The following is a 113371-nucleotide window of genomic DNA, read 5'->3' as shown; positions in this document are numbered from 1 at the left end:
GGGCGACTGGCCAGCGCCCTTTGGCATTGTACTGGTGCTGGACCGGCTGGCGGCGATGCTGCTGTTGCTGACCGCCGTGCTTGGTCTGGCGGTCGCGGCCCACGCCACCTTGACCGGGCTTGATCGCAAGGGCTGGCATTTCCATCCCCTGTTCCAGTTTCAGCTCCTCGGCATCAATGGCGCGTTTCTCACTGGTGATCTGTTCAACCTGTTCGTCTTCTTCGAAGTGCTGCTGATCGCCTCCTATGGGCTGATGTTGCATGGACAGGGCGCGCAAAGGCTGACGGCGGGCGTGCAATATGTGATCGTCAACCTCATCGGTTCGACCCTGTTCCTGATCGCGCTCGGCCTGCTCTATGGTGTCACCGGCACGCTCAACATGGCCGATATGGCCGTTCGGGTCGCGTCTTTGCCGCCCGGAGATGTCGGCCTGCTGCGCGCGGGCGGGTTGCTGCTGGTCACGGTTTTCGCGCTCAAGGCCGCGCTTGCACCGCTGCATCTGTGGCTGCCCCGCACCTATGGATCGACGGCTCCTGCCGTGGCGGCGCTGTTTGCGATCATGACCAAAGTGGGTGCCTATGCGATCATCCGTACCGTGCCGCTAATCTTTGGCGACTGGGTCGGTCAGGTGCTGCTGCCAGCAGCGCTGGTCGCAATATTGCTCGGATTTGCGGGGCTGCTCGCGGCGCGGGGATTGCGTGACATGGCGGCGTTCGGCCTGATTGGCTCGACGGCCACCCTGCTCGTTGCCATTGCCCAGTTCGATCAGTCTGCGATGAGCGCTGCTCTCTACTATCTGCCGCATACCACCCTGTCCGCTGCCCTCCTGTTCCTGACCGTCGACCTCGTCATTCGCTGGCGTCCGGCCGAGGGTGATTCGATCGTGCCGACCTCGGCCTTTGCCGGACAGGGCCGACTGGCGCTGCTGTTCCTGGCGGCGGCGGTGGCACTGGCCGGGTTGCCCCCGCTTTCGGGCTTCATCGGCAAATTGCTGATTCTTCAGGCCTCGCTTGCGTCATCTTCTGCCATCGTCATCTGGGCCTTGGTGCTTGTAACCAGCCTGCTGGCGGTTGTCGGACTGGCGCGGGCCGGGACCACGGTGTTCTGGAAACAGGGCCAATGCCCCCCGACATCCAAGAACCGCACCGCTTTCCGCGCGATAGAAGCGATGCCAGCCTTTTTCCTGCTGGCTATGCTGGGCCTTCTGACCGTGGCTGCCGGACCGGCCACCGCCTATGCCGATGCGACCAGCCGCCAGATTTTCGATATGTCCGCTTATGTCCGCGCCGTCCTAGGGCCGGATGCGCCGGGAGCCGTCCGATGAAGCGCCTGCTGCCGCATCCCGGCCTTACCCTTCTGCTCGTCATCATGTGGATGCTGGTGCTCAACAGCCTCAGCATGGGCGGCTTCCTGCTGGGCCTTTTCTTTGCCATCATGGTGCCGCTCTACACCGCACCCTTCTGGCCGGATCGCCCGCAGATGCGGCTCGGCTTGCCCCTGCTCGGCTATATACTGGTCGTTGTCTGGGATATTGTCGTCGCCAATTTCGAGGTGGCCCGGCTGATCCTGTTCCGCCGCAATCGAGACTTTCGGTCCTGCTGGCTCAGCGTTCCGCTCGACCTGCGATCGGCCGAAGCGATTACCTTGCTGGCGGGCACCGTCAGCCTGACCCCCGGCACCGTTTCCACCGATATTTCCACCGATGGCCGCTATCTGCTGGTCCATGCCCTCGATACAGGCGATGCAGCCAGTGATATCGCGCGTATCAAGAGCCGCTATGAGCGCCGCCTGCTGGAGATTTTCCGATGATAGAGACCGCTCTGTCGATCGCGCTAGGCTGTGTGGCGCTCGCCATGCTCCTCAACCTCTATCGCCTGTTGCGAGGACCAACCGCACCGGATCGCATTCTGGCGCTCGATACGATGGTCATCAATGCCATCGCGCTCATCATCCTGTTTGGCATATTGGAAGAAAGCGGCACCTATTTCGAGGCGGCGCTGTTGCTGGCGATGGTCGGGTTCGTGGGGACCGTGGCCTATACCAAATTTCTGCTGCGCGGCGATATTGTGGAATAGGATGGAACAGCCGGAATGACTGCCATGATCGACATCCTCATCGCGTTCCTCATCCTGCTCGGCGGTGCCTTCGCGCTGATCGGAAGCTGGGGGCTGGCGCGCCTGCCATCGCTGATGAGCCGCCTGCACGGCCCGACCAAGGCAACCACGTTGGGCGTGGGCGGGTGCCTGATGGCCTCGATGCTCTATTTCCCGACCCATGGCCTTAGCTGGTCGGCGCATGAACTGCTGATCACGCTTTTCCTGTTCATCACCGCGCCGATCTCGGCCAATATGATTGCCAAAGCCTATATCCATCGGCGGCATAGCGAAACCCGGATGACGGTCGAAACCGCCAGGATGCTGCCCGAATCGCCTGCCGGGGCTGCGGAATGGGCGACATTCGGCGTTGCTGATGCAGACCGACCGAAACAGCCTTCAGGCGAACCCGCTCAGCCTTTGTAAAGCGCGTCCAGCCGGTCGGCATAGCGTTTGCGGATCACATGGCGTCGGATCTTGATCGACGGGGTCATTTCCTCATTCTCGATCGTGAACGGTTCGTCGGCCAAGATGAAGCGACGAACCCGCTCGGTCACCGACAGGTCGCTATTCACCCGGTCCACCGCCGCGCGCAACGCCGCCATATAGGAGGGATCGGCGCGCGCCTCCGCCAGCGTCAGCCCCTTGGCCTGCGCCCATTCCAGCGTCCATTCCGCATCCGGCACGATCAGCCCGACCAGATAAGGCCGCCGGTCGCCATGGACCATCGCCTGCCCGATCTCGGCCTGCAGCGTCAGCATCCCCTCGACCTTTTGCGGTGCGACATTGTCGCCCTTGTCGTTGACGATCAGATCCTTCTTGCGATCGGTGATGCGGATGCGCCCCTTGGCGTCGAATTCGCCAATGTCGCCGGTGTGGAGCCAGCCATCCTTCAGCACCTTCGCGGTTTCCGCCGGATTGCGCCAATAGCCGTGCATGACCAATTCGCCGCGGACCAGAATTTCGCCATCCTCGGCGATCTTCACTTCCACGCCATCCAGCGGCGGGCCGACCGTGTCCATGGCAATGCCCGCGCGCGGGCGATTGCAGCTCACCACCGGCCCCGCCTCGGTCTGGCCATAGCCCTGAAGCAGAGTCAGGCCCATCGCGTCGAAGAACAGGCCGACATCGGGATTGAGCGGCGCGCCGCCCGACACCAGCGCCTTCAACCGGCCGCCAAACCGGGCGCGAATCTTGGGGATCAGGGTGCGGGCAAGCAGCGCCTTCATCGGCCGGTCGAGCAAGGATTTGCGCCCATGCTGCTCCTTCGCCGCGATACGCAGTGCCTGGGCCATCAGATAATTGGGGAATTTGCCCTGCTTCTCGATCGACTTCATGATCCGCGCGCGCAGCACTTCGAACAGGCGGGGGACAACCACCATGATGGTCGGCCGCGTTTCCTCGATATTGCTGGCGAGCTTTTCCAGCCCTTCGGAATAATAGATCTGCCCGCCCAGCAGCATCGGCAGAAATTGCCCGCCACTATGTTCATAGGCATGCGACAGCGGCAGGAAGGACAGGAAAACCTCCTCCCCCCAGCCGAAATCCTCCGCCACGACCGCGCCTGCCCCTTCGGCATTGAGCAGGATCGCGCCATGATGCTGCATGACCCCGCGCGGCGCCCCGCCGGTGCCGCTGGTGTAGATGATGCAGGCCTGGTCCTGGCGCGCCGCGGTCTGGGCGGCGGCGCAGGAGGCGACATCGACCGGGTGGGCCGCGATCAGATCATCCCACATATGGCAGGCGATCTGCCCCTGTGTTCCGCGCAATGGCTCCATGCCGATGATGAAGTCGGCCTGCGACCGGACGACGGCTGGCATCAGCACCTGCGCCAGCTTGGCGGTCGAAACGATGACGGCGCGCGCGCCGCTATCGGTCAATATATGCTGGTGATCGCGCGTTGTATTGGTGATGTAGGTCGGCACGGTGATGCACCCCGCCGCCATGATGGCGAGGTCGGCGATGCAGAATTCCGGGCGATTTTCGCTGACCAACATCACCGGATCGCCAGGCTTCAACCCCTGCGCCTTGAGCGCGGCAGACAGGGACGCGACCTGTTGTGCCACCGCGTTCCAGCTTAGCGACTGCCAAGCGCCGTCCGTCTTGCGCCACAGGAACGGCGCGTCGCCTTTCTCGCCTGCGCGGGCGAAGAACATGGTGACCAGATTGGGGAATTTTTCGATGGCCCTCAAGGCTCTGCTCCTGCGGTTCCGGCGCATCTGATGCGCGCCTGCTCATCGTCAGGCTATAGCTCCGCCTTGCCGTAACGGCCATCGACTTTATGGGGCTTCATCCATCGAAAAGCCCGTTCTGCACATCCTGCGGCGGATTAAGGCCCAGATGCTTCCACCCCGGCCCGTTGAGGCAACGGCCGCGCGCCGTGCGGGCGATGAGGCCAAGCTGGATGAGATAAGGTTCGATCACTTCCTCGATCGTATCGCGCGCTTCGGAAAGCCCCGCCGCCAGCGTTTCGACCCCCACCGGCCCACCACGGTAAATGTCGGCGATCATCATCAGATAGCGTCGGTCCATCAGGTCGAGGCCCAGTTCATCGACCTCCAGCCGCCGAAGCGAGGCATCGGCAACCTTAGCGTCCACGGCCGCGACGCCCGCGACATTGGCGAAATCCCGCACCCGGCGCAGCAGCCTTCCCGCAATGCGCGGCGTCCCCCGCGATCGTCGCGCAATCTCCATCGCCCCATCGGGCGTAATGGCAAGGTCGAGCAACCGCGCCGCGCGCCGCACCACCAGTTCCAGCTCGTCCACCGTGTAGAATTGCAACCGCACGGGAATGCCGAACCGGTCGCGCAGCGGCGTCGTCAGCAAGCCTTGCCGCGTCGTGGCCCCCACCAGCGTAAAGGGCGGCAGGTCGATGCGCACCGACCGCGCCGAAGGCCCTTCCCCGATCATCAGGTCAAGCGCGCGGTCCTCCATCGCGGGGTAGAGCACTTCCTCAACCGCCGGATTGAGCCGGTGGATTTCATCGACGAACAGGACGTCGCCCTCATCCAGATTGGTGAGCAACGCTGCCAGATCGCCCGACTTGGCGATGACCGGCCCGGACGTGGCGCGAAAACCGACGCCCATTTCCTTGGCGACGATCTGCGCGAGCGTCGTCTTGCCAAGGCCGGGCGGGCCGAAAAACAGCACATGATCCAGCGCCTCGCCGCGCGCCTTCGCCGCCTCGATAAACACGCGCAAATTCCCCCGCGCTGCCTCCTGCCCGATAAATTCGTCGAGCGACTTGGGACGCAGCGCAGCATCCACATCCTCGACGCGGCGGGCGGGTGTTAGGAGGCGGTCGTCGGTCATGGACGACGTCCCAAGGCCGACGGCGCGTCCATCGCGGAATGCAGTATACGCAGGATCAAGATGGTTTGCTCGCCGACATGATATAGCACTCGATGGGGTCGATGCGAAAAAGCTCTTATGCCGTCGCCATAATCGGGTCTCGCCTCGCCCGCCGCCGGATGGGTGCGCAACAAGGCGAAGATGCGCTCGAAACCCTGCATGTGCACCCGAACAGCCTCCAGACCGAAATATTCAAGACCATGATCCTGAATGGCGATCAGATCCTGTCGGGCGGCGACCGTCAGCCTGATCTTAGGCATCCGGCAAGCGCGCCATAATCTCTTTCAGGACATCTTCCGGTTCTGCATCGACAATGCCTGACACGAAGCCCTCTTCAAGGCGGGCGCGAACCCATTGTCGATCATATTCGGACGCCTCTTGGTCGCGGCGAACCAAGTCGCGCAGATAATCGGCGGCATCGACATAGCGCCCCTGTGCCAGACGGGCATCGACCCATTGTTCAAGGGCGGGCGGCATGGAGATGTTGAGGTCGGCCATGGTCACGTCATAAGCCTTTTATCCATGCAATCCAATGCGCCCATCACTTCGCCGCCTTCCGCAGCGCCAGCCGCACCAGCGCGTCCAAGCTGGCGTCGTCACCCAGTTCGGCCTCGGCGGACGCGACGGCGGTGCTGGCTTCATAGGGTTTGAAGCCCAGATTCTGCAGCGCGGACAGTGCGTCGGCTGCGAAGCTGCCGGTTGGCAGCACGGCCACGCCGCCCGTGCCGATCGGACTGCCCACCGGGGCCGCGCCGATCTTGTCCTTCAATTCATTGACGATGCGCTGGGCCAGCTTGGGACCGACGCCATTAGCGCGGGCGATCATCGCCTTGTCCCCCATGGCGACGGCCCGGTGCAGTTCCAGCGGTTCGAGCGCCGACAATATCGCCAGCGCCACGCGCGATCCAACGCCCTGCACATGGGTCAGCAGCCGATACCAGTCGCGTTCCTCCGCGCGCGCGAAGCCGACGAGGCGAATCGAATCCGCCGCCACCAGCATTTCGGTGTAGATCGTCACCGCTTCCCCCACCGACCCCAGGGCCGCGAGCGTGCGCGACGATGCGCCGACCAGATAGCCGACGCCGCCCACGTCAATGATGGCATGGTCGATGCCCGTGCTGTCCAGCAACCCCTTGAGTTTCGCGATCATGCCCGCTGCCTTTTGGTCATGATCTGTTCTTTACAGCCTGTCACGCGGCGCGCCAGTTAAAAGAATAGGTGCCTAAGGCAGCTTTTCGGCGTGCCATGCGTAATGCTGCCCAAACCCATTCCATTTTAAGGCGAATATGATGCAAATGACCGCGCCAATGCTCGGCCCCAAGGATTTCGAATATCCCGCGATCATGCTTTCGGGCGTGGTCGATCATGGCATGTATCTTCATTTCAAAAATTGCCTGTCCACTGCGCCGCAGCAGGGATTGGTAGTGGTCGAAATCTCCACCTTGGGCGGTGACCCCGAAATCGCTCGTCTGATGGGCGAAGATATCCGCTTCCATTCCGATCTTTATCCCGAACGGCGTCTGGTATTTCTAGGCCGCACCGCGGTCTATTCGGCGGGCGCGACCTTCATGAGCTTTTTCGCGACCGAAAACCGCTATGTCACGCGCGGCACGCGCCTCATGATCCATGAGCGGTTGATCACCAAGACGATCCAGCTCGCCGGCCCGCTATCGACCTGCATCGCGACGCTGAAGGGGACGCTCAACGAAATCCAGTCGTCGATCGCGATCCAGAATGAAGGCTTCCACAATCTGATCATGGGATCGGATATCACGATGGAAGAGCTGCTCGAAAAAGCGCCCGAAAACTGGTATCTCGAAGCCAATGAAGCGCGCGCGCGGGGGCTGATTGCCGCGGTGCTGTGATCAGGTCTTGCGCGATCTGCTCATTGCGCGTTGGTATCCGGCATGAACCGCATTCGATCAGGATCGCCGATCTTCCCCTGGCGCTATGGCATGTTCCTGGCGTTTCTGGCGACGATCGCGCCTTTGGCTCTGGTTCTGCCCTGGCATCAGGCGGTGATGGCGGGATTCGATATGGCCGCAATCGCCTTCATGCTGTCGGTAACATCCCTCATCCGGGCCGATGCCGCGGCGATGCGGCGCAAGGCCGCTGCGAATGATGCCAATCGCGATTTGATGCTGCTGATTACTGCCATCGTCAGCTTGGTCGCTCTGGTCGCTGTCGGCGTCGCGGTTGGGGAGCAGGGCGGGCATAAGGCGGCAACAGTTGCGCTGCTGCTGATCACGCTGCTGGTGGCGTGGCTATTCTCCAACCTCGTCTACGCGATGCATTATGCGCATATCTTCTATCGCGCCGATCCGCAGGGAGAGGATAGTGGCGGCCTCGACTTTCCAGATACGCACGAGCCAGGTTATTGGGACTTTCTCTATTTCGCTTTCACGCTCGGCATGACGTTCCAGACGTCCGATGTGTCCGTGACGAGCGGCATCATGCGCCGCACGGCGCTGTTTCAGAGCCTCGCCGCATTCCTGTTCAATCTTGGCATATTGGCGTTCACGATCAACGTGTTGGGCGGGTAACGTCTTAAGCGGCGTTGCCCCAGCCGGATCGCTGGCGCTGCCGTTGGCCACGCGCTGTTTTGGCCGGACCAACGGCCTTCCCGGCATCATCCTCCATATGCGCCACAGACCGCCACCATTCCGCTACGACCGGACGCAGCGCGGATAGGCTGCCGGACCGTGGCATCGCGTACCAGTTCTCGCCATGACGATGAAAGGTCCAGTTGGAATCGCAATTGAGCGGAACGCGCTCGAAACGCGGCGAGGCTTTGGAGCCGGGGGAATCGCTGATCTCCCGCAATTGGGCAGGTACATTCTGGATGCTGCCATCGGGAAACCGCACCGCGATCGTCATCTCCTGCCTCCATCATTATCGGTTGATGAGGGGATAACGCATTGAGATAAAATGGGTTCACGGCCTTGCTGCAGGTTAAGCAGTTTGTCTGGACCCTGGCTCTCGCCCAAAGCCTTCACCGCTTGCTTACCAAATTTTGCTAGGTCTTGCCGCCATGAGCGACTCTGACGATCCCTGCCCCAAATCCGCCGTCAGCCATGGCGTCGGTATCGCTGGCCTTGCGGGCCTTAGCCTCTGGACGCTGGTCGCGCGCCATTATGGCATGAACGGTCCCCATGCCGGACTGGCCGCCGTCGTCGCCTGCGGCGTGCCGATGGTGCTATGGTCGCTGCTGATCGACAAGGTGCATCGCAATGCCTCGACGGGAATTGACTGGCACGCACCCGCCCGTCCGGTTCGCAGCGTGTTGGACATCAGCATCGTCAAGATCGCCGGGCTATGGGCAACCTGGCTCGTCATCGCCATCTTCTATTGCGTCGCGCGCTGGTATTGGAGCGGCAATTACCGCTTCTCGATGGACTTGTTCACCAGTGCAGCTCCGTGGCTGCTCGCGCTCTCCATCCCCTATATCATCTGGATCGACCGGCGGATGGTGGAGCCGAAGGACGCTTCTTACAGCTTTGGCCAATGGGTGATCGGCGGCGCGGCGAGTGCGCCCGACATGGTGCAGGTCGCCCATCACGCCCGCGCCTGGGCGGTAAAGGGCTTCTTCCTGGCGTTCATGGTGTCGATCGTACCGGGCAATTTTTCAAGCGTCGTGGAATGGCGGATCACCGATGCGCTGGCCAATCCGATCGCGCTGGCCAGCTTCTTGATCGCGGTCATGTTCATGATCGACGTCTGCCTGGCGACGGTCGGCTATATCCTGACCTTCAAGCCGCTCGATTCGCATATCCGTACCGCCAATCCCTATCTCGCCGGCTGGCTGGCCGCGCTCATCTGCTATCCGCCTTTCGTCTTGATGGGCGGTGGCGGCCCGCTCGATTATCATGCGGGCGGTGCCGAGTGGGATTATTGGACGCAGGGGTCGACGACGCTGCAATGGTTGCTGGGCGGATGGCTGGTGCTGCTGACCGCCATCTATGCCTGGGCGACGATGGCGTTCGGCCTGCGCTTTTCCAACCTCACCCATCGCGGCATTTTGACTCATGGTCCCTATCGCTGGACCCGGCACCCGGCCTATTTGTCGAAGAACCTGTTCTGGTGGTTTTCAGCGCTGCCCTTCCTGAGCGTCAGCGGGTCGATCACCGACATTGTGCGCAATTGCGCGATGCTGGGCCTTACCAACGCCGTCTATTATTGGCGCGCCCGCACCGAGGAGCAGCATCTGTCTGCCGACCCCGACTATCGTGCCTATAGCGACTGGATGGAACGCAACGCCCCGGTGCCTCGCTTCTTCGCGTGGGTCACCGGGCGCAAGCGGGACATAGCGAGCGGGCCGCAGGCGACGGAACAGCCCACCCCCCCGCGCATTGCATGATATCACCCCCTCTGAATGAAGCCTGCAAAGGCCGTCTTTTTGCCAACGCCTTTTACAGGTCATCGTCATGATCCGATCCCGTTTCGGTACGTTCCGTGGACTGGTGCGACTTGCGCTGGCCTATCCGCAACTGGCGCTTGGCCGGTCCGGCAGCGTCAACCCAGATCCCGCGCATGTTCGACGGCTGGTGTTCGTGTGTCAGGGCAATATCTGCCGTAGCGCCTTTGCTGATGTGGTAGCGCGGAACATAGGGTTGAACAGTGCCTCCTTCGGCCTGTCGACCACGACCGGACGCCCGGCCCATGAACCCGCGATCGTCGCTGCACGGACGTTAGGCCATGACATGAGTGCGCACTGTGCCGTCGATATGGATGATTATGTGCCCGAAACAGGCGATCTATTATTGGCGATGGAAGTGCGGCAATTGCATCGGCTGGCGACAGACCCGCGTCTCACCGGCCTGCCCCGCATGCTGCTGGGTCGCTGGACGCGGCCGATGCTTCCCCATCTGCATGATCCCTACAGGCTTGATGACCGCTATATGCTGCGATGCCTGGCCCGGATCGAAGGTGCCGTCAGCGCGCTGGTCAGCGCTTTCCCCGGCGCACGGCTTTCCTGAACATTTGCGTCATGTCACGCAGCCATGGGCGGGGGTCTGACAGGCTGAAAACATAATAGCGCGCACGCGGATCGAAGAAACTGAGCAGATAGGCACCCAAATCAGTGAGCGGCCGACGTCTGAAGAAGGGATCGCTGATCCGTCCCGGCGAGAGCAAAATACGCGCAAGCCGCTTGGTTTCGGGCACCATGTAGCGGGCACGGAGCGTATCGCGCGGTATCGGTGCGGCGTCCGTCTGGCGCAGGACCGTGCGGCGATAGGCTTCCCAGGCAAACAGCGCACCACAATGGCGCGCCAGCGGCAAGCTGCCCCAGAAACGGCCATTGACTTCCATCAGCCAATAGCGACCGCTTTCGGCTTCGTAGCGATATTCGACCATCGCCTGCCCCTGCCAGTCGAGCGCACACAGCAGCGCTTCCGACAACCGCATTTGCGCCGCATGCGCGGTGTTCGGCTCCGCCCGGCAGAGGGTCGATACACCACCTTCGGGCGGCCATTCGTGCAGGCGGCGGTGCTGAAAGCGCAAGGTTGCCTGACCATTGTCCATATACAGCATCTGGCCGAGGCCAACGCCGCGGCAATATTGCTGAATCAGCGGCCAATGTCCGACGCGCGCATAGCGATCAAGCAATGCTGCCAGTTCCTGAGGCGTGCGAACATATTCGGTCTTGAGCCATTCCAAGCCCGCCCGTTCCAGGACCGGCATGATTTCCGGCGGATTGGCCCATTTGGCGACCAGCGGATAGCGCATCGCCGCGACATGCGCCGCGAAATCTTCGCCGGTTCGGGGTTGCCAGGTTTGCGGAATGCACAATCCGACTTGCTCCGCAATTTCCAGCGTACGAAGCTTGTCCAGCACCTTGGCCAGCGGCGCAGGCCGGGGCACCAGCAAATGGCAGTCACCGATGACAGGCGGCAGCGTCGAGAGTTCCAACAGGTCGGATTCGGAAATAGCCAGCACCGCCCCTGCCCCCGTGCTGCGGATAAGGTCGGGCAGCCAGTCGGCTATCAATCCAGGCGGGCGCGCGATCATTGCGGTGCAGTGTCGCGAGGCTGCGGCCACAGGTGCCGCTTCGCGGGCGATGCCGTGGACAGGGACGCCCCTTTCGCCCAGTTCGCGAACGACTGTCAGGCCGATGGCATTTTCCAGACCAAGGACGAGCGCGACCGGATAGTCGTTCACGCAGGAATCAACCGATGTTCGTATCGCCACGTCGCCCACGCCTGCTGCGCCAGCCGCAGCCCGGTCCGCACCCGGCTGGGCGCAACGCGCGTCAGGGGCTTTGGCGACGAATCGGCCATAGCGGGGGAGATTTCGCGGAACCCCACGCCCCGCACCTGCGGCAAGCGCGCGGCTTCACGGCACAAGGCCACGAACCGTTTCTTGACCATGACATTGGGGCGTTGCCGGTCGCGGGAGAGCATTTCGAAACTGTGGGTGACGACCGTGAAGGCGTCATGCCCCATCCGCGCGGCGTGACGCAGGCCTGCGCGCATTTCGCTCGCCGACATCGCGCATATCTGCGCGGGGCGGAAATGGCCGGGACGATCTTGGATACCCGATACCGGCAGTTCGACAATATTTTGCATCCATTGCGCGCCGATCTGCGCTGGATCGGCCGTGATGGCGCATCCATGGTCTAGATAAGCGGGGTTGACGCTGCTGTCCCACATCACCCCGATCGCAGCTAGCGCCCGCAGCGTATCGTCATTGGCGCCGAAATTGCCGGCGCGAAAGGCTGTAATGGATGGTGCCCCGGCCTGCTCCAGCAACGCCTTGGCTCGGCTCAGAAGGGTAATTTGATCGTCGAGCGAAAAATCTCTGATATTGCGCCCTTGCCGTCCGCCGACCGGCGAGTCTTTGGCCCAGGCGAGCCATTCGGTATGGATATGCATCTGCACTTCATGGCCCCGGCTCTCGATCACCTCGACAATGGGTGCGAGGAAATCAGCGCCATGCACCAGTGCGGGCATGGGATCGAGGAAGAAGACGCCCTTGAGACCATAGCGTTCCAGCATGTCCATCTGCCAGCCGATGCCATGCGCCTGCCCCCGCGCTTCCGCCCAAATCGAGCGGCTGACATTCTCAGACAGGCCTACGCCGCGCTGGTACAGCGATGAGGACAGCTCTGTATCAACGGTGATGAGTAGCGCGGTCATGGGCAGTCCGGTCAGAGGGTAACGCCCTTCCATAGGAAGGAGGCGTTAATGACCCGTAATATGTCTCGCATATGTCTGGCCCGCTATCCTGGAAAACAACAGCATCTTTTCAAACCAGACAGTGGATGCCCAATCAGACCGTCAAGCAATCAGCGAAAATTCGCCATAGCTCCCTTGAAAGAACAACAGCGGTCGCTCCGGCCGATCGACTTCCAGCGCTACCACCTTACCGAGTACGATATAATGATCACCGGCTTCATGCACCGCGTCCAGCGTGCAATCAATCCAGGCGATGACATTATCGAGAATCGGCGAACCATTGGCCGATGCGCGATGGGCGATGCCCGTAAATTTATCAGGGCCCGGTCCAGCAATCTGGCGGCAGACTGGCCGCTGATCGCTCGCGAGGATATTGACGCAGAATTTGCCGACCGCCTCGATCCGAGGCCAGCTGCTCGATGTCTTGGCGGGGAAGAAAGCCACTAGCGGCGGATCGAGCGAGACCGAGGTGAAAGACCCGACCACCATGCCAATCGGCGTGGCGTCCGCCTCCACGGCCGTGACGACGCACACGCCGGTGGGATAATGGCCCAGCACCCGGCGGAAGGTTGCGCTGTCGAAACTCACTATGTCACTCATGCCCGATCGCTCCTACAACTCATCCCATAGGCCGCGCCGGTCAGAGCGCGATCCCGCCCGCCGCCAGCACCGCCAGCGTCAGCAATTCGGATGCATTGGACGCCATGGTCGCGATCTGCACCGATTTTTCCATGCCGACCAGCACCGGGCCAATCATCGACGTACCGCCCAGTTCACGCAGCAGCTTGGCCGAAATATTGGCCGATTGCAGGCCCGGCATGACCAGCACATTGGCAGGACCGGACAGACGACTGAACGGATAATTTTTCATGACGGCGGGGTTGAGCGCCACGTCGGCGGTCATTTCGCCCTCATATTCGAAATCGACCTCGCGTTCGTCCAGTAGCTTTACCGCGCCGCGCACATTTTCCAGGAAGGCGCCCGGCGGGTTGCCGAAATTGGAGTAGGAGAGGAAGGCGACGCGCGGGTCATGGCCCATCCGCCGCGCGACCGCGACGGTGCCTTCGGCAATGTCGGCCAGTTCGCCTGCCGTCGGCCGTTCGTTGACTGTCGTGTCGGCCAGGAACACGGTCTTGTCCTTGGCTACCATGACATGGATGCCGAACGGCGTGCGGCCGACGGCGGGGTCCATCACCCGCTTCACCTCGCGCAGGGTCTGCGCATAGGGACGGGTCATGCCGGTGATCATGGCATCGGCAACGCCCATCTTCACCAGCAACGTGCCGAAGATATTGCGATCGCGATTGACCATGCGTTCGCAATCGCGGCGCAGATAGCCGCGCCGCTGGAGCCGGGCGTAGAGCAGATCGACCATATCGGGGACGAGCGGCGAATTGACGCTATTGTGCAGTTCGAAGCTATCCGGGTCACGCACGCCCAGCGCCTTGAGCTTATCCACCACGTCGCCGCGTCCCACCAGCACCGGCACGCCATAGCCCAGATCGCGGAACTGGATGGCGGCGCGCAGCACCACTTCCTCTTCCGCTTCGGCGAAAACGACGCGCTTGGGGTTGGCTTTCGCGACTTCATAAGCGGTGGTCAGGACCGAAGTGGTCGGATTGAGACGCGCCTTCAAGGACTGGCGATAGGCCGCCATGTCGGCGATCGGCTTTTGCGCCACGCCGCTGTCCATCGCCGCCTGCGCGACGGCCGAGGGCACCACTTCCATCAGGCGCGGATCGAAGGGCGCGGGGATGATGTAGTCGGGGCCGAAGCTGTGCGAACGGCCATAGGCCTTGGCCACTTCCTCCGGCACCTGTTCGCGCGCCAGTTCGGCGATGGCATGGGCGGCGGCGACCTTCATCGCTTCGTTGATCGTCGTCGCGCGCACATCGAGCGCGCCGCGGAAGATGAAAGGGAAGCCGATGACGTTGTTGACCTGATTGGGATAATCCGACCGGCCAGTGGCCACGATCGCTTCGGGGCGCACCGACTTGGCATCGGGCGGGGTGATTTCCGGGTCCGGGTTGGCCATGGCGAAGATGATCGGCTTGTCGCCCATATCCTTGACCATGTCCGGCGTCACGGCGCCCTTGACCGAAAGCCCCAGGAATACGTCCGCACCCTTCATCGCTTCTTTCAGCGTGCGCGCGTCGGTCTTGACCGCATGGGCCGACTTCCACTGGTTCATGCCCTCGGTGCGGCCCTGATAGATCACGCCCTTGCTGTCGCACATGATGACATTGTCACCCGCGACACCCAATGCCTTGATCAGTTCGGTGCAGGCGATCGATGCCGCGCCCGCACCATTGACCACGACCTTGAGGTCTTTGAGTTCACGCCCGGTCAGCATCGCCGCGTTGATGACGCCCGCCGCCGCGATGATCGCGGTGCCATGTTGGTCGTCGTGGAACACCGGGATGTTCATCCGCTCTTTGAGCGTCTGTTCGATGATGAAGCACTCTGGGGCCTTGATATCCTCAAGGTTGATGCCGCCGAAGGTCGGCTCCATCAATTCGACCGCATCAATGAAGCGATCAACATCTTCGGTCTTGAGTTCGATGTCGATGGAATCCACGTCGGCGAAGCGCTTGAACAGCACCGCCTTGCCCTCCATCACCGGCTTGGATGCGAGCGCGCCGAGATTGCCAAGGCCCAGGATCGCCGTGCCATTGGTGATGACCGCGACCAGATTGCCCTTGGCGGTATAATCATAGGCGAGGGCCGGGTCTTTCGCGATCGCCAGCACCGGCACCGCAACACCGGGCGAATAAGCGAGGCTGAGGTCGCGCTGCGTCGCCATCGGTTTGGACGCGATGATCTCGATCTTGCCGGGGCGACCGGTCGAATGGAAAAACAGCGCCTCGCGCTCGGAAAATTCCACACTCGACTTATCGGTCATCGGTTATCCGCCTCTTCTGTCCGTTGCCTTGGCCCTAGCGGCAAGCCATGCTTGGGGGCAAGTGCGAGAAGGCCGCTTTTTCACGCTCTTTCCTGCGCGCCGCCTTGCCGCTATCCGGGCACGATGCGCAGCGCCCCGGACACGTCCTCACCCCTTACGCCGATGATGGCGCAATATCTGACGCTCAAGGCACAGGCGCGCGATTGCCTGCTCTTCTACCGCATGGGCGATTTCTTCGAACTCTTCTTCGACGATGCCAAGGCGGCGGCGGCCACGCTCGACATCGCGCTGACCAGCCGGGGCGAACATGATGGCGCGCCGATCCCGATGTGCGGGGTGCCGGTCCATAGCGCGGAGGGCTATCTCGCGCGGCTGATCAAGGCGGGCCATCGCGTCGCCATTGCCGAGCAGACCGAAACCCCGGCGCAGGCGAAGGCGCGCGGCGGCAAGACGCTCGTGGCGCGCGACATCGTGCGATACGTGACGGCGGGCACGCTGACCGAGGAGACGTTGCTCGATTCCCGGCGCGACAATATGCTCGTCGCGCTGGCGCAGGTCGGCGGAGACAGCGAGATCGGGATCGCGGCTGCCGACATTTCAACCGGCCGGTTCGAGACGATGACCTGTCGCACAGCCGATCTTCATGCCGAACTCGCGCGCCTGCGTCCCAGCGAGACGGTGGTGGCGGAGGGATCGTCGCTCGACCTGCCCAACATGCATATGTTCGATCGCGCGGCCTTTTCCAGCACGCGCGCCGAAGCGGCGCTCAAGCGGCTGTTTGCGGTCGCGACGTTGGACGGGTTCGGCCAGTTTGGCCGCGCGGAGCTGGCCGCGATGGGCGGGCTGATCGCCTATCTCGACCATGCGGGCAAAGGCACTCTGCCCTTCCTGGCGCCGCCTTTGCGCCAGACGAGCGGCGGCCATGTCGCGATCGACGCGGCGACGCGCGAGAGTCTGGAAATCGTCGCGACCACCAGCGGCGCGCGTGCGGGCAGCCTGCTGGGCGCGGTCGATCGCACCGTAACAGGGGCGGGTGCGCGACTGCTGGGGCAGTATCTGTCCGCACCGCTGATGGACCTCGACCGGATCGAGGCGCGGCTGGGGCTGGTGCAGCTCTTCCATGACGATGCGGGGTTGCGCGATCAGTTGCGCGCGGCGCTGCGGGCGCTGCCCGATATCGGCCGCGCGCTGGGGCGGGTGGCGGTCGGGCGCGGCTCGCCCCGCGACCTGGGGCAATTGCGCGACGGTCTGGGCGAAGCGCGGCTGCTGCGCGAGCGGCTGGGGCATTTGCCTGATCCGCCCTTGTTGCTGGCGCGGCTGCTGCCCGCGCTTGATGGCCATGGCGCGCTGGTCGATGCGCTGTCGCGCGCTTTGGTGCCAGCGCCGCCGACCGAGACGGCGAGCGGCGGCTATATCGCCGATGGCTATGATCCCGCGCTCGATGAACTGCGCCGGATGGCCGGTGACGGTCGCCGCGCGATCGCCGCGCTGGAGGCCAAATATCGCGAGCAGACGGGCATTGCGACGCTCAAGATTCGCCATAATGGCGTGCTGGGCTATCATGTCGAGGTGCCTGCCCGCGCCGCCGATGCGCTGATGGTGCCGACCAGCGGCTTCACCCACCGCCAGACGCTCGCTGGCGTCGTGCGCTTCAATTCGGTCGATCTGCATGAAGAGGCCGGGCGGGTCGCGCAGGCGGGGGCGCATGCGCTGGTCGCGGAAGCCGCGCATCTCGAAGAGTTGATCGCCGCCGTGCTGACCCGCAAGGCCGACATCGCGCGCGCAGGCCAGGCGCTCGCCCGGCTCGATGTCGCAGCGGCGCTCGCTGAACGGGCGGCAGAGGACGGCTGGCAGCGGCCCCATCTGATCGCCGATGACGGGTCCAATCCCTGCTTGTCGATCAATGGCGGGCGGCATCCCGTGGTGGAGGACGCGCTGCGCCGCGAGGGCCAGGCTTTCGTCGCCAATGATTGCTGTCTGGTCGCCGATGACCGGCTGTGGCTGGTCACCGGCCCCAATATGGGCGGCAAGTCGACCTTCCTGCGGCAAAATGCGCTGATCGTCATCCTGGCGCAGGCGGGTGCCTATGTCCCGGCGCAATCGGCGACGCTGACCTTGGTCGATCGGCTGTTCAGCCGGGTGGGCGCGTCGGATAATCTGGCCAAGGGGCGGTCGACCTTCATGGTCGAGATGGTTGAAACCGCCGCGATCCTGGCGCAGGCGACGACGCGCAGCTTCGTCATTCTCGATGAGGTCGGGCGCGGCACCTCCACCTATGATGGGCTGGCGCTCGCCTGGGCGGTGGTGGAGGCGGTGCACGAGGTCAATCGCTGCCGCTGCCTGTTTGCCACCCATTATCATGAGCTGACGCGGCTGGCCGAAAGTCTGTCCGCCCTATCCCTCCATCATGTCCGCGCGCGGGAGTGGAAGGGCGATCTGGTGCTGCTCCACGAACTTAGCGACGGACCGGCCGACCGCAGCTATGGCCTGGCTGTCGCGCGGCTGGCGGGGCTACCCGCGCCGGTGCTCAAACGCGCCAAGGATGTGCTGGCCCGGCTGGAAGCGGGCAAGGCGAAGACGGGCGGCATCGCCGCAGGACTGGACGACCTGCCCCTGTTCGCGGCGGCCGCGGCGCAAGAGGAAGCTGCGCCCGATCCGGTGCGCGCGGCCATCGCCGCGATCGACGCGGATGCGCTGTCCCCGCGTGAAGCACTCGATCACATATATCGATTGAAACAACTGGCAGCCGAGGCGACGCCCGACTAGAGAACGCGCATGGTCATGCAGTTCCCCGCTTTGGGATCGCGCCGTGCGATCATCGACCGGCGCGCAATTTCCGACAGCATCAACGCCCTTGCGCACGAGCATAAGGGCGATCCCATGCGGTTGCGCGGGCTGATCGTGGGGGAACTCAAGGCGGCATTGGAAGAGGGACGGGTGGAAGTCGCCCGGCGGCTGGAGCAGCGACCCACGCGCGGGCGCGAAACGGTGACCGCCTTCGCCTTCCTGATCGACCAGATTCTGCGCCTGCTCTATGACGCCACCACGCATCACCTCTATCCATCGGGCAATCGCAGCACTGGCGAGCGGATCGCACTGATCGCGGTGGGCGGCTATGGCCGGGGCGAGATGGCACCGCATAGCGATGTCGATATCGGCTTCATCACGCCCTGGAAGCCGACCGGCTGGACCGAGCAGGTGATCGAATCGATGCTCTATTCGCTATGGGATTTGGGGCTGAAGGTCGGGCATAGCAGCCGGTCGATCGACGAAACGATGCGGATGGCGAAGGCCGACCTGACGGTGCGCACCGCGTTACTGGAAGCGCGCTATGTCTGGGGCGACCGGGCGCTGTATGAGGAAACCTCCGTCCGCTTCGATGCGGAGGTGATGCAGGGCAATGCCCGCGCCTTCGTCACCGAAAAGCTGGTCGAGCGCGACGAGCGCCACAAACGGATGGGCGACAGCCGCTATGTCGTCGAACCCAATGTGAAGGAAGGCAAAGGCGGGCTGCGCGACCTGCATACGCTGTTCTGGATCGGCAAATATGTGAATCGGGTTCGTTCGGTCGCCGAACTGGTCGATGTCGGCCTGCTGACCCAGATCGAATTGCGCCAGTTTCAGAAGGCGGAGGATTTCCTCTGGGCAGTGCGCTGTCACCTGCATACCATCACGGGGCGCGCCGAGGATCGGCTGACCTTCGACCTGCAACTCGAAACCGCGACGCGGATGCGCTTTACCGGACGGCATGGCCAGTCCGGGGTAGAGCGGTTCATGCGCTATTATTTCCTCAACGCGAAAATCGTCGGCGACCTGACCGCCGTGTTCCTGGCGCATCTGGATGACCAGATGGGGCCAAAGGGGCGGCGCTATATTCCCGCCATCTTTCGGCGGCCCAAGAAGCTTGACGGCTTCGTGCTCGACCGGGGACGACTATCGCTGCCGAGCGATGATTTCTTCCAGGCCGACCCGGTGCGGATGGTGGAGATTTTCGCGCTGGCCGATCGCCATGGCCTGTCCATCCACCCCGCCGCGATGCGCGCCGCGAGCCGGGACGCAGGGCTGATCACCGCGAAGATCCGTAAAGACCCGCGTGCCAACGCCGCGTTCATGGACGTGCTGACGTCTCCGCGCGACCCGGAAACAGTGCTGCGCTGGATGAACGAATCGACGGTGTTCGGCCGCTTCGTCCCCGACTTCCGCCGGGTGGTCGCACAAATGCAATTCGACATGTATCATCATTATACGGTCGATGAGCATACCATCCGTGCGGTTGGCCTGCTGTCCCGGATCGAAAAGGGGGAACTGGCGCAGGATCATCCGCTCGCCACCGACCTGATGGGCAAATTGCTCTCGCGCAGGGTGCTCTATATCGCCGTGTTGCTGCATGACATCGCGAAGGGACGGGGCGGCGATCATAGCATATTGGGCGCGCAGGTGGCCGAGCAGCTCTGCCCGCGACTTGGCCTCACCCCGGCGGAAACCGAAACCGTCGCCTGGCTGGTGCGCTATCACCTGCTGATGTCGGCGACGGCGTTCAAGCGCGACCTGGCCGATTACAAGACGATCGTGGACTTCGTCGACGTGGTGCAAAGCCCCGAACGGTTGCGGCTCTTGCTATGCCTGACCGTGGTGGACATTCGCGCCGTCGGCCCCGGCGTCTGGAACAGCTGGAAGCGGCAGTTGCTGGGTGATCTCTATGACTCGGCCGAGGAACTGCTGCGGCTGGGTCATAAGCAGAAGGGCCGCAGCGAGCGGGTGACCGCCAAGCAGAAGACGCTGCGCGAGGCGCTTCATATGGACGAAGCGACGTTCGAAGCGTTCAGCAAGCGATTGCCCGAATCCTACTGGATCGCCGAGCCCGACGACATCTTGATCCACAATGCCGAACATATGCTGGCAGCGGGCGACGCGCAGTTGTCCATCGCAGCGCATTATTATCCGCAGCGTGGCGCGACACTGGTGACCGTCTATGCCGCCGACCATCCGGGGCTGTTCTATCGCATTGCGGGCGCCATCCATCTGGCGGGCGGCAACATCATCGACGCGCGCATCCATACGACCCGCGATGGCGTGGCGATCGACAATTTCCTGGTGCAGGATCCGATGGGTGGCGCGTTCCATAGCCCCGATCAACTCACCCGCATCCGCAACGCGATCGAGGATTCGCTGTCGAACCGCCACCGGCTGATCACCAAGCTGAGCGCGCGCCCGTTGACCCGAACGCGCGCCGAAGCCTTCCGCATCGAGCCCAATGTGCTGATCGACAATAAGGCGTCGAATCGCTTCACGGTGATCGAGGTCAATGCGCGTGATCGGCCTGCGCTGCTGTTCAGCCTTGCCAATGGATTGTTCCAGTCGAAGGTGACGGTCCACAGCGCGCATGTCGCCACCTATGGCGAACGCGCGGTCGATACTTTCTATGTCACCGATCTGTTCGGCGGGAAGATCGAAAGCAAGGCGCGGCTGCAGACGTTGGAGCGGCGGTTGCTGGAGGGCGCTGGCGGCGAGGTGGGCGAGGCATTGGAGCGGGCCTAGGCGACGATCTCCATCCCATCGCCCGGCGCGAGCAGGGGCAACAGGCGGAGCATGTCGTCGCGCTCGACGGCGACGCATCCCGCCGTGGGGCGGGCTTCGGACAGGTGGAAGAAGATCGCGCTGCCCTGCCCCGGCACGGGTGGCGCATCATTATGGCCCAAAACGAGGATGATGTCATAGGCATCGTCAGCGCGAATCAGGCTTTCGGCCGAAAAGCCGCGTGGCAGGCGAACGGGCCGGTTATAGGCAGGGTCGGCAGGATCATCCGACCAACCATCGCCGGGCCTGATCCAGCGCCAGGGCAATCGAATGCCGACCGCCTCCACTTTACCGGGTCGCAGCAGCACGCCACGGATCGGCCAGCGGCCAAGCGGGGTGCAGCCATCGCCTTCGCGCTTGTCCGCCGCCGCACAGGTGCCACCCCAGCCAATGGTGCAGGGCATGACGAGTGTATCGTAAGTCAGTCCGCCCGCACCGCTGTCGACGCGGATGACGCTCATAGCTGGTGGCCGGTCCGGTCCCGCTTGGTGGCGAGATAGCGTTCATTATGCGGGTTGGGCGGCAGGATGATCGGCAAGCGCTCGATCACGCCGATGCCCGCTGCTTCCAGCCCCGCCACCTTGTTGGGATTATTTGTCAAAAGCCGCACCTGCGTCATGCCAAGCAGGTCGAGCATCCGCGCCGCGACGGAAAAATCACGCGCGTCGATCGCAAAGCCGAGGCGCACATTGGCATCGACCGTGTCGAAGCCCTGGTCCTGCATCGCATAGGCGCGCAGCTTGTTGACGAGGCCGATCCCCCGCCCCTCTTGCCGCAGATAGAGCAGCACGCCCCAGGGCGCGTCGGCAATCTGATGCAGCGCCTGATGCAGTTGCGGCCCGCAATCGCATTTGAGGCTGCCCAGCACATCGCCGGTCAGGCATTCGCTGTGCAGGCGAACGACAGGGGGCGAGGAATCGCGCTTGCCCACCACCAGCGCGACATGTTCGCGCGGTTCGTCGGGACTGCGAAAAGCAATGATCTCCGCCGTCTCGCTGGCCGATACCGGCAACCTGGCTCGTGTGGCGATGGCGAGGTGGATCGCATCGTCATAGGCGTCGATGTCATCGGCCTGGACGGTGACATCGACGGCCTCATCGCCCTCCGTCAGGAAATAGGCGGGCAGAATGCCCGCGAGGCGCGCCAGCCGCAGCGCCGCCTTCGCTGCTTGCGGCGCGGCGAGCGGGCGGGCGCGGAACGGCCCTTTGAGCGGGGAGGCAAGGTCTAGCACCGGATCAGAAATCGCGGTCGCGACGTCGGCGTCGATCCAGGGCGCGCGCTCGACCAGCACTGGCAGATCGGGATCGGCAGCGGCCAGTTGATTGGCGAGCTTGAGCGTTTCGGCGCGGGCGGCGGAGATCAGGATGTCGGCACGCGCCTGCGGATCGAAGGCGGCCAGCGTTACAGCATCCGCCCCTTCGATCGCCATTAGGCGGATGGCACCATCCAGCCCGACAATCCTGATCGCCCAGCCGCGCCGCAGCGCGTCGATCGCACGGGCAGCGTCGCGCGCGCGCATCAGAAGGCGAAATCAGTGATGATGGGAATATGATCGGACGGCTTGATCCAGCTGCGCGCGGGTTCGACCACGCGATGGCTGACCGCCTTGTCCGCGACGTCGCGCGTCATCCACATATGGTCGAGCCGACGACCGCGATCCGATTCCGCCCAGTCCTTCGCGCGATAGCTCCACCAGGTATAGAGACGCGCAGGCGCGGGGTGGAAATGGCGGCCGATATCGACCCAATCGTTCGATGCTTGAAGCCGCGCCAATATGTCGCATTCGACGGGCGTATGACTGACGACGTTGAGCAATTGCTTGTGGCTCCACACATCGCATTCCAGCGGCGCGATGTTGAAATCCCCGGTCAGGATGGTCGGTTTATTGTCCAGCGCGGCCGACCATTCGATCATGCGCTCCAGAAAGTCGAGTTTCTGCCCGAACTTCGGATTGACCGTGCGATCGGCGATGTCGCCGCCAGCGGGCACATAGACATTTTCGATCCGCACGCCATTGTCCAGCCGCACGCCGACATGGCGCGCTTCGCCATTGGCCTGCCAGTCGAACCGGTCATCTTCGTAGATCGGCACCTTGCTCATGATCGCCACGCCATGATGCATGCGCTGGCCGTTCAGCACCTGGTGGACATAGCCCATGCGCCGGAACATATCAGTGGGGAAAATCTCGTTCACCACCTTGGTTTCCTGAAGGCACAATATGTCGGGCGCTTCCTGTTGCAGCAGCTGTTCGACGATGTCGATGCGCGCGCGGACGCTGTTGATGTTCCAGGAGCAAATGGAAAGAGTATGGGCCATGCGTTCGCCCTAGAAGGCCGCGTTGGCGCACGCAAGCGTCGGACATGATAAGACCCCCGCTCCGGGGGCATGGAACGGGGGTCTCGATCGCGCCCTTGAAGCGCTTCGCGGCGGGAGCGGACCGGGTAACAGGGGGGAAATCCCGATACCGTTTCGCGCCGTTGGATTATGATTAGCGGTCGGCATATGAGCGGCAGATGAACGGTTTTGAAAAGCCATCACCCTGTCGCATATCCCGCTCGTTTCAACCGCCCGCCGCGCGTCCGCGTGGCCGGGGGTCCGTCCAGCGGAAGGTCGAATCAGCGATCGCCGCGCCATAACGCTGGTTGGTGAGCCGTACTGCGGTGCGGTTATTCTGCGAATCAAGCGCGACCCAGCCATATAATTGCAAGCCGGCCGGGCTGCCCGCGTCCCGTTTGAAGATCATCGTGATCGTGCCATATTCGGGATGCTTGGGATCACGCGCTTCGACGCTCAATATAGTCGGGTCGCCAGTGGGTACGACCTTGCCGAATTTCGACAGATCCTTGGACGGATCGAGCAGCGCACCCAACGGGGAGTTGCCGATCGGCCAACGCTGCACCTGCCGCACTTCATAATCTATCATCGTCAGTGCCTTGCCATCGCCCACGATCAACAGCGGCACGCCCTTCTGATATTGGAAGCGGATTTTGCCCGGCTGCTTGAGCGTCAGCTGCCCGGTCAGATTCTGGCCATTACGGTCGGTCTGGGTGAAATCGGCGGTCATGGTCGTTACCGCACGGATATAGGCGTTGACCTTGGTCAGGTCGGACTGGTCCGCCTGGGCGACAGCGGGCACGGCCATGGGCAGGACGGCAATGACTGGCGCAATGGCCAGCGCCAGAGAGATGCGCTTCATCAGATAGAAACTCCGGTTGTTACGGATGCGGTTTAGGCGGCGCGGCTTGAACGACCTGTGAACCCGGCCGTTCCCTACCGTTCAGCAACTTGGCTCAACCGTTATAGCGGATTGCCATTTTCATCGCGCAGCACTTCGCGGCGACCGACATGGTTGGGCGGGCCGACCAGGCCTTCCTCTTCCATCTTCTCGATCAGGCGTGCCGCGCTATTATAGCCAACGCGGAGCTGGCGTTGCAGCCAGCTGGTCGAGGCTTTCTGATTTTCGAACACGAGCTGGCACGCCTTGCGGAACAGTTGCGCATCGGGGCTGTCATCGCCCAGGTCCACGCCGTCGAGGGCGAAGCTGCCTTCTTCGGGTTCTTCGGTCACCGCCTGGATATAGTCGGGCTGGCCTTGCGCGCGCCAATGGTCCGCGACGACGCGGACTTCATCGTCCGAGACGAACGGGCCATGGACGCGGGTCAAGCCCTTGCCGCCGTGCATGTAGAGCATATCGCCCTTGCCCAGCAATTGTTCGGCCCCCTGTTCGCCCAGGATGGTGCGGCTGTCGATTTTGCTGGTCACGAAGAAGCTGATCCGGGTCGGCAGGTTCGCCTTGATGACGCCGGTGATGACGTCGACCGAAGGACGCTGCGTTGCAAGGATCAGGTGGATACCCGCCGCGCGCGCCTTTTGCGCCAAGCGCTGGATCAGAAATTCGACTTCCTTGCCGGCGGTCATCATCAGGTCGGCGAGTTCGTCCACGACCACCACGATTTGCGGTAGCGGCTGGAAATCGAGCTGTTCCTCCTCATAGATGGGCTTGCCATTTTCAGGGTCGTAGCCGGTCTGGACGCGGCGGCCGAGCGGCTTGCCCTTGGCCTTGGCGGCGCGGACCTTCTCGTTGTAATTGGCAAGGTTACGGACAGAGATGGACGCCATCATGCGATAGCGGTCCTCCATCTGCTCGACCGCCCATTTGAGCGCGCGGATGGCCTTTTGGGGCTCGGTGACGACCGGCGAGAGCAGATGCGGAATGTCGTCATAGGTGGACAGTTCCAGCATCTTGGGATCGATCATGATGAGGCGCAACTGGTCCGGCGTCATGCGGTAGAGCAGCGACAGGATCATGGCATTGAGGCCGACCGACTTGCCCGACCCGGTGGTGCCCGCGATTAGTAGATGCGGCATGGGCGCCAGGTCGGCGATGATCGGCTCGCCCGAAATATTCTTGCCCAGGATGATCGGCAGCGTCCCTTCGCCGCCAAATTGCTCGCTGGTGATGAGTTCACGGAACGACACACCCTCGCGATGGGCGTTGGGCAGTTCGATGCCGATGACGGTGCGCCCCGGAATCGTCGCAACGCGCGCCGACAGCGCCGACATATTGCGGGCGATATCGTCGGCGAGCGCGATGACGCGGCTTGCCTTGATGCCGGGCGCGGGCTCCAGTTCATACATGGTCACGACCGGGCCGGGCCGGACCTCGACGATATTGCCCTTCACATGGAAATCATCGAGCACCGATTCGAGCAGCCGCGCATTGCGTTCCAGCGCAGCCTTGTCGATCTTGCCGCCCTGGTTGGCGGGAATGGGATTGAGCAAATCGGGCGAGGGTAGCGAGCTATGGCCGAACAGGTCATCCTGCGAGATCGGAGCCATCTGCCGCTGCGGCGGCGCGGGCTTGGGGCTCTGGATAGTGATCGGTGGCTTGGGTTCGTTCGAAACCTGCTTGCGCGGCGCAATGACGCGCTCGGCCCCGTCCGTCTCCGGTTCGATGTCGCTGCTGCTGCTGATACCCGGCAACGCCAGGGTCGGGCGGGGTAGCGCCAATTTGGGTAGCGACGGGCGGCGCAACGCGATGATCGGCTTTTCCAGCGCCAGACTACGATAGCAGGCGATAAGGCCAGCGATCAGCGTCATGACCACCAATAGGCCAGTTATCCAAGGGGCAGCAGCGGGTGCCTGTGCCGTGAGACTGGCAACCCCCTTGGCCGTGACGAGGCCGATCACCCCACCCCAGCCCGCGGGCAGGCCGACCAGCGGATCATCCTGAAACAGCGACAGGGCAATGCCGATAAGGACGATGCCGAACAGGCATTTGCCGAACTGCCCCTTCCATGTGGTCATATCCTGGTCGCCCCACATCCGGCGTGCGGTCACAGCCATCAGCGGCAGGATCAGCGCCACGGGTACGCCCAGCAGCCAGAGCAGGAAATCCGCCGTCCAGGCACCCGGCCCCTGCATGATATTGGCGACATGGTCCCCGGCGACCGTATTCATCGACGGATCGCTGGGCGTATAGCTGAGCAGCGCCATCGCGACGAACAGGGTCGCCAGCATCAACAGAATCGCGCCGATCAGCGCCCCGCTGCGAAGCAGGCTGCGCTTGAGCATTTCGCGCCATTCCGGCGTGCGCTTCACGGTGCGGCTGACAGCCATGCTAAACCCTTGTCCCCCAAATGTTCCGTTTCGGCACAATGCGCCGAGCGACGAGTCCGCGTCAAGCCTGCGGCTGATCCGCTCGTCCCGCCTTATCCGTAACAACCCTTATGGCAGGGGTGCCCAGATCCGGCGAAAACGTGTGGCAGAAAGGAACCTGTCCCATGTTCGCTGCTTATTATCCCGCTCTGGTCGTCGTCTCCATGGCCGCCTTCGCCGCCGTCATGCTCTATGTCAGCATCGAAGATCGCCTGAAGAACTAACTGCGGGCCAACGCCTGCAACGACGCGCCGTCGAGCCGCTGGATGGTCCATTCGTCCATCGGCACGGCCCCGATCGCGCGATAGACGGCGATGGCCGGTTCGTTCCAGTCGAGCACCGACCATTCCAGCCGGGCGCAGTCGCGTTCGACTGCCAGTTGCGCCAAGCGGACGAGCAGCGCCTTGCCCGCGCCTGCTCCGCGTGCTTCGGGTCGGACGAACAAATCTTCGAGATAGAGGCCCGGTCGTCCTTCGAAGGTCGAGAAATTGTGGAAGAAGAGCGCAAAGCCGATGGCGTCGCCCTGCCGTTCTGCGATCAGCACTTCGGCCATGGGGCGAGGACCGAAAAGATAGCGGGCGAGCGTATCTCGGTCCGTGTTCACGGCATGAGCGAGTTTCTCATAGTCGGCCAGATCGCGGATGAACTGGATTATGGTGTCGATGTCGCCCGGCTCGGCCGTGCGGATGAGGATAGTGTCGGTCATGCGGTTCCCGCTTCCACATGGGCCAGATCGGCCCGTTTCGTGCGCGCCGCGATAAGGCAGGCCACCACGATCAATAAGGCACCGGCCACCGTCGGCAGCGTGATCCGTTCATCGAACACCAGCCACCCCAGGATTGCGGCCCAGACGAAGGCGCTATATTCGACCGGGATTAGCCGCTGCGCCTCCGCCCGCGCATAGGCCCAGGACAGCGCGGCGAGCGACGTGAAGGCGAGGGCGGCCGCCAACAGGATGAGCGGAACGGCTGGGCGTGGTGGCAGGGCCAGCAGAAAGGGCGCACCCAGCGCAAAGACGCCGAGCATCACCAGATGCTGAAAGAAGGCGACCTCGATCGGCGAGGCGACCTGCGCCTGTTGTCGCTGGATGATGAGGTTCCAGGCAAAGAGCACCGCCGACGCCAGCACGGCCCCCGCCCCCAGCAGCGCATCGGCATCATAGCGCCCCTGCAACCGGCCCGACAGGATGACAGCCACGCCCACCAATCCCAGCAGCGATGCGCCAATCGCGCGACGTCCGATCCGTTCCTTGAGCAGCAGGGCGGCAAGATAGAGCGCGATCAGCGGTGCGATGAAGGACAGGGCGATCGCTTCAGCGAGCGGCATCCGCATGATCGCCCAGAAGAACAGCCCGGCCATCAACGCGACCACCGTGCCGCGCAGCAAATGGATGCGCAGGACGGCGCGCGACGGCCAGCGTTGGCGCGTAAGCAGCATCAGCGCAAGGCCAAGCAGCGTGCCAGCAACCGCCCGCCAGAACAGCGCATTGTAGAGGCCGATGCCAAGGCTGAGCCCCTTCATCGCCGCATCCATCACGGCAAACAGCGCCACGCCCGCGCAGCAGACGGCAAAGGGGATGGCGAAACTATGGTGGCGCGACATGACGGGTCAGCGGATTACTATGATGTCGATGCCTAAATCCAGTTCGGCCCAGGCACGGTCAGCGGTGATGACTGGAAGTTTACCGAGGCGCGCAAGCGCCAGACAGGCCCGATCTCCCAGAGACAATCCCAAATGCCGAGTCATCGGGCGAAGCAAGGCCGCTTCAAGCGCGTGGTCTTCGATGAACGGACAGATATGCAGTTCCAACCGCGCCACTTGCGCCTCGGCATCGTCCTTCGACAGGCCGGCCTCCACAAGTTTAGTATAGGTTTCGCATAGATTGACGACCGAAATCTGGCCGGTCGCCAGATGTGGCTGCACCTGGTCTGCTCCGCGCTCGTCCAGCAAAATCGTCAATAACGCGGACGCATCGAGAACCGCTGTCATTCGCGCTCCGCTTCAGCGCGACGTTCGGCCAGAAAATTGTCAACAGTGAAAGGCTTCTTTATCAGGGCTTTCAGATCTGCCTGGACCTCGCGCAGAACCTGGTCATAGCTTTTGATCAATATGCCGCTGCCTTGGCGTTCGAATATGATGCGGTCACCATCCTTAAAGCCCAACTGCCGACGCAATTCGGCGGGGATGACAGCTTTGCCGCCGCTGATCATTTTTCCGCTATAGGTCATGCAGAGCCTCCAGGACCAAAATACTATATTGGTCCTGACTTTCCAAGTGACCTTATTCCGCCGCAGCCTGTGCCTTGCCTGCGTCGGTCATTTCCGATTCCGCCTTGGCGGCTTCGATCTCGGCGGCTTTGTCCTCGACCAGTCGGACGATGTGATCGACCAGGGCTTCGTCCTGCACCGTATGGTCGGTGATGCCCGACAGATAGACCATATGCTTGCCATTGCCGCCGCCGGTGAGGCCGATATCGGTTTCGCGGGCTTCGCCGGGGCCATTGACGACGCAGCCCAACACCGAGAGCGACAGGGGTGTGTGGATATGTTGGAGCCGTTCCTCCAGCGCCTGCACGGTGCGGATCACGTCGAAGCCCTGCCGCGCGCAACTGGGGCAGGAGATGACCTTCACGCCGCGGGTACGGATGCCGAGCGATTTGAGGATTTCATAGCCGACCCGCACTTCTTCTTCGGGTTCCGCCGACAACGAGACGCGGATCGTATCGCCGACCCCTGCCCAGAGCAGATTGCCGATGCCGATCGCGCTTTTGACCGTGCCGCCGATCAGACCGCCCGCTTCGGTAATGCCGAGGTGGAGCGGGCAATCGACCGCTTCGGCCAATTGCATATAGGCAGCGACCGCAAGGAATACGTCGCTCGCCTTCACCGCCACCTTATATTCATGGAAATCCTGGTCCTGCAGCAGCTTGATATGATCGAGCGCGCTTTCGACCAGCGCTTCGGGGCAGGGTTCGCCATATTTTTCGAGCAAATCCTTTTCAAGGCTACCTGCATTAACGCCGATGCGGATGGCGCAGCCATTGGCCTTGGCGGCGTCCACCACTTCCTTCACCCGCGCCTGCGACCCGATATTGCCGGGATTGATGCGCAGGCAGGCCGCCCCGGCATCCGCCGCTTCCAGCGCGCGCTTATAGTGGAAATGGATGTCGGCGACGATCGGCACGCGGGCCGCACGCACGATCTGCTTGAGTGCCGCGGTGGACTCCTCGTCAGGGCAGGAGACGCGGATAATATCCACACCCGCTTCCTCACAACGGCGAATCTGGTCGATCGTGCCCTTGATGTCGTGGGTCAGCGTATTGGTCATGGTCTGAACCGTAACCGGCGCGCCACCGCCGACCGGAACATTGCCGACCATGATCTGTCGGCTCTGCCGACGGGCAATATCGCGCCAGGGGCGCAGGCCGGGATTATGGTCGGACATGAAATAGGGGCTCCGTGGTTACGAAGCCCCTATAGGGATGTTTGGTGACGGTTAGAAGCGTTGCCTTTTGGTGTTTCAGCCGAGCTGAAACGTGCCGCACCGGCCCGCACCCCCACCCGGCCTCCCACAGAATATCCTGGGTGGGAGGCCGGGTGGGGGTGCGGGCCGGTGCCGCGCTTTCAAAAACGCATGGTGAGCGATGCGGCAATCTGATCGGCATTGCCGCTCGTCTGCGCTCGTGTCGTGGCGGTGACGGTGGCTGGCGCGGGGAAATAGCTGTCAGGGCGGATGATGTTCGCCTTTTCCACGAAGGTATGCGCGTAGCTGAGGTTCAGCGCGAAGGACTGCGACAGGTTCCAGGTCGCACCGCCGCTCAGCCAGACGCGATCGCCATCGGGAACGCGGGTGGTCAGATGCTGCGGATTGGTCGGCGAACGATCGAACATCGTGCCCGCGCGCAGCGTCAGCTTGTCATTGACGTCATATTCGCCGCCCGCGCTGACACTGTAGGTATCGCTATATTCCAGTTCCTTGACCGATGTGCCGTTGGCGGCATTGATGGTGATCGCCTGCATCACCGACCAATTATACCAGCGCGCGGTCAGCATCGCGCGCAATTGCGGCGTCAGACGGTGAGTCATGGATAATGTGACGATATCGGGCAGGGTCAGCGGCGCGGTGGCGGCGAAGCTGCCATTGCCACCGGCCAGCGGCCCGGCGAGGCCCGAAATCACCTGCTCACCCTCAAGGCTATGCTTCATGCGCGAGCGATAATGGACACCGAACTGAGTATCGCCCGCGCGGTAGAACAGCCCGGCATTCCAGCCGACCGACCAATCATCGCCCTCCACCGAGGCGTGCCCATCGGCCAGCAGCGGCGAGAGTTGCGGCAGCGCGTTGGTCAGCGTCACCTTGACATATTGCACATCGACGCCGCCGCCGACGGACAGATTGTCGGTCAGCTTATAGGCAGCCGATGGCTGGATGTTATAGGTTTTGAGGTCGGTGTAGAGCGAGTCATAGCGCCCGAAATAGCCATCCTCATATTCCAGCTTCAGGCCAAACGGCGCGTTGACGCCAAGGCCCACCCACAGCCGATCACTGACCTGCCCGGTGGCGTAGAAGCTAGGGATCGGGATCACGCTTTCAAAGGCATTGCCGCCATTGGTGCCGCTGACGGGCACTTGCGTCGTGGTGCCGGGGACCGTGCGGGTCGTGCCGCGATTGGTCTGCTGTGCCTTTGCGAACAGAGCGATGCCGCCGACCGAGGTCTGAATGCCCGACAATTCGGTCATCGCGGCGGGATTGAAATAGACGGTCGAGGGATCATCGCCCGCCGCCGCGCCACCCGACAGGGCACGCCCGGTTTCCTTGGGCGATTGTTCCTGCAGATAGAAGCCCCCGGCCAGCGCCGGGACGGGCGCGGCGATCGCACCTGCGACAAGCAGGAAGGATGGGAGGCGGCGGCTGAACGACATGGCAGATCCTCTACGGCGATTTTCAGCCTACGCGCCCAAATGTGGCAAGGACGCGGGCTTTTGACGCAGGCCGCTTACCAACACTATGGTTAAATTCCAGTGTTTAGCAGTGAATATCCGGCAGGGTTTCGGTCCGTTTATGATGGCAATGCTGGCTGACGTTACGGCGAACGGGCGCGACGGCGACATAAAAAGTCGCAAAAAAAAGCCGCCCCGGAGGACGGCTTGTAAAGTTTTAGGAGAGGATGCCTGAAAGGCTCGCTCCTTTTGCTAGGCCATCGCCTTTGTTGCAAATGCGAAACGGACACGCCCAATTGCGTTTCTTGCAATCGTTTGATCTGGCCTCTTATTCCGTAGGGGAAGGCAGGTCGGCGAAAAACCGCATGGATCAGATTTTCAGGCGATCGAGCCCCGATTGCGCCAACTGCGAATCGATTTCGGCAATCAGACGTGCCAATCCTGCCGCATCGGTCGATTCCGCCCGCGCCACCAGCGCCGCCTGCGTATTGGAGGCGCGCAGCAGCCACCAGCCATCGGCGGTGGTGACGCGCGCGCCGTCGATGGCTTGCATATCCGCACCTGACGCCGCCAAGCGCGCGCAAATCTCCTCGATCACGGCGAATTTATGCCCATCAGCAACGGGGATGTGGAGTTCGGGCGTGGCCGCCATGACGGGCATCGCGCTGCGCCGGTCAGTAATGCTGCCCCCTGCCCCACTCGCCGCGCGGATCAGCCGGATGGCGGCATAAAGGCCGTCGTCATAGCCATAATAATCGTCGGCGAAGAAGAGATGCCCGGTCATCTCGCCCGCGAGCAGCGCCCCTATCTGCTTCATTCTGGACTTGATATGGCTGTGGCCGGTTTTCCACATATCGGGCCGCCCGCCCCGCGCCGCGATCCGGTCGAACACCGTCTGGCTGGTCTTCACATCCGCGATAATCCGGGCACCGGGATGCTTTTCGAGCAGATCGTCCGCGAAAAGGCCCAGCAACTGATCCCCCGCTATGGTGCGGCCAAGCCCGTCGATCACGCCGATCCGGTCACCATCCCCATCGAAAGCCACACCGAAATCGAGCTGCTTGTCGAGGACGAGCGCGCGCAGATCGGCAAGGTTCGCCTCTACGGAAGGATCGGGGTGATGGTTGGGAAAATTGCCGTCTATCTGGGTGAAGAGGCGATGATGCTCACCCGGCAGCAATTGCACGAGCGCCTCGACCACTGGCCCGGCCGCGCCATTGCCCGCATCCCAGCCGATGCGCCAGGCCCGACCGTCGAAACCCTGCATCAGCCGGGCGACATAGCGGTCCATCAGGGCGATCGTATCGACCCGCCCTGCCCCGGCATCCCAGTCGCCCGCCGCCGCCATCTGGCCCAATCGCGCGATGTCCGCCCCGAAAAACGGCGCGTGACGCTGCACCAGCTTGAAGCCATTTTGATCGCCGGGATTATGGCTGCCGGTTATCTGAATGCCGCCATCGACCTTGCACGTCATTTCGGCGAAATAGAGCATGGGCGTTGGGCCAAGGCCGATGCGCAGCACGTCGATGCCGCTCGCGGTAAGCCCGTCGATCAGCGCCGCTTCCAGCATCGGGGAACTCAGCCGCCCGTCATAGCCGACCGCGACCCGTGATCCCCCTGCCCGCGCGATGATGGTGCCGAAGCTGCGACCCAAGGCCCAGGCGTCGGCAGCATTCAGCGTTCGCCCGACCGTGCCGCGCAGATCATAGTCGCGCAGCAAAGTCGGGTCGAACCGATGGCTCATCCCTCTTGCCTGTCGGCCAGCAACAGGTCGCGCGCCGCATTGATCTGGGCCGCCAGCGCTTCGGTGCCACCCTTATCGGGATGGACCGAGGCGATCAGGCGGCGGTGCGCCGCGCGGATGGCGGCGGGATCGGCATCAACCGCAACGCCCAGCAGCGCACGGGCCTGGGCCAGATCGTCAATCCTCTGAGGCGGCGGGGCGGAGGCGCGACGACGGCGCGGCTTATATTGGCGGGCCAGGAACAGCGCCGCGCCGATCAGCACCGGCGCGCCGATCACAGGCTTGCCCTTGGCCGACAACACCGCGCCGACCAGCGCCGCGCCCAGCGCCATCCCATCTTTCGCCGTCATGCGTTGCAGCCTCCCGGTCCAGATGAGCCAGCCGGCCAGGCCGACGAGCAGCAGCGCCAGCCAGCCCATCAGGCCGCGCCGAGCATATCCACGGGCACCGCACCCGCATGCGTCGGCAGGGCAAGCCCCGACACCATTTCGCGCAGTTCCTGTCGCGCGGCGATGTGGCTGACGCCCAGTTCGCCCAGATGCCCCTTATCGAGTAGGGTCAGACCGGACGGGAAAAGTTCGCGGAAGATGACGCGCTCTGACAGGCCGGGGATGACGCGGAAACCGACCCGTCGCGACAATTCCATCAGCGCGTCGCCGACCCGCTTCTTGTTGCGGGCGTCATGATGCTGGAGCCGGTTGCGCAGCACCACCCAGTCGATCGAAACGCCATCGGCCTTGGCTCTGGTCTTGCGCGCTTCGAAGATGAGTTCGGAATAGAAGGACAGGCGACGGACCTTGAAACTTTCGGCATCGACCTGGCCGATCAGGTCGAAATCGACGAAACTGTCGTTCATCGGCGTGACCAACGTATTGGCGCGCGCGGCCATGTGGCGGGCGAAGACGTCGTCGCGGCCGGGGGTGTCGACGATCAGGAAATCCTTGTCCTGCGAGAGGACGGCGACTTCGGCATCGAGCGCTTCGATCGTGTCGCCTTGCAGCACCGCGAAATCGGGCGCAGGCAGGTCGATCTGACGGCGGCGCGCAGTTTCGGCGCGGTTTTCCAGATAGCGGGTGACAGTGCGCTGGCGCGGATCGAGGTCGATCATGGCGACGCGATGGCCAAGCGCCGTCAGGGCAATGGCCGTGTGGACCGCCGTGGTCGACTTGCCGGTGCCGCCCTTTTCATTGGCGAACACGATGAGATGCGGCTGCGAATTGGCCATTGGTCGCTTGATAACCCCGTTGATTGTCGCCATGATTCCTGGCGGTCGCCAAGGCCGCAGCCTAGCAGGTCGACCGCTTGTTCCCCTGCCCTTATCGGAGCCGTTCCCCCCGTGCAAACCCTGTCTGACCTGCCCGCCCTACGCGCTGCCGTCGCGGCGCTGAAAGCCGACGGAAAGCCGTTGGCGCTGGTGCCGACCATGGGCGCTTTGCATGACGGGCATATGGCATTGGTGCAGGAAGCGAAGCGCCATGGGCGGCATGTCGTGGTGTCGATCTTCGTCAATCCCAAGCAATTCGGCCCGGCCGAGGATCTGGACGCCTACCCCCGGCGTGAGGCGAAGGATGCGGCGATGCTGGCTGCGGCGGGCGTGGACCTGCTGTGGCTGCCGCCGGTCGAGGTCATGTATCCGGCGGGCTTTGCCACCAATGTCAGCGTGTCGGGGGTGAGCGAGGGACTGGATGGCGCGGCGCGGCCGGGCCATTTCGATGGCGTCGCCACGGTGGTCACGAAATTGTTCAATCAGGTCCGGCCCGACGTCGCGATTTTCGGCGAGAAGGACTATCAGCAACTGGCCGTAATCCGCCAAGCGAACAGCGACCTGGACATAGGTATCGATATTATCGGTTTGCCGACCCAGCGCGCCGAAGATGGCTTGGCGCTTTCCTCGCGCAATGCCTATTTAAGCGAAGCGGAGCGCAAGGCGGCGTTGGCGCTACCGCGCGCTTTGGGCGAGGCCAAGCGGCTGATGGAAAAGGGCGAGAGTGTCGAATTCGCGACTTCTAAAGCTTTGATAATGATGGAAAATCATGGGTTCGGGCCGATCGACTATGTGACCCTGTGCGATGCCGTGACGTTGGAACCCATGACGGTGCTGGACCGGCCGGCCCGGTTGCTGGGGGCAGCGAAGCTGGGCAAGACGCGGCTGATCGACAATATCGCGGTCGAGCCAGTTTAGGGTTTTTGATAGTTAGCTAACTATCTAATAGGACTATTTTGCTGGGTTTTGGAGCGTCATCACACCCTGCCCGCCGTTCGCCCTGAGCTTGTCGAAGCCTGTCCTGAGCGCCTGCCTTGGCAGGCAGTCGAAGGGGGCCTCTTCCGAAAGAAAAGAAAGGGACTTCGACAAGCTCAGCCCGAACGGGGTCGGGTGGATTTCCAAGGGTTGGATCAGAACGGCTTTACGATCACCGCGATAACGATCACCGCAGCAGCGACGCCGGGGACTTCGTTGAGCAGGCGCAATTGGCGGTCGGTCATGGTCCGCTGGCCCCTGGCGAGTTTCTTGGCATAGCTGGCGATCCAGCCATGATAGCCCGACAGGCCAAGGACGAAGAGCAGTTTGAGGTGGAACCAGCCAAAGCTCCACGCACCGATTTCGACCATCAGCATGAGGCCCAAGACCCAGACTAGCACCAACGAGGGGTTGAGGATGATCTTTAGCAACCGCTGTTCGCGGTCGATCCATTTGCGATCCTCGTCCGAACCAACGGCGCATTCCTGATGATAGACGAAGAAGCGCGGGATCATGAACAGCCCCGCCATCAGGAAAATGACGAAGATGAGATGGGCAGCCTTCACCCAGAGATAGGCAGCACCAAGATAGGCCATCAGCGTTTTTCCTCCTGCCGCACATAGCTAAGCAATGCTTCGACATGCGCAATGGGGGTGTCGGGCAAAATGCCATGGCCAAGGTTCATGATGTGCGGCCGGTCGGTGAAAGCGGCACGGATATTGTCCACGGCTTGTTCAACCGCCTGGCCGCCCGCGATGAGGGCGAGCGGGTCGAGATTGCCCTGCACCGGCATGCCCTGTGGCAGTACGCGGTTGGCCCAGTGCGGATCGACGGTTTCATCGACGCCGATCGCATCGACACCCGTGCCTGCGGCATAATCGGCGAGTTTCGCGCCCGCGCCCTTGGGGAAGCCGATGATCGGAATGTCAGGGTGTAGCGCCTTCAACCGGCTGACGATCGCGGCATTGGGCGCGATGACCCAGCGTTCGAACTGGAGCGGGGCGAGGCTGCCGGCCCAGCTGTCGAATAATTGCACGGCTTCGACCCCGGCCTCGATCTGGCCGGACAGATAGGTAACGGTCGCGTCGACGATCGCGTCAATGAGCGTGCCGAAGCGGGCGGGATCGCCATAAGCGAGGCGACGGGCCGCGCCCTGATCCTTGCTGCCCTGGCCTGCAACCATATAGGTGGCGATGGTCCAGGGGCTGCCTGCAAAGCCAAGGAACGTGACCGAGGGGTCCAGGGCTGCCTTCACCTGCCGCACCGTCTCATAGACTGCCTCGAAGCGGCTAAAATCGGGTTTCAGGGTCGAGAGGTCGGTGTCGCTGAGGATCGGCGCGAGGCGCGGGCCTTCGCCGGTTTCGAACCACAGATCCTGCCCCATCGCATAGGGGACGATCAAAATGTCGGAAAAGAGGATCGCGCCGTCGAAGCCGAAACGGCGCAGCGGTTGAAGCGTGACTTCCGCTGCCGCCGCGCTGTCATAGACGAGTTCGAGGAAGCCGCCTTTGTCCGCCCGGAGCGCACGATATTCGGGCAGATAGCGCCCGGCCTGCCGCATGAGCCACATGGGCGGCACGGCAGGGCGTTCCCCCCGCAGGACGCCAAGGAGCGGCTTGGCCACAGGATCGGCCTTCGGGTCGACAAGCATCGGACTCTCTTCTCTTCTATTAAGATTCAAATAGGAATGTTGGAGATAGTAGGGGCGTTGGCAGCGGGGTTTATGCGTTGTGCCCGCTTTTGCCAACAGCTTGACTCCGATCCGCCCGGCCTTGCCCGTCCGAGTCCCCTGACTTATCCTCGTTATCCACAGGCTGTGGAGGAAAAATCGGGTCTGTTGGGGGCCTGTGGATAAGAGTCCGGGCAGCGTGGAGCGAAAATCGGGGGTCCATTGCTCCCCATTTCGTCCCTTGCTTTATCCACAGCCTATGCACAGAGATATAGGCCATGGCGCGCATCCATCTCCACCTGCTTTCGGACTCCACCGGCGAGACGCTGGAGAATATCGCCAAGGCCTCGATCGGTCTGTTCGAAAATGTCGATGCGATCCGCCATTTCTGGCCGATGGTGCGGTCCGAAGTCCATCTCGACCGGATCATGGAGGAGATTTCCGCCAATCCGGGGTTGGTCTTGTTCACCCTGACCAACCATCCATTACGCAAGCGGCTGGAGACGCGCTGCCGTGCGCTCGGCCTTCCCCATGTTGCGGCGCTCGACAGCGTCGCCGACGCGCTGTCCAACATATTGGGGCAGGAAACGCGCACGCGGCCGGGGCGCAAACATGTGCTGGACGAAGCCTATTTCGCGCGGATCGAGGCGATTCAGTTCACCATCGCCCATGATGACGGGGTGGGGCATGAAAATTGGGAAGAGGCCGACATCGTGCTGGCGGGGGTGTCGCGCGCGTCCAAGACGCCGACGTCCATCTACCTCGCCAATCGCGGCTACAAGACCGCCAATATCCCGCTGGTGCCGGAATCGCCGCCGCCGCGCAGTCTCTACAGCCTCAAACATCCGCTGGTCGTGGGGCTGACGGTTGGCCCCGAACGGTTGATCCAGATCCGCCGCAACCGGCTGCTCTCGCTCAACCAGACGCCCGAAACCGCCTATGTCGATAATGACAAGGTGCAGGAGGAACTGTCCTTTGCCAGGCGGATGTTCGCCGACAATGGCTGGCCGGTGATCGACATGACCCGCCGGTCGATCGAGGAAGCAGCGGCGGCGATCATCAACCTGTTCAATGACCGCGAACTGGCGGAGGGCGACGCTTTATGAGGTTTTGGGCATGATCGTGCTGGCATCGCAGAGCGCGAGCCGCCGCGCGCTGCTAAGCGCGGCGCAGGTGCCCTTCGAGGCACTGTCGCCCGGCGTCGATGAGGAAGCGGCGAAGGAGGCGTTGCGCGCCGATGGACTGGATGCGCGGGCGTTGGCCGATGCGCTGGCGGAGCTTAAGGCGCGCAAAGTCTCGCGCCGGGTGCCGGGCGCGCTGGTGCTGGGATGCGACCAGACGCTAAGCCTGGATGGCGGTGAAGAACGGGGCGTGATGATCGACAAGGCCGTCGATCGCGCGGATGCCGAACGGATATTGCGGCTGCTGTCGGGGCGAGTGCATCATCTGCACAGCGCAGCGGTGATCGTGCTGAATGGTGAGCCAATCTGGCGGCATATCGAGCGGGTGCGGATGATGGTGCGGCCTTTGTCCGACGCCTTCATCGCCGCTTATCTGGATGGCGACTGGGACGAATGCCGCTGGTGTGTGGGCTGCTACCGCATCGAGGGGCCGGGCGCGCAACTCTTCGCCAAGGTCGAAGGCAGCCAGTTCGCGATCCAGGGCTTGCCGCTGCTGCCCTTGCTTGACTTTTTACGTGTGCGGGGTGTTTTGACGGCATGACCCAAGGCCTCCCCTATGCCGAAGTGATCGGCGATCCGATCGCGCACAGCAAATCGCCGCTCATTCATAATTTCTGGCTTAACGCGCTGGATATCGAGGCGGAATATCGCAAGACGCATGTGACGCCCGACGGGCTGGCCAGCTATTTCCTGCAGCGGCGGGCCGACCCCGATTGGCTGGGGTGCAATGTCACCATTCCGCACAAGATGGCGGTGATGGACTTTACCGATGATCCGGGTGGGGTGCGGGAACGGATCGGGGCGATGAACACGATCGCCAGCGAAACCGGCGGGCCGCTGATCGGCACCAATACCGATGCGGGCGGCTTCCTCCAGCCCTTGCTGCGCGATCGGTGGAAGGGGCGCAGCGCCGTGTTGATCGGCGCGGGCGGCGCGGCGCGGGCGATTTTGTTCGCGCTGACGAGCCTTAGCGTGCCCGACATCATAGTCATGGCGCGCGATGCGGCCAAGGCGCAGGCTATGCTCGACCATGCCGGGGTGAAGGGCGCGGTGATCGGCATGGGCGAGTCCCTGCCGGCCGTTGACCTGCTCGTCAATTCGACGTCGCTGGGGATGGTGGGGCAGCCGGTGCTGGACCTGGACCTGACGCCGCTGCCGCCGAGCGCCACGGTCTATGATATCGTCTATGCGCCGTTGGAGACGGGGTTGCTCAAAGCGGCGCGCGAGCGCGGACTCAAGACGCTCGATGGGCTGGAAATGCTGATCGGGCAGGCAGCGCTGGCCTTCGACATCTTCTTCGACGCGCATGCGCCCCGCGAACTGGACGCCGAGTTGCGCGCGCTGCTGCTCGCGGCGGACTGATGAAGATTTATGGCCTGACCGGATCTATCGGCATGGGCAAGTCGGCGGTCGCGGCGATGTTCGCCCGTGAAGGCGTGCCTGTGTTCGACGCGGATGCCGAGGTGCATCACTTGCAAGGGCCGGGTGGCGCGTTGCTGCCCGCGATCGAGGCGCGCTTTCCCGGCACGACCGGCCCCAAGGGTGTGGATCGCGCGAAACTGGGCGCGGCGGTGTTCGGCCATCCGCACGAGCGCAAGGCGCTTGAAGCGATCGTCCATCCCGCCGTGCGCGACGCGCGGAGCCGGTTTCTGCGCCGCCACCGATCGCGCAAATTCGTCCTGCTCGACATTCCTCTACTGTTCGAAACAGGTGGGCAGAAACGGCTGGCGGGCGTGATCGTGGTGAGCGCGCCGGCGTGGAAGCAGCGCAAGCGCGTCCTGGCGCGGCCGGGCATGACGGTCGCCAAATTCCGCCAGATCCTGCACCTGCAAACGCCTGATGCTGAAAAGCGTCGCCGCGCCGATCATCTCATCCAGACCGGCACGACCTTCGCCGAAACCCGTGCGCAAGTGCGACGTCTGGTCGCTTGCCTTGGCCGCAAGACAGGCAGATAAGGGTTGGCCCATAGAGTCGATATGAAGAGGGCGATGCGCGAGATTATATTCGATACCGAAACGACGGGATTTGACCCGGCATCCGGCGACAGAATGGTCGAAATCGGTTGTATCGAGCTTATCAATCGTGTGCCCAGCGGCCGGACCTTCCACGCTTATTACAACCCCCAGCGCGACATGCCCGCCGCCGCCGAAGCGGTGCATGGGCTGTCGAGCCATTTCCTGTCGGACAAGCCGCTCTTTGCCAGCGGCGTGACAGACTTGCTCGCCTTTCTGGAGGATAGTCCGCTGGTCGCGCATAATGCGCGCTTCGATTTCGGCTTCCTCAACCATGAATTGCGATTGTGCGGACGCGGCGAAGTGTCGCTCGACCGGATGATCGACACGGTCGCGATCGCGCGGACCATGCATCCGGGCGCCAAGCACAGCCTGGACGCGCTCTGCACCCGTTATGGGATCGACCGCAGCCATCGCATCAAACATGGCGCGCTGCTCGACGCCGAGTTGCTGGCGCAGCTCTACATCGAACTGACCGGCGGCCGTCAGATCGGCCTGGGTCTGGCACAGGAGGCAGCAAAAGAAGAGTTTGGGGCGGAACTCGCGGCGCAGGTCGCGGTTCGCTCTGTTCGTCCCGCGCGCGTCTTTGCGGCGAGCGCGACGGAGCTGGAACGGCATGCGGCGTTTATCGCGACGCTCGACAAGCCGCTCTGGCTGGAGGGGGCATTGGCGGACTGACACTCCGCCTGCGTGCCCCCAGTCAACCGGGCCGTGTCCTGCGGCCCGCAAGAACAAGGAGAAGGCATATGGATATTCGTGTTTCCGGGCATCAGGTCGATACGGGCGAGGCGCTCAAGGAGCATGTCGCGACCCGTATGGAAGCGATTGCCGAGAAATATTTCTCCCGCACAATCTCCGCGCATGTGACCTTTCGACCGGCCCCGCATGGTGCCTTTCACTGCGACATCGTCTGCCATGTGATGACTGGCCTGATCCTCAAAGGCGCGGGCGAGGCGCAGGAGGCGCATCCCGCCTTCGACCAGGCGGCCGAGCGGATCGAAAAGCAGTTGCGCCGCTATATGCGCCGCCTCAAGGATCGTCATAGCCAGGCCGCCGCCGCCGAGGCGCAGCGGGTCAGCAGCTTCAGCCTCGATGATATTGACGGGGCGGGCTATACCATCTTTGCGTCTCCCGCCGACGAGCAGGAAGAGGTCGATGATGCGCCGCTGATCGTAGCGGAAACCCGCGTCGATATTCCCGAAGCGAGCGTCTCGGACGCGGTGATGATGCTGGACCTGCGCAACACCAATGCGCTGCTGTTCGTCAATGCCGGGACGGCGGCCTATAATATGGTCTATCGTCGTCATGACGGGACGATCGGCTGGGTCGAACCGCGTATCCAGGCGAGCTGAGCGCCGCCCGGTCCTATCGGGCCGCCTGTTGACCTTGGGGCGCAGGCGGCTTATGGGGCCGGGCTTTAATTCCCTGAGCATAGGCGCATGAAGTCCTGACTGGGCGCGGCTCGGTTGGATCGGACATGTAATGGTGCATTTCAACGATATCCTTTCACCCGACGCGCTCGCCACGGGCCTGTCGGTGAATGGCAAGAAACAATTGTTCCAGAAGATCGCCGCGCTTGCGGCGGACGCTTATGCGCTGGACGCAGAGATGGTTGCGGACGCCCTGTTCGATCGCGAGCGATTGGGGTCCACCGGCTTTGGCGGCGGCGTGGCCATTCCCCACGCCAAGATTCCTGGTCTTGAAAAAATGTGCGCCGTCGTCGCGCTGGTCGATCCGGCCACCCCCTTCGACGCCGTCGATGACCTGCCGGTGGATATCGTCTTTGCGCTATTGTCGCCGGTCGATAGCGGCGCGGAACATTTGAAAACGCTGGCGCGGGTGTCGCGCTATCTGCGTGATGAGGGCCAGGTCACCCGGTTGCGCGGCGCGCGCTCGGCGGCTGCGCTCCATGCCTTGTTGTCGGGTGGCGGGGCGCGTGACGCAGCCTGATGCCAATGCACCGGACAGCGGTGAAACCGCGCATTTCCGGGCGCTTGAAAATCTTTATCGTTCTGCGCCGATCAACCGCCTGTTCCGGTCGGAGATTGCAATCAGCGAGCCGGGGCGCTGCATCATCGACTTCGATGTCGATGAAAGCCAGTTCCATGCGGCGGGCGCAGTCCATGGGACGGTTTATTTCAAGATGCTGGACGATGCGGCCTTCTACGCCGCCAACAGCCTGGTAAGCGATCGCTTCCTGCTCACCACTGCCTTCAACCTGCTGTTCACCCGACCGATCGCGCCGGGACGAATCCGCGCCGAGGGACGCTGGATTAGCGGCAAGCGCCGAGTCTATGTCGCCGAAGCCAGCCTAGTCGATTCGCATGGCGAGGAGGTCGGACGGGGCACCGGCACCTTCATGCGGTCGCAATTCGCCCTGTCATCCCTGCCGGGATATCATGGCTGACGAGTCCTCCGCCCGGCTGACCAGCGCGATGCTGGTCGGTGCGTTGCGACGGCGGGTGGCGGCGGGCGGGGGCTTTGCCACCATCCTGGTCAAAGGCGATGACATCAGCGGCGTGATTCTGGTCCAGACGATGGAAAAAGGGCAGGAAACCGGGCTTTTCGAGCGGGTGTCGAACTTTTCCGGCGGCCATGCGTTGATGCGCTGTGGACCTGACCCTCAGGAGGGGGCGCAAGCCATGGTTCACTATGTCGAGCGGCGCCGCCGGTCGGACCCCGATCTATGGGTGATCGAACTCGATATCCCGGAAGCGGAACGGTTCGCCGCTGAAACAATTTGCTGATCGTTGACATATCGCAATGGCCCGTGCAGAGGGCCGCCCACGCTGAACGCGCAGGTTGCCGCAATCGTCCAAGGGGGGCGGGCGCGGTAAACACGCAGACGGGGGGCGGCCGGTCGTCGGACAAAGTGGGTTAAAAAAGACGACGATCCCGGCCAAGAACCGCACAATTTTGAGTAATAATGAGCTTTCGTTTGAAAGCTGCGATCGTCGCAGCCTTTGCCCTGTCCGCCGCTGCCGCGGTCACGGCGTCCGAAATGTCGATGGCCGGTGAAGCCATCCCGTCTTCGGTGTCCCTTTCCAGGGGCGATGCGCTGACCACAGCGCCTTCGGCCGGTGCCACGCCCGCCGTCACCTTTGCCGCGCCGCGCGAAATCGTGCAGCCGCTGGCTTCGGCCTCCAAGGCCGCCAATTCTTCCACCTTTTCCGAGATGCAGGCCGATAGCCTCGCTGCACTGGTCAATGCCCAAGGCACGCCAGAAGAGCTTGATGGCGAAATGAAGTGCCTGGCCGGTGCCGTCTATTTCGAATCCAAGGGCGAAAGCCTGGAAGGCCAACTGGCCGTCGCGCGCGTCATCATCAATCGCGCCGAATCCGGGCGATTCGCCGACAGCCTGTGCGGCGTCGTCTATCAGCCCAGCCAGTTCAGCTTCGTGCGCGGCGGCGGCATGCCGCCGATCCGTACCGAGAGCCGTAGCTGGCGACAGGCTGTCGCCATCGCCCAGATCGCCATGGCCGATGCCTGGGACAGCCGAGCCGAAGGCGCGCTCTTCTTCCACGCCCGCCGCGTCTCGCCGGGTTGGGGCAAAGCCAAGCTGGCGATGATCGACAATCACATCTTCTATCGCTGAGGGTGAGAACGGGCTGAGGCCCATTTCGCCGATGCGATACCTATCGAAAAAGGCCGGTTCGGGTTGTCCGAATCGGCCTTTTCTTTTGTTCCTGCCTTGTTCTATGGTTGTGGCATGACCGCTGCCATATCCGACACCTGTGCTCCCCTAACCGACGGCACCGCACTGGCCGTCGCGCGGGGGACATTGCGCCTCTTCTTTCGCCATGACATGAGCGGGATATTGGAGGTGCCGCTGCCCAATGGGCGGCGCGCCGATATCATGGCGATCGACGGAGCAGGGCGGCTGACCATCGTCGAGATCAAGTGCAGCCGGGCCGACTTGATCGGCGACATGAAATGGCCCGATTATTTCGACTATTGCGACCGCTATTTCTGGGCGGTGCCGCTGGGGTTCGACCTGTCCCTGTTCGACAGCGAAGCGCTATGGCCCGCGCGCACCGGGCTGATCGTTGCGGATCAATATGATGCCGAACTGGTGCGGCCCGCACCGATCGAGCCGCTGGCGGCAGCGCGGCGCAAGGCGGAGACGCTGCGTTTTGCCCGGCGCGCGGCACGGCGGTTGACCGCGATTAACGACCCGGATCATGCAGCGGAGATTGGCTGGTAGGTCGTGAACCCATTCAGCCCGTCATGCTGACGAAAGTCAGCATCCATTGGCTCTAGCGCGGAGCGTCTCTCAAGGAGAGAGGCTAATGGATTCCGGCTCAGGGCCGGAATGACGACTATCGTGGGGGCAGCTTAACGGGTCAGAACACCGGGCCCTGCACTGGCCCTGCGGGCTTGGCGACGGGCTTGGCGGCGGCGAGGGCTTCGATGAGGCCGGGGGTACGGCTGTCGCGTTCGGCATAGTCGCGGGCGGACATGCCCGCGATGGTATCGCGCTTGTCGGGATTAGCCCCCTGCGCCACCAGCAGGCGAACGAGGCCGACGTCGCGCAGTTGTACCGCCCGGATCAGCGGGGTTTCGCCGCTGCCGTTGACCTTGTCCACCTGCGCCTTGTTGGCGAGCAGGGTCTGCACCCCTTCCTCGAACCGGCCCTGCACCGCATTCATCAACGGCGTATTGCCATTATTGTCGGCGAGATTGGGGTTTGCGCCCTTGGCGAGCAGGAAGGCCAGCCAGGACGCATCGCGCCGCGCGACGACGATATGCAGGGCATTTTCGCCGTTGCTGATATCGCGGCTGTTGATGACGGTGGAGCCGGGTTTCTGGATGAGGTCGGTGACCTTCTGTCCATCCTTGTCCTTCACGGCCTTGAGGAAATTATAGGCATCGGAAAATTGCGCATGTGCCGGGCCGGGGACTAGCAGGGCCAGCGCCATGACGGCCATAATAGCGGAAACAAGTCTGGTCTTCATCATCGTCGCGCCCCGTTGCATTTGCAAATCCTTCCCTAGCAGGGCATGGCTGGCCACGCCATGAACAAAGCCCGGATGCTCTTCACCCTGTCCTGTCTCGCCTTGCTGGCTGCCTGTAATATGGGCGGTGGGGGCAAGGCATCAAGCGGCGATAGCGCGCAGGGTGAACTGGCCGGTGCGCGGATCGGCGCGCCCTTCACCCTGACCGACCAGGACGGCAAGCCTGCGCGCTGGGACGATTATAAGGGCCAGTATCGGATCGTCTATTTCGGCTATACCTATTGCCCCGACGTCTGCCCGGTCGATCTGCAGCGGATCATGCAGGCCTTCGCCCAGTTCGAGAAGGCCGCGCCACAGCGTGCCGCCAAGGTGCAACCGATCCTGATCAGCGTCGATCCGGCGCGCGATACGCCCGCCGTGCTGAAAACCTATGTCGCGGCCTTTCATCCGCGCCTCATCGGCCTGACCGGCACGCCCGATCAGATCGCCAAGGTGGCCAAGGATTTCGTCGTCATCTACAATAGCGAGAAGGTCGCGGGCGCGAGCGATTATCTGGTCGGGCATAGTCGCACGCCTTATCTGTTCGATCCCGATGGCAAGCCAGTGGCGCTGGTCCCGGTGGATGATCCCGGCACGCCGGACGTGGATGAGGGCGCGCCGGATAAGGTGCTGGCGTTCTTGCAAAAATGGATCAAGTGACGCCCTTCTGGGAAAAGCCGCTCGACAAGCTCGACAGGGCCGAATGGGAAGCGCTGTGCGACGGGTGCGGCAAATGCTGCCTGCATAAGGCCGAGGATGAGGATAGCGGGCGCATCTATCCCACCAATGTCGCCTGCCGCTTGCTCGACCGGCAAAGCGGCCAGTGCAGCAATTACAAGGACCGGCGCAAATTCGTGCCCGATTGCGTGCGGTTGACTCCGGCCAAGGTGCGCCAGATCAGCTGGCTGCCGCGCACCTGCGCCTATCGGCTGCGCGGGGAGGGGCTGCCGCTGCCCGACTGGCACTATCTGCTGTCGGGCGACCGGGAAGCGGTGCATCGCGCGCGCGAATCGGTGCGGGGGTGGACCGTGGCGGAGGCGGATGCGGGCGATTGGGAGAATCATCTTGTCGACCGGGATATCTGATCCCGACGCCGCGATCCTGATCGACGGCGTGCCGACGCCGGTGCGGGTACGCCGGTCGGCACGGGCGCGCGCCTACCGGCTGACGATCGACGGGACGCGCGGCGAAGTGCGGCTGTCGATGCCGGTGCGCGCGAATTTGAAGCGGGCGCTGGGCTGGGCGCAGGATCATGAAGGCTGGGTGCGGCAGCAATTGGCGCGGCAGCCTATGTTGACGCCGCTGACCGATGGCGCGGTATTTCCGCTGGAGGGGCGCGAGGTGCGTATTTGTTGGGAGGCGGGGGCGAGCCGGACGATCCGGTTGGAGGGCGACCGGCTGCTATTGGGTGGCGCAGCGGAATCGGTGAGTGCGCGGGTGCTGCGCTGGCTGGTGCGGCGGGCCAAGGCGGTGCTGGAGACCGAGACGCAAGAATTGGCGCGCGACCATGGGCTGATCGTCGCATCGGTGGGTGTGGGCGATCCGCGCAGCCGCTGGGGCAGTTGCACCGCGTCGGGCGCGATCCGCTATAGCTGGCGGCTGATCCTGTGCCCGCCAGAGGTGCGGCGCGCGACGGTGGCGCATGAATTGGCGCATCTGCTGCATATGGACCATAGTCCGGCCTTTCACGCGGCCCATGCGCGCATCTATGGCGCGGACCCCAAGCCGGGGCGCGCATGGCTGCGTGCGCATGGCACCGGGCTGCATCGCTATACGGGATAGGACGCATGGCGCGCAGGAAACGCTATCTGACCGCCACGATGGCGGATGGCTATGTCAAGACGATCGGGCCGACGGCCGACCCCTTCACCCATTATTGGCGGATCGTCGCCTTGCTCGACAATGGCAAGACCGAAGTGTTCTGGGGCCATGCGCGCTCGCTGGCCGAGGCGCGCAAGAAGCGGGCAGCGGCGGAGGACGGCGCGCGGATGCGGGGCTGGAAAAGCTATCAGTTCGAGATAGCAGAACTGATCGAGACGCCAGGTTAGTTTCGGTGCGGCCACACCCCTGACCCATCGGCCTCGCATATATGCTCGGCATCATTGGGATAGGGCAGGCCGCAGGCGCGGCAGGTGCTATAGTCGCCGAGTGCGAGGCCATGGCCCACCGCGACCCGCTCGTCGAAGACATAGCAATCGCCCTGCCAGCGGCTTTCGCTTTCCGGCATTTCCTCCAGATAGCGCAAGATGCCGCCCTTGAGATGATAAACGTCATCGAAGCCGCGCGCCTTGACCAGCGCAGTGGATTTTTCGCAGCGTATGCCGCCAGTGCAGAACATCGCGATCTTGGGCGTGCGGCCCTGATCGCGCAGCCCTTGGGCGAAATCGTCGAACCAGCCGGGAAAATCACGAAAGGCGCGGGTTTCAGGGTCGATCGCGCCTTCGAACGTGCCGATCGCGACTTCATAGGCGTTGCGCGTGTCGATCAGGATCGTGTCGGGATCGGCGATCAGCGCGTTCCATTCGGCGGGGTCGAGATGCGTGCCCGCCTGGCTTGCGGGATCAAGGTCGCCTACGCCCAGCGTGACGATCTCCGGCTTTACCTTCACCTTCATCCGGGCGAAGGGCGCGCTGTTGGCGGTCGAATATTTGACGTCCAGGTCGGCGCAGCCGGGCAGGGTGCGGATATGGGCGACCAGCGTTGCGATCGCGTCGGCGCTGCCCGCCACCGTGCCGTTAATCCCTTCGCGCGCGACGATCAGCGTGCCGCAGGTGCCAAGATCGGCGCAGCGCGTGCGCAGATCGGCGGCGATGGCGTCGGGATCGGCCAGAGTGGCGAACCGATAGAGGGCAGCGACGGTATAGGACATGGCGGTGGCCTATAGGGCTTTGCGCGGCCTCTTGAAAGCGGGCACGGACAGGCGCATAGGCGGGGCCATGGTTCCCCTTTCGTTCGCGGGGCACGACTTTCTGGCCTTGCCGGAAGCCGCGCTATTCTGGCCCTTGCACGGAGCGCTGCTGGTCGCCGACCTGCATTTCGAGAAGGCGAGCTGGTACGCCCGGTTCGGCCAGTTCCTGCCCCCCCATGACAGCGAGGCGACGCTGGACGTGATCGAGGCGCTGGTGGCGCGGACCGGCGCGCGGGCGGTCTGGTCCTTGGGCGACAGTTTCCATGATGCCGATGGCGCGGCGCGGCTGGACCCGCAGGCGCGCGCGCGACTGGATGCGCTGACGCAGCGGATGGACTGGACCTGGATCACCGGCAATCATGATGTCGGCGTGGCGGCGATGCCGGGGGGCCGCCGGGTCGCCGAGGCGGAGGTCGGGGGAATATGGCTGCGGCATGAAGCGGCACCCAAGGATGTTCGGCCCGAAATATCCGGCCATTTTCATCCCAAGCTGCGCCTGTCGCTGCGCGGGCGACATGTGGCGCGCCGCTGCTTCGTCGCGTCGGATACCAAGCTGATTCTGCCTGCGCTCGGCGCGCTCACAGGCGGGCTGGATGCAGGTCATGGCGAGATTCGCCGGGCCGTGGGGCCGGGTGCAGCCGCGCTGGTGCCGGTGGCGGACCGAATGCTCCGCTTTCCGTTATCGTAAGGCGACGCTACGGAAACCGGAAATTAAGCCGTTGCCATTAGGCAACAGGGCATGAATATTCTGTCATCGCATCTGCAAAAAAGCGCAGAAAAGCTAGGCTCTATTGCCTTAACGCTGCTGTGGCAGCATAATCACCCGCACGTCCCGACCCGGCAAAAAGCCGCGCGGGCAGGAGAGGATTGACCATCATGACCAACAAGAGCCTTTGGGCATCGACCGCTGCGGTGATTGCGCTCGTCATGAGTGCGACCGGAGCGCAGGCGCAGGATGTTGCGGCACCACAGGCGGCCGACGAACAGGATTCGGCGGAAATCATCGTCACCGCCACCCGCCGCGCCAGTCCGCTGTCGGATGTGCCGATCGCCGTGTCCGCCGTCAGCGCGCAAGCGATGCAGAATAGCGGCGCGAGCGACATCCGCACCCTCAACCAGCTTGCGCCTTCCTTGCTCGTTTCCTCCACCGGCTCCGAAGCCAATGCATCGGCGCGCATTCGCGGTATCGGCACGGTCGGCGACAATCCCGGCCTTGAAAGCTCGGTCGCGGTGTTCATCGACGGCGTCTATCGCTCGCGCACCGGCGCGGGCCTCAACGAACTGGGCGAGATCGAACGGGTCGAAGTGCTGCGCGGGCCGCAGGGCACCCTGTTCGGCCGCAATGCGTCGGCGGGTCTGATCAACATCATCAGCAAGGCCCCCGAACAGACGTTCAGCGCGCGGGGCGAAATCACCTATGGCAATTATGATTATTGGCGCCTGTCGGGTCGCGTCACCGGGCCAGTAGCGGACGGCATTGCGCTGAGCCTCGATGGGGTATGGTCCAAGCGCGACGGCTTCTACAATCTGGTCGATGCGACTGGCGCGAAAGTAGGCGATACCAATGACCGCGATCGTTACTTCCTGCGTGGGCAGGCGCTGATCGAGCCGAATGACAATCTGTCGATCCGCCTGATCGGTGATTATACTAACCGCGATGAAAGCTGCTGCGGCGCGGCCTATACCGAAGCGCGAGAGCGCCGTCCGGCCGCAGGCGGCGGCTATACCGATGCGCCGTTCAACCGCATCGCCGCGATTCTGGCCGGACAAGGCAGCGTGATCGCCGCCGACCCCTATGATCGCAACCTCAGCATCACGCCGGGCCGCGACTATGTCAGCAAGCTCAAGGATTGGGGCCTGTCGGGCGAGATTAATTATGATCTGGGCGGGGTTAAGCTGACCAGCATCACCGCCTATCGCGATTACAAGTCCAGCGACTATGGCGATTATGACTATAATCGCGCCGACCTGCTTTACCGCGATTCCAACACCTATCGTCAGTTCAAGACCTTCACGCAGGAATTCCGCGCACAGGGTTCCGCCTTTGGCGACGTGCTCGACTGGCTGGTCGGTGGCTATTATGCCAATGAACGGCTGACCTTGCAGGATAATATCCGCTTCGGTGCGGATTATGGCCGTTTTGCCGCCTGCCGCCTGATGGCCGGTGCCAGCCTCAACAGCAATTTCACCGCGCAGCAACTCGCCGCCTGCGGCAGTGGCCTTGCCACCCAGCCGTTGATCGCGGGCACGCAGGCCAATCTCAACGCCGGGCTAACCGCGGCGCTGATCGGCGCGGGTCTGCCTGCTCCTGTGGCCGCCGGACAGGCGGGCGCGATCTCGACGGGTCTGGGCAATGGCCTGCGCGCGCTCGCCGCCATTCCGTCGGGCACGGGCGATACCGGCTCCATCTATCGCCAGAAGAGCGAGAATTGGGCGATCTTCACCCATAATATCGTCCATCTGACCGACCGGCTCGATCTGACGCTGGGCCTGCGCTATACCCGCGAAAGCAAGCGCTTCTCGGCCGATCTCAACAATAATAACGCGACCTGCGCCGCATTGCAGGCGTCCGCCCTGCCGGGCATCGCGACCAATCCGGCGCTGGGCAGCGCGGCGACACTGGCAGGCGGTATCCTGACCCTGGGGTGCCTGGGCAATGCCTCGACCACCCTCAATGCGCTCGACCTCAACGACAAGATAACCGATGGCGAATTGTCGGGCACGGGAGTCCTGTCCTGGAAGGCGACGAACGACCTGCTGCTCTATGGCAGCTATTCCAGGGGCTATAAGGCGGGCGGCTTCAATCTTGATCGCTTCCAATTGGGATCGACCGGCCTCAATGCCATTCCGGCGGTCTTTTCGCCCCGCAGCAATGCCGATGTCACCAGCCTGCGCTTTGCCGCAGAAAAGGTCGATGCGTTCGAAATCGGGCTGAAATTCAGCCAGCCCAAATGGAGCGCGAACATTGCCGCCTTCCGGCAGGAGTTCAAGAATTTCCAGCTCAACACCTTCAACGGCACCAGCTTCGTCGTGCAGAATATCAATGGCTGTGACAGCGCGCTGTCCGCCGCACGGACATGCGACAGCGGCGATGTCGGGCCGGGGCTGATCAGCCAGGGCGTCGAACTGGAAATGGGCGCGACACCGGCGCGCAACTTCCGCGTGACGGGCGGCTTCACCTATGCCCAGGCGAAGTTCGCCAACCGTCTGGTGGGCAGCGGTGATGGCAGCGTGCCGCTCGATCCCGCCTTGTTCCTGTTGCCTGGATCAATCAACTCCAACGCGCCGCAGATCGTGACCACTGCCAGTGCCGCATGGACCCCGGAACTGGGATCGAGCGGCTTGTCCGCGCTCTTCTATGTCGATGGCCGTATGACCAGCGATTTCAACACCGGGTCCGACCTGTTCCCCGAAAAACGGCAGGAATCCTTCACTGTCGTTAATGCCCGCGTCGGGCTGCGGGGGCCGAACCAGCGCTGGGCGATCGAATTCTGGGGCCAGAACATCTTCAACCAGGATTATACCCAGGTGGCGTTCAGCAGCCCGCTCCAGTCGAGCAGCCCGGCGACATCGACGACGGGTCAGTTCAGCCAGGGTGCGCCGATGGCCAACCAGCTCATCTCCGCCTACCTCGCCGAACCGCGCACCTATGGCATCACGTTGCGGGGGAGTTTCTGATCATACCCCGCCCGCTCTTGGGCACAGGGCGGGCGGGGGTTGGACGATCGCCGAACAGGGCGGTGCCGACACGAATATCGGTCGCGCCCAGCATGAGGGCGGTTTCATAATCGCCCGACATACCCATCGACAGGCGCGGGAGGCCCTCCTCCCGCGCCATTTTTGCGAGCAGCGCGAAATAGGGGGCGGGTTCGACATCCGCAGGCGGGACGGCCATCAGGCCGAGCAGGGGGATATCCGCAGCGCGCGCGGCGGCGATCAGCGCGGGGACGTCGGCGATCGGGCACCCCCCTTTTTGCGCCTCCGCCCCGATATTGACCTGGATATAGCAGGGGACGCGCTTGCCCGCCGCATCCATCGCCTTGGCCAAGGCGGTCAGGAGCGAGGGGCGATCCAGGCTGTGGATAACATCGAACAGCGCGACGGCATCGGCCGCCTTGTTGGATTGCAACTGACCAACCAGATGCAGCGCGATGTCGGGATACTCGTCGCGCAGGGCGGGCCATTTCTCCTGGCTTTCCTGCACGCGATTTTCGCCGAACACCCGCTGCCCCGCCGCGATCAGCGGCCGGATGGCGTCGGCGCTCTGCGTCTTGGACACGGCGATCAGGGTGATATCGTCGCCGCTGCGATCGGTCAGGCGCGCGGCCCGATCAATGGCGTCGCGCAGGGCGGAGAGGCGGAGGGCGGCTTGCGGGCTGTCGGTCGTCATGCGCGCTGCTATAGGACAGGGTCATGACCCGCCGCCACCGCAAAAAACTGCCGACGATCTGGCTGATGACTGATGAGCGGGTCGCCGACGCGGCGTTGCTGGCGGCGGTGGCGCGCTTGCCCAAGGGGCGCGCGGGAATCGTGTTCCGGCATTACAAGACGGAGGGCAAGGCCCGGCGGACTTTGTTCGAGACGGTACGCGTTCTGGCGCGCCGACGGCGGCTGGTGCTGCTGCTGGCGGGCGACGTGCTGACGGCGGCAGCATGGCGGGCCGATGGCTGGCACGGGCGCGACACGCGGCGAGTGGCGCGGCCGATGCTGCACAGCATGGCGGCGCATGACGTGCGGGAGGTTTTGGCGGCGCGGCGGGGCAGGGCGGACCTGCTATTCGTGTCGCCCCTCTTCCCGACCCGGTCGCATCCGGGGGCCGGGTGTCTGGGGCGGGCACGCTTCGCCGCCTTGGCGCGGCAGACGGACGTGCCGGTAATGGCGCTCGGCGGGGTCAAGCCGGGACATCGGCGCATGCTGCGCGGCATCGGGGCGGATGGCTGGGCGGCGATTGATGGGTTGGTGGGTGGTGGTGTCTGATCGGCTCAGGCGCGTCCTGCATCGGTGTGGCCGACATTGGCAGGTGGTTCGGGATGTGAGAAGATGCGTCCGTGTCGATGCGCTTGCTTCAAACAGCCGCCCTATGCCTGCTGGGCGGGCTTTACTGGCAGGTCATATGCCAGGTTACAGGTGTCCGGGAATCGTGGGACGCAGGTGATTACTGGACGCTTTGGTATCCCGTCTCGCTGGCGCTGTCTGGGGTAGCTGGGTGGTTATGCAGAGGTCATAGCTGGTCGGCAGGGGCGTTACTTACCTTTGCCCAGCTTCCCATCCTATGGATAAACAATGGCACCGGCGCCTTGTGGGTGGTCGGTTTCCTTTATCTGTGTGTGTTAGCCGTGCCTGCCATCACCATTTCCGCATTGACGGGCTGGTTCGCAGATCGCGCACGATCACGGTCTGACATAAAACGCAAATTCTGAAAGGACGAATCAGCCGACGCGGTTGACCATCAGATCAACCGCCGACCCTTCACCCAACCCGCAGGCCGATCAGAATTTGAAGATGGTGCCCAGATAGACGGCCTGGCTGTCCTGCCGGTCGTCGGTCATCGGGGTCAGGCGGCCCACACCATTATTATTGTAACGCACGCCCGCCGTGACGTTCAGGTTGCGCGTCAGCGAATAAGAGCTGGCGAGATCCAGCGAATAATCCTTTTCCGTGGCGGTCGTGGGCGCAGCGGCGACGGCATCGCGACGGGTTTCGATCAGCATCTTGGTGCTAAAGCGATCCTTCTTATTCTCGTTCAGCGAGAAATTCTTGGCATCGACCATGGTTTCGACCGGCACGGGGTCAAGCGCCTTGCGGCCGACTGATTCGGGCAGGGCGAATTTGCGCCAGTTCTGCGCACCGTTCAGGCTGAACGCGACCGGCTTGATGTCGATCGGGTCGATCGTGCGAGTCACGGGAACGCGCTCGCTGCTGGCACGGACCATCACGGTTATCGACCGTTCACCACTCAGCGAACCGCTGGTCGGGGTGAAGCGAAAGCCTTCGCGGCTGGCCGATGCTGCGATTTTCGCATAAGCGGCGGCCAAACGGGGGTCTTTGGTGGTGGGGGTGAAGGAAGAGATGCTGCCCAGCGCGCCGAGCGACACGGGCGCGTCGATCTGCATCTGAACGAGCTTGCTCGCTGCGCCGATCGCAGGAGACAGCATGAAGCCGGTCACGGTCAGTGCCGCTCCCGCCAACGCTAAATGTCCCCTTTTCACGCGCATGACCCGATTCTCGCCCCCGTCCAATTGTTATGTGTAACGCTCTACACGCGGAAAGCCTCCATTGGCTAGGGGGAGCAGGGCTTTTTGTCGGAGCTGTTGCAAGGAACACACAGAGTTTCGAACGGCAGCGGTAGTGCGCCGAAACGAGGATCGCCGCGTCCCGACGCAGCGCCCCTTGCCCAACGCTGCACGGCCACTATAGAAGCAGCCTGTTTTTCGTCATTTTCAAGCTAGGACATGCCTGATGGTCCGCCGTCTACCCGCTCCTGTTTCCGCCGGCCTGTTGCTGGTCGCGCTTCTGCCGTTGGCCGCCTGCGGTGGCGGGTCAAAGGGTCGGCCCAAGGCGGACCTCGCCGCGTCGAAGGTGACGACGATCGGCGTCAACGCCTATCTGTGGCGCGCGGCGCTCGACACGATTTCCTTCATGCCGCTGGTGCAGACCGACTCGAACGGCGGCGTGATCGTGACCGACTGGTACGCCAACCCCAACAGCCCCAATGAGCGGATGAAGCTGACCGTGTCGATCCTGGACCAGGATTTGCGCGCCGACGCGCTGCGCGTCGCGGCCAGCCGCCAGGTGAGCCAGAATGGCCAGTGGCTGGACGCGCCGGTGAAGGCCGCGACCGTGCAAAAGCTGGAAGAGGTGATCCTGACCAAGGCCCGTGACCTGCGCCGCACGTCGATTGGCGGCTGATTCTTCTTTGCTTGGGCGGCGTGCAGGCACCGCCCAAGTTTTTTGACGGTTCGGGGCTGGGCTTGCAAAGGCCCAGCCCCCTCGCATTTGGGTAGGACGTGAACATGCAAAGGCGCTTCAATCCGCTGGAGGCCGACGCCCGCTGGCAGGCGATCTGGGACGAGAAGCAGAGCTTCAAGGCCGACGATATGTCGGACAAGCCGCGCAGCTATGTGCTGGAGATGTTCCCCTATCCGTCGGGCCGCATCCATATCGGCCATGTCCGCAACTATTCGATGGGCGACGTGCTGGCACGATTCCGCCGGATGACGGGGCATGAAGTGCTGCACCCGATGGGCTGGGACGCCTTTGGCATGCCGGCCGAAAATGCCGCGATGGAGAAAAAGGTCCATCCCGGCAAATGGACCTATGAGAATATTGCCAACATGAAGGCGCAGCTCAAGAAATTGGGCTTTGCGCTGGATTGGAGCCGGGAACTGGCGACCTGTCACCCCGATTATTATGGCCATGAACAGGCGTTGTTCCTGGACATGCTGGAAGCGGGCCTCGTCTATCGCAAGGAAAGCGCGGTCAATTGGGACCCGGTCGATATGACCGTGCTGGCGAACGAACAGGTTATCGACGGCAAGGGCTGGCGGTCGGGCGCGACGGTCGAGAAGCGCAAGCTGTCGCAATGGTTCCTCAAGATCACCCAGTTCGCCGACGATCTGCTGGAGGGGCTGAAAAGCCTCGACCAGTGGCCCGAAAAGGTGCGGACGATGCAGGAAAATTGGATCGGCAAGTCGGTCGGCCTGCAATTTCATTTCAAGCCTGTTGCGCCGTTCGACCAGGCGATCGAGGTCTATTCGACCCGGCCCGATACGATCTTCGGTGCCAGCTTCGTCGCGATCGCCGCCGATCATCCGGTGGCGCAGCAGGTTGCGGCCGCAAACCCGGATGCGCAGGCCTTCATCGACCTGTGCAAGGCAGGCGGAACGACGGCGGCCGAACTGGAAACGGCCGAGAAGCTGGGCTTCGACACGGGCCTCACCGTTACGCATCCGTTCGATCCCGACTGGCAGTTGCCCGTCTTCATCGCGAATTTCGTGCTGATGGATTATGGCACGGGCGCGGTGATGGGCGTGCCTGCGCATGACCAGCGCGACCTCGACTTCGCGCGCAAATATATGCTGCCCGTCGAGCGGGTCGTTGCCGCGGAGGGCGACGAAGCCAAGCCGATCCACAACGAAGCCTATGTCGGGCCGGGCAGGCTGGTGAACAGCCGCTTCCTGGACGGCATGGCGGTCGAGGAAGCCAAGGCCGCCGTCATCGCCCGCGCACAATCCGAAGGCTGGGGCGCGGGCAAGACCGTATTCCGCCTGCGCGACTGGGGCGTGTCGCGCCAGCGTTACTGGGGCACGCCGATTCCGGTGATCCATTGCGAGGGTTGCGGCGCGGTGCCGGTGCCCAAGGCGCAGTTGCCGGTCGTGCTGCCCGACGATGTGACCTTCGACATTCCGGGCAATCCGCTCGATCGCCATCCGACCTGGAAGCATGTCAATTGCCCGTCCTGCGGCAAGGCGGCGGTGCGCGAAACCGATACGCTCGATACGTTCGCGGATTCGAGCTGGTATTTCATCCGCTTCGCCAGCCAGCCCAAGGACAAGCCGTTCGACCGCGAGACAGTCGAAAAATGGCTGCCGGTCGGCCAATATATTGGCGGGGTCGAACATGCGATCCTGCACTTGCTCTATGCGCGCTTCTGGACGCGGGCCTTGCAGCATATGGGGCAATTGGGCTTTGCCGAGCCGTTCACCGGCCTGTTCACGCAGGGGATGGTGACGCATGAGACGTATTCACGAACAAGCCCAGACGGCAAAAAAATCTGGTACAGCCCCGAAGAGTACCGGGAAATGACATTAGCAGGCACGTTCGCAGAAGTGACGCCGGGCTGGTCCGTCATGGAAGTCGGCCGCGTCGAGAAGATGTCCAAGTCCAAGAAGAATGTCGTCGATCCCGATGACATCATCGCCCAATATGGCGCGGACGCGGTGCGCTGGTTCATGCTGTCGGACAGCCCGCCCGAACGCGACCTGCCCTGGACCGAAAGCGGGATCGAGGGATCGTGGCGCTTCGTCAACCGCTTGTGGCGGCTCTTCGGCCAGATCGAGGCCGGAGCGGAAGGCACCGACAAGGCGCTCGACCGCAAGCTGCACCAGACGATCGACGGCATCGCCAGGGATATCGAGGCGTTGTCCTTCAACAAGGCGGTCGCCAAGATTTACGAGTTGGCCAATGCGGTTGAGAAAGCCGCGCCGTCCGCATCGCGCAACGCCGCGATCCGCGCGCTTGCCCTGCTGGTCGCGCCGATGACGCCGCATCTCGCCGAAGAAGCCTGGGCCGATATGGGCGAAATCGGCCTGATCGCCGATGCCGCCTGGCCAACGGTCGATCCGGCGTTGCTGGTCGATGACGAGGTGACCATCGCATGCCAAGTGATGGGCAAGCTGCGCGACACCATCACCGTGCCCAAGGGGACGGCGAAAGAGGAGTTGGAGCGGCTGGCGCTCGCCGCGCCCAATGTCATGCGGATATTGGATGGGGCTACGCCTAAGAAGATCATCGTTGTGCCCGATCGTTTGGTGAATCTGGTTATCTAGCAGCGAACATCCGTTCGGGTTGTGCGAAGTCGAAGGGCTTTGCTGAGCGGAGGCGAAGCGGCTTCGCTCCGCTCAGCAAAGGGCTTCGACAAGCTCAGCCCGAACGGATAAGGGTTCTGGTCATGAAGCGTCTCCTCCCCCTTCTCGCCATCCCCCTCCTGCTGACCGGCTGCGGGCTTCGCCCGGTCTATGGGGGTGGATCGCAGGGCGTAGTCGCGCAGGCGTTGGGCAATGTCGATGTCGCGCCGATCGAAGGGCGCGGTGGCTGGCTCGTCCGCAATGCGCTCAACGATCGGCTGGGGGCTATGAGTGGCGGTAGCGGCCCGCGCTACAAGCTGGTGGTGAAGCTGGACGACCAGATCACTGGCTTCGGCTTGCGCGCCGACGCCGCCGTCACCCGCGAACGGCGCACCCTGCGCGCGCGCTATCAGTTGATCGACGAAGCGACTGGCGCGCAAATCCTCGACGACACCGCCGGGTCGGACGCCGGCATCGACGTCACGTCGAGCGAATATGCGACGATCGCGGCGGAAGATACCGCGCTGGAGCGGCTGTCGCAGACGGTGGCGGACCAGATCGTCACCCGGCTCGCGCTGTTTTCGCGCAAGGCGGCCAATCCTTGAAGGCCAATCGCGGCCAGATCGAAAAGGCGCTCGACGCACCGCCTGCCGACGTCCGCTTCTTCCTGCTCTACGGTCCCGACGATGCGGGTAGCCAGGCGTTGCTCAAGCGGTTGGAGCGGGCGATGGGGCCGCAGGCCGAACGCATCGACCTTGACGGATCGACCCTGCGCGACGATCCCGCCCGTCTGGCGGATGAGGCCGCATCCTTTTCCATGTTCGGCGACCGGCGCTGGATTCGCGTCAGTGGCATGGGCGAGGAATCGCTGCCTGCCTTGACCGCGCTGCTTGAAAGCCCGGCGGCGGGCAATCCGGTCGTGGCGGTGGCGGGCGCGCCCAAGGCCACGTCCAAGCTGCTCAAGCTGGCGCTGGACCATAAGGCAACGCTGGCCTTCATCTCCTACCAGCCAGACGCGCGCGAGGCCGAGCAGATCGCCATTGCCATCGCCCGTGAAGGCGGCCTGCGCCTCTCGTCGGACCTGGCGCGGCGGATTGTCGCGCTTGCCAATGGCGACCGCGCGCTGATGCAGGGCGAGGTCGAGAAGCTGATCCTCTATCTCGACGCTGCGCCCGATCGGCCGTGCGAAGCGACGGCGGAGGCGCTGGACGCGCTGTCAGCGGACAATCCCGATACGGAGGTCGCGCCGCTCGTCAACGCCGTGCTGGGCGGTGACCTAAAGGCCATGCACCATGAACTCACGCGGCTGCAGGAAACCAGCACGGCGATGGCCTCGGTCATCCGCCCGCTGATGACCCGCGCGATGCTGATCGCCAATATCCGCACCAGTTTCGACGCCAGCGGACGGTTGGAAACGGCGATGGAGGCGGCGGGCAAGGCCGTGTTCTGGAAGGAAAAAGGGCTGGTGTCGCGGCAAGTGCGGCTGTGGGACAGCCATGGCATCGCGCGCGTGATCCAGCGCTTGCTGGAGGCGGAACGCGCCACCCGATCGGGCCGGGGCACCGGCGATCTGCTGGTGCGCCACGAATTGCTCACCATCGCGCGGCAGGCGGCGCGGGAACGATAGGGTGGGAACGATAGGGCGGGTCTGGGCGCTTTGAAGGGCTGAACAGGTCGCGACTTGGTGGTATGACCGGCCCACCGCGTCCGCGCGCAACAAAGGCAGCGCATCATTTCCCTTCCCGCCACGATCCACGCCATCGGCACGGCTGTCCCCGATACCGACATCCACCCGGCCTTCATTGAGTGGGCGGGCGAACGGATCGCCGACCGACGCGAACGGGCGTTGTTCACGCGCATGGCGCAGCGCAGCGGGATCGAGCATCGCTGGTCGGTGCTGGACGGTGGCAATGGATCGCCGACCACGCAGGGCGGCTTCTATGGCGGGTCATGGCCGACCACGGCGCAGCGCATGGCCATCTATGCCGACGCGGCCCCGATTCTCGCCACGCGCGCGGTAGCGGCTCTGGCCGATAAGGTGGCGATCGACGGCATCACCCATCTGGTGGTGGCCAGTTGCACGGGCTTCATCGCGCCGGGAATCGACCAGAAGCTGGTTACGATGCTGGGGCTGGACCCGACGGTCGAGCGACTGATGGTCGGCTATATGGGCTGCTATGCCGCGATCGTCGCGCTGCGATCCGCGCGCCATATCGTGCGATCGGAACCGGATGCGCGCGTGCTGGTGGTGTGCGTGGAACTCAGCAGCCTGCATCTGCAGGACGATGCACGGGTCGAACCATTGCTGGCGATGCTGCAATTTGGCGATGGCGCGGCGGCGGCGCTGGTCAGCGCCGGGCCGGGCGGCATCGCGCTCGGCCAGCCCTTCGCCATGACCGTGCCCGATACGGAGGCGCTGATCCGCTGGGATCTGGGTGATCATGGTTTCGCCATGCATTTGTCGGGCGAAGTGCCCGGCGCGATCGCGCAGGCGTTGGCGGGCACGATCACCTTGCCGATTCCCGCTAACAGCGTCGATCTATGGGCGGTGCATGCAGGGGGTCGATCGATCCTCGACGCCGTGGCGCGCGCGCTCGATCTCGCCCCCGACGCGCTCGACCATAGCCGCGCTGTCTTGCGCGCCTTTGGCAATATGTCCTCGGCGACGCTGATGTTCGTGCTGGCGCGCATCTTGGGCGGCGACGCACGCGGGCAGGGGATGGCGCTGGCCTTCGGGCCGGGGCTTGCGGCCGAAGGTCTGACCTTCCACCGGGCGGACACATGAAGCGATCGCTTGCGCAGGAGCAGATGGATGCGGCCGACCTGCCCGAAGCCGTCTATGCGCGGGTGCTGGCTGATCTCGACCGGGTCAATCGCGTCACGCTGGCGGCGCGGCCCACGCTGGGATTCCTCGATCGCGCGGTAACAGGCCCGTTCCGGCTGCTCGATGTCGGCTATGGCGATGGCGGCATGCTGCGGCGGATCGCGGCCTGGGCGAAGCGGCGTGGCATTGCCTGCACGCTCGTCGGCATCGACCTCAACCCACGTAGCCAGGCCGTGGCGCAGGCGCGCACCGACCCGGCGCTGGCCATCGACTATCGCACCGGCGACTATGCCGCGCTGGCGGATGAACCATGGGACATCATTATCTCCAGCCTGGTCACCCACCATATGGATGACGCGGAGCGGCTGGCGTTCCTGCATTTCATGGAGGATCAGGCGCGCATGGGCTGGTTCGTCAACGACCTGCATCGCCATGGCTTTGCCTATCATGGCTATCCGCTGCTCGCCCGCCTGCTGGGCGTCCATCCGATCGTGCGCGCCGACGGGCAATTGTCGATCGCGCGCAGTTTCGTGCCCGACGAATGGCAAGCGATGCTGGCGACGGCTAACATTGGGGACGCGCGCATCAAGCGTGTCTTCCCCTTCCGGCTCTGCGTCGCCCGGCAACGATGAAGCCGCCGCTGATCCTCGGCGCAGGTCCGGCAGGCGCGGCAGCAGCGCTGCGGCTGGCGCGGTTGGGGGCGGAGCCGCTGCTGATTGATCGGCAGCAGGTGCCGGGGGATGCGCTGTGCGGCGGGTTTCTTAGCTGGGCGACGATCGCGCAGATTGAGGCGCTGGGCATCGACGCAGCTATGCTCGGCGGCCACCGGATCGACCGGCTGGCACTGTTCGCAGGCGGGCAAGAGATAGAGCTGCCGCTCCCGGCGCCCGGCATGGGCCTGTCGCGGCATCGACTCGACACGCTGCTACGCGCTACTGCAACCGAGGCCGGGGTGACCTTCCGCCTGGGCCATGCCGTGCGCACACTGACACCGACCGCGATCACCCTGGACGATGGGCAGGCGCTCGACTGGGACAGCCTGTTCCTCGCCACCGGCAAGCATGATGTGCGCGGCGCGGCGCGCCCCCGTGACGGCGCAGACCCAGAACTCGGCCTGCGATTGCGCCTGCCCGCCAGCCCTGCACGCCAACGCCTGATCGGCGGCCGGATCGAGTTGCACTGGGTCGAGGGCGGCTATGTCGGCCTGTTGTTGCAGGAGGATGGCAGCGCCAATCTGTGCATGGCGGTGCGCAAGAGCCGCTTGATTGCAGCGGGTGGCCGTCCGCTTGGCCTGATCGCGGCGCTGGCCGATCGTTCGCCCGCGCTGGCCGATCGGCTGGGGGATGTGTCCGCCGCTGGCAGCGTCGATGCGATCGGCGATGTCCCCTATGGCTGGCGCGCGACCACGACCTGGCCGGGCCTCTATCGGCTTGGCGATCAGGCGGCGGTGATCCCGTCGCTGGCGGGGGAGGGGATCGGTATCGCGCTCGCCAGCGCCGCAGAGGCCGTGGCGCAATGGCAAGCGCAGGGACGCGACGGCGCAGAGCGCTATCAACGCCATTTCGCGCGGCGGGCGCTGCTGCCCTTGCGCGCGGCGGCGGGGTTTCGCGCGCTGGGGCGCTATCCCGGCCTGCTCCGTGTCCTGAGCGCAACACCGGGGGCTGCAAGGCTCGCCATGCGCCTCACCCGCATTGCCGAAGCTTGATCGACGCGCCCCACGCACCCATATTGCGGCCATGGAAAAGCTGACTCTGACCGATGCGGAATGGCGCGCGCGCCTTTCGCCTGAACGCTATCATGTGCTGCGCGAAGGCGGCACCGAGCGAGCCTTTACCGGCAATCTCAACGCCAACAAGGTGGATGGCGTCTATTATTGCGCCGGCTGCGGCACCGAATTGTTCGATGCCGAGGAAAAATATGACAGCGGCTCCGGCTGGCCCAGTTTCACCGCGCCAGTGGACATCGACGCGGTCGAGGAAATCCGCGACGTCAGCCACGGCATGGTCCGCACCGAGGTCCGCTGCGCCAAGTGCGACGGGCATCTGGGCCATGTCTTCCCCGATGGTCCGGGCGTCAACGGGCTGCGCTATTGCATGAACAGCGCCTCGCTCGACTTCAAACCACGCCAGGATGACTGATCGTTCATCGTCCGTAAAGCAGCCATCGTCATGGAGACGGCCACGGCATTTTTCCCGGCAAAGCGTCTAAATCACGCTGGCCGGGGCCGGGATTAGCGCGTATCCGGGGCGGCACAGATGGCAGGATCAGGCAAGAGCAAGGGCGCGCCCAGCCGCGCGAAGACATGGGCGCTGCGCACGGTGAAGATCGGCGTGGCGGCAGCGGTGGCGGGCCTTTTGGCGATCGTGATCGCGGTCGTCTTCGCGCTCCAGTCGCTCCCTGATTATGGCAGCCTCAAATCCTCCCCCAATGGCCAGATGATCCGCGTTCATGCCGCCGACGGCAGCGTGATTGTGTCGCTGGGGCCGAGTTTTGGCCGCTGGCTCGACTATGATCAGATCCCGCAGGTCATGATCGACGCGATGGTGTCGACCGAAGACAAGCGCTTCTATCATCATCCCGGCGTCGATCCGGTCGGCATGGCACGCGCGGCCTGGGTCGCGGTCGAAAATCGCGGCACCGGCCGCCGCCTGCAGGGCGCATCGACCATCACCCAGCAGGTGACGCGCAACATCTTCCTCAACAACAGCTATAGTTTCGGTCGCAAGATTCGCGAGATGGTGCTGGCTCTGGCGCTGGAGCGCAAATTCTCCAAGCGGCAGATTCTCGAACTCTACCTCAACAAAGTCTATTTCGGCGGCGGCGCCTATGGCATCGACGCTGCCAGCCGCAAATTTTTCGGCCATCCCGCCACGACGCTCGACCTGGCCGAAGCGGCAATCGTCGCAGGGCTGGTGAAGGCCCCGTCCAGCTATTCCCCCACTGCCGATGCGGAAGCCGCCATTGGCCGGGCGGGCGTGGTGCTGGACCTGATGGTGCAAAATGGCGTCATCAGCGCGGCGGACAAGGCGGCGGCCGACATTGCCAATGTCGCGCTCGCGCCCGAACCGCCGCAGAACAGCGTGCGCTATTTCACCGACTGGGCGCTGCCGCAGCTCGACGTGCTGATCGACGAGTCCAACGAGCCGCTGGAAGTCTATACCACCATCGACCTCAGCATGCAAAATGCGGCGACGGCGGCGATCAAGGCCAATGTGCCGTCGGGTACGCAAGGCGCTTTGGTCAGCCTGGACCGCGACGGCGCGGTGCGCGCGCTGGTCGGCGGCCTCGATTATGTGACGTCCAATTACAACCGCGCGACCACCGCGACGCGGCAGCCTGGATCGGCGTGGAAGATCTTCGTCTATATGGCCGCGCTGGAGGCGGGCTATACCCCCGATACCGGCGTCACCGACGAGCCGGTCGACATCAACGGATGGAAGCCGCGCAACAGCTCCGGGCGCTTTTCGGGCGATATCGATATCCGCACTGCCTTCGCCTATTCGATCAACACCGTCGCGGCGAAGCTGGGCGTCGAGGTCGGCTTCCCGACTGTCGCCGACATGGCCCGCCGCTTTGGCGTGACGACGCCGATCAACACCCATCCCTCGATGGTGCTGGGCACGTCCGACGTTCGGCTGATCGACATGACCCGCGCCTTCGCCTCGATCGCGCGCAAGGGCATCGCCGTCACCCCCTATGGCATTACCAAGGTGACGACGGCGGACGGTCGCCTACTCTACGAGCATCAGGATGATACCAGCCGCGTGCTGGTCGCCCCCTGGGTCGCGGCGGGCATGACCGACCTGATGCAGACCGCCGTGTCCACCGGCACTGGCAAGGCCGCGCAGATCGGCCGCCCCGTAGCAGGCAAGACCGGCACGACCAGCAGCAACAAGGATGGCTGGTTCCTGGGCTTTTCCAGCGGCATCACGACCGGCGTATGGATGGGCCGCGACGATGCGCGCGCGGTGGGCGTGCTGCAGGGTGGCCGTGCCCCGGCCCGCGCCTTTGCCGACTATATGAAGGTCGCCGTGGCCAAGCGACCCGTGGAACAGTTTGAAACCCAGGTGACCCTGCCCGAATGGCAATTGGAGCCGGACGAGGAGGCCTATTATGGCAGCCCGGATGGCGAGGCCGAGGGCGGCATGATGGTGGATGAAAACGGCCTTCCCATCGAACGCCCGCGCCGATCCGCACGAGGCGAGGAAGCCGATGACCAGCAAATGGAAATTGACCCCGAAGACCGGCCACAACCCCAGCAGCTCGACCAGCAATGGATCGACAATGTGCTGGGCCGCGACCGGCAGCGACAGCCGCCGCCCCGCCCGGTCCCGACCCCCTGATCGCTATCCTTTGGGTGGTATGATCGCCGCCAACTGCGTCCTCTCCAACTCGCTCGCATCGGGCAGCAAAAAGTCGACCTTGCCCCGGCCGAAGTCGATCGCCACCCGGTCGAACAGGCGCAGCGCGCTGATGCCCAGCAGCAGCGCGGGCTTGTCCGCCATGCCCAGCTCCGCAAAGGGGCTGGCATCGACGAACAGGACTGGCACGTCGATCAGGTTGACCCGGCCCATCTTCACGGACTTGATCCGGCCCACCTCTCCGCTCAGCGTCCCGCCGGTCACGCTGGTCAGCGACGCGGTGAGCAATTCGGGCGCGCGCTTCTTGGCGATCAGCTTATTGCGCAGCGCCATATTGCCGATGCTGAAGTCCGTGCCGGTGTCGAGCATGATGGCGACGCGCATGCCGTTGACGTTGGAATCGAGCAGGATCAACTGACCACGCTTGCGCCGGGCCTCCACCACGATCGTATCGGGATCGACGCTGACGGGGCGGCGGGGATGGCTGCTGGCGATGGCCATCCGCCCGCTGCGGAAATCCAGCGTCACCCGCTTGGCATGCAGGCTGTCCAGCCCCAGCAGTCCCGGTGCGCCCAGATGCTCGCCTTCCAGCACCGGGGCTTCGATATCGTCTATCGTGCCGCCCGCAAAACCCAGGCGCGGCACCGCCACCGTGCTGGCCTCCGACCGGCCGGTCATGCTGATGATGGTGACGCTGGTGCGCGCGGGCAGGGCGAGCCGTTCCGCCAGATCGCGCGCGATCACGGTGCGCTGCGATCCCGTGTCGATGACAAAGTTCCACGGGCCCTTGCCGTCAATATGGATGGGGATCGTTACGCGCGCGTCAAGCGAAGCGCCGGTGGGGACGACGGTCGGCGGAATGTCGGGGTCGAGCGCGGGACTGGTCTGCGCGCCAACCGGCATCCAGGCTGCCGCCAGCCCGATCGCTAGTCCCGCGAAGCGCACGGCGCACAGCCCTGCGCGGTGCCGTCTCATGTCCGCATCCTTTCCGCTTATCTTATGGTCCCGCTATAGCATGAATCCCGGTCATCGCGCCAGCGCCACCCTTGGCCCCGAATCGCCGCTGCGCCGCGCTTTCCGCCACTGATCGGCGCACTCCCGCCTTGACTTGGCGGGCCGCGCCTCGCTAAATGCGCGCACGATCGACCTTGCCTGTTCGCGGCAAGCGTCTGGCAGCGTCCTGCTCGCCTGTTTCTCGCCGTTTCCGGCGCCTGTCTCCCTCTCGTCATCGGACCGACTCGCAATGCATCTCAAGGACCTTAAGAAAACAGCGCCCGCCGACCTCGTGCAGCTTGCCGAGGAACTGGGCGTCGAGGGCGCGTCGACCCTGCGCAAGCAGGATCTGATGTTCGCGATCCTCAAGGCCGAGGCGGAAAATGGCGAGCAGATCATGGGCGAAGGCACGATCGAAGTGCTGCCCGACGGCTTCGGCTTCCTGCGCAGCCCGGAAGCGAACTTCCTGGCTGGCCCCGACGATATTTATGTGTCGCCCAACCAGGTGCGCCGCTTCGGCCTGCGCACTGGCGATACGGTGGACGGCGAAATCCGCGCGCCCAAGGATGGCGAGCGCTATTTCGCTTTGGTGAAGCTCAACACCGTCAATTTCGATGATCCCGACGTGGTCCGTCATCGCGTCAATTTCGACAATTTGACGCCGCTCTATCCCGAATCCAAGCTGACGCTCGATCCCGGCGACCCGACCCAGAAGGACAAGTCGGCGCGCGTCATCGACATCGTCTCGCCGCAGGGCAAGGGCCAGCGCACCCTGATCGTCGCGCCGCCGCGCGTCGGCAAGACGGTGATGCTGCAGAACATCGCCAAGGCCATCACCGACAATCATCCCGAAGTCTTCCTGATCGTCCTGCTGATCGACGAGCGCCCGGAAGAAGTCACCGACATGCAGCGCAGCGTGAAGGGCGAGGTCGTGTCCTCCACCTTCGACGAGCCTGCCACCCGCCACGTCCAGGTCGCCGAAATGGTGATCGAAAAGGCCAAGCGCCTGGTCGAGCATAAGAAGGATGTCGTCATCCTGCTCGATTCCATCACTCGTCTCGGTCGCGCCTATAACACTGTCGTCCCTTCGTCGGGCAAGGTGCTGACCGGCGGCGTGGACGCCAATGCGCTCCAGCGGCCCAAGCGTTTCTTCGGTGCCGCGCGCAATATCGAGGAAGGCGGTTCGCTCTCCATCATCGCCACCGCGCTGATCGACACCGGCAGCCGCATGGACGAAGTGATCTTCGAAGAGTTCAAGGGCACCGGCAACTCGGAAATCGTGCTGGATCGCAAGGTCGCGGACAAGCGCATCTTCCCGGCGCTCGACGTCGGCAAATCCGGCACCCGCAAGGAAGAGCTGCTGGTCGACAAGGGCACGCTCAGCAAGATGTGGGTGCTGCGTCGCATCCTGATGCAGATGGGCACGATCGACGCGATGGAGTTCCTGCTCGACAAGATGAAGGATTCCAAGACCAACGAGAATTTCTTCGATTCGATGAACCAGTAAGCGGGATAGCGCCGTTATGTTCGACCTTCTCACCACTGCCGCCGCCGCCGCCCAGGGGTTGGGCTCGCCCGCTGATATTTGGGGGCATATTGTCGCAGATTTCAGCAATATAACCTCCCCTAGCCAGCTTAAGGCCTTCGGGGCGGTGCTGATGATCGACATCATGCTCGCAGGTGACAATGCGATCGTCGTCGGCGCACTCGCCGCCGGGTTGCCAGCCGCGCAGCGCAAGAAGGTGATCCTCATCGGGATCATCGCTGCATTGGTTCTTCGCATCGCCTTTGCGCTGGTGGTCAGCCAATTGATGCAGATCGTTGGGCTGATCCTCGCCGGTGGTCTGCTGCTGCTATGGGTCAGTTTCAAAATGTGGCGGGAGCTACACCCCAAGCGGGGTCTGGATACGCCCGACGATAGCAGCGACGACGATATATCGGGCTTACGTCCGGCCAAAAGCTTCGCTGCGGCCGCATGGGCGGTGGCCGTCGCCGATGTGTCGATGAGTCTGGACAATGTGCTGGCGGTTGCTGGCGCGGCTAAAGATCATCCTGGCATCCTGATCATCGGCTTGATCCTGTCGGTCGCCCTGATGGGCGTCGCGGCGAACATCATCGCTAAATATATCGAGCGGTTCCGCTGGATCGCGTATGTCGGGCTTGCCGTGATCGTCTATGTCGCGGGGAAGATGATCTATGAAGGGTTCGTTGATCATAATGTCGGCATATTGACGCTTTTTGTATGATTCTCGGCTGATTATCCATCCACCCGGATAGGGGATATTTGGCTTTTCTGGAGCCATAACCGCCTTATAGTTATAGCCTGACTGCATCTGGAACTGGGGATACATAATGGCGACGATTGCTGACATATTCGAATTGATGCGCAAAAGCCCCATGAATGACTGGGTGGGCGGATCGGATCCAGAGGCCGTGGGCGGCGCGTCAGTGCAGATTGTCCAGCGGTTGACGACAATTCACAATGGCGCAAGTCGGGTACTGGATTTTGGTTGCGGCATCGGGCGCGGCCTTGTGGCCCTACGTAAAATGGGCGTCGCGCCCAAAGAAATTGTGGGCATGGACATCATGCCACCAGTCATAGATTTCTGTAATCAGAATATTCAGCCGAATATCGACAACGTTAAATTTGAGCTGATCAACGATCGTAATGATCATTATGATCAGTTTATATCATCGAATAATGGCAAATCCCGCGATGAACTGGCGGAACAATATCGCAGTAACTTCCATGTGGGCTATGCTTTTTCGGTATTTACGCATGTGACGAAAAAGGACTTTGGCGGTTTATTGAAATTTATTTCAGCGATGATGGCACCGGGCGGTCGCTTTGTGATGACCTGTTTCGAGCTGAACGAATTTTCCCGCTACATGATTGATCATGGCCAATCCATTTTCCCCTTGGAAAATCGCGTGATGCAGGAAGGTGGCAAGGTCATGATCGCCAACGACTATGACCCATTGGCCTTCATCGCGTTCGATCGGGAACTGGTTGCGCAGATGGTGTCGGATGCCGGCATGGCCATCACTAAAGTGGAATATGGGTGCTGGATGGGCGGTGGCATCGGCTCGTCTTTGCAGGACGTATTTGTCTGTACCAAATTACCGGATCTGATCTCCCGCGAGAATATCAAGATGACGGCGTTGGTCGATCGCAGCAAAATGGGCTGATTGGGGCGCTCAAGAATATTGTGGAAGGGGCGTGCCGCACAAAATGGCACGCCCTTTTTTATGCGCGAATCAAGGGATCAACACGGTGCTGCCAATCGTCTGCCGTGCCTCCAATATTCTATGCGCCTCGGCCGCTTCGGCCAGGGCGAAATGCTGACCGATGGTTGCCCGCACGACCCCGCGCTGCATTCGGTAGAAAAGGCGCTCGGCTGTGTGGTTCAAAGCCTCTGGGGTTGCAACATAGTCCGCCAAAGTCGGGCGCGTGACATAGAGCGATCCGCCCCTGCTAAGGTCCAGCAAGCTGATCGGCGGCACTGCGCCTGACGCATTGCCATAACTTACCATCAGGCCCCGCCGTTTTAGACAGCCGAGTGAGGCCGTCCAACTATCCTTGCCAACGCCATCATAGACGACATCGACCCCAACGCCGTCGGTCAGGTCGCGCACCTTGGAAGGCAGATCGGCAAACGCACCGTGCAAGCGACGGTCGGCATCGACCAGCGCGGCCTTCTCCGCCGACCCGCAATGGGCGATGACTACCACGCCCTTGTCCCTTAGCCATGGGACCAGAACAGAAGCGACACCGCCCGCTGCTGCATGGACCAGAGCGACCTGTCCCGCTTTCAAGGCGACCGTGTCTTCGGCCAGGTAACAGGCGGTCATGCCTTTGAGCATCATCGCCGCCGCATCCACGTTCGATACGCCATCGGGTATCTTCACCGCGCGCTCGGCCGCTATGATGCGATGCGTGGCATAGGCACCCAGACCATGCGTGCACCCGACCCTATCCCCCACAGCATAGCCCGAAACGCCCGACCCGATCGCAATGACATGCCCTGCTCCCTCCAAGCCCAAGGGAATGGGTAGGGGGGCAGGGTAGAGGCCAGTGCGATAATAGATGTCGATAAAGTTCAGCCCGATCGCCTCTTGTGCGATCAGCAGTTCGCCGTCGCCCGGCATGCCCGGATCGAAATCCTCGCGCGCGATGACCTCCGGCCCGCCATGGCTGCGCGCCACCATCCGCCATGCGTCGCGCATCAGGCGAGATGCTCGGCGAAGAAATCGGCGGTGCGCTGGTCGGCCAATTGCGCCGCTTCCTCATTCCGTCGGCTGCCCATCTCGGCCGCGAAACCATGATCCAACCCGTCATAGTCATGCAATGTGACATGGCGGTTCGGCTCCAGTCCCTCATGTATCGTCTTTTGGGCGTCGGGCAGGACGAAATGATCAGCGGTCGGAATATGCAGCATCACCGGCTTTCCGATCGCCTTCGCTTCGCCCAGCAAGCCGTCGATCCCAACGCCATAATAGGACACGAACGCATCGCCATCGGTGCGGCACGCCGCCATGAACGCGAGCCGACCGCCCAGGCAGTAGCCGACCAGACCGACCTTGCCGCCATCGACCGCCGCCCGCGCAGCCTTGATCGTCGCTTCGATGTCGCGGATCGCCTGATCCTGGTTCAGCTTCTGCATATAGCCAAGCGCGGCCTGAAACTCCTCCGGGACGTCGGGGTCGAGTTCGACATGCGGCTTTTCGCGCCAGAACAGGTCGGGTGCATAGGCGACATAGCCGGCCTTTGCCCAATTGTCGCATTTCCGGCGGATGCCTTCATTCACACCGAAAATTTCCTGAATGACGATGATCGCCGCTTTGGCGTCGTCCCCTTCCGGCCGTGCCACATAAGCATCGAACCGTGCATCGCCCTCCAGCGTATTGATCGGGGTAAAGCCTGTCATGTCGCATTCCTTCTCGCTATTGGCCGTAGGGGTTGCGCCTGCATATTGGCGCATAGCATAGGACGCGCAACCAGCGGCGCGCGCAAAAAATTTGCCACCATGCGCCTGTTTGCGGCATGACGGGCGAAAGATAGTCAAACATGATGGGAAGGCCCGGAATATGAAGGTAACGGTCGATGTGGATTGCAGCCCGGCCGAGGCGCGCGCCTTTCTCGGCCTGCCCGATGTGACGCCAATCCACGACAAATATATTCGCACCGTACTCGACAGTTTCGAAGGGGTCGGCAACGTCGAACAGATGGAAACCCTGTTCAAGAGCTTCTCACCCATGGGCGATGCCGGCGTGCGCCTGTTCCAGCAGATGATGAATATCGGCCTGTCCGGCATGGGCGGGACGGGCGACAAGAAATAGGATCGTCGCCGCGCCGATGACCGACACGATTTTCGCCCTGTCCAGCGGCGCGCCGCCCGCAGGGATAGCGGTAGTGCGGATCAGCGGGCCGGATGCGCGCATGGCTCTACATCGTCTCGCCGGGCGTGAGCCACCGCCGCGCCAGGCCAGCCTTGCGCTGCTCACCGATCCGCAGGATGGCGCGGCATTGGATAGGGCGCTCATCCTTTGGCTGCCCGGACCTACCACCGTTACCGGCGAGGATCTGGTTGAGCTCCATTGTCATGGCGGCCGCGCCGTCGTCGCGGCAGTGGAGGCGGCGCTGGCCGCAATGCCTGGACTGCGCCGTGCCGAAGCGGGCGAGTTCACGCGCCGTGCCTTTACCAATGGCCGGATGGACCTGAACGCGGTGGAAGGTCTGTCGGACCTGCTCGCCGCCGAAACCCAGCAACAACGCCGCGCTGCGCTGATGATGGCCGAGGGGCATTTTTCGCGTCGGGTCGAGGGATGGCGCCGCGCCGTGCTGGACCTGTCGGCCATGGCTGAAGCCGCGCTGGATTTTTCCGATGAGGATGATGTGCCCGACGCCGCGATCGAAGCGCGGATCGGTACAGGCATAGCGGCGCTTGGGCAAGATATCGGCATCGCCCTTGCCGCGCCATCGGCCGAACGGCTGCGCGACGGCATTCGCGTCGTGCTGGCGGGGCCACCTAATGCAGGCAAGTCGACCCTGCTCAATGCGCTGGTCGGGCGCGATGCCGCGATTGTGTCCGACATCGCCGGGACAACGCGCGACCGCATCGAAGCGCCTGCCGCGATCGGCGGCACGGCTTTCCTCTTCACCGACACCGCTGGCCTGCATGAGGGGACGGGCGATGCGATCGAGGCGATCGGCATGGACCGCGCGCGGGCGGCGCTCGATGCGGCGGACATCATCCTGTGGCTGGGCGACGCGGCCGACCTGCCGCGCGCCGATGCGCTGTTGATCGCCGCCCAGTGCGATCGCGATGCGACCCGGCCTGGCCTTCCACTGTCCGCGCGAACGGGGGAGGGGATGGAGACCCTCGTCACCACCTTGCTCGATCGCGCCGCGCAACTGTTGCCGGGCGATGGCGATTATGCCCTCCATGCCCGCCAGCGGGCGAGTGTCGCGACGTTGCTCGCGCATATTGAGGCAGCGCAGCGGGATATCGACTTGTTGGTCATCGCCGAAGAATTGCGCCAGGCGCGGCGGGCGATTGATAGGCTGACGGGGCAGGCGGGAACCGAGGATATGCTTGATCGCCTCTTCTCCGGTTTCTGCATCGGCAAATAGGCAATGTTCCACGTGGAACGCTTTTGACCGCGATGCCCTGAATCTGCTACAGGCGACGCATGCAGACTTGCTATAATGTGATTGTGGTCGGTGGCGGCCATGCCGGGTGCGAAGCGGCCGCCGCCGCTGCGCGCAAAGGCGCGCGCGTCGCCCTGCTCACCTTTGACCGCGCAACCGTTGGGGCCATGTCCTGCAACCCGGCGATCGGTGGGTTGGGCAAAGGGCATCTGGTGCGGGAAGTCGATGCGCTCGATGGCCTGATCGGACGGGCGGCCGATCAGGCGGCCATTCACTATCGCATGTTGAACAGCAGCAAGGGGGCGGCGGTGCAGGGGCCGCGCATCCAGGCCGATCGCAAACGCTATCGTGCGGCGATCCATCACATGCTGGACGCGCAGCAAGGCCTCACCATCGTTGAAGGCGAAGCCGCTGGGCTGCTGCTTGATCAAGGCGCCATTGCCGGATTGATCTTGGCAGACGGCCGCACATTGGCGGCCGCGTCGGTTATCCTGGCAACCGGCACTTTCCTCGGCGGCAAGCTGTTTCGCGGCGACGAACGTGAAGTCGGGGGCCGGGTGGGCGAACGCGCTGCCACCAGCCTTGGTGTCCAACTGCGTGATCTCGCTTTGCCGATCGGTCGTCTTAAGACGGGCACCCCGCCACGCATTGACGGCCGCACCATAGATTGGGCGGGGCTAGAGGCCCAGCCGTCTGATAGCGATGGTTGGACGATGTCGCCCCTCACCGTAGCGCGGCCCTTGCCGCAACTGGCTTGCGCGATCACGCGCACCAATGCGACGACCCATCAGATTATCCGTGACGGTCTTGGTCGCTCACCGCTTTTCAGTGGTGCGATCGAAGGGCGCGGACCGCGCTACTGCCCGTCGATTGAGGACAAGATCCAGCGCTTTGGCGACCGCGATGGCCATCAGATTTTTCTGGAACCCGAAGGGCTGGACGATCCGCTCGTCTATCCCAATGGGATCAGCACATCATTGCCAACCGATGTGCAGGTGGCGATGCTGCAATCAATGGCGGGACTGGAGCGGGCGGCCATTGTCGTGCCCGGCTATGCGGTCGAATATGATCATATCGACCCGCGCGCGCTCGACGCCAGCCTGGAGGTGCGGGCAATTCCTGGCCTTTTCTGTGCCGGCCAGATCAACGGCACGACAGGCTATGAAGAAGCTGCTGCCCAAGGGCTGGTCGCCGGTATCAATGCCGCAGCACGGGCACGGGGCGAAGCGGCCATGATCCTTGATCGGGCCAGCAGCTATATCGGCGTCATGATCGACGATCTCACTTTGCAGGGCGTGACTGAGCCTTATCGCATGTTGACCGCGCGCGCCGAATATCGCCTGCGTCTGCGCGCCGACAATGCCGAAACGCGGCTCGGCGCGATTGGCCTGGCGCATGGTCTGATCGGCCCTCTGCGCCGTAAGCGGATGGCCGAGCGCAGTGCGCTGCGGACGGATATTGAAGCCGAGCTGGCGCAACCCATCGGGGCGACGGACATGGCACGCGCCGGTGCGGCGGTGCGTCAGGATGGAGTGCGCCGTAGCCTCTTTGAATGGGCGCGCTTCCCCGAAGTCGATCGTGCCCTGATCCTTTCGCTTGCGCCACGCCTGGCCGCCGCACCCGCCGACTTGCGCGCGGAGATATTGGAAGATGCCCATTACGCGCCTTATCTCCAACGGCAGGATGCCGAGATTGCCGATCTGCGCCGCAACGAGCGGGTCTTCATTCCCGCCGATTTTGATTTCGCTATGATCGGCGGACTGTCCACCGAAATGATCGAACGACTCGATGCCGCGCGTCCTGATACGTTGGCCGCCGCCGGGCGCGTGCGGGGCGTGACCCCTGCGGCGCTTGCTGCCATCCTTGTCCATGTGCGCAAGGTGGCCGCGTGACCGAGGAAGAGGCGCGTGTCTGGTTATCCGCGCATTTTGATGTTTCACGTGAAACAATGGCGCGGCTTGAGCGGTTCGTCGAAATCCTGCTCGCGGCGATGGACGAACAAAATCTGATCGCGGAATCCACCCGGCCCCACATCTGGGCGCGCCATATTGTCGATTCCGCGCAACTGCTCACCCATGGCAATTCGGCCGGAGAGGGGGCGTGGGTCGATCTTGGTTCCGGGGCAGGTCTGCCCGGTATCGTGGTTGCGTGCCTGTCTGAACGCCCAGTGCTGATGGTCGAATCGCGACGCAAACGGATAGACTTTCTGAACGAGGCTATCGCCCTGTTGAACCTGCCTCACGCTTCTGTCTTTGGTGGGCGGGTGGAGCTGGTGCCGCCGCGCGCTGCGGGCGTCATCAGCGCCCGCGCTTATGCGCCGCTGCCGCGGCTGCTGGAATCGGCCGCGCATCTGTCCGATAAAAATACCCTCTGGGTTCTGCCAAAGGGACGAAATGCACAAAATGAACTGGAGGCGACGCGCCCATCATGGCAGGGTGTGTTTCACGTGGAACCGAGCGTAACGGATGCGGATAGCGCCATCATCGTCGCGCACGCCGTCAAACCCGTCGTCAGAAAGAAAGGTCGCGCATGATCTGTATCGCCATCGCCAATCAGAAGGGCGGCGTGGGTAAGACCACGACGGCGATCAACCTCGCTACCGGCCTTGCGGCTACCGGCCTGCGTGTGCTGCTGCTGGACCTTGATCCGCAGGGCAATGCCTCGACCGGCCTCGGCATCGGCCAGGCCGAACGGGTGCGGTCGAGCTATGACCTGCTCGTTGGCAATTGTGCGCTGGAGGACACGATCGTCACGACCCGCGTGCCCAAGCTTGATCTCGTCCCCGCGACGCAGGATTTGTCGGGCTGCGAGATTGAGCTGATCGACTATGAAGAGCGGACTCACCGGCTGGCGCGTGTGCTGGCCGAAGCGCCGCAGGGCCGTTGGGATATCTGCCTCATCGACTGCCCACCTTCGCTTGGTCTGCTGACCATTAACGCGATGGTCGCGGCCCAATCCTTGCTCGTCCCGCTGCAATGCGAATTTTTTGCGCTCGAAGGGCTGTCGCAATTGCTCCAGACGGTCGAGCGGATTCGCGGCCGCTTCAATCCCGGTCTCTCGATCATGGGCGTGGCGCTGACCATGTATGACCGGCGCAATCGGCTGACCGATCAGGTGGCAGATGACGTGCGCGCCTGCCTGGGCGATCTTGTCTTCACCACCGTCATCCCGCGCAACGTGCGCTTGTCCGAAGCGCCCAGCCATGGCGTCCCCGCCTTGATCTACGACTTCCGCTGTTCCGGGTCGGAAGCCTATATGCAGCTTGCGCGCGAACTAATTGCGCGTTTGCCCCGACAGGAGGTTGCCGCTTGAGCGACGAAACGACCGACAAGCCGAAAATTGCCAAGCGGCCGCACGGCTTGGGCAGGGGACTGTCCGCCCTGCTCGGCGATGTCGCGCGCGAAGAACCCGTCGCCCCCGCCGCCGCGCCGTCCAGCAAGGCGGTACAGAATATCGAAGTGTCACTGATTCAGCCGCACCCGGAACAGCCACGTCGCCATTTCGACGAAGGCGCGTTGCAGGAACTGGCGGACAGTATTGCCAAGCGTGGCGTGATCCAGCCGATCATTGTGCGCCCGCATGGCGGCGGCTTTCAAATCGTCGCGGGCGAACGCCGCTGGCGCGCGGCGCAAAAGGCGCAGCTCCATCGTATCCCCGCGATCGTCCGCGATTTCGATGAGCAGGAAACACTGGAGATCGCGCTGATCGAAAATATCCAGCGCGAGGATCTAAACCCGATAGAAGAGGCCGAGGCCTATCGCAAACTGATCGGTGACTTTCAGCATACACAGGACGCGCTGGGCCGCATCGTCGGCAAATCGCGCAGCCATATCGCCAACCTCATGCGCCTGCTTGACCTGCCCGCCTCGGTGCAGCAGCAGGTGATGGAACAGAAGATCAGCATGGGCCATGCCCGTGCGCTGATCGGCGTTCCTGATTGCGAAGCCCTGGCGCGACAGGTCGAAGAGAAGGGGCTGTCGGTCCGCGACACGGAGCAATTAGTTCGTCGCATGAAGGGAGGCGACAATGCTGCGGCACCCCGCCGCAATGGCGCTGCATCCGAACCCGATGCCGATATCGCCGCTCTGGAGCAGCATTTGGCCGACATATTGGGGATGAAAGTCGATGTCCGGCACGAAGGCCATGCCGGTGGGACGCTCACGCTGCGCTATTCCACTCTCGATCAGTTGGACATGCTGTGCCAGCGCCTGTCGGGTGAGCGGATTTAAGCGGGCCAAGCGCGAAAAACGAGCAACATCGCTGGCCTTTTCTTGGCCCTCTCCTTAGCGTGGGGGAATGGCCGACATGCACGCATCCCCCGCTTCGCCCTCCGTCATTCGCCGGTCGGACTATCGCCCACCCGACTGGCTGGTGCCTGACATTGCGCTCGATTTCGACCTCGATCCCGCGCGCACCCGCGTTCGCGCAACGCTCATCGTCACGCGCAACGGCGATCATGACAGGCCCTTGCGGCTCGACGGCGATGGCCTGATCCCGCTGGAAGTCCGCATTGATGGCGAAGCTGCCACGCCCGACCAATGGCATATGGAAGCCGGCTACTTGTCCGTGTCGCTGTCCGGTTCGGCGCGTAAAGTCGAAACGCTTGTCGAACTGGCACCGGAATCGAACAGCAAATTGATGGGCCTCTATGCCAGCGGCGGCCTGCTCTGCACCCAATGCGAGGCAGAGGGGTTTCGCCGCATCACCTTCTTCCCCGACCGCCCCGACATCCTGTCGCGCTATGATGTGACGCTGCGCGCGGACAAGGCGCGCTTCCCTATATTGCTTTCCAACGGCGATCCGGTGGAGCAGGGGGAGGGCGACGCTGGACAGCATTGGGCACGCTGGGTCGATCCCTTCCCCAAGCCCTGCTATCTGTTCGCACTCGTCGCCGCCGACCTTGCCTGCAACGCCGACAGCTTCGTGACGATGAGCGGCCGCGACGTGCAATTGGGCATCTGGGTGCGCGAGGCGGATCTGCCGCGCACTGGCCATGCTATGCAGGCGCTCAAAAATTCCATGGCCTGGGACGAGCGCGTCTATGGCCGCGAATATGATCTCGACGTATTCAACATCGTCGCCGTCGCCGACTTCAATTTCGGCGCTATGGAGAATAAAGGCCTCAACATCTTCAATTCGCGCTATATTTTGGCCGACCCCGAAACCGCGACCGATATCGACTATGATGGCGTCGAAGGCGTGGTGGCGCATGAATATTTCCACAACTGGTCGGGCAATCGCGTCACCTGCCGCGACTGGTTTCAACTGAGCCTCAAGGAAGGCTTCACCGTCTTTCGCGACCAGAATTTCTCGGCCGATATGGGCAGCCACGCGGTCAAGCGCATTGAGGATGTGCGCATCCTTCGCGCGGCGCAGTTTCAGGAGGATTCTGGACCGCTCGCCCACCCGGTGCGCCCTGAATCCTATATGGAAATCAGTAACTTCTATACCGCGACCATCTATAATAAGGGCGCGGAGCTGATCCGCATGATCGCCCTGATGCTGGGGCCGGAACGCTTCCGCGCGGGCACCGATCTTTATTTCGACCGCCATGACGGCCAAGCCGCCACCTGCGAGGATTTCGTTCTGGCGATGGAGGAGGGCGGCGAGATCGACCTCAGCCAGTTCCGCCGCTGGTATGAACAGGCGGGAACCCCGCACGTCCGCGCCACGCTTGATCATGATCCGATGACCCGGACGGTGAACCTGCATCTCCACCAGTCGCTTGCCCCCACACCGGGCCAGCCCGACAAGGCCCCGATGGCGATCCCGCTGCGCGTCGCCCTGTTCGATCCTGCGACCGGCACCCATCATGGCGACGAACTGCTGATGCTCACCGAGCCGCAGCAGAGCTTCAGCTTCCCCGACTTCGCCACGCCCCCGATCCTGTCGATCAATCGCGGCTTCTCCGCCCCCGTGATCATCGATACCAACCGCAGCCAGGACGATCTCGCCTTCTTGTCGGCGCATGATGACGATCCATTCGCCCGCTATGAGGCGATGCAGCAATTGATGGTCAATATATTGGTCGGCCGCATCGCGGGACAGCCGATCGATGAAGCGGCCGTGATCGCGGCGATCCGTCAGGTCATTACTGACCCGCTGCTCGACCCTGCCTTCGTCGCCGAAGCCATCCGTCTGCCCAGTGAAGCCTATCTCGGCGACCAGATGGCGCACGTCGATCCCGACGCGATCCACGCCGCGCGCGAGGCGCTCCAGCAGCGAATCGGCGCGGAATTGGAGCCGGACTGGCGTGCAATTCATGCCCGGACCAGAGCCGCCGAATTTTCCATCTCCGCCGCCGCCAAGGGCGCGCGCAAGCTACGCAACAGTGCGCTTGGCTATCTGGTCGCCTCCGGCGCAATGGACGGCCCTGCCATCGCCTTCGTCCAGTTCGAGCAGGCCCATAATATGACCGAGCGGCAAGCGGCGCTGGCGATTCTTGCCAATGGCGACAGCGCCGAGCGGGTGGCGGCGCTCGACATCTTCTATAATCGCTATGGGGCCGACGCGCTGACGCTCGACAAATGGTTCCAGACCCAGGCCTTTGCGGTCCATCCCGACACGGTCGATCTGGTCGAGGAATTGGGCCGGCACAAGGACTTCACGCTGGCCAATCCCAACCGCGTCCGCGCCCTCTATGGCGCGTTCACCGGCAACCAATGGGCGTTCCATCATATATCGGGCAAGGGCTACAGGCTGGTGGCGGACTGCATCCTTGCGCTCGACCGGCTCAACCCGCAAACGGCGGCGCGCCTGGTGCCGCCGCTCGGCCGCTGGAAGCGCTTCGATGCAGCGCGCGGCGCACTGATGCGGGGCGAACTCGAACGCATATTGGCACAGCCCGGTCTATCGAAAGATGTGACGGAGCAGGCCAGCAAGAGCCTGGAATATCAGGATAGGGTCCGCCCGCGTACAGCGGGCGGACCCTCAATCAGTTCTTCATCGCTGCGACCCAGGCCGCGACATCGCCAGCCACCTTGTTGGCAGCCAGATTGAGCGGCGTGCCGACCGTCATCGACGTGATCTTGCCGCCCACCGGCTGGCTGGCGGTGAAACGCTGCCGGGCGAGGGCAACGCCATTGGGCGTGGTCAGGACGGCGTCATAGGTGACCACCGCGCTATTCCCCGGCGCATCAAGGCCAAAGGCAATCAATTCGCCCGTCAACCGCTGGCCGCCATCGCCCGAAAACTGGCCCGAATCGAGCACCACCCGGTCGGTGGTTGCGGCAATCGTCTCGGCCAACAAGCGGCGGAACAGATGACGCGGCGTATCCGCCCATTGCACATCGGTCACATAGGCGACCGAGGTGGGGCTGGTCTGCACCGGCACCCGCACCGTATCCAGCATCTTGGGCGCATCAGGATCGGACACGATCAAGGTGCGCCCGGCACCCGCGCGCTGCGCTGCGCCCGCCGGAACCTTCTGCGTCGCATCCAGCGTCAGCAGCCGTTCGGGCACCTTGCCGCCGATGGATACACAGCCCGACAGCAGGACGGCAGCGGTCAGTGCCGCGAGGGCAGCAGTGGGTTTCGCATGGAACATGATCCGCATCTCTTTCATCATGGCTTATAGTCCGGCAGCTTGGGCGATCCGACCAGCGAACCGGCGCCCTGCTGGTCCAGCTTCTCGGCAACGCCGCGGAAGGCGCGCGACATTTCGCGCAGGTCGCGCACCAGTTGGTTCACTTCCGGCATGGTCTGGGTGCTGAATGCCTCGACGCCCGGCCGCGCCGCGCCGATCGTCTTGTCCAGCGTATCAATGCTGCGGGTCGCCGACTGCACGCTCTTGCGCAGGTCGGCCATCAGCGGCTTGCCTTCCTCGTTCAGCATCGCGTCCGTGGTGGCGGCCAGCTTGCCGATCTGTTCAACCGCAACACCCGTGCGCTGCACCGCAATGCGCGCTTCGGCTAGGGTTGCCGCTATCTCAGGACTACGATCTGCCAAGGCACCTGACACGCGCTCGACATTGGCCAATATGCCCGCGATCGACTGCTGATTCTTGTCGCTCAACACTTCGGTCAGCCGCTCGGTCAGCGTCGACAGCCGCTCCAGCAATTGCGGCGCGCTGTTGAGCAATTCGCCCAGCGCGCCCGGCTTGGTCGGGATCACGGGTATGCCATCGGGGCATACGGCTTGGGGATTTTCCGCCGGACAGATGATCGGCGGCGCGCCCTTGACCGCGCCGTCCAGCACCACTTCGCTGACGCCGGTAAAGCCGACGCCCGCGATGCTGGCGGTCGTGCCTTGCAGGACCGGCGTGCCGTCCTTCACGGTGATGCGAACCTTGACGAAGCCGGGATCGCGCTTCCACAATTCGATCGCTTCGACCTGGCCCGAAGGTACGCCAGCATAGTTTACGCTCGACCCCTTCGCGAGGCCGCTGACCGATTGTTTGAAGAAAATATCATATTGCTTGTTCTGCCCGTCGGATATGCGGGAGAACCAGAAGGCCGCGATGATGATAGCCGCCAGCAGCAGCAGCGTGACCGTGCCCACCAGCACATGGTTGGAGCGGGTTTCCATATCCTATAGCCTTCCGTCCGGCGGGGTCTGTTCCGCCTTGTTCTTTTCCCGCGATACTGCCGCCGTCGCCGCACGGCCACGCGGCCCGTTAAAATATTCCTGGATCCAGGGATGGTCGAGCGCCAGCAGTTCATCGATCGTACCAACCGCGATCACCTTCTTGTCGGCCAGCACCGCCACCCGGTCACAGATGGAATAGAGCGTATCGAGATCATGGGTGATGAGAAAGACAGTGAGGCCCAATGTCTGCTGCAATTTGCGCGTCTGTTCGTCGAACGCCGCCGCGCCGATCGGATCGAGGCCCGCCGTCGGTTCGTCGAGGAACAGCAGGTCCGGGTCCAGCGCCAACGCACGGGCCAACCCTGCGCGCTTCTTCATGCCGCCCGACAGTTCCGACGGATATTTCGGCCCCGCCTCGGCGGGCAGGCCCGTCATGCGGATCTTGTAGGCGGCAATTTCGTCACGCAACTGCGCCCCGATATTGGGATAATATTCGCGGATCGGTACTTCGATATTTTCCGCGACCGTCAGCGTGGAAAATAGCGCGCCGCCCTGAAACAGCACGCCCCAGCGCTTGCGGATCGCCAGCGCATCATCATCCAGCCGACCGACCATCTGTTCGCCAAAGACCTCGATCTCGCCTTCACTGGGCGTCTGCAGCCCGATGATGGCGCGCATCAGCACGGACTTGCCGGTGCCTGATCCGCCGACCACGCCTAATATCTCGCCCTTGCGCACGTCGAGGTCGAGCGCATCATGGATGACCTGGTCGCCAAAGGCGTTGCGGATGCCGCGCACGCAAATGGCAATATCGGACTGTTCGACCGCCTGGGCGAGCCGCTGTTCCTCGGCCTGTCGCTGTTGCTCTTCGCTCATCAGTTCCACCCTACCCAGGTGAAGAACACCGCGAAGAAAGCGTCGATGACGATGACGAGGAAGATCGCCTGAACCACAGCGGCGGTGGTGCGCAGCCCGACTTCCTCCGCATTGCCCTTCACCTGCATCCCCTGGAAGCAACCGGAAATGGCGATGATCAGGCCGAACACAGGGGCCTTGATAAGGCCCACCCACAGATCGGTTATCGGCACGACTTCGCGCAGCCGCTGGAAGAAAGTGATGGGCGGAATGTCGAGCGCGACCGCGCAGAGAAAGGCACCGCCCAGGACCGACAGGATCGACGCATAAAAGCCCAGCAGCGGCATCATGATGATGACGGCGAGCGTGCGCGGCAAGACCAGTGCCTCCATCGGCGACACGCCGATGGTCCGCATCGCGTCGATTTCCTCGGTCAGCTTCATCGTGCCTAATTGCGCGGCAAAGGCGGAGCCGGAGCGGCCAGCGACCATGATCGCGGTCATCAATACGCCAAGCTCCCGGAAGGTCAGCCGACCGACCAGGTTGATGGTCAGCATCTCCATGCCGAACTGGCGCAATTGCACCGACCCCTGCTGGGCGATGACGATCCCGATCAGGAAACTCATCAGGCCGATAATGCCGAGCGCGGACACGCCCACAACTTCGAACCGTTGCACCACCGCGTTCACGCGCAAACGGCTGGGATGCCTGATCAGGCTCCAGGCCGCGACCAGCGTCGCGCCGAAAAAGCCGAGCAGACCGAACATGGTCGACCCGGCGGCGCTCACGGCTTCCCCAATCTGGCCCACGACGCGGCGCAGGGCCGGAACGCTATCGGGATGGATCGACACCGGATCATCGAGCGCGCTGACCGTGTCGATCAGCTTCTGCGCATCCGGCCGCGCCCCGCTGATCTCGCTGCCCAGGCGCTTGGCGGTGCGATGCACCGTCCACGCGCCGATCGTGTCCATATGATCGACGTCGGACAGGTCGATCGTGCCGACCGGACCCTGTACGGCATCCAGCCGGTCGGGCAGGTCATGCAGCGATGCGATCGCCAGCGAACCGGACAGCCGCAGCACGCTGCCGCCGTCGCTTTGTTCTTCGGCCAGTGAAGCGGCTTTATTCATGCGATGGGATTAGTGGTCCAATATCGGTTGCACGGCAAGCCGAAACGGCCCATCCGCAAGTCCGAACGAAGGGCAGCGATAAAAGTTTCGGACACGGCATGACGCACCGGTTGGCAATTTACGACATGGATCGCACGGTGACGTTCAGCGGCACCTATACCGGCTTCCTCATTCATGTGGCGCGGGCGATGGCCCCGTGGCGGCTGATCCTGCTGCCCTGCGTCGTCCTGCTGATGCTGGCCTATGTCCTCAAGCTGCTGTCGCGCCAACGGCTCAAGGAACTCAATCAGGCCTTGATGATCGGGTTCCATGTGGAACGCGCCCGATTGATGCCGCATGTCGAAAGCTATGCCGACAAGGTGCTGGCGACCAATCTGCGCGCCGATGCGGTGGCGCAGATCGCGCGCGACCGCGCCGATGGTTATCGCCTCGTCCTCGCTACGGCCTCCTACCGCCTTTATGTCGAACCAATCGCCCGGAGGCTGGGTTTCGACGCGGTCATCGCGACCGACCATCTCTCGCAGGATCTGCGCTATGTCCGCGCCAAGATTGCGGGCGAAAATTGCTACGACACCGGCAAGCTGCGGATGATCAAGGCCTGGATGGCGGCGCAGGCGATCGACCGCACCCAGACCCATATCCGCGCTTATTCCGACCATGTGTCGGACGCGCCGATGCTGGAATTTGCCGACGTCCCCATTGCCTCCAACCCGCACAAGCCGCTCGCCAAACTGGCGGCGGTGCGCGGCTGGACACGGGTCGACTGGAATTAAGACATAGGCATCCGTTCGTTTCGAGCGAAGTCGAGAAACACTCGAACCGAACCGATATGTCGGTCTAGCGCATCGCCGACCGCGCCAGCGCGTCGCAATCCGCATCGCTGGCGCGCGGCACCTTGTCGCCGCCGATCGCATCACCGATCATCTTGATGATGCCCTTGGCCGATCGCGCTTCCTTGGGTACCTGAATATCGGGCGCCTTGATCGTGCCTTGGATCGGCACCGTGCCTTTCAGCCGCAACAGGCTCCCCTGTTTGGGTTGCCCGCTCAGCGTCAGCGCCAGCGCCTCGTCCGACAGGCGAATCGTGCCGGTGGCGCGTGTCTGCGCGCGTGACGTGTCGATCAGCACCGGATTGGTCCGCGCCACGCCGCCTTTGACGTCGAACCGCGCCACCATGCAGCGCAGCACCGCCATCTTGTCCTTGTCGATCGTCAGCCCCTTGCCGACATCCTGCCCCATCAACGCGGCGGTGCGCGCGGGGATCGACCCGTCCTTGGCCACCAGCGCGATCGTGCCCGATGATTGCCCCACCGCCTGGCGGATGGTGCGCCCCGGCCCATTGAGCGCGATGCGCCCGACAAGCCCGCCGTCGATCCGCGTTTCGGGAAAGAAATCGAGCAGCCGCGCTGATCGCAGATCAAGCGCCAGATCGAGTCGCGGCCCGCCGTCGCGCTGATCCACCGCCATCCGCCCGCTTAGCACGCCGCGGGTCAGGTCCATCCGCAACGGTTCGACCACCAGCCGGCTGCGCTCCAGCGACAAGACGCCCTTGAGCGACCGGAACGGGCTGGACCCCGGCCATAGCAGCCGGTCGGCCTGTATCGCCAACCGCCCATCGGTGCGCGCCATCTTGCGCAAGTCGATGGCGGTATCGGGGATCAGCCGGTCGCCCAGCCGTGCGCGCTTGGCCGCAGCCTTGCGTCGGCCTTCATCCGAAGACAGGTCGTTGAAATCCAGTTGCGCCGCGCGGATCACGCCGTCGATCCGGGTGCGGCCCTCGCGCTTGCGCACGGTGGCATGGCCCGCAATCTCGGACCGCCCGATCGTACCTTCAAGCGATTCGATGATCCAGTCCGGCCGCTCGCGCACAACCTGCGCCGTCAGCCGCACGGGCTGGGTGCCCGGCAACCCCGCCTCGATAATCGCGTCCAGCACCCGCAGGTCGATCGCATGGCCCGTCACCTTGCCGCGCAAATGGCCGATGTCGAGCGGCCCGTCCATCATGCCATCGAACGTCAGGCCCACGGCATCGCCCGCAATCTCTGCGCGGAATGGCCAGCGCGTCCCCGCCTTATGCCCCAATATCGGCGCGCCGCTGGCGGTGACCGTCACGGGATAGCCGCGCACATCGCCCTTGCCCGACAGGCGCAGCCCCTTGCCATCGACGGCCAGCGCCGCATCCATCGACCGGCCGCGCTTGTCGTCGCGATAAGCGACGCGGCTGTCGCTGACGGTCAGGCTGCGGAGCGCCGGGCGTCGGCCCTTGCGCTCATCGCCACCGCTCCGCTCCCCGCTCCAACTTTCGCGCCCATCGGCTGCGCGATAGAAGTTCAGGCGCGCGCGGCGCAGGTCCAGCGTCTCGACCACCGGCCCGCCCGTCAGCAGCGCCAGCGCCGAAAAGCCCACCCGCGCCTCGCCGATACGGGCGAGATCGCCATCGCCCTTGGCCCAATCGGGCTGCGGCACGCGCATATCGGTCAGGCGGACGACGGGATGAAAGGACAAGCGATCCTCGCGCGTCATCGTGCTGATCGTGACGGGCTTGCCGATCCGCGCCGATAGCCGCGCCTCGATCCGGTCCTTGAACATGCCCCAGGGGAAAGCTGCCAGGAGTAGCGTCGCAATGACCAGCAATATCGCCAGCCCGGCGCCAATGCCTATGGCCCATCGCGATCCCCGCTTTGCGTTCACCAACACCCCCTCCTGTCCCCCGATCATTGTGTCGCACCCAACGCACGACTCGTCCTAGGGTTCAGCCGCGCACGGGCGAGATCAGCGGCTGGCCTGCAAAATGCGCCGTCAGATTGGCCAGCAGCATCTGCGCCATATGCGCCACCGCCTCATGCGTCGCCCCGCCGATATGCGGGGTCAGCACGACATTGGGCACATCGGCCCAGCGCGCGGGATCGGTCGGTTCGGGATCATAGACGTCGATAGCCGCACCCCCCAATCGCCCGGACGTAAGCGCCGCGATCAGCGCCGCCTCATCCACCAACTGCCCCCGCGCGACATTGACCAGCAATCCCTCCGGCCCCAGCGCGTCCAGAACCGCGGCGGAAATCATGCCGCGATTGCTCTCATCCGCCCGCGCCGCGACCAACAATATGTCGCTCTCGCGCGCCAGCGCATCCAGACTGGCGACACGCGGCCAGGGGAGGCGGGGCTTCTCGCGCGGCCCCCACCAGCTGACTTGCATCCGCATCACCTGCGCCCGTTCCGCGACCGCAATGCCGATCGACCCCATGCCGACGATGCCGAGCTTGGCGCCGCCCATCGACCGGGTCCGTGTCTTGGCCGCCATCGTCCATTGGCCGCTCCGCACATGCCGGTCGCCGCCCACGATCCAACGCCGATGTGCGATCATCAGGCCGATCGCATGATCGGCGACATCCTGCGCATTGGCGTCGCCCGCATGGGTCACCGCAATGCCGCGCTCCCGCGCTAGCGCCAGGTCCACCCCGTCATAGCCGACAGTGAAGCAGGCAATCAGCGACAGGCGCGGCATCGCGTCGATCAGCGCCCGCTCCAGCACGAACTCGCCCGCCCAGATCACCGCGTCCACCCGCGCCAACGCCGCCGCGTCGGGTTCTTCCCACAGCGCCATGACGTCATAATCCTGCGCCAGCAGCGGCACGACCGGGGCCAGCAAAGCCTGGCCCACCAACAAAACAGGTCGCGTCATGGCCTTACCCGATCGCCCGCAACGCTTGCGCAAAGTCCGCGATCAGATCGTCGGCATCCTCGCAGCCGATCGAGATGCGCACCATATTGTCGCCAATCCCCAACGCCGCCTTGCGCGCGGCCGGCACCGACAAATGCGTCATCGCGGCGGGGTGGCTCGCCAGCGTCTCGGTCCCGCCCAGGCTGACCGCCAGCTTGGCGATCTTGAGCGCATCGAGAAAGGCGAACGCCTCCGCCTCGCCACCGTTCAGATAGAGCGAGAAGGTCGATCCCGCCCCGGTGCAATGCCGCTCGTAAATATCGCGCTGCCGCTCGGTTTCGGGGAAACCGAGATACACGATCTTCTCCACCTGCGGTTGCTCGCGCAGCCAGGCGCATACCTTCGCCGCATTCTCGCCCGCCCGGCTCATCCGCAATTCCAGCGTCTCCAGGCTGCGCATCAGCATCCACGCCGAATGCGGGTCCAAAATCGTGCCGATCGTATTGCGCATCAGCCGAATCGTGGTGATCAGCGCGCTGGACCCCAGCACCCCGCCCGCAACCAGATCGCTATGCCCGCCCGCATATTTGGTCAGGCTGTAGATCACCAGATCCGCGCCATGGGCCAGCGGCTTGAGCCACAAAGGCCCCAAAAATGTATTGTCGATCGCGATCGGCGGCACATGGCTTTCGCCTTCGAACAGGGAGTTGCGCCGCGCAACCACCGCTTCGATGTCGACCAGCACGTTGGTCGGATTGGCCGGGCTCTCCAGATAGATCATCGCCACCCGGCCCAGCCCCTTGGCCTTCTCGATCACCGCGCCAATCTCGTCAGCGCTCGCGCCAGCGGGAAAATCGAGCCACTGCACTCCGAACTTGCCCAATATCCGCCCGATCAGCGACTCCGTCGCGGCATAGAGCGGCGCGCTATGGACGATCACGTCACCCGGCTGGACCATCGCCAGCAGAGTGGTGGCGATCGCCGACATGCCGCTCGAAAAGAGCAGCGCATCCTCGGCTTCTTCCCACACCGACAACCGATCCTCGGCAATTTCCTGATTGGGACCATTGAAGCGCGAATAGACGAGCCCTTCGGACCCGCCCGGCCTGATGCCCGTCACCCCTTCGAAATGCCGCTTGCCCGCCGCCGCGCTCTCGAAGGCGAAGGTGGAGGTCAGGAAGATGGGCGGTTTCAGCGATCCTTCGGACAGGGTCGGGTCATAGCCATGCCCCATCATCAACGTCGCGGGCTTCAGCTTGCGCCCGTCAATCTCCATGATCGGCGGCTTGGGACGGCGGCGGTTGGACTCGACACCGGTCAGATCGGCTTCACTTTCGCCAGACATATCATATCTCCTGCATGATGCGGCATCTGCTGCGCCGCTCTTGATGGCACGATGGTAACGCAGGGACAGGTCGGACGGCCAGAGGGGAGGGACATAAAATTTTACCGACGTGGACTTAAATTACGCGACCGCGCCGTGCAGATCATCGCCGAATATCCACGCGCGAAGACGCGGAGCGCGCGAAGGGTCGGCTATTCCCTCCGCGTCTCTGCGTCTCCGCGCGAACCCTTCTTCCAGCCCATGTCGTGACAGGCTTGGGCCGACTCCCTACATCCTCCCCATGGATGCTCTCCCCCAAGTGCTGGAAGACTGGTTCGCCGCCCGCGACTGGGCGCCGCGCGCGCACCAGCGCGCCATGCTCGCCGCCGCGCGCCGGGGTGATCATGCGCTGCTCGTCGCGCCGACCGGCGCGGGCAAGACGCTGGCGGGCTTCCTGCCGACGCTCGCCCACCTCATCGACCACCCGACCGACCGGCTCCACACCCTCTACGTCTCGCCGCTCAAGGCGCTGGCCGTGGACGTCCGCCGCAATCTCCTGACGCCGATCGAGGAGATGGCGCTCCCGATCCGCGTCGAGACCCGCACCGGCGACACGCCCTCGGACCGCAAGGCGCGCCAGCGCGTCAAGCCGCCCCACATCCTCCTCACCACGCCCGAATCGCTCTCGCTGCTGCTCAGCTATCCCGACGCTACCTTGATGTTCGCCGATCTGCAGACCGTCATCGTCGATGAAGTCCACGCCTTCGCCACACAAAAGCGCGGCGATCTGCTCAGCCTGTCGATGGCGAGGCTGCAGACGATCAACCCCGCCCTGCGCCGCGTCGCTTTGTCCGCCACCGTGGCCGACGTCGATGCCTATCGCGCCTGGCTCGCGCCCGATGGCGATATCGATACGGTCGCGGCGGTATTGGGGGAAGCGGGAGCGGAGCCGAACGTCACCATCCTCATCCCCGAAGGCCGCGTCCCCTGGTCGGGCCATTCGGGCAAATATGCCGCCAATCAGGTGATGGCCGAAATCGCCGCCCATCAAACCACGCTCGTCTTTTGCAACACGCGCGGCCTTGCCGAACTCATTTTTCAGGAGCTTTGGACAGCGAACGACGCCAACCTGCCCATCGCCATCCACCATGGCAGCCTGTCGATCGAAGCCCGGCGCAAGGTCGAGAGCGCGATGGCCGATGGCAGGTTGCGAGCGCTGGTCGCCACGGCGTCGCTCGACCTTGGCGTCGATTGGGGCAATGTCGATTGCGTCATCCAGATGGGCGCACCCAAAGGCTCGTCGCGCCTGCTCCAGCGGATCGGCCGCGCCAACCACCGGCTCGATCAGGCCAGCGAGGCCATCCTCATCCCCGGCAACCGCTTCGAATATCTCGAAGCCCGCGCGGCCCTCGACGCGGTGGAGGCGGGTGAGCGCGATGCCGATGATTTCCGCATCGGCAGCCTCGATGTGCTGGCCCAACATATTATGGGCCTCGCCTGCGCCGGTCCCTTTCACGAAGCGGCGATGCTCGCCGAAATCCAGTCCGCCACGCCCTATAGCGCGCTGACGCCGGACGCTTTCGCCTCCGTCCTGCATTTCATCGAAGGCGGCGGCTATGCCCTGCGCGCCTATGATCGGTTCAAACGGCTGGCGCAGGATGCGGATGGCACATGGCGCGTCGCCCACCCCCGCTTCATTCAGCAGCATCGACTCAACGCCGGGATCATCGTCGATCAACCCGCGCTCGCCGTCCGCTTCGCCAACGGCCGCAAGCTCGGCACGGTGGAGGAGGGCTTCGCCGCGCAACTGGCCCCCGGCGACAGCTTCTTCTTCTCCGGCATGGCGCTGGAAGTGGTCAAGATGGACACGACCGATCTGGTCGTCCGCGCCACGTCCAAACAGGCGCGCATCCCCAGTTGGGGCGGCAGCCGCATGGCCATGTCAACGCGCCTCGCCGACCGGGTCCGCGCCTTCCTCGCCAGCCCCGACCAATGGCACCGCTTCCCGTCCGACGTGCGCGAATGGCTGGACATGCAGAAACTCCGCTCGGTCCTGCCGCAATCGGGCCAACTGTTGATCGAAACCTTCCCGCACGAAGGCCGCCATTATCTCGTCTGCTACAGTTTCGAAGGCTGGAACGCGCACCAGTCGCTCGGCATGTTGCTCACCCGCCGGATGGAGAGCCAGGGTCTCATGCCCTTGGGTTTCGTCGCCAACGACTATGCGCTCGCCGTCTATGGCCTCAAACCCGTCACCGACCCGCAAAGCCTTTTCTCCGCCGACATACTCGACCATGAATTTGTCGATTGGGTCGAACAATCGAGCCTGCTCAAACGCGCTTTCCGCGACGTCGCGGTCATCTCCGGCCTGATCGAGCGCCAGCATCCCGGCAAGCGCAAGACCGGGCGGCAGGTCACTTTCTCCACCGACCTCATCTACGACGTGCTGCGCAAATATCAGCCCGACCATCTGCTCATCAAGGCCGCCTGGGCCGATGCCCGCGCGCGCATGACCGATGTCGGGCGACTGGGCGACCTGATCGACCGGGCGGCGACTACGATGCTGCATGTCACGCTCGACCGCGTCAGCCCGCTCGCCGTGCCCGTCCTCATCCTGATCGGCCGCGAGCAGGTCGCGCAGAGTGCGGCCGAGGATGCCTTGCTGATCGAAGCCGAAGCGCTGGTGGCACAGGCAATGCGCCCGGACTGACTATTGCTGCGGCAATGATCGAAAATCCCACTATCTGAAAGCTAGATAAGCCGTTTCTCTTGCGGACCTTACGGGTCCATCCATCGTTTCCCAGTCCGAGGGGTGTCGATCGCCACGATCGACAAAACAACAGAGGAACCTGATCATGTCGAATTCACCGATTTCGGCCGCGCCTTTGCGCGGCCTGACCCTGGCTGCCGTCAGCCTGTCCGCGCTTGTCGGCGCACAGGCCTCGGCCCAGACCAACACGCAGGTCGCCCCGCGCATGGCCACCGTCACCTTGCCCGCCGACGCTGGCCAGACCATGACCGTCCCCGCCGAAGCTGCGCCCGCGACTGTCCCCAACCTGACGCGCGACAATGGCGCGCCGATCGGCGCCAACCGCAACAGCAAGACCGCAGGTGACCTTGGCCCGGTGCTGCTCGAAGACACCACGCTCATTGAAAAGCTCGCCCGCTTCGACCGCGAACGCATTCCAGAGCGCGTCGTCCACGCCCGCGGCACCGGCGCGCATGGCGTCTTCCGCGCCACCGCCGACATCAGCGACCTGACCCGCGCCTCGCTCTTCACATCGGGCAAGGAAACCCCGGTGTTCGTTCGCTTTTCCAGCGTCATCCACCCGTCGGGCAGCCCCGAAGGCCTGCGCGACCCGCGCGGCTTCGCCACCAAATTCTACACCGATCAGGGCAATTGGGATCTGGTTGGCAACAACTTGCCGATCTTCTTCATCCGCGACGCCATGCAGTTCCCGGACATGGTGCATAGCCTCAAGCCCTCGCCGGTCACCAACAAGCAAGACCCCAACCGCTATTTCGACTTCTTCTCGAACACGCCCGAATCCACCAACATGCTGACCCAGCTCTATTCGAACCTGGGCACGCCATCCTCCTACCGGACGATGGACGGCAATGGCGTCCACGCGTTCAAACTGGTGAATGCGCAGGGCAAGGTGACCTTCGCCAAGTTCCGCTGGATCAGCCGCCAGGGCGTCAAGAATCTTGCCGGCAAGGATGCGGGCGCGGCCCAGTTCAACTTCCTGACCGATGATCTCTATCGCGAAGTCGGCAAGGGCAATTTCCCGACCTGGGATCTGATGGTGCAGACCATGACGCCCGAACAATTTGCGGGCCTGGATTATAATCCGTTCGACGATACCAAGGAATGGCTCGACGTGCCCTTCCGCAAGATCGGCGAGATGACGCTCAACAAGATGCCCGCCAATTATTTCGAGTTCACCGAACAGTCGGCCTTTGCGCCGTCCAACATGGTGCCGGGCATCGAAGCCTCGCCCGACCGTATGCTCCAGGGCCGCCTGTTCAGCTATGCCGACACGCAGCGCTATCGCGTTGGCGCGAACGTCCTGCAACTGCCGGTCAACAAGCCGCTGGCGCCAGTGGTCAATAATTCGCAGGACGGCGTGATGGACGCGACCGGCTCGACCTCGAACGTCAATTATTTCCCGGCGATGGTGCAAAAGCAGGCGGCGGCCGAATTTGGCCAGTCGACCTACGAAATCAACGCGACGGTCGACACCAAGCCGATCGAGAAGACCAATAATTTCGCACAGGCAGGCATTTTCTATCGCGCGCTGTCGGCCAAGGACAAGGCCGACCTGATCGCCAATCTCGCGGGCGATCTGGGCCAGGTCACCTCCGACCGCACCCGCACGATGATGGTCAGCTATTTTTACCAGGCCGACAAGGACTACGGCACCCGCATCGCCAAGGCAGTCAATGTGCCCATGGCGGAAGTGACCAAGGCGGTGGCCGAATATGAAGCCGCCTATCCGCAACAACGCCTGACCGTGCGTTAAGCAAAACCGAAAAGCCCCTCCCCTTTAGGGGAGGGGTTTGGGGTGGGGGCGTGCCACCATATGCCAGCTCCAACAGCCAATCCCACCCCTTACTGAGGACTCCCCATCATGCTCTCCCTCCTCCTCGCCACAGCGCTGGCCGCCGCAACGCCCGCGCCCGACGCACTCCCCACCCCGGAACGCCGCCAGCAACTCCTGTTCGACGCCGCCCGCCTCGGCCGCGCCGACATGATCGAACCCCTCGTCAAGGCGGGCGTCGACCTTAACGCCACTGACGCCCGCGGCTTCACCCCGCTCATCCTCGCGGCCTATAATGGTCAGGCGGACACGCTCGACGCGCTGATCGCCGCCGGTGCCGACCCTTGCAAGCCCGACGAATCGCAGGGCAATACCGCGCAAATGGGGGTTGCCTTCAAGGGCAATGACGCGATCGCCGCGCGGCTGCTCACGGCAGGCTGCGACGTCAACGCCCGCAACAAGGCCGGGCAGACCGCGCTGATGATGGCCGCGCTCTTCGGCCGCAGCGCCCAGGTCGCGATGCTGGTCAAGGCCGGTGCCGACCCCGCGCTGGCCGACGCCTCCGGCCGCACCGCCAAGGTCGTCGCCCAAGGCCAGGGCAATGACGCGATGGTCAAACAGCTCGACGCCACGCCATAACCGCTCCGGGGCGGACATAACGTACAATGCCTGTTCCACGTGAAACAGAAGATGGCGCTATTTCAGCATCTTCCGATCAACCAAAGCGGACATGGGCCGACACTGGACGGGGCGACGAACCACCCCCGTCCAATGTCATTTTCGCAAACCAATGTCCGCTTCGCTGTCCGCTTTAGACGTCCAGATTGGCGACGTTCAGCGCATTATCCTGAATGAACTCGCGCCGCGGTTCGACGACTTCGCCCATCAGGCGGCTGAAAATCTCGTCGGCAATATCCGCCTGCTCGACCTCGACCCGCAGCATCGACCGGTTGTCGGGGTCCAGCGTGGTTTCCCACAGCTGCTCGGCATTCATCTCGCCCAGCCCCTTGTAGCGCTGGATCGCCAGCCCCTTGCGCCCAGCCGCCAAAATCGCTTCCAGCAATTCGCTCGGCCGCGTCACCAGCGTCATGCCCTTGGCCGGTGCCGCAGGCAGGTCGTCGTCGCCCGCTTCCTCGGCCGCCATCGCCGCCTTGGCCGTCACCAGCCGGGCCGGGGTCAGATAGCTTTGCGATTCTTCGCTCGCCAATGTGTGCAACTTGCGCGCCTCGGCCGACCCGACGAAACCATGTTCGATGACATGATGGTCGGTCACACCGCGCCACAGCCGTTCGAAATGGAAGCCGCCCTCTTCGGCGATCCGGCCGGTCCATTTGCCTTCGGCATCCTGCGCGCCCATCCAGGCGACCGCCACAGCCAGGCGGGTTGCCTGCTCGTCCTGCGACAATTCGGGGTCGAGCGCCCCGGTCAGGCTCAGCGCCTCGATGATCGCCGGGTCATAACGGCGGGGGACATAGCGCATCACTGCGCGCATCCGCCGGGCATGATCGACCAGGCTCTTGAGGTCATTGCCGGTCCGCGTGCCGGCCGGTCCCTCCAGCACCATCGATTCGACACCATTATCGACCAGATATTGCTCCAGCGCGGTGTCGTTCTTCAGATAGAGTTCGCTGCGGCCGCGCGTCGCCTTATAGAGCGGCGGTTGGGCGATATAGAGATGCCCGCCCTCGATGATCTGCGGCATCTGGCGATAGAAGAAGGTCAGCAGCAGCGTGCGGATATGCGCGCCATCGACGTCCGCGTCGGTCATGATGACGATCTTGTGGTAGCGCAGCTTTTCCAGGTTGAAATCGTCGCGGATGCCCGTGCCCATCGCCTGGATGAGCGTGCCGACTTCCTTGGACGACAGCATCTTGTCGAACCGCGCGCGCTCGACGTTCAAAATCTTGCCCTTCAGCGGCAGGATCGCCTGATTATGCCGGTTGCGGCCTTGCTTCGCCGAACCACCAGCCGAATCACCCTCGACCAGGAACAGTTCGGACTTGGCCGGGTCGCGCTCCTGACAGTCGGCCAGCTTGCCGGGCAGGCTGGCAATATCCAGCACGCCTTTGCGCCGCGTCAGTTCGCGCGCCTTCTTGGCCGCTTCGCGCGCGGCGGCGGCGTCGATCACCTTCTGGATGATCATCTTGCCATGCGCCGGATTCTCCTCCAGCCACTCGGCCATTTTGTCGGCCATCAGGCTTTCCAATGGCTGGCGCACTTCTGAGGAGACCAGCTTGTCCTTGGTCTGCGACGAGAATTTGGGATCGGGCAGCTTGACCGAGACGATCGCGGTCAGACCTTCGCGCATATCCTCGCCGGTCAGGCTGACCTTCTCCTTCTTCAACATGCCCGACTTTTCGGCATAATTGTTGAGGGTGCGGGTCAGCGCGGCGCGGAACGCCGCCAGATGGGTGCCGCCGTCGCGCTGCGGGATATTATTGGTGAAGCACAGCACATTTTCATAATAGCTGTCGTTCCATTCCAGCGCGACTTCGATGGTCACATTGTCGCGCGTGCCCGAAATGGCGATCGGCTCCGGCATCATCGCCGATTTATTGCGATCGAGATAGCTGACGAAGGCCGCGATGCCGCCTTCATAATAAAGCTCGACCGTCTTGCTTTCCTCATGCCGCGCGTCGGTCAGGAACAGGCGCACACCGCTGTTGAGGAAAGCCAGCTCGCGATAGCGATGCTCCAGCTTGTCGAAATCATAGTCGGTGACATTCTTGAACGTGTCGGTCGAGAACATGAAGGTGACCTTCGTGCCCTTCTGCCCCGGCGCGGCCGGACCCAGCACCTTCAATGGCGCTTCGGCATCGCCATGGCGGAACCGCATCCAATGTTCCTGGCCGTCGCGCCAGATGTTCAGCTCCAGCCAGTCGGACAGCGCGTTCACCACGGACACGCCCACGCCATGCAGGCCGCCCGATACCTTATAGGCATTGTCGTCCGACGTATTTTCGAACTTACCCCCGGCGTGCAGCTGGGTCATGATGACCTCGGCCGCCGACACGCCTTCCTCTGTATGGATGCCCGTCGGGATGCCGCGACCATTGTCCATCACGCTGACGGAGCCATCGGGGTTCAGCGTGATGTCGATCCGGTCGCAATGCCCGGCCAGCGCTTCGTCGATCGCATTGTCGCTGACCTCGAACACCATATGGTGCAGGCCGCTGCCATCATCGGTATCGCCGATATACATGCCCGGCCGCTTGCGGACCGCGTCCAGACCTTTCAGCACCTTGATGCTGTCGGCGCCATATTCGTTGCTGTTCGGGGAGTTTACGGGTTCTTCGCTCATAGCCCAGCCTATAGGGAAAGGCGGGCTGAAACTAAAGCGAAACATGGCCCCTTCCCCCCACCAGCCTGCCGGTCTATCCCGTCTCCATGGTCCGAACCCTTGCCCTCATCCTGATGCTCGCCGCCTGCTCCGACAGCCGCGAGGTGCTGGACGAATTGCCCAACAGCTCACTCGCCGATGCGCCGCGCTCGGAGGTCTCCGAAACCCGCATGGATACGCCATCCGCCCGGCCCGTGACGATCGGCGAAGACGGTCCTAGACTGGATGCCTGCGGGGGACTTGGGCAAGTGAGCCGCAGCGGGGCAGGGGGGCTGCCTTTGCTCACCGCACCATTCGCCGATGCCAAGGTAATCGCACAATTGCCCGAAGGCCAGCGCGCCTATATCTGCACCCGCAGCCTCGACCAGAAATGGCTGGGCGTCGTCGTGCAGCCCACACCCGCGCAAGAGGGCGAACCGGCAGGCGATTGCGGCGTGTCCTCGCCCGTGGACCGCAAGCAACCCTATGACGGCCCCTGCGTCAGCGGCTGGCTCGCTAGCCCCTATATGCGGCTGATCGGCGGGTAGGATTGGGTTCGCGCGGAGGCGCGAAGACGCGGAGAAGATAGGCAGTAAAGCGGCAAATCCGCGCTTCTACAAAAGGCGGCAGACGACAGGTCTGGCTCGCCCCAATATCCCTCCGCGTCCCCGCGCCTCCGCGTGAACCCACTCACTCGATCCCGGTAAACACCAGCTTCTGCACCCGCCGCCCGGTATTCACCTCGGTCGTATAGATATTGCCTTCGCTATCCGTGTCGATGCTGTGCAGCCAGGTGAATTGCCCCGCCTGCCGCCCGATCCGCCCGACCGCGCCCAACACTTCATGCGTCTTGCGCAGCAAGATCCACACCCGCCCGTTCATCATGTCGGCGACATAGAGATAGGTCTGCTCCGGGTCGGGGGAGAAGGCGATGTCAGTCACCGTATGCGTGCCCCCGGTTTCCGGGGCGATGGCGAGATCGCGCACGAAGGTCAGCACCCCGTCCTTGCCGCGCTTGAACAATTGCGCCCTGTTGTTGTTGCGGTCGCACACATAGACATGCCCATCCTTCGTCGGCACCACGCAATGCACGATGTCGCCGAAGATGTCGGACTTGGGATTGGCCACCTTACTGGGATCGACCGCATGGCTCTGGTCGAACGCCCCTTGACGGGTCGGCGCGATCGGCGGCTTGCCATAGGCGCCCCAGCGCCCCTTATAGCCATTGGTCTTCGCGTCGAAGCCGATCACCCGGCGGTTCACATAGCCGTCGGACACCAGCACCATGCCATCGACCTGATGCACGTCGGACGGATTGCCGAGCCGGTCGGTCCCATCATTGCCTTTGGTCTCGCCCCGCTTGCCAAAGGCGCGCAGGAATGTGCCGTCCGCGCTGTAGTTCAGCACGACATGATCGTCCTTGCCATTGCCGCCGAACCAGACCGTATTGGCCTGATCGACGAATATGCCATGCAGGCTGACAGGCCACTGGCTGACCCCATCGACGCTCGGCGCGCTCGCCGCCCCGCCCCAGCCGCCCATGTAAGTGCCATCCTTGCCGAAACGCACCACCGGCGGCGCAGGCTTGCAGCAGACCGCGATCGGCGGCGTCTGCGCCAATCCCGTGTCGGTGCCGGTCAGCGAATGGGGCCGATGCACCAACCAAACCGAATCGTCCGGTCCAACCGCGACGCCGCTTACCTGTCCCAGCAGCAGGTCGTCCGGCATCGTCGGCCAGGCCGCATCCACCTTGAAACGCGGCATCTTCGTGCCAGCCGGCGCAATCTGCTCGAACGCCAGCGGCGACAGCGCGGGCGGCGAGGGCGCAGCGGCACCGAGCAGCAAAAGAAGGGCGCAGGCAAGGACGGGGCGCATGGGATCAGGCTCCTGGGATCAACGGGTTGGCGGGATCATGCCCATCTGATCCGGCAGGTCAACGGCGCAGGCAGGTTCGGCGCAACTGGCCTTTCCCATCAGGGCCATTGCGCGGTAAATGGCATGGCATTGCTCCCCAAATGGAACGCTAGGCCATGTCCACTTCGCATCTTCGCCCGCCCTCCCTGCTGCGCCTGCTCGGCGCGTGGCGCGCGCTCGATAGCGCCCAGCCCGCCTATCGCCAGCTCGCGCAGGCTTTGCGGATGCTGGTGCTGGACGGCCGGATCGGCCTCAACGTCCGCTTGCCCGGCGAGCGCGAACTGGCCGCTGCGCTCGGCCTCAGCCGCACCACCATCGCCGCCGCTTTCGATCGGCTGCGCGACGAGGGCTATCTCGAAAGCCGCCAAGGATCGGGAAGCGTCACCCGCCTGCCGCCCGGCGACGCGCCCGCGCCGTCCGCGGACGACGACGTCACCACGGGCGGCAACCTCCTGAACTGGACCCATGCCGCGCTCCCCGCCGCGCCCGGCGTCGCGCGCGCCTATGCCGCAGCGCTCGACGCGCTACCCGCGCATCTGGGCGACCTTGGCTATGATCCGCTCGGCCTTCCCGTGCTGCGCCGGGCGATCGCCGCCGATTATGCGCGGCGCGGTTGCCCGACCAGCCCGGACCAGATCATCGTCACCAACGGCGCGCAGCAAGGTTTTTCGTTGCTGCTCCACTGGCTCGCCGGGCCGGGCGACCGCGTCGTCATCGATCATCCGACCTATCATAACGCGATTCAGGCGTTGCAACGCGCCCATGTCGTGCCCGTGCCCGTGGGCCTGCCGACTCAGGGCTGGGATATCGACGCGATGGACGCCGCCTTCCGCCAGACGGCCCCGCGCTTTGCCTATATCATCGCCGATTTCCACAATCCCACCGGGCGCAGCATGGACCCGGCGACCCGGCGCGCGCTGGTCGCCGTCGCCGCGCGCAGCCACACGCCGCTGGTGATCGACGAGACGATGGCGGCGATGGGCCTCGATTTCACCGCCCCGCCGCCGGTCGCGCTGCATGATCCGTCGGGGCGGCAGGTCATCACCATGGGCTCGGCCAGCAAAATCTATTGGGGCGGCCTGCGCACCGGCTGGATTCGCGCCGACCCGCAGACGATCGCCGCGCTCGCCCGCCTGCGCACGACGACCGATATGGCCAGCCCTGTGCTGGAACAACTCGCCGTCGCGCATCTGCTGGACGCCGGGGAGGGGCTTGGCACCCGCGCCGCGATGCTGCGCGACCGGCGCGACCATCTGCTTGGCCTCATCGACCGGCATTTGCCCCACTGGCGGGTCGAAGCGCCTGCGGGCGGCCTGTCGCTCTGGGCGCAACTCCCCCGCGCCGAAGCCACCGCACTCGCTGCGCTGGCCGAAAATCTGGGCGTGCGTGTCGCGCCGGGACCGCGCTTCGGCGTCAGCGGCGCATTCGAGCGCTTCCTGCGCCTGCCTTTCACCTTGTCCGAAGAGCAACTCGCCACCGGCGTCGAACGCCTCGCCGAAGCCGACGCCCGCCTCCACGCCCGCCTGCCCCGAAGCCGCGATTCGCTCGCGCTCGCGCTGGAAGCGGACCGATTGATCTGAGGGGGCTCGACGCTGCCGCTTATCTGCCACCAAAAAGGCCGCGCAGGTCACCCCGCGCGGCCTCTTAATTCGCTCAAACCTGAGAGCCTTACGCCTTCTTCGCCGCCTGATAGCGGGCGATGGCTTCCAGCGTGATCTGCTTGGCATCTTCCGCGCCGCCCCAGGTGCCGATGCGGACCCACTTGGTCTTTTCCAAGTCCTTATAGTGGGTGAAGAAATGCTCGATCTGCTCCATCACGATGCCGGGCAGGTCGTCCTTCTCGCTGATGTCGGCATAATAAGGGAAGGTCTTGTTGTCGGGCACGCACACCAGCTTTTCGTCGCCGCCGGCTTCGTCTTCCAGGTTCAGCACCGCGATCGGGCGCGCGCGCACGACCGAACCGGGGACGAAGGGCGAGCGTGCGATGACGAGCGCGTCGAGCGGATCGCCATCGGGCGAGAGCGTGTGCGGCACGAAGCCATAATTGGCGGGGTAGCGCATCGGCGTATGCAAAATGCGGTCCACGAACAGCGCGCCCGACGCCTTGTCGAATTCATATTTCACCGGCTCGCCGCCGACCGGCACTTCGATGATAACGTTCAGGCTGTTTGGCGGATCGTCGCCCACCGGGATCAGTTCGATATTCATGGAAACGCCTTTTGCTACGATGATGCGCTACGGGTGATTATGTTCTCGGCTTGAGCAGTCGGTCGAGACTGCCTTCACCCTCTCCTGTCTTTTCGAGGCGCGGATAGCGCAGCCCGCCCGAATAATCGAGTGACAATGTGCGGTAATATTTATCCTGCTTTAGGATGATCTGGATCGGCTGCTTGGCTTTGATTGCTGCCTTCCACACGTCGCTGGAAAATTCGTCGCCATTGACCGCCAGGATCTTGGCACCGATCACCAGCCCGGCCTTGAACGCCGCGCTGTCCCAAATGACGGCGCTGATCTCGCCGTCATTCTTGACGATCGCGCCCAGGCCGAAGCTCTGGTCGACCATCTTGTTCGCGCCCTCGGCCGCCTTGGTGATGGCGTTCGGCTCTTCGCCATAGACCAGCTTATAGCCGCCCAGGATGAAGCCGCCTTTGGGCGTTTCCTTGGTCGGGCTGTCGACATAAGTGCGGAAGAAACCGGCCCAGTCATAAGGCGCGATGCCGTTGAGCGTGTCGATCACCTCCTGGCGATTATAGACGAGCTGGCCCCAGTCACCCGGCTTCACGCCGAAGAACGCCTTGGCGAAATCGTCCAGCCCCTTGGTGCCGCGCGTCGCCTTGGAAATGATCGCATCGGCCTCCAGCCAGATCATCAGCCCTTCATTATAATAATCTTCTGACCGCTGCCAGCTGGCCCAGCCCTTGGGGCGCCGCGCGGAGATGATGGGATCATGGGTGGTGTCTTCCATCGGCCGCCATTGCCGACCGACGGCGGTGTCCAGCTTCGCCGCGATCTGGGCATAGGCGTCGAGCGTTTCCTGCTTGGTGAACATCCCCGACCGGGCACCCAGCACATAGCCCCAGAATTGCGTCTGCCCTTCATAGACCCACAGCAGATTATCCTGCATCGGCGTGCGGAAATCGGGGGTCCACAACAGGTCCGGGCGGCGGAACTTGCCGTCCCAGCTATGGGTGAATTCATGCGGCAACAGGTTGCGATCGAGCAGCGCCTCGCCCTTGTCCCAGCTTTTGAAATAGCCAGGCTCAACCTGATTTTCCGAGGAGCGATGATGCTCCAGGCCGATGCCGCCCATCTCGTCGGTCAGCGCCAGCAGGAAATCATAATGGTCGAAATGATAGCTGCCGAACAGCGCGCCCGCCTCATCGACCAGCTTCTTATGCTTGGCCATCTGTCCGGGCTTATATTCCAGCTCGTCGGCATCGTCGGCGACGATGTTGAGCGTCACATTCTTGCCCAGGTCCACCGCCTTGAAATAGCGGCCGGCAAAGACCGGCGAATCCTGCAACGCTTCATAATCGATCGTCTCATAAGCGACGCGGTTGCCGCTCTTGGTGCCGCGCAGCGCGGTCGCCGCCTGCCAGCCCGCCGGATAGGTGACGGTCGCCTGCACCGGGATCTGCCGCGTATAATAGCCCGCCGGGTAGAGCGAGACGCTTTCCCACTGGATGTTCAGCATCTTGGGCGTGATGACGACGCGGCCCTGATTGGGCTGGGTCGCGGACAGGAACTGGAACTGCGCTACCACTTCGCGCGCGCCCTGCGGCACGTCGATGATGAAGCCAAAAACGTTGAGCGGATCGCGCTTCCACGCCACCGGCTGGCCATTGGCGGTGATGGTCAGCCCCGTCAGCTTCTCGATCTGCCCGCGCGGCGCATGATTGCCGGGCAGCCATGCGGGCATCAGCAGCGTCATCGGGCCGCTGGTCGCAACGGGAATGGTTTCCTTCACGCGGAAGATGCGCTGGGTCGTGTCGCTGGCATCGACCTCCAACTTGATGGTGCCGCCGGGATAGGGCACGTCCTTGGGGGCAGGGGTCGCGTCATTGACGGGCAGGGCGGTCGGCTTGGACCGGATCGCCTCCTGCGCGAAAAGGGGGCTGGCAATCGCGGTCGAAAGGCCCGTTGTCAGCAAAAGGGCGGCAGCAAGGCTGCGGATCATGAACATCTCCGAAAATGCAGTTTGGGCCGGACGGCCCTCATACCCGCACAATGGCGTCGCTACGCGGGCGCGTCCACCCCTTGATGCAGGCGCATAAAAAGCGCGTTTCCTTGGGGCCCAATTGCGGTTAAAGGCCCATCCCCATGGCTAAAATCGAAACGCCGCGTCCGGTACGCGGCACGCAGGACATGCTGGGCGGCACCACGGAAGCGTTCCAGGAACGCTTCGCGCATGTGGTGGCGACCTTCGACCGGGTGCGCAAACTCTACGGCTTCCAGCGCGTCGAAGTGCCGGTGTTCGAATCCACCGCCGTCTTCGCCCGCTCGCTGGGCGAAAGCACCGACGTCGTGTCGAAGGAAATGTACACGTTCGACGATCGCGGCGGCGACTCCATCACGCTGCGCCCCGAATTTACCGCCGGGATCAGCCGCGCCTATATCACCGAGGGCTGGCAGCAATATGCGCCGCTTAAAGTCGCGACCCACGGCCCGCTATTCCGCTACGAACGCCCGCAAAAGGGCCGCTTCCGCCAGTTCCACCAGCTCGACGCCGAAATCATCGGCGCGGCCGAGCCGGGCGCGGACGTGGAACTGCTGGTCATGGCCGACCAGTTGCTCAAGGAACTGGGCATCAACGACGGCGTGACGCTGACGCTCAACACGCTCGGCGACGCCGCCAGCCGCGACGCCTGGCGCGCCGCGCTGATCGCGCATTTCGAGGCGCATCGTGGCGAGTTGTCGGAAGACAGCGTCGATCGCCTGCAGCGCAACCCGCTCCGCATCCTCGACAGCAAAGACCCGCGCGACCGCCCGGTCGCCGACAGCGCACCCGACATCGACGCCTATCTAACCGACGAAGCCCGCAGCTTCTTCGACAAGGTGACGAGCGGCCTCGATGCCGCTGGCGTGGCCTGGGAACGCAACGCGCGCCTCGTGCGCGGCCTCGACTATTACCGCCACACCGCGTTCGAATTCGTCACCGATCGCTTGGGCGCGCAGGGCACCGTGCTGGGCGGCGGCCGCTATGACGGGCTGATCGAAAATCTGGGTGGTCCCGCGACCCCAGCCGTCGGCTGGGCAGCGGGGATAGAGCGGTTGGCGATGTTGGTTGACGCGCCGGAGGTTGAACGACCGTCGATCGCGATCATTCCAAGGTCAGAAAGCTTGGAAGGCCGGGCTATCCGAGCAACAGCACTGCTACGTTCAGCAGGTTACGCTTGCTCCTTAGCCTTTAAAGGTAACCTGAAGCGAAGGGGAGAACTGGCGAACAAGGCAGGCGCTGTAGCCAAGCTGTTCATTGGCGAGCCGGACGGTGTTGGTTCACCGCTCGAATTTAGCTTTTATAACACGACGCTGAATAATCAGGAGCAGGACTCTTTCGTTAGAGATGCGCTGGAGGTTCTTGGCCCAGAGTTTGGTTGGCAGGTGGGTACGCAGGGCTGGTCCCGCTAATGCACATCTCGCCTGATCGCGCACCCCAAACCCCGTTCGCCCTGAGCCTGTCGAAGGGCTCGCCTGAGCGTAGCGAAGGCATTTCGCCTGCGGCTCAGCGAAGGGCTTCGACTTCGCTCAGCCCGAACGGATTTAGGGGCAACACTTAATGCATATATCCCCTGAACGCATCGCGCAGATTGAGGCGCGCCGGGATGAGGTGCAGGCGTCGATGACGCGCGCCGACCTCGCGCCCGATGCGTTCGTGCGCCTGTCGAAGGAATATGCCGAGATCGAGCCGGTCGCCCGCGCCGCGCATGAAGTGCGCCGCCTGCGGCAGGAACTGGCTGCGCTCGATTATATGGCGGGCGGCGTCGATGCCGACGCCGACCCGCTGATGCGCGAAATGGCGCAGGAGGAAATGCAGATCCTCAAGAGCCAGCTGCCCCAGGCCGAACGCGCACTGGCGCTGCAACTGCTGCCCCGCGATTCCGCCGATGCCCGCCCCGCCATGCTGGAAATCCGCGCCGGAACGGGCGGCGACGAAGCCGCGCTGTTCGCGGGCGACCTCTTCCGCATGTATCAGCGCTATGCCGACACGCAGGGCTGGAAGATGGAGCAGATGACGGCCAATGCGTCGGAAGCGGGCGGTTTCAAGGAAATCGTCGCCTCCATCACTGGCACCGGCGTCTTCGCGAAATTGAAGTTCGAAAGCGGCGTCCACCGCGTCCAGCGCGTCCCCGTCACTGAAAGCGGCGGGCGCATCCACACCAGCGCGGCGACCGTCGCCGTCCTCCCCGAACCGGAGGAAGTCGACGTCCAGATCGCCGATGGCGACCTCAAGATCGACATCTACCGCGCCAGTGGAGCAGGCGGCCAGCACGTCAACACCACCGACTCCGCCGTCCGCATCACCCATTTGCCCAGTGGCCTCGTCGTTATCCAGCAGGACGAGCGCTCGCAGCACAAGAATAAGGCGAAGGCGATGCAGGTGTTGCGCGCCCGCCTCTACGAAGCCGAACGCCAACGCACCCAGAGCGAACAGGCCGGCGCGCGCAAGGCGATGGTCGGGTCGGGCGACCGCTCCGAACGCATCCGCACCTATAATTTCCCGCAAGGGCGAGTCACCGACCACCGCATCAACCTGACGCTGCACCGCCTGCCCGAAATCCTCGAAGGACCGGGCCTTGCCGAAGTCATCGACGCGCTGATCGCCGAAGACGAAGCCGCACGGCTGGCGCAACTGGACGGGGTGGGGTGAGCATCGCGCCTGCGCTGCGCGAGGCTACCGCCCGTTTGAGCGCGACCAGCGACACCGCGCGGCTCGACGCCGAACTGCTGATGGCCCATGCGCTCGGCCTGTCGCGCACCGACATGCTGCTGCGCCAGCGCGAGCTGGCGGTTCCCGCCACCTTCGCCGCATTGCTCGCCCGCCGCCTGAACGGCGAGCCGATCGCCTATATCAGCGGCACGCGCGATTTCTGGACGATCAGCCTGACGGTCACGCCCGACGTGCTGATCCCGCGCCCCGATAGCGAAACGCTGGTGGAAGCGGCGGTCGATCATTTCGCGGCGCGCGCACCTACCTCCATCCTCGACCTCGGCACCGGCTCCGGCGCCCTCCTGCTCGCAGCCTTGAGCGAATGGCCGACCGCGCAGGGCTTGGGGATCGACGCCTCGCCCGGCGCGCTCGCCGTCGCGCAGGGCAATGCCGCGCGGCTGGGCCTGGCGACGCGCGCGCAATTTCGCCTGGGCGATTGGGGGCAGGGGGTGGACGGCCCGTTCGACCTCCTCCTCATCAACCCGCCCTATATCGCCCGCGATGCGGCGCTGGCGGGCGATGTGCTGCGCGAACCGGGCCGCGCGTTGTTTGCGGGCACCGAAGGCCTGGACGATTATCGCCGTATCATCCCCGACCTGCCGCGCCTGATCGCGCCGGGCGGCATGGCCGCGATCGAGATCGGCCACGACCAGCGCGTCGCCATCACCGCGTTGCTGGAGGGGGTCGGCCTTGCCGTGCGGCCCCTGTGCGATCTGGCGGGGCTGGACCGCTGCCTGGTCGCTACGCGATGATTGATGACGATAAAGCCGAATTTGCTTGGTTTATCTTATGAAAGCCATTACATCGGGGTCAGGAACAGCAGGCTCCGGCGACATGATCTTATTAGGTCATTGATGGAAAAGCTGTTTTCTAGCTCCTTAAAGTCATGATGGCGCTGCTGCGCGGCACCTCTGGCATTGGACGGCATAGGCCAGATAATGGCCTATGTCCTGCGGAGCTATATCCGGCCCGATGAGCGGGTCGCGCTAAGGGATGGCGACGGAACAGTGTTTTCAGCCAAGGTTATGACAGCGAACACAAGGATCATATCTTGATCAACAACCGGCAGGCCGGTCGCCGCAATCGCGGCCGGAATAATAACGGACGTCCCAACACCAACAATCGGGGCGGGGGTGGTGACAGCGGCAACCGCATCGACAATCGCGCCCGTGGCAACGCGACCCAGCTTCTTGAAAAATACAAGAATATGGCGCGCGATGCCCAGATGTCGGGTGATCGGGTCAACGCCGAATATTATCTCCAGTTCGCTGATCATTATTTCCGTGTCCTGGCCGACAACCGCGCCCGGCAGGAAGAGCAGCAGCAAAACCAGCCGCAGCGCCACCGCCGCCCGGACGAGAATTTCGACGAGGATGGCGATGATTTCGAGGGCGTCGCCGACGGCGTCGACGAATTCCGCACCGACAATTCGTCCTACGACCGCACGCCGCGCGAACAGCCTGGTTTTGATCGCGCCCCGCGTGAACAGAATGATCGCAACGACCGTAACGACCGGGCCCCGCGCGAGCAGGGCGACCGGCCCCAGCGTGATTATGCCGATCGCGGACAACGCGACCAGGGCGACCGCCCACAACGCGATCAGGCCGACCGCGCACCCCGCGAGTTCGGTGATCGTGCCCCGCGCGACCAGAACCGTCGCCAGGACGAACCGCGCGAGGATCGCAATGCCCGTCGTGACCGTCCACGGCGCGATCGCCCGGTTGCGGCTGAACCACAGCCTCCGGTAGAGCAGCAGGTCGCACCCGCGCCTGCACCCATTGTTGAGCAGGCACCTGCCCCGCAGCCTGAAGCTGAAGCACCCCGTCCGCGTCGCGGACGCCCGCGCAAGGTCGTGCCAAGCGCGGAGCAGCCGAGCGAAAGCCTCGACATCGCCGTGCTGCCGCCCTCGATCGCGCGCACCGACAATGAGGGGGAGGCCGCTGTGGAAGCGCCCAAAAAGCGTGTCCGTCGCACCCGCCCCGCAACCGAAGCGGCCGAATAAAAGCCGATTAACCGGCTTCCTGGTCCGAAAAAGGGGATGGCGCAGCCGATGCGCCATCCCCTTTTTCATGCCCGCTTTCCAAGCCCGTCGCGATCCGGCACAAGGCACCAGCGTTCCGACCGGAGAGATGCCGCCATGCCCCGCTTGTTCCTGCTTGCGCCCCTGCTCGCTCTCCTGCCCGCCGCCGTACTGGCGCAGGACGCGACAGACCCGACCGCTGCCTTGGCGCAAGGCGATGTGGCCGTCACCATCTACAATAATAATCTCGCGCTGGTGCAGGATGTGCGCCAGCTTGCCATCCCCGCCGGGGTCAGCCGCATCGAATTTCCGGATGTCTCGGCGCAGATCCGTCCCGAAACCCTGTCCTTCGCCGCCGATGGCGCATCAATCGTCGAACAGAATTTCGACTTCGACCTGCTGTCCCCCGGCAAATTGATGGAAAAGGCGATCGGCCGCACCGTCACCATCGTCCGTACCAATCCCGCCACCGGCGCGGAACAGCGCGAACAGGCCAAGGTGCTGAGCGTCCAAGGCGGCGTCGTGCTGCAAATCGGTCAGCGGATCGAGATTTTGCGCGACGATGGCCTGCCGGTGCGCGTCATCTTTGACAAGGTGCCCGCCAATCTGCGCGCCCGCCCGACCCTGTCGGTCATAGTGGACAGCGCCCGCGCAGGCACGCGCGCGGCCTCGCTGCGCTATCTGACGCCGGGGCTCGGCTGGGCCGCGGACTATGTCGCGCTGTTTGATGCCAAGGCCGGGCGGATCGACGTGCAGGGTTGGGTCACGCTCACCAACACCAGCGGCACCAGCTATGATAATGCTCGCACCCTGCTGGTCGCGGGCAGCGTCGGCCAAAGCCAGGGGGGCTATCGGCCGCAACGCCCGACCGCCCTTCGCCGCGCCGGAACGGAAACCGCCCCGCGCGCGCAATTGGGCGATTTCTACCTCTACCCCATCGCCGCCCGCACCCGCATCGCCGATCGCCAGACCAAGCAGGTCAGTTTCCTCGACGTACAGGGCGTGCCCGCCCGCGCGGGCTATGCCTATCGCAACGGCTGGCTCGCCAGCAGCGAGGAGCCGCAAAGCGTCCGCAGCGTCGTGCATTTCTCGACCGCGCGGTCAGGCGGCCTCGGCGACGCGCTGCCCGCCGGCACGGTGCGCTTCTATATGAAGGACGCAGGCGGCGCGCCGCAATTCATCGGCGAAAATCAGGTCGATCATACGCCGATGGGCAGCGATCTCGCGCTCGCCACCGGCGACGCCTTCGACGTGAAGGTCAGGCCCGTCGTGGAACAGCGCGAGCGTGTCTCGAACAGCAAATGGCGCAGCCATATGCGCTACGATCTCAGCAATGCGAAGGATCAGCCGGTCACGATCGAACTGACCCAATCGGGCCTCGACTTCGCCTTTGACGATACCCGCATCGTCAGCGAAAGCCTGCCGTCCCAGCGGATCGACAGCAATAGCGCGCGCTGGCAGGTGACCGTGCCCGCCAATGGCACCACCAGCCTCACCGCCATTTTCGAAACCCGCTACTGACGGCCCGCGGATGCGCCGTTGGCTGATCCTGCTGCTGCTCGCGATGACGGGCGCGCCCGCGTCTGCGCAGACGCTTATTGTCTCGCCCGGCGCGCAATCCCGCTCGGTCACTGTCTATCGCGACCCGCAACGCGGCGAGGGGAGCATCAATGCCCGCTTCCCCACCGGCTTCGCGCTCGTCACCGAACAGCGTCGCATCACCCTTTCACCCGGCGATGCGACCATCCGCTTCGAAGGCGTGGCCGATGGCATGATCGCCGTCAGCGCGGCGGTGACCGGACTGCCCGGCGGCGTCATCCAGAAAAATCGCGACGCCCGGCTGCTGTCGCCCGCCAGCCTGACGCTGGGCGCGCTGGGCAAGCCGGTGCATCTGCGCCGCACCGACCCCGCGACTGGCAAGGTGGTGGAGCAGGACGCCATCATCCGCTCCACGCCCGACCAGGCGCTCGTCATCGAAAGCGCGGACGGGGTGGAGGCGTTGCGCTGTTCGGGCCTGCCCGAAACGCTGATCCATGACAAAGTCCCGTCCGACCTGTCCGTCACCCCCACTTTGTCGATCGACACGCAGAGCGATCGGGCGACGCAGGCCGATGTGACGCTCACCTATCTCACCACCGGATTCGATTGGGCCGCCGACTATGTCGCGCGAATCGCGCCGGACGGGCGCACGCTCGACCTGTTCGCCTGGCTGACGGTCGCCAACGGCAACAGCGTCGCCTTTCCCGATGCGCGATTGCTGGCGATTGCGGGACGACTCAACCGCACATCGGATTATGATGCGCTCGGACGCGCGCCGGAAGCGCCACCGCTTTACCTGAGTTGTTGGCCCGAACCGAGTTATGATGGGGAGGATGACGAGATGGTATATGGCATGGCTCCCCCGCCACCGCCGCCGCCTCCGCCACCCCCGGCTATGATGGCGGCCCAGGAAATCATGGTGACGGGTCGCCGCGTCGCAACGCAGGAGGAACTGGGCGACCTCAAACTCTATCGCGTGCCCATGGCGGTCGACCTCAACCCCAACGGCCAAAAGCAGGTCGCCCTCCTGCACCAGCGCGCCATCGCCTTCACCGCCCTCTACACCGCGCGGCTGTCTGCGCAGGGCGATGTCAGCGAGGGCGGCCCGCTCACCCGCACGCTGCGCTTCACCAATCGGCGCGAAAGCGGGGCAGGGGTGCCGCTCCCGTCCGGCGGGCTGTCGCTGTTCGCGATGCGCGGGGATGAATCGCTGTTGCTGGCGCAAGCGCGGATGCGCGATCAGGCGATCGGCGACAAGGTGGAGATCTCGGCCGGGCAAAGTCCGCACTTGCGCTACGAACGGACCTTCAATGACAAATCGCAGCGCCATGGTCTTCGGCTGATCAATAGCGGCACCGAGCCGCTGGTTGCGGAAATCATCGTGCAGGATGACGAAGCCAACCGACTCGTCGGATCACGCCCGCGTCTCCTCCGTCGCAACGGCGCCTGGCTTTGGACGGTCACCGTACCCGCGCAGGGAACGGCCCATCTCGACCATCGCCTGCGGACGCCCCGCTGACGATCAGATGGCGGGCAAAGGGCGCGGCCGGTGATTCTCATCCAGCGCGACGAAGGTGAACAGCCCGCTGGTCAGATCGACCTGCTCCTGCTCCGCCCCGCGCGTCGCCACCACATCGATGCGGATGGCGAGGGACGTTCGCCCACGCCGTTCCTCATGGGCATAGACCGACACGACATCGCCCAGCAAAATCGGCGTGATGAACTTCATGCTTTCGATCGCGACGGTCGCCACGGCCCCCTGTGCGATTCGATGCGCGACGATGCCGCCCGCAATATCCATCTGGCTCAGCACCCAACCGCCGAAAATATGGCCATTGGCGTTGATGTCGGCGATGCGCGGCATCACGCGCAACACCACATCGTCGCGCTTGTCAGTCATCCAGCGGGACCTCGTCCTTCAACCGGTCCATCACCTGCTCGTCATGGCCGGTGCCATGCGATAGGAAGGCGAGCGCCATCAGCCCCGTGCCCAGCATGAAGGTCAGCCACACCCCCAATATGGTCGCGATGATCATATGGATCGGCATGGTTTCCGACCGATAATAGAGAAAGAGCAGCGCCAGCGCGGTGCAGGCCGCGCCCCCCAGCGCCATCCACGCCATGATGCGGCGAAACCGGGTCCAGGCCACGGCGGCGATCTGCGGATCATCGAGCGCTTGCTTGCGTGTCATCCCTTTTCTTTGGCCCGCGAAAGTGGGATCATCAAGCGCCTGAACCAAATTATAGGGCAGAAGGAGAGCAGCCATGACGATTGCAGCGATTTTGCGGGGCAAGGGGGGCGATGTCGTCCAGGTGCGGTCCACCGATACGGTGTTGTCCGCTGTCCAATTGCTCGCCGATCGGCGAATCGGCTGCGTGCCCGTGGTCGATGATGGCGAAGTGGTCGGCATCTTTTCCGAACGCGACCTTGTCTATCGCGTGGCCACCGATGGCGCAGCGGCGCTCGATCACCCGGTTGGCGACCTGATGACCTCGCCCGCCATCACCGTCGATGACAAGATGCCGGTGATCCATGGCCTCTCGCTGATGACCAAGCGGCGCATCCGCCATCTGCCGGTCGTGGTCGATGGCCAGTTGGTCGGCCTGATTTCGATCGGCGATCTGGTGAAATTCCGCATCGACAGCATCGAATCGGAAGCCAGCGCTCTGCGCGACTATATCCAGACGGCTTGAAACAGGCGGCGCGCGCCGTCGGTTCAGGCGGGTGCCGGGGCCGGGGGCGCGCGCCGCACCACCAGCGCGACCAGTTCCATCACCGTGGCGCGCGAACACAACATCAATGCCGCGAGGAAGGCGACGCCGCCCGTCGGCACCAATATCGCGAGCCGAATCGGCGCGGCCAGCGGCGGCAGCAGAAAATCAACCGCCATCACGACACCCGCCATCAACACCGAACAGCCCAGCGCCGGTGCGGCCGCGCGGACCAGATCGATGAGGCGCAACCCCATCGGCGCACCCGCCAGCCGCGCGGTGATCGCGGTCAGAATCGGAAAGGCACCCAGCCACGCCCAGGCGAGGCCAATCGCGCCGAATTTGATGCCGATCAGAAAAGATACCGGCATCAGCACCGCACCGACCGCCGCGACTCGCGCCGTGGTGCCGGGCCGACCCAGCGCATTGCTCACCGGCGCAAACATCACCTGCACCGTCATGAACGGCATGGCGAGCGCGAGAATCGCGACGAACGGGGCCATCTCCAGCCATTTCGCGCCGAACAATGTCTCGACCAGCGGCTCGGCCGTCACCGCCATGCCCAGATAGACCGGACAGGAAATCAGCAACAGCAACCGCACCGCCTTGCAGAAGGACCAGGCAACGCGCGACGGATCTTTCTGCATCCGCGCATAAGCGGGGAAGGCGACATCGTTGAGCGGCGGGATGAATTTGCTGACGAAAATCTGCGTCAGGAACAGCGCTTCGGCATAGAGGCCAAGCTGATGCGGCTCCAACACCCGCCCGCCGATGAAGATGTCGGCCTGACTCTGCGCGATCCAGAACAGCTGGCCACCCAGCAATGACGCGCCATAAGTCACCATCGCCCCGGTCCCGCGAAAATCGAAACTGGGAATCGGCCGGAAACCCGTCGCCAATATATAGCCCAGCCCCTTGATCCAGAATCCCGCGATCGGCGCGAACACCAGCGTCCATACTCCCCAGTCGGACAGCGCCCCATAGAGCGCGACGGCCGCCGAGGCGAAGGCCGCGATCAGGTTGACCAAGGCAGGCCGCTTGAAATCCAGCGCCCGTCCCATGATCGCTTCGGGAATCGAGATGAAGGGGGTGGATAGGTAGAGCAGGGCCTGCACCCGCAGCAGGTCCGCGACCATCGGCTGGTCATAATAGTCCGCCGCGATCGGCGCGATCGCCAGTTGTAGCGCGGCCAGTGCGCCATTGAGCAGCAGCATGATGCCGAATGCCTGCCGCAACCGATGCGGCGTGACCGAATCGGACTGGACCAGCGCGCTCACCAAGCCATAGCCATTCAAGAAGGTCGCGAAGTTCAGGATCACCTGCGTCATGGCGAACAGGCCATAGTCCGCCGGATCGAGCAAACGGATGACCGCCAGGGTCACGACCCAGCTCATCATCTGCGAGACGATCTGACTGCCGGAGCGCCAGAAGATCGCGCTTCTTATGCGCGCGCCGAATCCCGCGTCATTCGCGTCGGCATCCTGCAAACTCATTCTCTCTGTCACCCTTGACCATGGCCGCCGTCGAACCGGGTCTAGCCTGTAACCTGCAAAAATTTCTGAAACAAAAATGCAAAAAGCGTTTGACGGGTCAGGCCTCCCCCCTTAGAGGCGTGTTCACCGGACGGGGCGCTGCTGTATGGAAGCGCTCTGGAAGGTTGCCACTATGGCGGGACGCTGGTTCACCCGGACCGTAAGGATCGGGTGGGATTGGTTGTCCGGTTTTTAGTTTGGCGGGTTCTTTGACATTGTTGGTTTAGATGAAGGGACATGTGGGCGGCGGCTCCGGTCTGCCACGGCTTTCAGGCGTGGTATGGTCGGTTAAATTTAGGCCGTTCCTTATTGGAGCCTATCGAGCTTGCTTGGTGGGTTGTCTATATGTCTCAATATATATCCACTAGTTTATATATTGTGCAGGAATGGCTCCTGAAAATGAGCGGTTTTTGTTGGCCCTATTCCGGCTGGCAAGAATCGGACATCAAACTTGAGAGTTTGATCCTGGCTCAGAACGAACGCTGGCGGCATGCCTAATACATGCAAGTCGAACGAGACCTTCGGGTCTAG

The 113371-nt window shown here is 63.7% G+C and carries 107 protein-coding genes, 1 rRNA gene and 1 pseudogene (1 of these 109 cut by a window edge); 62 read left to right on the top strand and 47 right to left on the bottom strand.

Annotated features, from left to right (window positions below):
• The 4 genes in view from J2W40_RS13745 to J2W40_RS13730 are tightly spaced (at most 24 nt apart) and all read left to right on the top strand, a layout consistent with a single transcriptional unit that may run on beyond the window.
• Window positions 1-1324 carry the 3' portion of a monovalent cation/H+ antiporter subunit D gene (locus J2W40_RS13745; protein WP_310225729.1) on the top strand. The gene continues 188 nt to the left of window position 1, outside the view, so only the last 1324 of its 1512 coding nucleotides appear in the window; its start codon lies beyond the left edge, outside the window; it ends in the stop codon at window positions 1322-1324.
• Window positions 1321-1809 (top strand): Na+/H+ antiporter subunit E, encoded by a 489-nt coding sequence (locus J2W40_RS13740; protein WP_310225727.1) that lies wholly within the window; start codon window positions 1321-1323, stop codon window positions 1807-1809. Before J2W40_RS13745 ends, J2W40_RS13740 begins: the two co-directional genes overlap by 4 nt.
• Window positions 1806-2075, top strand: coding sequence for a K+/H+ antiporter subunit F (locus J2W40_RS13735; RefSeq protein ID WP_310225725.1), 270 nt, complete (start codon window positions 1806-1808; stop codon window positions 2073-2075). The genes J2W40_RS13740 and J2W40_RS13735 overlap by 4 nt, the downstream gene beginning before the upstream one ends.
• Window positions 2076-2099: 24 nt before the next feature.
• Window positions 2100-2519 carry a Na+/H+ antiporter subunit G gene (locus tag J2W40_RS13730; RefSeq protein WP_310225724.1) on the top strand — a complete coding sequence of 140 codons (420 nt, stop codon included), beginning with the start codon at window positions 2100-2102 and terminating at the stop codon, window positions 2517-2519.
• On the opposite strand, the gene J2W40_RS13725 is transcribed toward J2W40_RS13730, so the two are convergent.
• The 5 genes from J2W40_RS13725 to ruvA form a co-directional block, all read right to left on the bottom strand.
• Window positions 2507-4249 (bottom strand): AMP-dependent synthetase/ligase, encoded by a 1743-nt coding sequence (locus tag J2W40_RS13725; RefSeq protein WP_310225849.1) that lies wholly within the window; start codon window positions 4247-4249, stop codon window positions 2507-2509. The genes J2W40_RS13730 and J2W40_RS13725 overlap by 13 nt on opposite strands.
• A gap of 133 nt (window positions 4250-4382) precedes the next feature.
• Window positions 4383-5405: a Holliday junction branch migration DNA helicase RuvB gene (ruvB, locus tag J2W40_RS13720; RefSeq protein ID WP_069065663.1), complete on the bottom strand. Its 1023-nt coding sequence runs from the start codon at window positions 5403-5405 to the stop codon at window positions 4383-4385.
• Window positions 5402-5704: a type II toxin-antitoxin system RelE/ParE family toxin gene (locus tag J2W40_RS13715; protein ID WP_037474890.1), complete on the bottom strand. Its 303-nt coding sequence runs from the start codon at window positions 5702-5704 to the stop codon at window positions 5402-5404. The genes ruvB and J2W40_RS13715 overlap by 4 nt, the downstream gene beginning before the upstream one ends.
• Complete coding sequence (locus J2W40_RS13710; protein ID WP_037474888.1) at window positions 5697-5942, bottom strand: ribbon-helix-helix domain-containing protein; 246 nt, start codon at window positions 5940-5942, stop codon at window positions 5697-5699. The genes J2W40_RS13715 and J2W40_RS13710 overlap by 8 nt, the downstream gene beginning before the upstream one ends.
• 43 nt (window positions 5943-5985) lie before the next feature.
• Window positions 5986-6594 carry a Holliday junction branch migration protein RuvA gene (gene ruvA / locus J2W40_RS13705; RefSeq protein ID WP_310225720.1) on the bottom strand — a complete coding sequence of 203 codons (609 nt, stop codon included), beginning with the start codon at window positions 6592-6594 and terminating at the stop codon, window positions 5986-5988.
• Between the two features lie 139 nt (window positions 6595-6733).
• Here ruvA and J2W40_RS13700 point away from each other — a divergent pair, with 139 nt between their 5' ends.
• Together J2W40_RS13700 and J2W40_RS13695 are read left to right on the top strand one after the other, a co-directional pair.
• Complete coding sequence (locus J2W40_RS13700) at window positions 6734-7309, top strand: peptidase S14 (RefSeq protein ID WP_310225847.1); 576 nt, start codon at window positions 6734-6736, stop codon at window positions 7307-7309.
• A gap of 42 nt (window positions 7310-7351) precedes the next feature.
• The gene (locus J2W40_RS13695) at window positions 7352-7987 is read left to right on the top strand and encodes a DUF1345 domain-containing protein (RefSeq protein WP_310225718.1); all 636 of its coding nucleotides are present in this window, start codon (window positions 7352-7354) and stop codon (window positions 7985-7987) included.
• 4 nt (window positions 7988-7991) lie between these two features.
• Here J2W40_RS13695 and J2W40_RS13690 read toward each other — a convergent pair whose 3' ends face one another.
• Window positions 7992-8321, bottom strand: a complete 330-nt coding sequence (locus tag J2W40_RS13690; protein WP_310225716.1) for a hypothetical protein — start codon at window positions 8319-8321, stop codon at window positions 7992-7994.
• Window positions 8322-8475: 154 nt separating this feature from the next.
• Between J2W40_RS13690 and J2W40_RS13685 the strand changes: the two genes are divergently transcribed.
• Together J2W40_RS13685 and J2W40_RS13680 are read left to right on the top strand one after the other, a co-directional pair.
• Entirely contained in the window at window positions 8476-9801 is a 1326-nt protein-coding gene (locus J2W40_RS13685; RefSeq protein ID WP_310225714.1) for a methyltransferase family protein, read from the top strand.
• Between the two features lie 67 nt (window positions 9802-9868).
• A complete protein-coding gene (locus tag J2W40_RS13680; protein WP_310225712.1) occupies window positions 9869-10420 on the top strand; it encodes an arsenate reductase/protein-tyrosine-phosphatase family protein in 552 nt (183 codons plus the stop codon).
• On the opposite strand, the gene J2W40_RS13675 is transcribed toward J2W40_RS13680, so the two are convergent.
• The 4 genes from J2W40_RS13675 to J2W40_RS13660 all read right to left on the bottom strand — a co-directional run bounded on the left by J2W40_RS13675 (window position 10389) and on the right by J2W40_RS13660 (window position 15521).
• On the bottom strand, window positions 10389-11603 hold the full coding sequence (locus J2W40_RS13675) for a carboxylate--amine ligase (RefSeq protein WP_310225710.1): 1215 nt from the start codon (window positions 11601-11603) through the stop codon (window positions 10389-10391). The genes J2W40_RS13680 and J2W40_RS13675 overlap by 32 nt on opposite strands.
• Window positions 11600-12580 (bottom strand): polysaccharide deacetylase family protein, encoded by a 981-nt coding sequence (locus tag J2W40_RS13670; protein WP_310225708.1) that lies wholly within the window; start codon window positions 12578-12580, stop codon window positions 11600-11602. The genes J2W40_RS13675 and J2W40_RS13670 overlap by 4 nt, the downstream gene beginning before the upstream one ends.
• Before the next feature lie 141 nt (window positions 12581-12721).
• Window positions 12722-13219, bottom strand: coding sequence for a flavin reductase family protein (locus J2W40_RS13665; RefSeq protein ID WP_310225705.1), 498 nt, complete (start codon window positions 13217-13219; stop codon window positions 12722-12724).
• Between the two features lie 40 nt (window positions 13220-13259).
• Entirely contained in the window at window positions 13260-15521 is a 2262-nt protein-coding gene (locus J2W40_RS13660; RefSeq protein ID WP_310225703.1) for an NADP-dependent malic enzyme, read from the bottom strand.
• A gap of 123 nt (window positions 15522-15644) precedes the next feature.
• Here J2W40_RS13660 and mutS point away from each other — a divergent pair, with 123 nt between their 5' ends.
• Window positions 15645-18287, top strand: coding sequence for a DNA mismatch repair protein MutS (gene mutS, locus J2W40_RS13655; RefSeq protein ID WP_310225701.1), 2643 nt, complete (start codon window positions 15645-15647; stop codon window positions 18285-18287).
• 9 nt (window positions 18288-18296) lie between these two features.
• Window positions 18297-21059, top strand: a complete 2763-nt coding sequence (locus tag J2W40_RS13650) for a [protein-PII] uridylyltransferase (protein WP_310225699.1) — start codon at window positions 18297-18299, stop codon at window positions 21057-21059.
• Here the strand turns inward: J2W40_RS13650 and J2W40_RS13645 are convergent.
• The 14 genes from J2W40_RS13645 to J2W40_RS13580 form a co-directional block, all read right to left on the bottom strand.
• A complete protein-coding gene (locus tag J2W40_RS13645; protein ID WP_310225697.1) occupies window positions 21056-21559 on the bottom strand; it encodes a L,D-transpeptidase family protein in 504 nt (167 codons plus the stop codon). The genes J2W40_RS13650 and J2W40_RS13645 overlap by 4 nt on opposite strands.
• Window positions 21556-22617, bottom strand: a complete 1062-nt coding sequence (gene ribA, locus J2W40_RS13640; protein ID WP_310225695.1) for a GTP cyclohydrolase II — start codon at window positions 22615-22617, stop codon at window positions 21556-21558. Before ribA ends, J2W40_RS13645 begins: the two co-directional genes overlap by 4 nt.
• Complete coding sequence (locus J2W40_RS13635) at window positions 22617-23414, bottom strand: exodeoxyribonuclease III (RefSeq protein WP_310225693.1); 798 nt, start codon at window positions 23412-23414, stop codon at window positions 22617-22619. Before J2W40_RS13635 ends, ribA begins: the two co-directional genes overlap by 1 nt.
• A 244-nt stretch (window positions 23415-23658) precedes the next feature.
• A complete protein-coding gene (locus J2W40_RS13630; protein WP_310225690.1) occupies window positions 23659-24294 on the bottom strand; it encodes a LolA family protein in 636 nt (211 codons plus the stop codon).
• 101 nt (window positions 24295-24395) lie between these two features.
• Window positions 24396-26717, bottom strand: coding sequence for a DNA translocase FtsK (locus J2W40_RS13625; protein WP_310225688.1), 2322 nt, complete (start codon window positions 26715-26717; stop codon window positions 24396-24398).
• A 259-nt stretch (window positions 26718-26976) separates the two neighbouring features.
• On the bottom strand, window positions 26977-27462 hold the full coding sequence (locus J2W40_RS13620; protein WP_310225686.1) for a GNAT family N-acetyltransferase: 486 nt from the start codon (window positions 27460-27462) through the stop codon (window positions 26977-26979).
• Window positions 27459-28358 (bottom strand): DMT family transporter, encoded by a 900-nt coding sequence (locus J2W40_RS13615; RefSeq protein ID WP_310225684.1) that lies wholly within the window; start codon window positions 28356-28358, stop codon window positions 27459-27461. Before J2W40_RS13615 ends, J2W40_RS13620 begins: the two co-directional genes overlap by 4 nt.
• Before the next feature lie 6 nt (window positions 28359-28364).
• A complete protein-coding gene (locus J2W40_RS13610) occupies window positions 28365-28745 on the bottom strand; it encodes a type II toxin-antitoxin system VapC family toxin (RefSeq protein ID WP_310225682.1) in 381 nt (126 codons plus the stop codon).
• Window positions 28742-28984, bottom strand: a complete 243-nt coding sequence (locus tag J2W40_RS13605) for an AbrB/MazE/SpoVT family DNA-binding domain-containing protein (RefSeq protein WP_310225680.1) — start codon at window positions 28982-28984, stop codon at window positions 28742-28744. The genes J2W40_RS13610 and J2W40_RS13605 overlap by 4 nt, the downstream gene beginning before the upstream one ends.
• Window positions 28985-29036: 52 nt before the next feature.
• The gene (ispG, locus tag J2W40_RS13600) at window positions 29037-30200 is read right to left on the bottom strand and encodes a flavodoxin-dependent (E)-4-hydroxy-3-methylbut-2-enyl-diphosphate synthase (RefSeq protein WP_310225678.1); all 1164 of its coding nucleotides are present in this window, start codon (window positions 30198-30200) and stop codon (window positions 29037-29039) included.
• Between the two features lie 179 nt (window positions 30201-30379).
• Window positions 30380-31678: an OmpP1/FadL family transporter gene (locus J2W40_RS13595; protein WP_310225676.1), complete on the bottom strand. Its 1299-nt coding sequence runs from the start codon at window positions 31676-31678 to the stop codon at window positions 30380-30382.
• A 388-nt stretch (window positions 31679-32066) separates the two neighbouring features.
• Window positions 32067-33440, bottom strand: a complete 1374-nt coding sequence (pgmG, locus tag J2W40_RS13590; RefSeq protein WP_310225674.1) for a phosphoglucomutase/phosphomannomutase PgmG — start codon at window positions 33438-33440, stop codon at window positions 32067-32069.
• Entirely contained in the window at window positions 33437-33859 is a 423-nt protein-coding gene (locus J2W40_RS13585; RefSeq protein ID WP_310225672.1) for a J domain-containing protein, read from the bottom strand. The genes pgmG and J2W40_RS13585 overlap by 4 nt, the downstream gene beginning before the upstream one ends.
• Window positions 33859-34665, bottom strand: coding sequence for a division plane positioning ATPase MipZ (locus J2W40_RS13580; protein ID WP_310225845.1), 807 nt, complete (start codon window positions 34663-34665; stop codon window positions 33859-33861). The genes J2W40_RS13585 and J2W40_RS13580 overlap by 1 nt, the downstream gene beginning before the upstream one ends.
• A gap of 111 nt (window positions 34666-34776) precedes the next feature.
• Here J2W40_RS13580 and panC point away from each other — a divergent pair, with 111 nt between their 5' ends.
• The gene (gene panC, locus J2W40_RS13575; RefSeq protein ID WP_310225670.1) at window positions 34777-35622 is read left to right on the top strand and encodes a pantoate--beta-alanine ligase; all 846 of its coding nucleotides are present in this window, start codon (window positions 34777-34779) and stop codon (window positions 35620-35622) included.
• Window positions 35623-35834: 212 nt separating this feature from the next.
• On the opposite strand, the gene J2W40_RS13570 is transcribed toward panC, so the two are convergent.
• Window positions 35835-36275, bottom strand: coding sequence for a CopD family protein (locus J2W40_RS13570; RefSeq protein WP_069065635.1), 441 nt, complete (start codon window positions 36273-36275; stop codon window positions 35835-35837).
• Entirely contained in the window at window positions 36275-37330 is a 1056-nt protein-coding gene (gene hemE, locus J2W40_RS13565) for a uroporphyrinogen decarboxylase (RefSeq protein WP_310225667.1), read from the bottom strand. Before hemE ends, J2W40_RS13570 begins: the two co-directional genes overlap by 1 nt.
• 296 nt (window positions 37331-37626) lie before the next feature.
• Here hemE and J2W40_RS13560 point away from each other — a divergent pair, with 296 nt between their 5' ends.
• The 11 genes from J2W40_RS13560 to J2W40_RS13510 all read left to right on the top strand — a co-directional run bounded on the left by J2W40_RS13560 (window position 37627) and on the right by J2W40_RS13510 (window position 44745).
• Window positions 37627-38454: a pyruvate, water dikinase regulatory protein gene (locus tag J2W40_RS13560; protein ID WP_310225665.1), complete on the top strand. Its 828-nt coding sequence runs from the start codon at window positions 37627-37629 to the stop codon at window positions 38452-38454.
• Window positions 38455-38464: 10 nt separating this feature from the next.
• Complete coding sequence (locus J2W40_RS13555; protein ID WP_310225663.1) at window positions 38465-39070, top strand: Maf family protein; 606 nt, start codon at window positions 38465-38467, stop codon at window positions 39068-39070.
• A complete protein-coding gene (aroE, locus tag J2W40_RS13550; protein WP_310225661.1) occupies window positions 39067-39891 on the top strand; it encodes a shikimate dehydrogenase in 825 nt (274 codons plus the stop codon). The genes J2W40_RS13555 and aroE overlap by 4 nt, the downstream gene beginning before the upstream one ends.
• Window positions 39891-40484, top strand: coding sequence for a dephospho-CoA kinase (gene coaE, locus J2W40_RS13545; RefSeq protein WP_310225658.1), 594 nt, complete (start codon window positions 39891-39893; stop codon window positions 40482-40484). The genes aroE and coaE overlap by 1 nt, the downstream gene beginning before the upstream one ends.
• A 33-nt stretch (window positions 40485-40517) precedes the next feature.
• Entirely contained in the window at window positions 40518-41219 is a 702-nt protein-coding gene (dnaQ, locus tag J2W40_RS13540) for a DNA polymerase III subunit epsilon (protein ID WP_310225656.1), read from the top strand.
• A gap of 68 nt (window positions 41220-41287) precedes the next feature.
• A complete protein-coding gene (gene hpf / locus J2W40_RS13535) occupies window positions 41288-41893 on the top strand; it encodes a ribosome hibernation-promoting factor, HPF/YfiA family (RefSeq protein WP_310225653.1) in 606 nt (201 codons plus the stop codon).
• A 130-nt stretch (window positions 41894-42023) separates the two neighbouring features.
• On the top strand, window positions 42024-42491 hold the full coding sequence (locus tag J2W40_RS13530; protein WP_310225652.1) for a PTS sugar transporter subunit IIA: 468 nt from the start codon (window positions 42024-42026) through the stop codon (window positions 42489-42491).
• Window positions 42451-42948 carry a PaaI family thioesterase gene (locus J2W40_RS13525; RefSeq protein WP_310225650.1) on the top strand — a complete coding sequence of 166 codons (498 nt, stop codon included), beginning with the start codon at window positions 42451-42453 and terminating at the stop codon, window positions 42946-42948. The genes J2W40_RS13530 and J2W40_RS13525 overlap by 41 nt, the downstream gene beginning before the upstream one ends.
• Window positions 42941-43288: a DUF1491 family protein gene (locus J2W40_RS13520; protein ID WP_310225648.1), complete on the top strand. Its 348-nt coding sequence runs from the start codon at window positions 42941-42943 to the stop codon at window positions 43286-43288. The genes J2W40_RS13525 and J2W40_RS13520 overlap by 8 nt, the downstream gene beginning before the upstream one ends.
• Window positions 43289-43467: 179 nt before the next feature.
• Window positions 43468-44136, top strand: coding sequence for a cell wall hydrolase (locus J2W40_RS13515; RefSeq protein ID WP_310225646.1), 669 nt, complete (start codon window positions 43468-43470; stop codon window positions 44134-44136).
• A 114-nt stretch (window positions 44137-44250) separates the two neighbouring features.
• The gene (locus J2W40_RS13510) at window positions 44251-44745 is read left to right on the top strand and encodes an MmcB family DNA repair protein (protein WP_310225644.1); all 495 of its coding nucleotides are present in this window, start codon (window positions 44251-44253) and stop codon (window positions 44743-44745) included.
• Window positions 44746-44884: 139 nt separating this feature from the next.
• Here J2W40_RS13510 and J2W40_RS13505 read toward each other — a convergent pair whose 3' ends face one another.
• Window positions 44885-45499 carry an ankyrin repeat domain-containing protein gene (locus J2W40_RS13505; protein ID WP_409050378.1) on the bottom strand — a complete coding sequence of 205 codons (615 nt, stop codon included), beginning with the start codon at window positions 45497-45499 and terminating at the stop codon, window positions 44885-44887.
• A 42-nt stretch (window positions 45500-45541) separates the two neighbouring features.
• On the opposite strand from J2W40_RS13505, the gene J2W40_RS13500 reads away from it, so the two are divergent.
• The 4 genes from J2W40_RS13500 to J2W40_RS13485 are packed head-to-tail and all read left to right on the top strand — an operon-like array spanning window position 45542 to window position 47583.
• On the top strand, window positions 45542-46195 hold the full coding sequence (locus J2W40_RS13500; protein ID WP_310225643.1) for an SCO family protein: 654 nt from the start codon (window positions 45542-45544) through the stop codon (window positions 46193-46195).
• Entirely contained in the window at window positions 46183-46620 is a 438-nt protein-coding gene (locus J2W40_RS13495; protein ID WP_037472073.1) for a YcgN family cysteine cluster protein, read from the top strand. Before J2W40_RS13500 ends, J2W40_RS13495 begins: the two co-directional genes overlap by 13 nt.
• On the top strand, window positions 46577-47317 hold the full coding sequence (locus J2W40_RS13490; RefSeq protein WP_409050377.1) for a M48 family metallopeptidase: 741 nt from the start codon (window positions 46577-46579) through the stop codon (window positions 47315-47317). The genes J2W40_RS13495 and J2W40_RS13490 overlap by 44 nt, the downstream gene beginning before the upstream one ends.
• A 5-nt stretch (window positions 47318-47322) precedes the next feature.
• Complete coding sequence (locus J2W40_RS13485; RefSeq protein ID WP_310225638.1) at window positions 47323-47583, top strand: hypothetical protein; 261 nt, start codon at window positions 47323-47325, stop codon at window positions 47581-47583.
• On the opposite strand, the gene trhO is transcribed toward J2W40_RS13485, so the two are convergent.
• Complete coding sequence (gene trhO / locus J2W40_RS13480) at window positions 47580-48404, bottom strand: oxygen-dependent tRNA uridine(34) hydroxylase TrhO (RefSeq protein WP_310225636.1); 825 nt, start codon at window positions 48402-48404, stop codon at window positions 47580-47582. The genes J2W40_RS13485 and trhO overlap by 4 nt on opposite strands.
• 67 nt (window positions 48405-48471) lie before the next feature.
• On the opposite strand from trhO, the gene pdeM reads away from it, so the two are divergent.
• Together pdeM and J2W40_RS13470 are read left to right on the top strand one after the other, a co-directional pair.
• Window positions 48472-49131, top strand: a complete 660-nt coding sequence (gene pdeM / locus J2W40_RS13475) for a ligase-associated DNA damage response endonuclease PdeM (protein WP_310225634.1) — start codon at window positions 48472-48474, stop codon at window positions 49129-49131.
• 188 nt (window positions 49132-49319) lie between these two features.
• Window positions 49320-52121 carry a TonB-dependent receptor gene (locus J2W40_RS13470; protein ID WP_310225631.1) on the top strand — a complete coding sequence of 934 codons (2802 nt, stop codon included), beginning with the start codon at window positions 49320-49322 and terminating at the stop codon, window positions 52119-52121.
• On the opposite strand, the gene J2W40_RS13465 is transcribed toward J2W40_RS13470, so the two are convergent.
• Window positions 52099-52833: a YggS family pyridoxal phosphate-dependent enzyme gene (locus J2W40_RS13465; RefSeq protein ID WP_310225629.1), complete on the bottom strand. Its 735-nt coding sequence runs from the start codon at window positions 52831-52833 to the stop codon at window positions 52099-52101. The two genes, J2W40_RS13470 and J2W40_RS13465, sit on opposite strands and share 23 nt — an antisense overlap.
• Before the next feature lie 23 nt (window positions 52834-52856).
• Between J2W40_RS13465 and J2W40_RS13460 the strand changes: the two genes are divergently transcribed.
• Window positions 52857-53420 carry a thiamine phosphate synthase gene (locus J2W40_RS13460; protein ID WP_310225627.1) on the top strand — a complete coding sequence of 188 codons (564 nt, stop codon included), beginning with the start codon at window positions 52857-52859 and terminating at the stop codon, window positions 53418-53420.
• Between the two features lie 512 nt (window positions 53421-53932).
• Here J2W40_RS13460 and J2W40_RS13455 read toward each other — a convergent pair.
• Window positions 53933-54658 (bottom strand): hypothetical protein, encoded by a 726-nt coding sequence (locus J2W40_RS13455; RefSeq protein ID WP_310225625.1) that lies wholly within the window; start codon window positions 54656-54658, stop codon window positions 53933-53935.
• 244 nt (window positions 54659-54902) lie between these two features.
• Between J2W40_RS13455 and J2W40_RS13450 the strand changes: the two genes are divergently transcribed.
• The 9 genes from J2W40_RS13450 to J2W40_RS13410 all read left to right on the top strand — a co-directional run bounded on the left by J2W40_RS13450 (window position 54903) and on the right by J2W40_RS13410 (window position 65176).
• Window positions 54903-55352: a DUF3576 domain-containing protein gene (locus J2W40_RS13450; RefSeq protein WP_310225623.1), complete on the top strand. Its 450-nt coding sequence runs from the start codon at window positions 54903-54905 to the stop codon at window positions 55350-55352.
• 104 nt (window positions 55353-55456) lie between these two features.
• The gene (leuS, locus tag J2W40_RS13445; protein ID WP_310225621.1) at window positions 55457-57991 is read left to right on the top strand and encodes a leucine--tRNA ligase; all 2535 of its coding nucleotides are present in this window, start codon (window positions 55457-55459) and stop codon (window positions 57989-57991) included.
• 122 nt (window positions 57992-58113) lie between these two features.
• Window positions 58114-58614, top strand: a complete 501-nt coding sequence (gene lptE, locus J2W40_RS13440) for an LPS assembly lipoprotein LptE (protein WP_310225619.1) — start codon at window positions 58114-58116, stop codon at window positions 58612-58614.
• Window positions 58611-59636, top strand: a complete 1026-nt coding sequence (gene holA / locus J2W40_RS13435; RefSeq protein WP_310225617.1) for a DNA polymerase III subunit delta — start codon at window positions 58611-58613, stop codon at window positions 59634-59636. Before lptE ends, holA begins: the two co-directional genes overlap by 4 nt.
• Before the next feature lie 105 nt (window positions 59637-59741).
• Window positions 59742-60794: a type III polyketide synthase gene (locus tag J2W40_RS13430; RefSeq protein ID WP_310225841.1), complete on the top strand. Its 1053-nt coding sequence runs from the start codon at window positions 59742-59744 to the stop codon at window positions 60792-60794.
• Complete coding sequence (locus J2W40_RS13425; protein WP_310225615.1) at window positions 60791-61465, top strand: methyltransferase domain-containing protein; 675 nt, start codon at window positions 60791-60793, stop codon at window positions 61463-61465. Before J2W40_RS13430 ends, J2W40_RS13425 begins: the two co-directional genes overlap by 4 nt.
• Entirely contained in the window at window positions 61462-62538 is a 1077-nt protein-coding gene (locus tag J2W40_RS13420) for an NAD(P)/FAD-dependent oxidoreductase (protein ID WP_310225613.1), read from the top strand. The genes J2W40_RS13425 and J2W40_RS13420 overlap by 4 nt, the downstream gene beginning before the upstream one ends.
• 31 nt (window positions 62539-62569) lie before the next feature.
• Complete coding sequence (gene msrB / locus J2W40_RS13415; RefSeq protein ID WP_310225611.1) at window positions 62570-62971, top strand: peptide-methionine (R)-S-oxide reductase MsrB; 402 nt, start codon at window positions 62570-62572, stop codon at window positions 62969-62971.
• A 117-nt stretch (window positions 62972-63088) separates the two neighbouring features.
• Window positions 63089-65176, top strand: a complete 2088-nt coding sequence (locus J2W40_RS13410) for a transglycosylase domain-containing protein (RefSeq protein WP_310225609.1) — start codon at window positions 63089-63091, stop codon at window positions 65174-65176.
• A gap of 3 nt (window positions 65177-65179) precedes the next feature.
• Here the strand turns inward: J2W40_RS13410 and J2W40_RS13405 are convergent, their stop codons facing one another.
• Entirely contained in the window at window positions 65180-66169 is a 990-nt protein-coding gene (locus J2W40_RS13405; RefSeq protein ID WP_409050376.1) for an aspartyl protease family protein, read from the bottom strand.
• Between the two features lie 268 nt (window positions 66170-66437).
• Between J2W40_RS13405 and rho the strand changes: the two genes are divergently transcribed.
• The 3 genes from rho (at window position 66438) to J2W40_RS13390 (ending at window position 69376) form a co-directional block, all read left to right on the top strand.
• On the top strand, window positions 66438-67694 hold the full coding sequence (rho, locus tag J2W40_RS13400) for a transcription termination factor Rho (RefSeq protein WP_037478949.1): 1257 nt from the start codon (window positions 66438-66440) through the stop codon (window positions 67692-67694).
• A 16-nt stretch (window positions 67695-67710) separates the two neighbouring features.
• Window positions 67711-68433 (top strand): YjbE family putative metal transport protein, encoded by a 723-nt coding sequence (locus J2W40_RS13395; protein WP_310225606.1) that lies wholly within the window; start codon window positions 67711-67713, stop codon window positions 68431-68433.
• Between the two features lie 106 nt (window positions 68434-68539).
• Window positions 68540-69376, top strand: coding sequence for a class I SAM-dependent methyltransferase (locus tag J2W40_RS13390; RefSeq protein ID WP_310225604.1), 837 nt, complete (start codon window positions 68540-68542; stop codon window positions 69374-69376).
• A 69-nt stretch (window positions 69377-69445) separates the two neighbouring features.
• Here the strand turns inward: J2W40_RS13390 and J2W40_RS13385 are convergent, their stop codons facing one another.
• Window positions 69446-70414, bottom strand: a complete 969-nt coding sequence (locus tag J2W40_RS13385) for a quinone oxidoreductase family protein (protein WP_310225602.1) — start codon at window positions 70412-70414, stop codon at window positions 69446-69448.
• Entirely contained in the window at window positions 70414-71115 is a 702-nt protein-coding gene (locus J2W40_RS13380) for a dienelactone hydrolase family protein (protein ID WP_310225600.1), read from the bottom strand. The genes J2W40_RS13385 and J2W40_RS13380 overlap by 1 nt, the downstream gene beginning before the upstream one ends.
• Before the next feature lie 160 nt (window positions 71116-71275).
• Here J2W40_RS13380 and J2W40_RS13375 point away from each other — a divergent pair, with 160 nt between their 5' ends.
• The 7 genes and pseudogenes from J2W40_RS13375 to pepN form a co-directional block, all read left to right on the top strand.
• On the top strand, window positions 71276-71527 hold the full coding sequence (locus J2W40_RS13375; RefSeq protein WP_096063315.1) for a DUF6489 family protein: 252 nt from the start codon (window positions 71276-71278) through the stop codon (window positions 71525-71527).
• A 16-nt stretch (window positions 71528-71543) separates the two neighbouring features.
• Window positions 71544-72821: a tRNA uridine-5-carboxymethylaminomethyl(34) synthesis GTPase MnmE gene (gene mnmE, locus J2W40_RS13370; RefSeq protein WP_310225598.1), complete on the top strand. Its 1278-nt coding sequence runs from the start codon at window positions 71544-71546 to the stop codon at window positions 72819-72821.
• Window positions 72822-72880: 59 nt separating this feature from the next.
• Window positions 72881-74731 carry a tRNA uridine-5-carboxymethylaminomethyl(34) synthesis enzyme MnmG gene (gene mnmG / locus J2W40_RS13365; protein WP_310225596.1) on the top strand — a complete coding sequence of 617 codons (1851 nt, stop codon included), beginning with the start codon at window positions 72881-72883 and terminating at the stop codon, window positions 74729-74731.
• A complete protein-coding gene (gene rsmG, locus J2W40_RS13360) occupies window positions 74728-75372 on the top strand; it encodes a 16S rRNA (guanine(527)-N(7))-methyltransferase RsmG (RefSeq protein ID WP_310225594.1) in 645 nt (214 codons plus the stop codon). The genes mnmG and rsmG overlap by 4 nt, the downstream gene beginning before the upstream one ends.
• Entirely contained in the window at window positions 75369-76151 is a 783-nt protein-coding gene (locus tag J2W40_RS13355) for a ParA family protein (RefSeq protein WP_310225592.1), read from the top strand. Before rsmG ends, J2W40_RS13355 begins: the two co-directional genes overlap by 4 nt.
• Entirely contained in the window at window positions 76148-77068 is a 921-nt protein-coding gene (locus tag J2W40_RS13350) for a ParB/RepB/Spo0J family partition protein (RefSeq protein ID WP_310225590.1), read from the top strand. The genes J2W40_RS13355 and J2W40_RS13350 overlap by 4 nt, the downstream gene beginning before the upstream one ends.
• A 67-nt stretch (window positions 77069-77135) precedes the next feature.
• Window positions 77136-79730 (top strand): annotated as a pseudogene (pepN, locus tag J2W40_RS13345) (aminopeptidase N); the annotation flags it as partial.
• Between the two features lie 43 nt (window positions 79731-79773).
• Here the strand turns inward: pepN and J2W40_RS13340 are convergent.
• From J2W40_RS13340 to J2W40_RS13325, 4 genes are read right to left on the bottom strand one after another with little or no spacing between them, the layout of a single operon-like run.
• A complete protein-coding gene (locus tag J2W40_RS13340) occupies window positions 79774-80406 on the bottom strand; it encodes an ABC-type transport auxiliary lipoprotein family protein (protein ID WP_409050375.1) in 633 nt (210 codons plus the stop codon).
• Window positions 80403-81365, bottom strand: a complete 963-nt coding sequence (locus J2W40_RS13335; protein WP_310225588.1) for an MlaD family protein — start codon at window positions 81363-81365, stop codon at window positions 80403-80405. The genes J2W40_RS13340 and J2W40_RS13335 overlap by 4 nt, the downstream gene beginning before the upstream one ends.
• A gap of 3 nt (window positions 81366-81368) precedes the next feature.
• Window positions 81369-82241: an ABC transporter ATP-binding protein gene (locus J2W40_RS13330; protein WP_310225587.1), complete on the bottom strand. Its 873-nt coding sequence runs from the start codon at window positions 82239-82241 to the stop codon at window positions 81369-81371.
• Entirely contained in the window at window positions 82241-83350 is a 1110-nt protein-coding gene (locus J2W40_RS13325) for an MlaE family lipid ABC transporter permease subunit (protein WP_310225584.1), read from the bottom strand. The genes J2W40_RS13330 and J2W40_RS13325 overlap by 1 nt, the downstream gene beginning before the upstream one ends.
• A 98-nt stretch (window positions 83351-83448) precedes the next feature.
• On the opposite strand from J2W40_RS13325, the gene J2W40_RS13320 reads away from it, so the two are divergent.
• A complete protein-coding gene (locus J2W40_RS13320) occupies window positions 83449-84123 on the top strand; it encodes an HAD family hydrolase (protein ID WP_037473352.1) in 675 nt (224 codons plus the stop codon).
• 64 nt (window positions 84124-84187) lie between these two features.
• On the opposite strand, the gene J2W40_RS13315 is transcribed toward J2W40_RS13320, so the two are convergent.
• The 3 genes from J2W40_RS13315 to J2W40_RS13305 all read right to left on the bottom strand — a co-directional run bounded on the left by J2W40_RS13315 (window position 84188) and on the right by J2W40_RS13305 (window position 88356).
• Window positions 84188-86041 (bottom strand): AsmA family protein, encoded by a 1854-nt coding sequence (locus J2W40_RS13315; protein ID WP_310225581.1) that lies wholly within the window; start codon window positions 86039-86041, stop codon window positions 84188-84190.
• Between the two features lie 61 nt (window positions 86042-86102).
• Window positions 86103-87032, bottom strand: coding sequence for a 2-hydroxyacid dehydrogenase (locus J2W40_RS13310; protein ID WP_310225579.1), 930 nt, complete (start codon window positions 87030-87032; stop codon window positions 86103-86105).
• 4 nt (window positions 87033-87036) lie between these two features.
• Window positions 87037-88356, bottom strand: coding sequence for a cystathionine gamma-synthase family protein (locus tag J2W40_RS13305; protein ID WP_310225577.1), 1320 nt, complete (start codon window positions 88354-88356; stop codon window positions 87037-87039).
• A 280-nt stretch (window positions 88357-88636) separates the two neighbouring features.
• On the opposite strand from J2W40_RS13305, the gene J2W40_RS13300 reads away from it, so the two are divergent.
• From J2W40_RS13300 to J2W40_RS13290, 3 genes are all read left to right on the top strand, one after another.
• Window positions 88637-91045, top strand: coding sequence for a ligase-associated DNA damage response DEXH box helicase (locus tag J2W40_RS13300; protein WP_310225575.1), 2409 nt, complete (start codon window positions 88637-88639; stop codon window positions 91043-91045).
• Between the two features lie 145 nt (window positions 91046-91190).
• A complete protein-coding gene (locus tag J2W40_RS13295) occupies window positions 91191-92858 on the top strand; it encodes a catalase (protein WP_310225573.1) in 1668 nt (555 codons plus the stop codon).
• A 108-nt stretch (window positions 92859-92966) separates the two neighbouring features.
• Window positions 92967-93515 (top strand): ankyrin repeat domain-containing protein, encoded by a 549-nt coding sequence (locus tag J2W40_RS13290; RefSeq protein WP_310225570.1) that lies wholly within the window; start codon window positions 92967-92969, stop codon window positions 93513-93515.
• A 172-nt stretch (window positions 93516-93687) separates the two neighbouring features.
• Here the strand turns inward: J2W40_RS13290 and gyrB are convergent, their stop codons facing one another.
• Entirely contained in the window at window positions 93688-96177 is a 2490-nt protein-coding gene (gyrB, locus tag J2W40_RS13285; RefSeq protein WP_310225568.1) for a DNA topoisomerase (ATP-hydrolyzing) subunit B, read from the bottom strand.
• An 86-nt stretch (window positions 96178-96263) separates the two neighbouring features.
• Between gyrB and J2W40_RS13280 the strand changes: the two genes are divergently transcribed.
• On the top strand, window positions 96264-96743 hold the full coding sequence (locus J2W40_RS13280) for a hypothetical protein (protein WP_310225566.1): 480 nt from the start codon (window positions 96264-96266) through the stop codon (window positions 96741-96743).
• A 142-nt stretch (window positions 96744-96885) separates the two neighbouring features.
• On the opposite strand, the gene J2W40_RS13275 is transcribed toward J2W40_RS13280, so the two are convergent.
• The gene (locus J2W40_RS13275; protein WP_310225564.1) at window positions 96886-98070 is read right to left on the bottom strand and encodes an NHL repeat-containing protein; all 1185 of its coding nucleotides are present in this window, start codon (window positions 98068-98070) and stop codon (window positions 96886-96888) included.
• A 155-nt stretch (window positions 98071-98225) separates the two neighbouring features.
• Between J2W40_RS13275 and yczR the strand changes: the two genes are divergently transcribed.
• Window positions 98226-99689: a MocR-like transcription factor YczR gene (gene yczR / locus J2W40_RS13270; RefSeq protein ID WP_310225562.1), complete on the top strand. Its 1464-nt coding sequence runs from the start codon at window positions 98226-98228 to the stop codon at window positions 99687-99689.
• Window positions 99690-99777: 88 nt separating this feature from the next.
• Here the strand turns inward: yczR and ppa are convergent, their stop codons facing one another.
• Complete coding sequence (ppa, locus tag J2W40_RS13265; protein WP_310225559.1) at window positions 99778-100317, bottom strand: inorganic diphosphatase; 540 nt, start codon at window positions 100315-100317, stop codon at window positions 99778-99780.
• Between the two features lie 37 nt (window positions 100318-100354).
• Entirely contained in the window at window positions 100355-102286 is a 1932-nt protein-coding gene (locus tag J2W40_RS13260; protein WP_310225557.1) for a M61 family metallopeptidase, read from the bottom strand.
• Between the two features lie 143 nt (window positions 102287-102429).
• On the opposite strand from J2W40_RS13260, the gene hisS reads away from it, so the two are divergent.
• From hisS to J2W40_RS13230, 6 genes are all read left to right on the top strand, one after another.
• Window positions 102430-103737 carry a histidine--tRNA ligase gene (gene hisS, locus J2W40_RS13255; protein ID WP_310225555.1) on the top strand — a complete coding sequence of 436 codons (1308 nt, stop codon included), beginning with the start codon at window positions 102430-102432 and terminating at the stop codon, window positions 103735-103737.
• A 148-nt stretch (window positions 103738-103885) separates the two neighbouring features.
• Window positions 103886-104977: a peptide chain release factor 1 gene (gene prfA / locus J2W40_RS13250; protein ID WP_310225553.1), complete on the top strand. Its 1092-nt coding sequence runs from the start codon at window positions 103886-103888 to the stop codon at window positions 104975-104977.
• Window positions 104974-105789, top strand: a complete 816-nt coding sequence (prmC, locus tag J2W40_RS13245; RefSeq protein ID WP_310225550.1) for a peptide chain release factor N(5)-glutamine methyltransferase — start codon at window positions 104974-104976, stop codon at window positions 105787-105789. Before prfA ends, prmC begins: the two co-directional genes overlap by 4 nt.
• A 299-nt stretch (window positions 105790-106088) precedes the next feature.
• Window positions 106089-107039: a DUF4167 domain-containing protein gene (locus J2W40_RS13240; protein ID WP_310225549.1), complete on the top strand. Its 951-nt coding sequence runs from the start codon at window positions 106089-106091 to the stop codon at window positions 107037-107039.
• 135 nt (window positions 107040-107174) lie between these two features.
• On the top strand, window positions 107175-108578 hold the full coding sequence (locus tag J2W40_RS13235) for a DUF4139 domain-containing protein (protein ID WP_310225547.1): 1404 nt from the start codon (window positions 107175-107177) through the stop codon (window positions 108576-108578).
• 10 nt (window positions 108579-108588) lie between these two features.
• Entirely contained in the window at window positions 108589-110115 is a 1527-nt protein-coding gene (locus tag J2W40_RS13230) for a DUF4139 domain-containing protein (protein WP_310225545.1), read from the top strand.
• 3 nt (window positions 110116-110118) lie between these two features.
• On the opposite strand, the gene J2W40_RS13225 is transcribed toward J2W40_RS13230, so the two are convergent.
• A complete protein-coding gene (locus J2W40_RS13225) occupies window positions 110119-110496 on the bottom strand; it encodes an acyl-CoA thioesterase (RefSeq protein WP_069065588.1) in 378 nt (125 codons plus the stop codon).
• Complete coding sequence (locus tag J2W40_RS13220) at window positions 110489-110788, bottom strand: hypothetical protein (RefSeq protein WP_037479592.1); 300 nt, start codon at window positions 110786-110788, stop codon at window positions 110489-110491. Before J2W40_RS13220 ends, J2W40_RS13225 begins: the two co-directional genes overlap by 8 nt.
• Window positions 110789-110861: 73 nt before the next feature.
• Here J2W40_RS13220 and J2W40_RS13215 point away from each other — a divergent pair, with 73 nt between their 5' ends.
• Window positions 110862-111290, top strand: a complete 429-nt coding sequence (locus tag J2W40_RS13215; protein WP_037479586.1) for a CBS domain-containing protein — start codon at window positions 110862-110864, stop codon at window positions 111288-111290.
• A gap of 23 nt (window positions 111291-111313) precedes the next feature.
• Here J2W40_RS13215 and J2W40_RS13210 read toward each other — a convergent pair whose 3' ends face one another.
• The gene (locus J2W40_RS13210; protein ID WP_310225540.1) at window positions 111314-112801 is read right to left on the bottom strand and encodes a lipopolysaccharide biosynthesis protein; all 1488 of its coding nucleotides are present in this window, start codon (window positions 112799-112801) and stop codon (window positions 111314-111316) included.
• A gap of 486 nt (window positions 112802-113287) precedes the next feature.
• Between J2W40_RS13210 and J2W40_RS13205 the strand changes: the two genes are divergently transcribed.
• A 16S ribosomal RNA gene (locus J2W40_RS13205) occupies window positions 113288-113371 on the top strand; the annotation flags it as partial.

Source organism: Sphingobium xenophagum (assembly GCF_031457465.1).
GTDB lineage: Bacteria > Pseudomonadota > Alphaproteobacteria > Sphingomonadales > Sphingomonadaceae > Sphingobium > Sphingobium xenophagum_A.
The sequence above is the reverse complement of the archived record's forward strand: the minus strand, read 5'-3'. Positions and strand labels throughout refer to the sequence as shown.

Bases quoted from the DNA above. Each gene is read 5' to 3' on its own strand.
- J2W40_RS13555 (WP_310225663.1), top strand. From the start codon at position 38,465: ATGATCGTGCTGGCATCGCAGAGCGCGAGCCGCCGCGCGCTGCTAAGC.
- J2W40_RS13615 (WP_310225684.1), bottom strand. From the start codon at position 28,358: ATGTCGCGCCACCATAGTTTCGCCATCCCCTTTGCCGTCTGCTGCGCG.
- pgmG (WP_310225674.1), bottom strand. From the start codon at position 33,440: ATGAGCCATCGGTTCGACCCGACTTTGCTGCGCGACTATGATCTGCGC.
- J2W40_RS13725 (WP_310225849.1), bottom strand. From the start codon at position 4,249: ATGTTCTTCGCCCGCGCAGGCGAGAAAGGCGACGCGCCGTTCCTGTGG.
- J2W40_RS13730 (WP_310225724.1), top strand. From the start codon at position 2,100: ATGATCGACATCCTCATCGCGTTCCTCATCCTGCTCGGCGGTGCCTTC.
- J2W40_RS13515 (WP_310225646.1), top strand. From the start codon at position 43,468: ATGAGCTTTCGTTTGAAAGCTGCGATCGTCGCAGCCTTTGCCCTGTCC.
- mnmG (WP_310225596.1), top strand. From the start codon at position 72,881: ATGCAGACTTGCTATAATGTGATTGTGGTCGGTGGCGGCCATGCCGGG.
- J2W40_RS13305 (WP_310225577.1), bottom strand. From the start codon at position 88,356: ATGTCTGGCGAAAGTGAAGCCGATCTGACCGGTGTCGAGTCCAACCGC.
- trhO (WP_310225636.1), bottom strand. From the start codon at position 48,404: ATGTCCTATACCGTCGCTGCCCTCTATCGGTTCGCCACTCTGGCCGAT.
- ruvA (WP_310225720.1), bottom strand. From the start codon at position 6,594: ATGATCGCGAAACTCAAGGGGTTGCTGGACAGCACGGGCATCGACCAT.
- J2W40_RS13450 (WP_310225623.1), top strand. From the start codon at position 54,903: ATGGTCCGCCGTCTACCCGCTCCTGTTTCCGCCGGCCTGTTGCTGGTC.
- J2W40_RS13260 (WP_310225557.1), bottom strand. From the start codon at position 102,286: ATGATCCGCAGCCTTGCTGCCGCCCTTTTGCTGACAACGGGCCTTTCG.
- J2W40_RS13235 (WP_310225547.1), top strand. From the start codon at position 107,175: ATGCCCCGCTTGTTCCTGCTTGCGCCCCTGCTCGCTCTCCTGCCCGCC.
- J2W40_RS13210 (WP_310225540.1), bottom strand. From the start codon at position 112,801: ATGAGTTTGCAGGATGCCGACGCGAATGACGCGGGATTCGGCGCGCGC.
- J2W40_RS13690 (WP_310225716.1), bottom strand. From the start codon at position 8,321: ATGACGATCGCGGTGCGGTTTCCCGATGGCAGCATCCAGAATGTACCT.
- J2W40_RS13605 (WP_310225680.1), bottom strand. From the start codon at position 28,984: ATGACCTATAGCGGAAAAATGATCAGCGGCGGCAAAGCTGTCATCCCC.
- J2W40_RS13280 (WP_310225566.1), top strand. From the start codon at position 96,264: ATGGTCCGAACCCTTGCCCTCATCCTGATGCTCGCCGCCTGCTCCGAC.
- J2W40_RS13385 (WP_310225602.1), bottom strand. From the start codon at position 70,414: ATGCGCGACGCATGGCGGATGGTGGCGCGCAGCCATGGCGGGCCGGAG.
- leuS (WP_310225621.1), top strand. From the start codon at position 55,457: ATGCAAAGGCGCTTCAATCCGCTGGAGGCCGACGCCCGCTGGCAGGCG.
- J2W40_RS13570 (WP_069065635.1), bottom strand. From the start codon at position 36,275: ATGGCCTATCTTGGTGCTGCCTATCTCTGGGTGAAGGCTGCCCATCTC.
- J2W40_RS13405 (WP_409050376.1), bottom strand. From the start codon at position 66,169: ATGAGACGGCACCGCGCAGGGCTGTGCGCCGTGCGCTTCGCGGGACTA.
- J2W40_RS13530 (WP_310225652.1), top strand. From the start codon at position 42,024: ATGGTGCATTTCAACGATATCCTTTCACCCGACGCGCTCGCCACGGGC.
- J2W40_RS13375 (WP_096063315.1), top strand. From the start codon at position 71,276: ATGAAGGTAACGGTCGATGTGGATTGCAGCCCGGCCGAGGCGCGCGCC.
- J2W40_RS13685 (WP_310225714.1), top strand. From the start codon at position 8,476: ATGAGCGACTCTGACGATCCCTGCCCCAAATCCGCCGTCAGCCATGGC.
- J2W40_RS13485 (WP_310225638.1), top strand. From the start codon at position 47,323: ATGGCGCGCAGGAAACGCTATCTGACCGCCACGATGGCGGATGGCTAT.
- J2W40_RS13680 (WP_310225712.1), top strand. From the start codon at position 9,869: ATGATCCGATCCCGTTTCGGTACGTTCCGTGGACTGGTGCGACTTGCG.
- J2W40_RS13420 (WP_310225613.1), top strand. From the start codon at position 61,462: ATGAAGCCGCCGCTGATCCTCGGCGCAGGTCCGGCAGGCGCGGCAGCA.
- J2W40_RS13320 (WP_037473352.1), top strand. From the start codon at position 83,449: ATGACGCACCGGTTGGCAATTTACGACATGGATCGCACGGTGACGTTC.
- J2W40_RS13390 (WP_310225604.1), top strand. From the start codon at position 68,540: ATGGCGACGATTGCTGACATATTCGAATTGATGCGCAAAAGCCCCATG.
- ribA (WP_310225695.1), bottom strand. From the start codon at position 22,617: ATGCGCGCGCGCGACGCTGCCCGTGCGATCGACGCGCTGCGGCGCGGC.
- lptE (WP_310225619.1), top strand. From the start codon at position 58,114: ATGAAGCGTCTCCTCCCCCTTCTCGCCATCCCCCTCCTGCTGACCGGC.
- J2W40_RS13290 (WP_310225570.1), top strand. From the start codon at position 92,967: ATGCTCTCCCTCCTCCTCGCCACAGCGCTGGCCGCCGCAACGCCCGCG.
- J2W40_RS13650 (WP_310225699.1), top strand. From the start codon at position 18,297: ATGGTCATGCAGTTCCCCGCTTTGGGATCGCGCCGTGCGATCATCGAC.
- J2W40_RS13425 (WP_310225615.1), top strand. From the start codon at position 60,791: ATGAAGCGATCGCTTGCGCAGGAGCAGATGGATGCGGCCGACCTGCCC.
- J2W40_RS13630 (WP_310225690.1), bottom strand. From the start codon at position 24,294: ATGAAGCGCATCTCTCTGGCGCTGGCCATTGCGCCAGTCATTGCCGTC.
- J2W40_RS13505 (WP_409050378.1), bottom strand. From the start codon at position 45,499: ATGATGAAGACCAGACTTGTTTCCGCTATTATGGCCGTCATGGCGCTG.
- J2W40_RS13230 (WP_310225545.1), top strand. From the start codon at position 108,589: ATGCGCCGTTGGCTGATCCTGCTGCTGCTCGCGATGACGGGCGCGCCC.
- J2W40_RS13335 (WP_310225588.1), bottom strand. From the start codon at position 81,365: ATGGAAACCCGCTCCAACCATGTGCTGGTGGGCACGGTCACGCTGCTG.
- J2W40_RS13670 (WP_310225708.1), bottom strand. From the start codon at position 12,580: ATGACCGCGCTACTCATCACCGTTGATACAGAGCTGTCCTCATCGCTG.
- J2W40_RS13700 (WP_310225847.1), top strand. From the start codon at position 6,734: ATGCAAATGACCGCGCCAATGCTCGGCCCCAAGGATTTCGAATATCCC.
- J2W40_RS13495 (WP_037472073.1), top strand. From the start codon at position 46,183: ATGGATCAAGTGACGCCCTTCTGGGAAAAGCCGCTCGACAAGCTCGAC.
- J2W40_RS13710 (WP_037474888.1), bottom strand. From the start codon at position 5,942: ATGGCCGACCTCAACATCTCCATGCCGCCCGCCCTTGAACAATGGGTC.
- mutS (WP_310225701.1), top strand. From the start codon at position 15,645: ATGCGCAGCGCCCCGGACACGTCCTCACCCCTTACGCCGATGATGGCG.
- yczR (WP_310225562.1), top strand. From the start codon at position 98,226: ATGTCCACTTCGCATCTTCGCCCGCCCTCCCTGCTGCGCCTGCTCGGC.
- J2W40_RS13525 (WP_310225650.1), top strand. From the start codon at position 42,451: ATGCCTTGTTGTCGGGTGGCGGGGCGCGTGACGCAGCCTGATGCCAAT.
- aroE (WP_310225661.1), top strand. From the start codon at position 39,067: ATGACCCAAGGCCTCCCCTATGCCGAAGTGATCGGCGATCCGATCGCG.
- J2W40_RS13470 (WP_310225631.1), top strand. From the start codon at position 49,320: ATGACCAACAAGAGCCTTTGGGCATCGACCGCTGCGGTGATTGCGCTC.
- J2W40_RS13625 (WP_310225688.1), bottom strand. From the start codon at position 26,717: ATGGCTGTCAGCCGCACCGTGAAGCGCACGCCGGAATGGCGCGAAATG.
- J2W40_RS13395 (WP_310225606.1), top strand. From the start codon at position 67,711: ATGTTCGACCTTCTCACCACTGCCGCCGCCGCCGCCCAGGGGTTGGGC.
- J2W40_RS13330 (WP_310225587.1), bottom strand. From the start codon at position 82,241: ATGAGCGAAGAGCAACAGCGACAGGCCGAGGAACAGCGGCTCGCCCAG.
- coaE (WP_310225658.1), top strand. From the start codon at position 39,891: ATGAAGATTTATGGCCTGACCGGATCTATCGGCATGGGCAAGTCGGCG.
- J2W40_RS13310 (WP_310225579.1), bottom strand. From the start codon at position 87,032: ATGACGCGACCTGTTTTGTTGGTGGGCCAGGCTTTGCTGGCCCCGGTC.
- J2W40_RS13500 (WP_310225643.1), top strand. From the start codon at position 45,542: ATGGCTGGCCACGCCATGAACAAAGCCCGGATGCTCTTCACCCTGTCC.
- J2W40_RS13645 (WP_310225697.1), bottom strand. From the start codon at position 21,559: ATGAGCGTCATCCGCGTCGACAGCGGTGCGGGCGGACTGACTTACGAT.
- mnmE (WP_310225598.1), top strand. From the start codon at position 71,544: ATGACCGACACGATTTTCGCCCTGTCCAGCGGCGCGCCGCCCGCAGGG.
- J2W40_RS13520 (WP_310225648.1), top strand. From the start codon at position 42,941: ATGGCTGACGAGTCCTCCGCCCGGCTGACCAGCGCGATGCTGGTCGGT.
- hemE (WP_310225667.1), bottom strand. From the start codon at position 37,330: ATGCTTGTCGACCCGAAGGCCGATCCTGTGGCCAAGCCGCTCCTTGGC.
- J2W40_RS13585 (WP_310225672.1), bottom strand. From the start codon at position 33,859: ATGGGCTGGCTGGCGCTGCTGCTCGTCGGCCTGGCCGGCTGGCTCATC.
- ruvB (WP_069065663.1), bottom strand. From the start codon at position 5,405: ATGACCGACGACCGCCTCCTAACACCCGCCCGCCGCGTCGAGGATGTG.
- J2W40_RS13510 (WP_310225644.1), top strand. From the start codon at position 44,251: ATGACCGCTGCCATATCCGACACCTGTGCTCCCCTAACCGACGGCACC.
- gyrB (WP_310225568.1), bottom strand. From the start codon at position 96,177: ATGAGCGAAGAACCCGTAAACTCCCCGAACAGCAACGAATATGGCGCC.
- J2W40_RS13460 (WP_310225627.1), top strand. From the start codon at position 52,857: ATGACCCGCCGCCACCGCAAAAAACTGCCGACGATCTGGCTGATGACT.
- ppa (WP_310225559.1), bottom strand. From the start codon at position 100,317: ATGAATATCGAACTGATCCCGGTGGGCGACGATCCGCCAAACAGCCTG.
- J2W40_RS13665 (WP_310225705.1), bottom strand. From the start codon at position 13,219: ATGAGTGACATAGTGAGTTTCGACAGCGCAACCTTCCGCCGGGTGCTG.
- J2W40_RS13465 (WP_310225629.1), bottom strand. From the start codon at position 52,833: ATGACGACCGACAGCCCGCAAGCCGCCCTCCGCCTCTCCGCCCTGCGC.
- J2W40_RS13225 (WP_069065588.1), bottom strand. From the start codon at position 110,496: ATGACTGACAAGCGCGACGATGTGGTGTTGCGCGTGATGCCGCGCATC.
- J2W40_RS13490 (WP_409050377.1), top strand. From the start codon at position 46,577: ATGCGGGCGATTGGGAGAATCATCTTGTCGACCGGGATATCTGATCCC.
- J2W40_RS13580 (WP_310225845.1), bottom strand. From the start codon at position 34,665: ATGGCCAATTCGCAGCCGCATCTCATCGTGTTCGCCAATGAAAAGGGC.
- msrB (WP_310225611.1), top strand. From the start codon at position 62,570: ATGGAAAAGCTGACTCTGACCGATGCGGAATGGCGCGCGCGCCTTTCG.
- J2W40_RS13340 (WP_409050375.1), bottom strand. From the start codon at position 80,406: ATGATGAAAGAGATGCGGATCATGTTCCATGCGAAACCCACTGCTGCC.
- J2W40_RS13620 (WP_310225686.1), bottom strand. From the start codon at position 27,462: ATGACCGACACTATCCTCATCCGCACGGCCGAGCCGGGCGACATCGAC.
- hpf (WP_310225653.1), top strand. From the start codon at position 41,288: ATGGATATTCGTGTTTCCGGGCATCAGGTCGATACGGGCGAGGCGCTC.
- prfA (WP_310225553.1), top strand. From the start codon at position 103,886: ATGCATATATCCCCTGAACGCATCGCGCAGATTGAGGCGCGCCGGGAT.
- J2W40_RS13325 (WP_310225584.1), bottom strand. From the start codon at position 83,350: ATGAATAAAGCCGCTTCACTGGCCGAAGAACAAAGCGACGGCGGCAGC.
- J2W40_RS13660 (WP_310225703.1), bottom strand. From the start codon at position 15,521: ATGACCGATAAGTCGAGTGTGGAATTTTCCGAGCGCGAGGCGCTGTTT.
- J2W40_RS13595 (WP_310225676.1), bottom strand. From the start codon at position 31,678: ATGTCGTTCAGCCGCCGCCTCCCATCCTTCCTGCTTGTCGCAGGTGCG.
- J2W40_RS13560 (WP_310225665.1), top strand. From the start codon at position 37,627: ATGGCGCGCATCCATCTCCACCTGCTTTCGGACTCCACCGGCGAGACG.
- J2W40_RS13410 (WP_310225609.1), top strand. From the start codon at position 63,089: ATGGCAGGATCAGGCAAGAGCAAGGGCGCGCCCAGCCGCGCGAAGACA.
- J2W40_RS13635 (WP_310225693.1), bottom strand. From the start codon at position 23,414: ATGGCCCATACTCTTTCCATTTGCTCCTGGAACATCAACAGCGTCCGC.
- J2W40_RS13295 (WP_310225573.1), top strand. From the start codon at position 91,191: ATGTCGAATTCACCGATTTCGGCCGCGCCTTTGCGCGGCCTGACCCTG.
- hisS (WP_310225555.1), top strand. From the start codon at position 102,430: ATGGCTAAAATCGAAACGCCGCGTCCGGTACGCGGCACGCAGGACATG.
- J2W40_RS13380 (WP_310225600.1), bottom strand. From the start codon at position 71,115: ATGACAGGCTTTACCCCGATCAATACGCTGGAGGGCGATGCACGGTTC.
- J2W40_RS13715 (WP_037474890.1), bottom strand. From the start codon at position 5,704: ATGCCTAAGATCAGGCTGACGGTCGCCGCCCGACAGGATCTGATCGCC.
- ispG (WP_310225678.1), bottom strand. From the start codon at position 30,200: ATGTCCGACCATAATCCCGGCCTGCGCCCCTGGCGCGATATTGCCCGT.
- J2W40_RS13220 (WP_037479592.1), bottom strand. From the start codon at position 110,788: ATGACACGCAAGCAAGCGCTCGATGATCCGCAGATCGCCGCCGTGGCC.
- J2W40_RS13300 (WP_310225575.1), top strand. From the start codon at position 88,637: ATGGATGCTCTCCCCCAAGTGCTGGAAGACTGGTTCGCCGCCCGCGAC.
- J2W40_RS13695 (WP_310225718.1), top strand. From the start codon at position 7,352: ATGAACCGCATTCGATCAGGATCGCCGATCTTCCCCTGGCGCTATGGC.
- J2W40_RS13610 (WP_310225682.1), bottom strand. From the start codon at position 28,745: ATGACAGCGGTTCTCGATGCGTCCGCGTTATTGACGATTTTGCTGGAC.
- J2W40_RS13455 (WP_310225625.1), bottom strand. From the start codon at position 54,658: ATGCGCGTGAAAAGGGGACATTTAGCGTTGGCGGGAGCGGCACTGACC.
- pdeM (WP_310225634.1), top strand. From the start codon at position 48,472: ATGGTTCCCCTTTCGTTCGCGGGGCACGACTTTCTGGCCTTGCCGGAA.
- J2W40_RS13735 (WP_310225725.1), top strand. From the start codon at position 1,806: ATGATAGAGACCGCTCTGTCGATCGCGCTAGGCTGTGTGGCGCTCGCC.
- J2W40_RS13355 (WP_310225592.1), top strand. From the start codon at position 75,369: ATGATCTGTATCGCCATCGCCAATCAGAAGGGCGGCGTGGGTAAGACC.
- J2W40_RS13275 (WP_310225564.1), bottom strand. From the start codon at position 98,070: ATGCGCCCCGTCCTTGCCTGCGCCCTTCTTTTGCTGCTCGGTGCCGCT.
- rho (WP_037478949.1), top strand. From the start codon at position 66,438: ATGCATCTCAAGGACCTTAAGAAAACAGCGCCCGCCGACCTCGTGCAG.
- dnaQ (WP_310225656.1), top strand. From the start codon at position 40,518: ATGCGCGAGATTATATTCGATACCGAAACGACGGGATTTGACCCGGCA.
- J2W40_RS13215 (WP_037479586.1), top strand. From the start codon at position 110,862: ATGACGATTGCAGCGATTTTGCGGGGCAAGGGGGGCGATGTCGTCCAG.
- J2W40_RS13740 (WP_310225727.1), top strand. From the start codon at position 1,321: ATGAAGCGCCTGCTGCCGCATCCCGGCCTTACCCTTCTGCTCGTCATC.